The organism is Pseudomonas sp. GL_090 (genome assembly GCF_057837765.1).
Genome location: NZ_CM174452.1, coordinates 6207122 through 6320572 on the forward strand (window position 1 = coordinate 6207122; position 113451 = coordinate 6320572).

Annotated in this window: 106 protein-coding genes and 1 pseudogene (2 of these 107 only partly in view); 58 read left to right on the top strand and 49 right to left on the bottom strand. The window is 60.0% G+C overall.

Annotated elements, in window-relative coordinates:
- On the bottom strand, positions 1–339 hold the 5' portion of the coding sequence (locus tag AC3ITA_RS28165) for an aldehyde dehydrogenase (RefSeq protein ID WP_150671941.1). The gene continues 1155 nt to the left of window position 1, outside the view; the window shows 339 of its 1494 coding nt (coding positions 1–339); the start codon lies at positions 337–339; the stop codon falls past the left edge of the window.
- Between the two features lie 237 nt (positions 340–576).
- Here AC3ITA_RS28165 and AC3ITA_RS28170 point away from each other — a divergent pair, with 237 nt between their 5' ends.
- The gene (locus AC3ITA_RS28170; RefSeq protein ID WP_095943394.1) at positions 577–939 is read left to right on the top strand and encodes a cupin domain-containing protein; all 363 of its coding nucleotides are present in this window, start codon (positions 577–579) and stop codon (positions 937–939) included.
- A 111-nt stretch (positions 940–1050) separates the two neighbouring features.
- Here AC3ITA_RS28170 and rpmG read toward each other — a convergent pair whose 3' ends face one another.
- Both rpmG and rpmB read right to left on the bottom strand, forming a co-directional pair.
- The gene (gene rpmG, locus AC3ITA_RS28175; protein WP_003177274.1) at positions 1051–1206 is read right to left on the bottom strand and encodes a 50S ribosomal protein L33; all 156 of its coding nucleotides are present in this window, start codon (positions 1204–1206) and stop codon (positions 1051–1053) included.
- 11 nt (positions 1207–1217) lie between these two features.
- Positions 1218–1451 carry a 50S ribosomal protein L28 gene (rpmB, locus tag AC3ITA_RS28180; RefSeq protein WP_007975166.1) on the bottom strand — a complete coding sequence of 78 codons (234 nt, stop codon included), beginning with the start codon at positions 1449–1451 and terminating at the stop codon, positions 1218–1220.
- Positions 1452–1896: 445 nt separating this feature from the next.
- On the opposite strand from rpmB, the gene AC3ITA_RS28185 reads away from it, so the two are divergent.
- Complete coding sequence (locus tag AC3ITA_RS28185) at positions 1897–3483, top strand: ABC transporter substrate-binding protein (RefSeq protein ID WP_150671940.1); 1587 nt, start codon at positions 1897–1899, stop codon at positions 3481–3483.
- Positions 3484–3615: 132 nt separating this feature from the next.
- Here the strand turns inward: AC3ITA_RS28185 and radC are convergent, their stop codons facing one another.
- A complete protein-coding gene (radC, locus tag AC3ITA_RS28190; protein ID WP_095943396.1) occupies positions 3616–4290 on the bottom strand; it encodes a RadC family protein in 675 nt (224 codons plus the stop codon).
- 135 nt (positions 4291–4425) lie between these two features.
- Between radC and coaBC the strand changes: the two genes are divergently transcribed.
- The 4 genes and pseudogenes from coaBC (at position 4426) to argB (ending at position 8662) form a co-directional block, all read left to right on the top strand.
- Entirely contained in the window at positions 4426–5634 is a 1209-nt protein-coding gene (gene coaBC / locus AC3ITA_RS28195; RefSeq protein WP_095943397.1) for a bifunctional phosphopantothenoylcysteine decarboxylase/phosphopantothenate--cysteine ligase CoaBC, read from the top strand.
- Between the two features lie 5 nt (positions 5635–5639).
- A complete protein-coding gene (gene dut / locus AC3ITA_RS28200; protein ID WP_007975171.1) occupies positions 5640–6095 on the top strand; it encodes a dUTP diphosphatase in 456 nt (151 codons plus the stop codon).
- A 267-nt stretch (positions 6096–6362) separates the two neighbouring features.
- Positions 6363–7739: pseudogene (locus AC3ITA_RS28205) on the top strand (phosphomannomutase/phosphoglucomutase); the annotation flags it as partial.
- Between the two features lie 17 nt (positions 7740–7756).
- Positions 7757–8662 carry an acetylglutamate kinase gene (argB, locus tag AC3ITA_RS28210; RefSeq protein WP_008047078.1) on the top strand — a complete coding sequence of 302 codons (906 nt, stop codon included), beginning with the start codon at positions 7757–7759 and terminating at the stop codon, positions 8660–8662.
- Positions 8663–8833: 171 nt separating this feature from the next.
- Here the strand turns inward: argB and pyrE are convergent, their stop codons facing one another.
- A complete protein-coding gene (gene pyrE, locus AC3ITA_RS28215; RefSeq protein WP_008047079.1) occupies positions 8834–9478 on the bottom strand; it encodes an orotate phosphoribosyltransferase in 645 nt (214 codons plus the stop codon).
- A gap of 81 nt (positions 9479–9559) precedes the next feature.
- Between pyrE and crc the strand changes: the two genes are divergently transcribed.
- The gene (gene crc, locus AC3ITA_RS28220; RefSeq protein WP_003176915.1) at positions 9560–10339 is read left to right on the top strand and encodes a catabolite repression control protein Crc; all 780 of its coding nucleotides are present in this window, start codon (positions 9560–9562) and stop codon (positions 10337–10339) included.
- 176 nt (positions 10340–10515) lie between these two features.
- Here crc and AC3ITA_RS28225 read toward each other — a convergent pair whose 3' ends face one another.
- Together AC3ITA_RS28225 and rph are read right to left on the bottom strand one after the other, a co-directional pair.
- On the bottom strand, positions 10516–10884 hold the full coding sequence (locus AC3ITA_RS28225) for a DUF4870 domain-containing protein (protein ID WP_095943399.1): 369 nt from the start codon (positions 10882–10884) through the stop codon (positions 10516–10518).
- A gap of 28 nt (positions 10885–10912) precedes the next feature.
- Positions 10913–11635, bottom strand: coding sequence for a ribonuclease PH (gene rph / locus AC3ITA_RS28230; protein ID WP_095943400.1), 723 nt, complete (start codon positions 11633–11635; stop codon positions 10913–10915).
- Between the two features lie 268 nt (positions 11636–11903).
- Here rph and AC3ITA_RS28235 point away from each other — a divergent pair, with 268 nt between their 5' ends.
- From AC3ITA_RS28235 to AC3ITA_RS28260, 6 genes are all read left to right on the top strand, one after another.
- Positions 11904–12767, top strand: a complete 864-nt coding sequence (locus AC3ITA_RS28235) for a YicC/YloC family endoribonuclease (RefSeq protein ID WP_150671936.1) — start codon at positions 11904–11906, stop codon at positions 12765–12767.
- Between the two features lie 13 nt (positions 12768–12780).
- Positions 12781–13401 (top strand): guanylate kinase, encoded by a 621-nt coding sequence (gene gmk / locus AC3ITA_RS28240; RefSeq protein ID WP_095943402.1) that lies wholly within the window; start codon positions 12781–12783, stop codon positions 13399–13401.
- Between the two features lie 167 nt (positions 13402–13568).
- Entirely contained in the window at positions 13569–13832 is a 264-nt protein-coding gene (gene rpoZ, locus AC3ITA_RS28245) for a DNA-directed RNA polymerase subunit omega (RefSeq protein ID WP_007921129.1), read from the top strand.
- A gap of 57 nt (positions 13833–13889) precedes the next feature.
- Positions 13890–15995: a bifunctional GTP diphosphokinase/guanosine-3',5'-bis pyrophosphate 3'-pyrophosphohydrolase gene (spoT, locus tag AC3ITA_RS28250; protein ID WP_095943403.1), complete on the top strand. Its 2106-nt coding sequence runs from the start codon at positions 13890–13892 to the stop codon at positions 15993–15995.
- A gap of 24 nt (positions 15996–16019) precedes the next feature.
- Positions 16020–16400 carry a RidA family protein gene (locus AC3ITA_RS28255; protein WP_003229509.1) on the top strand — a complete coding sequence of 127 codons (381 nt, stop codon included), beginning with the start codon at positions 16020–16022 and terminating at the stop codon, positions 16398–16400.
- 68 nt (positions 16401–16468) lie between these two features.
- Complete coding sequence (locus AC3ITA_RS28260) at positions 16469–17209, top strand: hypothetical protein (protein WP_095943404.1); 741 nt, start codon at positions 16469–16471, stop codon at positions 17207–17209.
- Positions 17210–17336: 127 nt separating this feature from the next.
- Here AC3ITA_RS28260 and AC3ITA_RS28265 read toward each other — a convergent pair whose 3' ends face one another.
- A complete protein-coding gene (locus tag AC3ITA_RS28265; RefSeq protein ID WP_095943405.1) occupies positions 17337–18194 on the bottom strand; it encodes an SDR family oxidoreductase in 858 nt (285 codons plus the stop codon).
- Positions 18195–18382: 188 nt separating this feature from the next.
- On the opposite strand from AC3ITA_RS28265, the gene exbB reads away from it, so the two are divergent.
- The 6 genes from exbB (at position 18383) to AC3ITA_RS28295 (ending at position 25197) form a co-directional block, all read left to right on the top strand.
- Positions 18383–19339 (top strand): tonB-system energizer ExbB, encoded by a 957-nt coding sequence (gene exbB, locus AC3ITA_RS28270; protein ID WP_095943406.1) that lies wholly within the window; start codon positions 18383–18385, stop codon positions 19337–19339.
- 6 nt (positions 19340–19345) lie between these two features.
- Positions 19346–19774, top strand: coding sequence for a TonB system transport protein ExbD (gene exbD, locus AC3ITA_RS28275; RefSeq protein WP_007975187.1), 429 nt, complete (start codon positions 19346–19348; stop codon positions 19772–19774).
- Entirely contained in the window at positions 19771–20520 is a 750-nt protein-coding gene (locus tag AC3ITA_RS28280) for an energy transducer TonB family protein (RefSeq protein WP_095943407.1), read from the top strand. Before exbD ends, AC3ITA_RS28280 begins: the two co-directional genes overlap by 4 nt.
- Positions 20521–20700: 180 nt before the next feature.
- Positions 20701–21630, top strand: coding sequence for a hydrogen peroxide-inducible genes activator (locus AC3ITA_RS28285; RefSeq protein WP_008047093.1), 930 nt, complete (start codon positions 20701–20703; stop codon positions 21628–21630).
- A gap of 9 nt (positions 21631–21639) precedes the next feature.
- Positions 21640–23715, top strand: a complete 2076-nt coding sequence (gene recG, locus AC3ITA_RS28290; protein ID WP_150671932.1) for an ATP-dependent DNA helicase RecG — start codon at positions 21640–21642, stop codon at positions 23713–23715.
- 78 nt (positions 23716–23793) lie between these two features.
- Positions 23794–25197 carry an aminoacyl-tRNA deacylase and HDOD domain-containing protein gene (locus tag AC3ITA_RS28295; RefSeq protein WP_489278977.1) on the top strand — a complete coding sequence of 468 codons (1404 nt, stop codon included), beginning with the start codon at positions 23794–23796 and terminating at the stop codon, positions 25195–25197.
- Between the two features lie 75 nt (positions 25198–25272).
- Here AC3ITA_RS28295 and AC3ITA_RS28300 read toward each other — a convergent pair whose 3' ends face one another.
- The gene (locus tag AC3ITA_RS28300; protein ID WP_150671930.1) at positions 25273–26568 is read right to left on the bottom strand and encodes a hypothetical protein; all 1296 of its coding nucleotides are present in this window, start codon (positions 26566–26568) and stop codon (positions 25273–25275) included.
- 151 nt (positions 26569–26719) lie between these two features.
- Entirely contained in the window at positions 26720–27091 is a 372-nt protein-coding gene (locus AC3ITA_RS28305; RefSeq protein ID WP_095943411.1) for a helicase, read from the bottom strand.
- Between the two features lie 536 nt (positions 27092–27627).
- Here AC3ITA_RS28305 and AC3ITA_RS28310 point away from each other — a divergent pair.
- A complete protein-coding gene (locus AC3ITA_RS28310; RefSeq protein ID WP_489278979.1) occupies positions 27628–28023 on the top strand; it encodes a DUF6124 family protein in 396 nt (131 codons plus the stop codon).
- An 89-nt stretch (positions 28024–28112) separates the two neighbouring features.
- Here AC3ITA_RS28310 and AC3ITA_RS28315 read toward each other — a convergent pair whose 3' ends face one another.
- From AC3ITA_RS28315 to AC3ITA_RS28325, 3 genes are all read right to left on the bottom strand, one after another.
- Positions 28113–28388, bottom strand: coding sequence for an HU family DNA-binding protein (locus tag AC3ITA_RS28315; RefSeq protein ID WP_003195589.1), 276 nt, complete (start codon positions 28386–28388; stop codon positions 28113–28115).
- A gap of 194 nt (positions 28389–28582) precedes the next feature.
- Positions 28583–29731 (bottom strand): NAD(P)/FAD-dependent oxidoreductase, encoded by a 1149-nt coding sequence (locus tag AC3ITA_RS28320; RefSeq protein WP_489278982.1) that lies wholly within the window; start codon positions 29729–29731, stop codon positions 28583–28585.
- Between the two features lie 18 nt (positions 29732–29749).
- Complete coding sequence (locus AC3ITA_RS28325; RefSeq protein ID WP_007995385.1) at positions 29750–29920, bottom strand: rubredoxin; 171 nt, start codon at positions 29918–29920, stop codon at positions 29750–29752.
- A 199-nt stretch (positions 29921–30119) separates the two neighbouring features.
- Here AC3ITA_RS28325 and AC3ITA_RS28330 point away from each other — a divergent pair, with 199 nt between their 5' ends.
- Both AC3ITA_RS28330 and ubiA read left to right on the top strand, forming a co-directional pair.
- Positions 30120–30683, top strand: a complete 564-nt coding sequence (locus AC3ITA_RS28330) for a chorismate--pyruvate lyase family protein (RefSeq protein ID WP_095943413.1) — start codon at positions 30120–30122, stop codon at positions 30681–30683.
- On the top strand, positions 30683–31573 hold the full coding sequence (gene ubiA, locus AC3ITA_RS28335) for a 4-hydroxybenzoate octaprenyltransferase (protein WP_095943414.1): 891 nt from the start codon (positions 30683–30685) through the stop codon (positions 31571–31573). Before AC3ITA_RS28330 ends, ubiA begins: the two co-directional genes overlap by 1 nt.
- 60 nt (positions 31574–31633) lie before the next feature.
- Here the strand turns inward: ubiA and AC3ITA_RS28340 are convergent, their stop codons facing one another.
- On the bottom strand, positions 31634–32017 hold the full coding sequence (locus AC3ITA_RS28340) for a COG4315 family predicted lipoprotein (RefSeq protein WP_489278984.1): 384 nt from the start codon (positions 32015–32017) through the stop codon (positions 31634–31636).
- Between the two features lie 153 nt (positions 32018–32170).
- On the opposite strand from AC3ITA_RS28340, the gene phoB reads away from it, so the two are divergent.
- From phoB to AC3ITA_RS28355, 3 genes are all read left to right on the top strand, one after another.
- Positions 32171–32860: a phosphate regulon transcriptional regulator PhoB gene (phoB, locus tag AC3ITA_RS28345; protein ID WP_095943416.1), complete on the top strand. Its 690-nt coding sequence runs from the start codon at positions 32171–32173 to the stop codon at positions 32858–32860.
- Between the two features lie 80 nt (positions 32861–32940).
- Entirely contained in the window at positions 32941–34227 is a 1287-nt protein-coding gene (gene phoR / locus AC3ITA_RS28350; RefSeq protein WP_256589043.1) for a phosphate regulon sensor histidine kinase PhoR, read from the top strand.
- A 124-nt stretch (positions 34228–34351) separates the two neighbouring features.
- Positions 34352–35692 carry a hemolysin family protein gene (locus AC3ITA_RS28355; RefSeq protein WP_095943418.1) on the top strand — a complete coding sequence of 447 codons (1341 nt, stop codon included), beginning with the start codon at positions 34352–34354 and terminating at the stop codon, positions 35690–35692.
- A gap of 114 nt (positions 35693–35806) precedes the next feature.
- On the opposite strand, the gene AC3ITA_RS28360 is transcribed toward AC3ITA_RS28355, so the two are convergent.
- From AC3ITA_RS28360 to AC3ITA_RS28395, 8 genes are all read right to left on the bottom strand, one after another.
- A complete protein-coding gene (locus AC3ITA_RS28360; RefSeq protein WP_095943419.1) occupies positions 35807–36703 on the bottom strand; it encodes a peptidoglycan DD-metalloendopeptidase family protein in 897 nt (298 codons plus the stop codon).
- Positions 36704–36909: 206 nt separating this feature from the next.
- Positions 36910–37812: a response regulator gene (locus AC3ITA_RS28365; protein WP_150671925.1), complete on the bottom strand. Its 903-nt coding sequence runs from the start codon at positions 37810–37812 to the stop codon at positions 36910–36912.
- A 169-nt stretch (positions 37813–37981) separates the two neighbouring features.
- Positions 37982–38743: a phosphate signaling complex protein PhoU gene (phoU, locus tag AC3ITA_RS28370; protein WP_057712724.1), complete on the bottom strand. Its 762-nt coding sequence runs from the start codon at positions 38741–38743 to the stop codon at positions 37982–37984.
- A 121-nt stretch (positions 38744–38864) separates the two neighbouring features.
- Positions 38865–39698 carry a phosphate ABC transporter ATP-binding protein PstB gene (pstB, locus tag AC3ITA_RS28375; RefSeq protein WP_095943421.1) on the bottom strand — a complete coding sequence of 278 codons (834 nt, stop codon included), beginning with the start codon at positions 39696–39698 and terminating at the stop codon, positions 38865–38867.
- A 174-nt stretch (positions 39699–39872) separates the two neighbouring features.
- Complete coding sequence (gene pstA / locus AC3ITA_RS28380) at positions 39873–41543, bottom strand: phosphate ABC transporter permease PstA (protein WP_095943422.1); 1671 nt, start codon at positions 41541–41543, stop codon at positions 39873–39875.
- 16 nt (positions 41544–41559) lie between these two features.
- Positions 41560–43593, bottom strand: a complete 2034-nt coding sequence (locus AC3ITA_RS28385) for an ABC transporter permease subunit (RefSeq protein WP_191628367.1) — start codon at positions 43591–43593, stop codon at positions 41560–41562.
- Positions 43594–44004: 411 nt separating this feature from the next.
- Positions 44005–45006 carry a phosphate ABC transporter substrate-binding protein PstS gene (locus AC3ITA_RS28390; protein WP_095943424.1) on the bottom strand — a complete coding sequence of 334 codons (1002 nt, stop codon included), beginning with the start codon at positions 45004–45006 and terminating at the stop codon, positions 44005–44007.
- A 234-nt stretch (positions 45007–45240) separates the two neighbouring features.
- Complete coding sequence (locus tag AC3ITA_RS28395) at positions 45241–46539, bottom strand: MFS transporter (RefSeq protein WP_056726831.1); 1299 nt, start codon at positions 46537–46539, stop codon at positions 45241–45243.
- A 363-nt stretch (positions 46540–46902) separates the two neighbouring features.
- Here AC3ITA_RS28395 and AC3ITA_RS28400 point away from each other — a divergent pair, with 363 nt between their 5' ends.
- Positions 46903–47307, top strand: coding sequence for an acyl-CoA thioesterase (locus AC3ITA_RS28400; RefSeq protein WP_007942704.1), 405 nt, complete (start codon positions 46903–46905; stop codon positions 47305–47307).
- Between the two features lie 69 nt (positions 47308–47376).
- Positions 47377–48276, top strand: a complete 900-nt coding sequence (locus tag AC3ITA_RS28405; RefSeq protein ID WP_150671923.1) for a D-hexose-6-phosphate mutarotase — start codon at positions 47377–47379, stop codon at positions 48274–48276.
- A 119-nt stretch (positions 48277–48395) separates the two neighbouring features.
- On the opposite strand, the gene AC3ITA_RS28410 is transcribed toward AC3ITA_RS28405, so the two are convergent.
- The 4 genes from AC3ITA_RS28410 to purE all read right to left on the bottom strand — a co-directional run bounded on the left by AC3ITA_RS28410 (position 48396) and on the right by purE (position 50963).
- Positions 48396–48932: a DUF3299 domain-containing protein gene (locus AC3ITA_RS28410; protein WP_489278987.1), complete on the bottom strand. Its 537-nt coding sequence runs from the start codon at positions 48930–48932 to the stop codon at positions 48396–48398.
- An 86-nt stretch (positions 48933–49018) separates the two neighbouring features.
- Positions 49019–49264: a GlsB/YeaQ/YmgE family stress response membrane protein gene (locus AC3ITA_RS28415; protein ID WP_007928514.1), complete on the bottom strand. Its 246-nt coding sequence runs from the start codon at positions 49262–49264 to the stop codon at positions 49019–49021.
- Between the two features lie 113 nt (positions 49265–49377).
- Positions 49378–50460, bottom strand: coding sequence for a 5-(carboxyamino)imidazole ribonucleotide synthase (locus AC3ITA_RS28420; RefSeq protein ID WP_414929669.1), 1083 nt, complete (start codon positions 50458–50460; stop codon positions 49378–49380).
- An 11-nt stretch (positions 50461–50471) separates the two neighbouring features.
- Complete coding sequence (gene purE, locus AC3ITA_RS28425; RefSeq protein WP_007971731.1) at positions 50472–50963, bottom strand: 5-(carboxyamino)imidazole ribonucleotide mutase; 492 nt, start codon at positions 50961–50963, stop codon at positions 50472–50474.
- A 511-nt stretch (positions 50964–51474) separates the two neighbouring features.
- Between purE and AC3ITA_RS28430 the strand changes: the two genes are divergently transcribed.
- Both AC3ITA_RS28430 and AC3ITA_RS28435 read left to right on the top strand, forming a co-directional pair.
- On the top strand, positions 51475–52032 hold the full coding sequence (locus tag AC3ITA_RS28430; RefSeq protein ID WP_095943428.1) for a reprolysin-like metallopeptidase: 558 nt from the start codon (positions 51475–51477) through the stop codon (positions 52030–52032).
- Between the two features lie 63 nt (positions 52033–52095).
- Positions 52096–52665: a zinc metalloprotease gene (locus tag AC3ITA_RS28435; RefSeq protein ID WP_095943429.1), complete on the top strand. Its 570-nt coding sequence runs from the start codon at positions 52096–52098 to the stop codon at positions 52663–52665.
- A gap of 59 nt (positions 52666–52724) precedes the next feature.
- On the opposite strand, the gene AC3ITA_RS28440 is transcribed toward AC3ITA_RS28435, so the two are convergent.
- The gene (locus AC3ITA_RS28440; RefSeq protein ID WP_095943430.1) at positions 52725–53636 is read right to left on the bottom strand and encodes a LysR substrate-binding domain-containing protein; all 912 of its coding nucleotides are present in this window, start codon (positions 53634–53636) and stop codon (positions 52725–52727) included.
- Positions 53637–53816: 180 nt separating this feature from the next.
- Here AC3ITA_RS28440 and AC3ITA_RS28445 point away from each other — a divergent pair, with 180 nt between their 5' ends.
- The 6 genes from AC3ITA_RS28445 (at position 53817) to AC3ITA_RS28470 (ending at position 61887) form a co-directional block, all read left to right on the top strand.
- Positions 53817–55241 (top strand): aspartate ammonia-lyase, encoded by a 1425-nt coding sequence (locus tag AC3ITA_RS28445; RefSeq protein ID WP_489278989.1) that lies wholly within the window; start codon positions 53817–53819, stop codon positions 55239–55241.
- Between the two features lie 492 nt (positions 55242–55733).
- Positions 55734–57179, top strand: coding sequence for an alanine/glycine:cation symporter family protein (locus AC3ITA_RS28450; RefSeq protein ID WP_489278991.1), 1446 nt, complete (start codon positions 55734–55736; stop codon positions 57177–57179).
- 140 nt (positions 57180–57319) lie between these two features.
- On the top strand, positions 57320–58324 hold the full coding sequence (locus AC3ITA_RS28455) for an asparaginase (protein ID WP_489278993.1): 1005 nt from the start codon (positions 57320–57322) through the stop codon (positions 58322–58324).
- Positions 58325–58480: 156 nt separating this feature from the next.
- Complete coding sequence (locus tag AC3ITA_RS28460) at positions 58481–59473, top strand: AraC family transcriptional regulator (RefSeq protein ID WP_489278995.1); 993 nt, start codon at positions 58481–58483, stop codon at positions 59471–59473.
- 269 nt (positions 59474–59742) lie between these two features.
- Positions 59743–60774 carry a histone deacetylase family protein gene (locus AC3ITA_RS28465; protein WP_489278997.1) on the top strand — a complete coding sequence of 344 codons (1032 nt, stop codon included), beginning with the start codon at positions 59743–59745 and terminating at the stop codon, positions 60772–60774.
- A gap of 12 nt (positions 60775–60786) precedes the next feature.
- Positions 60787–61887: a polyamine ABC transporter substrate-binding protein gene (locus AC3ITA_RS28470; protein ID WP_414929666.1), complete on the top strand. Its 1101-nt coding sequence runs from the start codon at positions 60787–60789 to the stop codon at positions 61885–61887.
- Positions 61888–62013: 126 nt separating this feature from the next.
- On the opposite strand, the gene pdxR is transcribed toward AC3ITA_RS28470, so the two are convergent.
- Entirely contained in the window at positions 62014–63567 is a 1554-nt protein-coding gene (gene pdxR / locus AC3ITA_RS28475; RefSeq protein WP_489278999.1) for a MocR-like pyridoxine biosynthesis transcription factor PdxR, read from the bottom strand.
- Between the two features lie 92 nt (positions 63568–63659).
- On the opposite strand from pdxR, the gene AC3ITA_RS28480 reads away from it, so the two are divergent.
- From AC3ITA_RS28480 to AC3ITA_RS28490, 3 genes are read left to right on the top strand one after another with little or no spacing between them, the layout of a single operon-like run.
- Positions 63660–64283: an FMN-binding negative transcriptional regulator gene (locus AC3ITA_RS28480; protein ID WP_095943438.1), complete on the top strand. Its 624-nt coding sequence runs from the start codon at positions 63660–63662 to the stop codon at positions 64281–64283.
- Between the two features lie 10 nt (positions 64284–64293).
- Entirely contained in the window at positions 64294–64740 is a 447-nt protein-coding gene (locus tag AC3ITA_RS28485; RefSeq protein WP_095943439.1) for a GNAT family N-acetyltransferase, read from the top strand.
- A 9-nt stretch (positions 64741–64749) separates the two neighbouring features.
- Entirely contained in the window at positions 64750–65430 is a 681-nt protein-coding gene (locus AC3ITA_RS28490) for a GNAT family N-acetyltransferase (protein WP_095943440.1), read from the top strand.
- A 107-nt stretch (positions 65431–65537) separates the two neighbouring features.
- On the opposite strand, the gene oadA is transcribed toward AC3ITA_RS28490, so the two are convergent.
- The gene (gene oadA / locus AC3ITA_RS28495; RefSeq protein WP_489279001.1) at positions 65538–67346 is read right to left on the bottom strand and encodes a sodium-extruding oxaloacetate decarboxylase subunit alpha; all 1809 of its coding nucleotides are present in this window, start codon (positions 67344–67346) and stop codon (positions 65538–65540) included.
- A gap of 11 nt (positions 67347–67357) precedes the next feature.
- Positions 67358–68773 (bottom strand): acetyl-CoA carboxylase biotin carboxylase subunit, encoded by a 1416-nt coding sequence (locus AC3ITA_RS28500; protein WP_046038868.1) that lies wholly within the window; start codon positions 68771–68773, stop codon positions 67358–67360.
- Positions 68774–68964: 191 nt separating this feature from the next.
- Between AC3ITA_RS28500 and AC3ITA_RS28505 the strand changes: the two genes are divergently transcribed.
- On the top strand, positions 68965–69927 hold the full coding sequence (locus AC3ITA_RS28505; protein ID WP_095943442.1) for a LysR family transcriptional regulator: 963 nt from the start codon (positions 68965–68967) through the stop codon (positions 69925–69927).
- On the opposite strand, the gene AC3ITA_RS28510 is transcribed toward AC3ITA_RS28505, so the two are convergent.
- The 3 genes from AC3ITA_RS28510 to AC3ITA_RS28520 all read right to left on the bottom strand — a co-directional run bounded on the left by AC3ITA_RS28510 (position 69869) and on the right by AC3ITA_RS28520 (position 74217).
- The gene (locus AC3ITA_RS28510; protein ID WP_046038865.1) at positions 69869–70078 is read right to left on the bottom strand and encodes a PA3496 family putative envelope integrity protein; all 210 of its coding nucleotides are present in this window, start codon (positions 70076–70078) and stop codon (positions 69869–69871) included. The two genes, AC3ITA_RS28505 and AC3ITA_RS28510, sit on opposite strands and share 59 nt — an antisense overlap.
- Positions 70079–70279: 201 nt before the next feature.
- Complete coding sequence (gene hexR / locus AC3ITA_RS28515) at positions 70280–71146, bottom strand: transcriptional regulator HexR (protein ID WP_007954250.1); 867 nt, start codon at positions 71144–71146, stop codon at positions 70280–70282.
- Between the two features lie 200 nt (positions 71147–71346).
- On the bottom strand, positions 71347–74217 hold the full coding sequence (locus AC3ITA_RS28520; protein ID WP_489279003.1) for a putative bifunctional diguanylate cyclase/phosphodiesterase: 2871 nt from the start codon (positions 74215–74217) through the stop codon (positions 71347–71349).
- Positions 74218–74473: 256 nt separating this feature from the next.
- Here AC3ITA_RS28520 and uvrD point away from each other — a divergent pair, with 256 nt between their 5' ends.
- The 4 genes from uvrD (at position 74474) to AC3ITA_RS28540 (ending at position 78728) form a co-directional block, all read left to right on the top strand.
- The gene (gene uvrD, locus AC3ITA_RS28525; RefSeq protein ID WP_095943444.1) at positions 74474–76657 is read left to right on the top strand and encodes a DNA helicase II; all 2184 of its coding nucleotides are present in this window, start codon (positions 74474–74476) and stop codon (positions 76655–76657) included.
- Between the two features lie 26 nt (positions 76658–76683).
- Entirely contained in the window at positions 76684–77124 is a 441-nt protein-coding gene (locus tag AC3ITA_RS28530; RefSeq protein ID WP_150671915.1) for an EamA family transporter, read from the top strand.
- A gap of 179 nt (positions 77125–77303) precedes the next feature.
- The gene (locus AC3ITA_RS28535; protein ID WP_095943446.1) at positions 77304–78182 is read left to right on the top strand and encodes a Tim44 domain-containing protein; all 879 of its coding nucleotides are present in this window, start codon (positions 77304–77306) and stop codon (positions 78180–78182) included.
- A 138-nt stretch (positions 78183–78320) separates the two neighbouring features.
- The gene (locus AC3ITA_RS28540) at positions 78321–78728 is read left to right on the top strand and encodes an SMI1/KNR4 family protein (RefSeq protein WP_003187120.1); all 408 of its coding nucleotides are present in this window, start codon (positions 78321–78323) and stop codon (positions 78726–78728) included.
- A 22-nt stretch (positions 78729–78750) separates the two neighbouring features.
- On the opposite strand, the gene AC3ITA_RS28545 is transcribed toward AC3ITA_RS28540, so the two are convergent.
- Positions 78751–80514, bottom strand: coding sequence for a cation:proton antiporter (locus AC3ITA_RS28545; RefSeq protein WP_095946418.1), 1764 nt, complete (start codon positions 80512–80514; stop codon positions 78751–78753).
- A 286-nt stretch (positions 80515–80800) separates the two neighbouring features.
- On the opposite strand from AC3ITA_RS28545, the gene AC3ITA_RS28550 reads away from it, so the two are divergent.
- A complete protein-coding gene (locus AC3ITA_RS28550; protein WP_046038855.1) occupies positions 80801–81283 on the top strand; it encodes an acyl-CoA thioesterase in 483 nt (160 codons plus the stop codon).
- 128 nt (positions 81284–81411) lie between these two features.
- Here the strand turns inward: AC3ITA_RS28550 and pdxY are convergent, their stop codons facing one another.
- A complete protein-coding gene (gene pdxY, locus AC3ITA_RS28555) occupies positions 81412–82284 on the bottom strand; it encodes a pyridoxal kinase PdxY (protein WP_150671914.1) in 873 nt (290 codons plus the stop codon).
- Positions 82285–82403: 119 nt separating this feature from the next.
- Here pdxY and AC3ITA_RS28560 point away from each other — a divergent pair, with 119 nt between their 5' ends.
- A complete protein-coding gene (locus AC3ITA_RS28560) occupies positions 82404–82817 on the top strand; it encodes a DUF3301 domain-containing protein (RefSeq protein ID WP_489279006.1) in 414 nt (137 codons plus the stop codon).
- A gap of 4 nt (positions 82818–82821) precedes the next feature.
- On the opposite strand, the gene AC3ITA_RS28565 is transcribed toward AC3ITA_RS28560, so the two are convergent.
- On the bottom strand, positions 82822–83793 hold the full coding sequence (locus AC3ITA_RS28565) for a CobW family GTP-binding protein (RefSeq protein ID WP_489279008.1): 972 nt from the start codon (positions 83791–83793) through the stop codon (positions 82822–82824).
- A 27-nt stretch (positions 83794–83820) separates the two neighbouring features.
- Here AC3ITA_RS28565 and AC3ITA_RS28570 point away from each other — a divergent pair, with 27 nt between their 5' ends.
- Positions 83821–84177 carry an NADH:ubiquinone oxidoreductase gene (locus AC3ITA_RS28570; protein ID WP_489279010.1) on the top strand — a complete coding sequence of 119 codons (357 nt, stop codon included), beginning with the start codon at positions 83821–83823 and terminating at the stop codon, positions 84175–84177.
- A 15-nt stretch (positions 84178–84192) separates the two neighbouring features.
- Here the strand turns inward: AC3ITA_RS28570 and zigA are convergent, their stop codons facing one another.
- Entirely contained in the window at positions 84193–85398 is a 1206-nt protein-coding gene (zigA, locus tag AC3ITA_RS28575) for a zinc metallochaperone GTPase ZigA (protein WP_095946195.1), read from the bottom strand.
- 141 nt (positions 85399–85539) lie between these two features.
- Between zigA and AC3ITA_RS28580 the strand changes: the two genes are divergently transcribed.
- The 6 genes from AC3ITA_RS28580 (at position 85540) to AC3ITA_RS28605 (ending at position 90378) form a co-directional block, all read left to right on the top strand.
- Positions 85540–85917 carry a glutamine synthetase gene (locus AC3ITA_RS28580; RefSeq protein ID WP_414929661.1) on the top strand — a complete coding sequence of 126 codons (378 nt, stop codon included), beginning with the start codon at positions 85540–85542 and terminating at the stop codon, positions 85915–85917.
- Positions 85918–86059: 142 nt separating this feature from the next.
- Entirely contained in the window at positions 86060–86956 is an 897-nt protein-coding gene (gene folE2 / locus AC3ITA_RS28585; RefSeq protein ID WP_414929660.1) for a GTP cyclohydrolase FolE2, read from the top strand.
- A complete protein-coding gene (locus tag AC3ITA_RS28590) occupies positions 86953–87621 on the top strand; it encodes a metal ABC transporter ATP-binding protein (RefSeq protein ID WP_414929659.1) in 669 nt (222 codons plus the stop codon). Before folE2 ends, AC3ITA_RS28590 begins: the two co-directional genes overlap by 4 nt.
- Entirely contained in the window at positions 87621–88487 is an 867-nt protein-coding gene (locus AC3ITA_RS28595; RefSeq protein WP_095946192.1) for a metal ABC transporter permease, read from the top strand. Before AC3ITA_RS28590 ends, AC3ITA_RS28595 begins: the two co-directional genes overlap by 1 nt.
- 11 nt (positions 88488–88498) lie before the next feature.
- Entirely contained in the window at positions 88499–89374 is an 876-nt protein-coding gene (locus AC3ITA_RS28600) for a metal ABC transporter substrate-binding protein (RefSeq protein WP_489279013.1), read from the top strand.
- Positions 89375–89490: 116 nt separating this feature from the next.
- Positions 89491–90378 carry a His/Gly/Thr/Pro-type tRNA ligase C-terminal domain-containing protein gene (locus AC3ITA_RS28605; protein WP_150671908.1) on the top strand — a complete coding sequence of 296 codons (888 nt, stop codon included), beginning with the start codon at positions 89491–89493 and terminating at the stop codon, positions 90376–90378.
- A gap of 88 nt (positions 90379–90466) precedes the next feature.
- Here AC3ITA_RS28605 and AC3ITA_RS28610 read toward each other — a convergent pair whose 3' ends face one another.
- Positions 90467–90988: a DUF3617 domain-containing protein gene (locus AC3ITA_RS28610; RefSeq protein WP_489279016.1), complete on the bottom strand. Its 522-nt coding sequence runs from the start codon at positions 90986–90988 to the stop codon at positions 90467–90469.
- Positions 90989–91120: 132 nt separating this feature from the next.
- Between AC3ITA_RS28610 and cls the strand changes: the two genes are divergently transcribed.
- Positions 91121–92560, top strand: a complete 1440-nt coding sequence (cls, locus tag AC3ITA_RS28615) for a cardiolipin synthase (RefSeq protein ID WP_095946188.1) — start codon at positions 91121–91123, stop codon at positions 92558–92560.
- Here cls and cfaB read toward each other — a convergent pair.
- The 5 genes from cfaB to hflK (AC3ITA_RS28640) all read right to left on the bottom strand — a co-directional run bounded on the left by cfaB (position 92557) and on the right by hflK (AC3ITA_RS28640) (position 99902).
- Positions 92557–93741 carry a C17 cyclopropane fatty acid synthase CfaB gene (cfaB, locus tag AC3ITA_RS28620; protein ID WP_095946187.1) on the bottom strand — a complete coding sequence of 395 codons (1185 nt, stop codon included), beginning with the start codon at positions 93739–93741 and terminating at the stop codon, positions 92557–92559. The genes cls and cfaB overlap by 4 nt on opposite strands.
- A 218-nt stretch (positions 93742–93959) precedes the next feature.
- Positions 93960–95870 (bottom strand): heavy metal translocating P-type ATPase, encoded by a 1911-nt coding sequence (locus AC3ITA_RS28625; protein ID WP_489279018.1) that lies wholly within the window; start codon positions 95868–95870, stop codon positions 93960–93962.
- Positions 95867–96925: a protease modulator HflK gene (hflK, locus tag AC3ITA_RS28630; protein ID WP_095946185.1), complete on the bottom strand. Its 1059-nt coding sequence runs from the start codon at positions 96923–96925 to the stop codon at positions 95867–95869. The genes AC3ITA_RS28625 and hflK (AC3ITA_RS28630) overlap by 4 nt, the downstream gene beginning before the upstream one ends.
- Positions 96922–97947, bottom strand: coding sequence for a protease modulator HflC (gene hflC, locus AC3ITA_RS28635; protein WP_489279020.1), 1026 nt, complete (start codon positions 97945–97947; stop codon positions 96922–96924). Before hflC ends, hflK (AC3ITA_RS28630) begins: the two co-directional genes overlap by 4 nt.
- The gene (gene hflK, locus AC3ITA_RS28640; protein ID WP_489279022.1) at positions 97944–99902 is read right to left on the bottom strand and encodes a protease modulator HflK; all 1959 of its coding nucleotides are present in this window, start codon (positions 99900–99902) and stop codon (positions 97944–97946) included. Before hflK (AC3ITA_RS28640) ends, hflC begins: the two co-directional genes overlap by 4 nt.
- Before the next feature lie 214 nt (positions 99903–100116).
- Between hflK (AC3ITA_RS28640) and lpdA the strand changes: the two genes are divergently transcribed.
- Entirely contained in the window at positions 100117–101517 is a 1401-nt protein-coding gene (gene lpdA, locus AC3ITA_RS28645; protein ID WP_095946182.1) for a dihydrolipoyl dehydrogenase, read from the top strand.
- A 112-nt stretch (positions 101518–101629) separates the two neighbouring features.
- Here the strand turns inward: lpdA and AC3ITA_RS28650 are convergent, their stop codons facing one another.
- A complete protein-coding gene (locus tag AC3ITA_RS28650) occupies positions 101630–102103 on the bottom strand; it encodes an Lrp/AsnC family transcriptional regulator (RefSeq protein WP_489279024.1) in 474 nt (157 codons plus the stop codon).
- 145 nt (positions 102104–102248) lie between these two features.
- Between AC3ITA_RS28650 and AC3ITA_RS28655 the strand changes: the two genes are divergently transcribed.
- Positions 102249–102878 carry a LysE family translocator gene (locus AC3ITA_RS28655; RefSeq protein ID WP_414929654.1) on the top strand — a complete coding sequence of 210 codons (630 nt, stop codon included), beginning with the start codon at positions 102249–102251 and terminating at the stop codon, positions 102876–102878.
- Positions 102879–102881: 3 nt separating this feature from the next.
- Here the strand turns inward: AC3ITA_RS28655 and AC3ITA_RS28660 are convergent, their stop codons facing one another.
- The 5 genes from AC3ITA_RS28660 to AC3ITA_RS28680 all read right to left on the bottom strand — a co-directional run bounded on the left by AC3ITA_RS28660 (position 102882) and on the right by AC3ITA_RS28680 (position 110033).
- The gene (locus AC3ITA_RS28660) at positions 102882–104999 is read right to left on the bottom strand and encodes a hypothetical protein (protein WP_489279026.1); all 2118 of its coding nucleotides are present in this window, start codon (positions 104997–104999) and stop codon (positions 102882–102884) included.
- Positions 104986–106182, bottom strand: a complete 1197-nt coding sequence (locus tag AC3ITA_RS28665) for a DUF3142 domain-containing protein (protein WP_095945946.1) — start codon at positions 106180–106182, stop codon at positions 104986–104988. Before AC3ITA_RS28665 ends, AC3ITA_RS28660 begins: the two co-directional genes overlap by 14 nt.
- A gap of 109 nt (positions 106183–106291) precedes the next feature.
- Positions 106292–108322: a 2Fe-2S iron-sulfur cluster-binding protein gene (locus AC3ITA_RS28670; protein WP_489279027.1), complete on the bottom strand. Its 2031-nt coding sequence runs from the start codon at positions 108320–108322 to the stop codon at positions 106292–106294.
- Between the two features lie 63 nt (positions 108323–108385).
- Complete coding sequence (locus AC3ITA_RS28675) at positions 108386–109012, bottom strand: glutathione S-transferase family protein (RefSeq protein ID WP_414929651.1); 627 nt, start codon at positions 109010–109012, stop codon at positions 108386–108388.
- A gap of 118 nt (positions 109013–109130) precedes the next feature.
- Positions 109131–110033: a LysR family transcriptional regulator gene (locus tag AC3ITA_RS28680; protein ID WP_150671901.1), complete on the bottom strand. Its 903-nt coding sequence runs from the start codon at positions 110031–110033 to the stop codon at positions 109131–109133.
- A 567-nt stretch (positions 110034–110600) separates the two neighbouring features.
- On the opposite strand from AC3ITA_RS28680, the gene AC3ITA_RS28685 reads away from it, so the two are divergent.
- The 3 genes in view from AC3ITA_RS28685 to AC3ITA_RS28695 are tightly spaced (at most 14 nt apart) and all read left to right on the top strand, a layout consistent with a single transcriptional unit that may run on beyond the window.
- Positions 110601–111758: an AI-2E family transporter gene (locus AC3ITA_RS28685; protein WP_489279028.1), complete on the top strand. Its 1158-nt coding sequence runs from the start codon at positions 110601–110603 to the stop codon at positions 111756–111758.
- Positions 111759–111772: 14 nt separating this feature from the next.
- Positions 111773–113284, top strand: a complete 1512-nt coding sequence (locus tag AC3ITA_RS28690; protein WP_095945951.1) for an efflux transporter outer membrane subunit — start codon at positions 111773–111775, stop codon at positions 113282–113284.
- Positions 113277–113451: the start of an HlyD family secretion protein gene (locus AC3ITA_RS28695; protein WP_095945952.1), read on the top strand. 944 nt of this gene lie beyond the right edge of the window; the window shows 175 of its 1119 coding nt (coding positions 1–175); its start codon is at positions 113277–113279; the stop codon falls past the right edge of the window. The genes AC3ITA_RS28690 and AC3ITA_RS28695 overlap by 8 nt, the downstream gene beginning before the upstream one ends.

The following is a 113451-nucleotide window of genomic DNA, read 5'->3' on the forward strand; positions in this document are numbered from 1 at the left end:
GATCGGCTTGCCCATGTCCAGGGTTTCAAGCAGGGCCAGCTCTTCGGCGTGCTGTTTCAGCAGCCCGGCGAAACGGATCATGGTGGATTTGCGCTTGGCCGGCGCCAGGCGCGACCAGACACCGGAATTGAACGTGGCGCGAGCGTTTTCCACGGCCCGTTGGGCATCGGCGGCGTCACAGCTGGCAATCTTGCCCAACAGACGGCCATCGACCGGGCTGATGCACTCGAAGGTCTCGCCGGAAACGGCGTCGGTGTATTCGCCATTGATATAAGCGCGGCCTTCGATTTTCAGGTCGCGGGCACGTTGTTCCCAGTCGGCACGGGTCAGGGTGGTCATGCGAGTGTCCTCCTCTTATTGATACGACACCCGCGTTCTTCGCGGGCGCTGTCAGGAATTCTGCCCGGTCCAGCCTGCTGTTCGGCCCAAGGCATCCACCACCCTAAACCAGCCGCACATGAAGTTTCAATATATTTGACATAACGCGGGTAAACGACCTTGCGATGTTCATTTTAATAAACATAGACTTTGGGTCTGACCAACCACTCGCGCCGTAATCACGGAGGGATAACAACAATGAACATCCAGAACGTCGTCGACTTCAGCCAGGCTACCACCGCCGCAGAACGCTACCGTCCAGACCCGACCAAAGTGCTCAAGGGCGACCCGGAGCAAGCGGTTTACAACCACTACAACAGCCCTTGTGGTCAGTTGAACGCCGGGGTGTGGGAAGGCGCCATCGGCCAGTGGACGGTGAACTTCACCGAACACGAATACTGCGAAATCGTGCAGGGGGTTTCGGTGCTGCGTGACAGCGACGGCAATGCCAAGACCCTGCGCGCAGGCGACCGCTTCGTGATCCCGGCCGGGTTCAAAGGCACCTGGGAAGTGCTGGAACCGTGCCGCAAGATCTACGTGGCGTTTGAACAGAAGGCTTAGCACTAAAGTGCTGTGACTTGATCAGATTGAAGTGCTATCCGCTTTTTCAAGCACAACAAAAAAGGCCCGTATCTCGCGATACGGGCCTTTTTCGTAAGAGGGAAAAATCAATTACTTGATTTTGCCTTCTTTGTAGATCACGTGCTTGCGAACAACCGGATCATATTTCTTGATCTCGATTTTGTCCGGGGTAGTACGCTTGTTCTTGTCGGTAGTGTAGAAGTGACCAGTACCGGCGCTCGAAATCAAACGAATCAATTCACGCATGATTAGCTCCCTTAAACCTTGCCATCGCGGCGAAGTTCGGCCAGCACGACAGTGATGCCACGCTTGTCGATGATACGCATGCCTTTGGCAGATACGCGCAGACGCACAAAACGTTTCTCTTCTTCAACCCAGAAGCGGTGATGCTGCAGGTTCGGCAGGAAACGACGACGGGTTTTGTTGTTTGCGTGGGAAATGTTATTCCCAGTCACCGGACCCTTACCGGTAACTTGACATACTCTAGACATGCCTCAGCCCTCTAAAACCACATGCCCAACCCGGCATGGGTTGGCCGCTTAATCTCTCAGTCATTTGGCGCCAGGCGCCGCGTTTCTTTAGAGGTCTTACCGGCTACACCTACAGTGAAGGAACCGGGCCCCTAGAAAAGAGCGCTGCTTTATACCAGAAAGACTGGAGAGCAACAACATTCAGTGTGCGTTGAATTCACAAAAACCCCGTTTTCCGGGCTCCGAGCGCCTTGGACAAAGGCTATCGTCGATGGCGACCGCTCGTCGCAGAGAATCGGCCAACCGGCCAAATCAGGATTTTGCTCGCCCGCCTCACAGCAAATTGAGGCGCTATAGTCCCCTCAAAATGAAAAAGGGGATAGTCATTTGCAAAAGAGCCCACTAGGGTAAGACTTTTCCAGACTGCACTTGCAGATGGGCCTTCGATCTGTAAAGGAAGCCGACCATGCGCCTCGCTGCCCTACCGCTGTTGCTCGCCCCGCTTCTGCTGAGCCCCCAGACCTTTGCCGCCGCCCTGAGCGTCTGCACCGAGGCCAGCCCTGAAGGCTTCGACGTGGTGCAGTACAACTCACTGACTACCACCAACGCCTCGGCCGATGTGTTGATGAATAGCCTGGTGGACTTTGACACGGCCAGCGGCAAAGTGGTCGCCAGCCTCGCCGACAGCTGGGAAGTCAGCCCCGACGGCCTGACCTATGTCTTCAAGCTGCACCCGCAGGTGAAATTCCATCGCACCGAGTACTTCACCCCCACGCGCGACCTGAACGCCGAAGACGTGATTTTCAGCTTCGACCGCATGCTCGACCCGGCCAATGCGTGGCACAAAGTCGCCCAGAGCGGCTTTCCCCATGCGCAATCGATGCAATTGCCTGCACTAATCAAGAAGATCGACGCCCTCGATCCGCAGACCGTGCGCTTCACCCTCGACCATCCGGATTCGACCTTCCTGGCGACCCTGACCATGGGTTTCGCCTCGATCTATTCAGCCGAATACGCCGACAAACTGATGAAGGCCGGCACACCCGAGAAGCTCAACAGCCAGCCGATCGGCACAGGACCGTTCGTTTTCACCCGCTTCCAGAAGGACGCCTCGGTTCGCTATAAAGCCAACCCCGAATACTTCGGTGGCAAACCCTCTGTAGATCCGCTGATCTTCGCCATCACCCCGGACGCCAACGTGCGCCTGCAGAAATTGCGCCGCAACGAATGCCAGATCGCCCTGTCGCCCAAGCCTCTGGACGTACAGGAAGCGCTGAAAGAACCGACGCTGAAAGTCGAAAAGACTGACGCGTTCATGACCGCATTCGTCGGCATCAACAGTCAGCATCCGCCACTGGACAAGCCTGAAGTCCGCCAGGCCATCAATCTTGCCTTCGACAAGGCCAACTATGTCAAAGCCGTGTTCGAAGACACTGCCGAGGCGGCCAACGGCCCGTATCCGCCCAACACCTGGAGCTACGCGAAAGGTCTGCCGGGTTACCCTCACGACATCGCCAAGGCCAAAGCCTTGATGGCCAAGGCCGGGTTCAAGGACGGCTTCCAGACCACCATCTGGACCCGCCCTTCCGGCAGCCTGCTTAACCCCAACCCAAGTCTTGGCGCTCAACTACTGCAGTCCGACCTCGCGGAAATCGGCATTCAGGCCGAAATCCGCGTGATCGAATGGGGCGAACTGATCCGCCGAGCCAAGGCCGGTGAGCACGACTTGCTATTCATGGGCTGGGCCGGCGACAACGGTGACCCGGACAATTTTCTCACGCCGCAGTTTTCCTGCGCCGCGGTCAAGTCCGGCACCAACTTCGCCCGCTATTGCAATCAGGATCTGGACAAACTGATCAGCGCCGGCAAGACCACCGGCGAGCAAGGTGTGCGCAGCAAGCTCTACGAACAGGCCCAGGCGCAGATCCAGCAGCAGGCGCTATGGCTGCCACTGGCCCACCCGACGGCCTTCGCGCTGACACGCAAGGATGTCGAGGGGTACTCCGTCAGCCCGTTCGGCCGGCAGGATTATTCCAAGATCAGTATCAAATAACCCAACCACCACACAAAACCCTGTAGGAGCGAGCTTGCTCGCGATGGTCGTGAACGATAGCGCGGGTAGCCAGACACCCAGCAGCGTTCTCGGGTTTATCGCGAGCAAGCTCGCTCCTACAGGGGCCATGCACTACATCCACCCATACTCAGCCATCGACAACGGATCGCCGTCGCCGATGATGAAATGGTCGAGTACCCGCACATCAATCAACTCCAACGCCTTTTGCAGGCGCTTGGTCAGCACCCGGTCGGACTGACTGGGGTCGGTATTGCCCGACGGGTGGTTGTGGCAGAGGATCAATGCCGCTGCGTTGTTGGCCAAGGCGCGCTTGACCACCTCTCGCGGATGAACGCTGGTGTTGTCGATGGAGCCGCGGAACAGCGTCTCGAACGCCAGTACCTGATGCCTGGAATCGAGAAACAGACAACCAAACACCTCGTGTGGCTCGTGGCGCAGCATCGATTTCAGGTACTCGCGAACCGCGTGCGGATTCTCCAGTGCCGACTTTTGGCGCGCACGCTCGGCCAGGTGACGCCTGCTCATTTCTTGCGCAGCCTGCAACTGTGCAAATTTGGCCGGCCCAAGTCCCAGCTGCTTGCTGAATGTTTCCTGATCGGCCTCAAGCAGCAAACGCAGGCTGCCAAACTGATTCAACAGGTGTCGCGCCAGATCTACTGCACTCCTGCCCACCACGCCCGTGCGTAGAAAGATCGCCAGTAATTCGGCATCCGAAAGGCTTCCCGCGCCCTGTTCAAGCAACCTCTCCCGCGGCCGCTCCGCCGCCGGCCAATCGCGAATACTCATAACACCTCCCTGTCTGTGGGCGCCGCTGCTCCGTAGCGGTCGCTGTGATATCGTAGCCCATCTTTTTTGCGGGCGATTTCACTCCTGGGGAGGGGGTATCGCCATGCAGTCATCAACGAAATGAAAGGCAGGCCTATGCAGCGGCTGTATCGGAAACGCATTGTTCTGGGCGTCGGCGGCGGAATCGCTGCCTACAAGAGCGCCGACCTGGTTCGCCGCCTGATCGATCAGGGCGCCGAAGTGCGCGTGGTCATGACCCGTGGCGGCGCAGAGTTCATCACCCCGCTGACCATGCAGGCCCTGTCCGGGCACCCGGTCCACCTGGACCTGCTGGACCCGGCGGCCGAAGCGGCCATGGGCCACATCGAGCTGGCCAAATGGGCTGACCTGGTGCTGATCGCCCCCGCCACGGCGGACCTGATCGCCCGCCTGGCCCAAGGCATTGCCGACGACTTGCTGACCACGCTGGTATTGGCCACAGACGCCGTCGTTGCTGTTGCCCCCGCCATGAACCAGGCCATGTGGCGCGACCCGGCCACCCAAGCCAACCTGCAAACCCTCGAAAGCCGCGACATCAAGGCCTTCGGCCCGGCGTCCGGCAGTCAGGCCTGTGGTGACGTGGGCCTGGGACGCATGCTTGAAGCCACTGATCTGGCCCAGTGCGCCGCCGACTGCTTCCAGCGTCAGGCACTGACCGGTAAACATGTGCTGATCACCGCCGGTCCGACCCAGGAAAACATCGATCCGGTGCGCTACATCACCAACCACAGCTCCGGGAAAATGGGTTTTGCCCTGGCCGAAGCCGCCGTGGAAGCCGGTGCCCGCGTAACCCTGATCACCGGCCCCGTGCACCTGCAGACCCCGGATCGCGTTACCCGCATCGACGTGGTCAGCGCCCGCGACATGCTCGCTGCCTGCGAAGCGGCGATCCCTTGCGACCTGTTCATCGCCTCGGCAGCGGTTGCGGACTACCGTCCGGAAGTCGTCGCCCCGCAGAAACTCAAGAAAGATCCTACGAACGGCGACGGCTTGTTGCTACAGATGGTGCGCAACCCGGACATCCTTGCCACCATCGCCACCCGCCCTGACCGTCCGTTCAGTGTCGGTTTCGCCGCCGAGACCGAACACCTGCTCGATTACGCTGCACGCAAGTTGAAAGACAAGAACCTCGATCTGATCGTCGCCAACGACGTCGCCAACCCGAGCATTGGCTTCAACAGCGAAGAAAACGCCTGCAGCGTCATCGACCGCGAGCTTCACGCCACACTTTTCGCCCAGACCAGCAAGAGCAAGATTGCTCGTCAGCTGATCACCTTTATCGCCGAACGTCTGAACCAGGTTTAATTTACATGCACGCTTTGCAAGCCAAGATCCTCGACCCCCGCATCGGTACCGAATTCCCGCTGCCGCAATACGCCACACCGGGCTCCGCCGGCCTCGACCTGCGCGCCATGCTGGAACAGGACACCGTGATCAAGCCGGGTGAAACCGTACTGATCCCCACCGGCCTGTCGGTCTATATCGGCGACCCGAACCTGGCGGCGCTGATTCTGCCGCGCTCGGGGATGGGCCATAAGCACGGCATCGTGCTGGGCAACCTCGTGGGACTGATCGACTCCGACTACCAAGGCCCACTGATGGTTTCCTGCTGGAACCGTGGCCAGACCGAGTTCACCATGCCAGTTGGCGAGCGCCTGGCGCAACTGGTGCTGGTGCCGGTGGTGCAGGCTCACTTTGAGATGGTTGAAGAGTTTGTCGAAACCGAGCGCGGCACTGGCGGTTTTGGTCATACCGGTACCCGTTGATCCGGTCACGCTCTTCTTGTGGCGGGGGGATCTGACTCCCTCACCACAAAATTCAAATTGTCATCTGCAAGGTTTAGCTCCGAAAATCAAGGCATTGCCCGGCCAAACCCTTGCCGTCATGGGCATCATGGCCCTTTCACAGCACGAACTCTCTGCGGAAAACGCCGTCATACCCTTCAGTTTGAACCTGCTGCCGAATGAGTCGGCGGCCTGTCCAGCCACTTTCGAGATGGAGCATTTCCACAGATGAACACCCCGGCCAAAGTCGCACCCAAGTTCCCTGACAGCATCTTCCGCGCCTACGACATCCGCGGCACCGTCCCGGAATTCCTGAACGCTGAAACCGCTTACTGGATCGGCCGCGCCGTCGGCTCCCAAAGCCTGGCCCAGGGCGAGCCAAACGTTTCCGTCGGTCGCGATGGCCGTCTGTCCGGCCCGGAGCTGGTCGCGCAACTGATCAAAGGCATCGCCGACAGCGGCTGCCACGTCAGTGATGTCGGCCTGGTCCCGACTCCGGCGCTCTACTACGCCGCCAACGTACTGGCCGGAAAATCCGGCGTGATGCTCACCGGCAGCCACAACCCGTCGAACTACAACGGCTTCAAGATCGTCATTGCCGGCGACACACTGGCCAACGAACAGATCCAGGCCCTGCACGACCGCCTCAAGACCAACAACCTGAGCAGCGGCCAGGGCAGCATCACCCAGGTCGAGATCCTCGACCGCTACACCACCGAAATCGTCCAGGACATCAAGCTGGCCCGTCGCCTGAAAGTGGTCGTCGACTGCGGCAACGGTGCGGCTGGCGTGATCGCTCCGCAACTGATCGAAGCGCTGAACTGCGAAGTCATCCCGCTGTTCTGCGAGGTCGACGGCAATTTCCCGAACCACCACCCGGATCCGGGCAAGCCTGAAAACCTCGTGGACCTGATCGCCAAGGTCAAGGAAACCAACGCTGACATCGGCCTGGCCTTCGACGGCGATGGCGACCGCGTCGGCGTGGTGACCAACACCGGCAGCATCGTCTACCCGGACCGCCTGCTGATGCTGTTCGCCCGCGACGTCGTGGCACGCAACCCGGGCGCCGAAATCATCTTCGACGTCAAATGCACCCGCCGCCTGATTCCGCTGATCAAGGAATACGGTGGCCGGTCGTTAATGTGGAAGACCGGTCACTCGTTGATCAAAAAGAAAATGAAACAATCCGGCGCCCTGTTGGCTGGCGAAATGAGCGGGCACATCTTCTTCAAGGAGCGCTGGTTCGGTTTCGACGACGGCATTTACAGCGCCGCGCGGTTGCTGGAAATCCTCAGCAAGGAAAAATCCTCGGCCGAAGAGCTGTTCGCGACCTTCCCGAACGATATTTCTACGCCGGAAATCAATATCCATGTGACCGAAGAGAGCAAATTCAGCATCATTGATGCATTGCACGATGCGCAGTGGGGCGCAGGCGCCGACCTGACCACCATTGACGGCGTGCGAGTCGACTATGCCAAAGGCTGGGGCCTGGTACGCGCCTCCAACACCACACCGGTGCTGGTGCTGCGTTTCGAGGCCGATGACGAGGCTGAATTGCAGCGCATCAAGGACGTTTTCCACGCCCAGTTGAAGCGTGTTGCACCTGATCTCCAACTACCGTTCTGATTCACCCGGAGCCCTGAATGACCCTCGAACGCGAAGCCGCCGCCAACACCGCCAAGGTCCTGTCCGAAGCGCTGCCTTACATCCGCCGTTATGTCGGCAAGACACTGGTGATCAAATACGGCGGCAACGCGATGGAAAGCGAGGAGCTGAAAACCGGCTTCGCCCGCGACATCGTGCTGATGAAGGCCGTGGGCATCAACCCGGTGGTGGTTCACGGTGGCGGCCCGCAAATCGGTGACCTGCTCAAGCGCCTGTCGATCGAGAGTCATTTCGTCGACGGCATGCGCGTCACCGACGCCGCGACTATGGACGTGGTGGAAATGGTCCTCGGCGGCCAGGTCAACAAGGACATCGTCAACCTGATCAACCGTCACGGCGGCAGCGCCATCGGCCTGACCGGTAAAGACGCCGAGCTGATTCGCGCGAAGAAGCTCACCGTTACCCGTCAGACGCCGGAGATGACCACCCCGGAAATCATCGACATCGGCCACGTGGGCGAAGTGGTCGGGATCAATACCGACCTGCTGAACCTGCTGGTCAAGGGTGATTTCATCCCGGTGATCGCGCCCATCGGCGTCGGCGCCAACGGCGAGTCGTACAACATCAACGCTGACCTGGTGGCCGGTAAAGTCGCCGAAGCGTTGAAAGCCGAGAAGCTGATGCTGTTGACCAACATCGCCGGCCTGATGGACAAATCGGGCACGGTCCTGACCGGCCTGACAACCCAGCAAGTCGACGACCTGATCGCCGACGGCACCATCTACGGCGGCATGCTGCCGAAGATCCGTTGCGCACTGGAAGCGGTCCAGGGCGGCGTGGGCAGCTCGCTGATCATCGACGGTCGCGTGCCGAACGCGATCCTGCTGGAAATCTTCACGGATACCGGCGTGGGCACCCTGATCAGCAATCGCAAGCGTCCTTAATCGCTAGCGCATACAAAAAGACCCCGCTCGGCCTGGCTGAGCGGGGTCTTTTTACTTGTGTCGCTTTCCCTGTGGGAGCGAGCTTGTTCGCGATAGCTATTTATCAGCCGACATAGCCGTCGACTGACACTCCGTCATCGCGAGCAGGCTCGCTCCCACAGGGGAATGCAGTTACACGCCGAACTGGGCGCGGTACGCTTCCACGGCTGGCAGATGCTGTTTGAGCTGCGGGTCATCCGCCAGGAATTCCAGCACCTGGTTCAGCGAAACGATGCTGATGACCGGGATGCCGAAGTCACGCTCGACTTCCTGGATCGCCGACAACTCGCCATTGCCACGCTCCTGACGGTTCAGGGCGATCAGCACGCCGGCGGCCTTGGCGCCGTCCTGGGAGGCGATGATCTGCATCACCTCACGGATCGCGGTGCCAGCGGTGATCACGTCGTCGATGATCAGAACGTCGCCGGTCAGCGGTGCGCCAACCAGGCTGCCGCCTTCGCCGTGGGCCTTGGCTTCCTTGCGGTTGAAGCACCATGGCAGGTCACGGTTGTGATGCTCGGCCAGGGCCACGGCGGTGGTCGCCGCCAAAGGAATGCCCTTGTAGGCCGGGCCAAACAGCACGTCGAAGGCAATGCCGCTCTCGGCAATGGCAGCGGCGTAGAAGCGACCCAGCTGCGCCAGGGCCGAACCCGAGTTGAACAGGCCCGCGTTGAAGAAGTATGGACTGGTGCGTCCGGACTTCAGGGTGAACTCACCGAAGCGCAAAACGCCGCGATCGATGGCAAAACGGATGAAATCGCGCTGATACGCTTGCATGAAAAAACCCCAAATACCACGGATTTAGCTAATTAGCTTGACGCCGTGTATCATACACGCACGCGATTTTTGGGGCCATTTATGCGGATCATCAGTGTGAACGTCAATGGTATTCAGGCTGCAGTCGAGCGTGGTTTGCTCAGTTGGCTGCAGGCACAGAATGCCGACGTCATCTGCCTGCAGGACACCCGCGCCTCCGCCTTTGAACTGGACGATCCAGCCTTCCAACTGGATGGATACTTCCTTTATGCCTGCGATGCCGAAGTTCCCGCCCAAGGTGGCGTGGCTTTGTATTCGCGGCTGCAACCGAAGGCTGTCATCAGCGGTCTCGGTTTCGAGACGGCCGACCGCTACGGGCGCTACCTGCAAGCCGATTTCGACAAGGTCAGCATCGCGACCTTGCTGCTCCCTTCGGGGCAGAACGGCGATGAAGACTTGAACCAGAAGTTCAAGCTAATGGACGATTTCGCCCGTTATCTGGATAAACAGCGACGCAAGCGTCGCGAGTACATTTATTGTGGCTCGCTGTACGTGGCGCAACAGAAGCTGGATATCAAGAACTGGCGCGACAGCCAGCAATCTCCGGGCTTCCTGGCACCTGAGCGCGCCTGGATGGACGAGATTGTCGGCAACATGGGTTATGTCGACGCCCTGCGTGAAGTCAGCCGTGAAGGCGACCAGTACAGCTGGTGGCCGGACAACGAACAGGCGGAGATGCTCAACCTCGGTTGGCGCTTCGACTATCAGTTGCTGACCCCTGGCCTGCGCCGCTTCGTACGTAGCGCACGCCTGCCACGCCAGCCGCGGTTCTCGCAACACGCGCCGCTGATCGTGGACTACGACTGGACGCTGACCATTTAAGCGTCGTTTCGCAGACACAAAAAAGCCGACAGCAATGTCGGCTTTTTTGTGGGCGGTGATTTGCTTTTCTGTGGGAGCGAGCTTGCTCGCGATGACGATGTATCAGATACCGATGCAGTGGCTGTCAGAACGCTATCGCGAGCAGGCTCGCTCCTACAGGGGATCTTCGTTGATCGTTATTTGATCAACCGCCAGGTGAACGGGTACCGGTAAGGCTGCCCTTCATTGGCCTTCACCCCGGCGATGATCGTCAGCACCAGCGCACCGATCGCGACCAAGCCAAACAGGAAGAACCCGATTATCACCACCATCAGCAGGAAACAGATAGCCGAGGCGATCGCCACGGTTAACTGAAAGTTCAGTGCTTCCTTACCCTGAGCATCGATGAACGGGTCCATCTCGCGCTTCATCTGCCAGAGAATCAGCGGGCCGATGATCGTGCCAAACGGAATCCAGATCCCCAACAAGGCGGACAAGTGACAAAACATCGCCCACTGGCGAACCTCACGACTCGGCGCAGGCAGCGGCAATTGCTCATCACTCATAACGCCCTCCTTGTGTAGTGCAGTCCGGTCAGTCGGCCAGTGCGGCCTTTTGCAGTTCGAAGATCTCGCTCATGCCTTTCTTCGCCAGTTCCAGCATGGCGTTCAGCTCTTCTGGCTGGAACGGCGCGCCTTCGGCAGTGCCCTGGACTTCGATGAAACCGCCAGCGCTGGTCATCACCACGTTCAGGTCGGTCTCGGCGGCCGAGTCTTCCAGGTAGTCGAGGTCGAGCACAGGCTCACCCTTGTACATGCCCACGGAAACCGCAGCGATCATCTGCTTGACCGGGTCGCCGCCCTTCAGGCCGCCACGCTTCTTGATGACTTTCAAGGCGTCGATTAGCGCAACCATGGAGCCGGTGATCGAAGCCGTGCGGGTGCCACCGTCAGCCTGGATCACATCGCAGTCGACGTACAGAGTGACATCGCCCAGCTTGGACATGTCCAGCGCAGCGCGCAGGGAGCGACCGATCAGACGCTGGATTTCCAGGGTGCGACCGCCTTGCTTGCCACGGCTGGCTTCACGCTGGTTACGCTCGCCGGTAGCGCGCGGCAGCATGCCGTACTCGGCGGTCAGCCAGCCCTGGCCCTGACCTTTCAGGAAACGCGGTACGCCCGGTTCAACGCTGACGGTGCAGATGACCTTGGTATCGCCGAACTCGACCAGCACAGAACCCTCGGCGTGTTTGGTGTAGTTGCGGGTGATGCGGATCGAGCGGAGCTGATCGGCAGCGCGACCACTTGGACGTATCATAGGGAGTACCTGTACTGGGGACGGAAAACTGCGGAGCATTATAGAGCCGACGGCCGCCACTGGGCACTTCTAAAAAATTCCGCCGACGACCGAGGGCTCTGTACCGCGCGTCGATGCAGGCCTGCCGTGTTTTGTCACACCGTGTGTTTGGGCGCATCCGCGCCACTGCGCTACAATCCTGCGCCTTTGCTGCCAGTCGGCTTTAATTCATTGATATCGGATTCCCGGAACCTCGGTTCTGTGCCGATCCGCCTTGCGAGGTACCTCCATGGTGCACAGCATGACCGCCTTCGCCCGCGTCGAGAAAGCCGGCGTCCAGGGCACCCTGAGCTGGGAACTGCGGTCGGTCAACAGCCGCTACCTGGAACCGCACCTGCGTCTGCCTGAGTCCTTTCGCGACCTTGAGGGCGCCGTTCGTGAGGCCCTGCGCCAGGGCGTATCCCGGGGCAAGCTTGAATGCACCCTGCGTTTCACCGAAGAAAATACAGGCAAAGCACTGCAAATCGATCAGGAGCGCGCAGCGCAACTGGTCGCCGCCGCCGAGACCATCGCCAGCCTGATCAAGAGCCCGGCAGCGCTGAACCCGCTGGAAGTCCTGGCCTGGCCCGGCGTACTGGTAGGTGACGCCACCGATCCGCAAGCCTTGAACGCCGAGGCGCTGGCACTGTTCAACCAAGGCCTCAAGGAACTGAAAGCCGGCCGCGAGCGCGAAGGCGCCGAACTGGCGCGGCTGATCAACGAACGCCTGAGCTCCATTGAAGAAGACGTGGTGACCCTGCGCGAACTGGTCCCGCAAATGCTCGCCACCCAGCGCCAGAAAGTCCTCGACCGCTTCGCCGACATGAAGGCCGAGATGGACCCGCAGCGCCTGGAGCAGGAAATGGTCATGCTCGCGCAAAAAAGCGACGTCGCCGAAGAACTGGATCGCCTGAGCACTCACATCATCGAAGTTCGCCGGGTGCTCAAATCCGGCGGCGCCGCCGGTCGGCGCCTGGACTTCCTGATGCAGGAACTCAACCGCGAAGCCAATACACTGGGCTCCAAAGCCTTCGACCCGCGCAGTACCCAGGCGGCGGTCAACCTCAAGGTGTTGATCGAGCAGATGCGCGAACAAGTGCAGAATATTGAGTAAGGCTACCCCCGACATGACACACAGCACCGGCACCCTGTACATCATTTCCGCCCCTTCGGGCGCGGGCAAAAGCAGCCTGGTCAAGGCCCTGACCGACGCCAATCCGGAGATCCGCGTCTCGGTCTCCCATACCACCCGCGCCATGCGCCCGGGCGAAGTGGATGGCGTGAACTACAACTTCGTCGCGCGCGAACAGTTCGTGAAGATGATCGAACACGGGGATTTCCTCGAGCGCGCCGAAGTCTTCGGCAATCTCTACGGCACTTCGCAAAGCCACCTGCAGCAGACCCTGGACGAAGGCCACGACCTGATTCTGGAAATCGACTGGCAAGGTGCCGAGCAAGTGCGCAAGCTGATGCCTCAGGCCCGTTCGATCTTCATTCTGCCGCCGTCATTGCAGGCCCTGCACCAGCGCCTGACCAATCGCGGCCAGGACAGTGACGAAGTAATCGACGGCCGGATGCGCGAAGCCGTGAGCGAAATGAGCCACTATGTCGACTACGACTACCTGATCATCAACGACGATTTCGCCCACGCGCTGCACGATCTGAAGGCGATTTTCCGCGCCAATCAGCTGATTCAAAAGCGTCAGCAGCAGCGTCACGGCAAATTGCTGGCTGAATTGCTCGGTTAATCAGCTCTTCCCAAAACCGCTGCAAGGGCTTTACATTGGCACTTGTAGCGCGTTGAAGGGCTTGGTCAAAAAATCAGCGCTTCCCTAAACGCTGGTGATTTTTTAAACTGTCGAGTCCGCTCGCCCATCCGGGCAGCGCGCATATTGCATTTGCTACGAGGAAGACCATGGCCCGCGTAACCGTTGAAGACTGCCTAGAACACGTGGATAACCGCTTTGAGCTGGTCATGCTCTCTACCAAGCGTGCCCGTCAACTGGCCACCGGCGGCAAAGAGCCGAAAGTAGCATGGGAAAACGACAAGCCTACCGTCGTCGCCCTGCGCGAAATCGCTGAAGGCCTGATCGACTACGCAGCTATCGCCGAAGCCGAAATCGTTGAAGATGAACCGCTTTTTGCTGCATTCGAGGACGAGTCCAACGAGGCCGTCTAAGCCTATGCCTGGTCGACGTAGCACGGCGCGGGATAAAAGCTTACGGCAGGAGACATCATGCCGAGCATAGACGCCCTCGCCGATCGCTTATCGACCTACCTCGGCAAAGACCAGGTCAACCTGGTCCGCCGAGCGTATTTCTACGCCGAACAAGCCCACGACGGCCAACGCCGCCGTAGCGGTGAGGCGTACGTCACGCATCCTCTTGCCGTGGCCAATATTCTTGCCGACATGCACATGGACCATCAGAGCCTGATGGCCGCCATGCTGCATGACGTGATCGAAGACACCGGTATCGCCAAGGAAGCGCTGCAAGCGCAGTTCGGCGAAACCGTGGCCGAACTGGTCGATGGGGTCAGCAAACTGACCCAGATGAACTTCGAGACCAAAGCTGAAGCCCAGGCCGAAAACTTCCAGAAAATGGCCATGGCCATGGCGCGCGATATTCGCGTGATCCTGGTCAAGCTGGCCGACCGCCTGCACAACATGCGCACGCTGGAAGTGCTGTCCGGCGAAAAACGCCGGCGCATCGCCAAGGAAACCCTGGAAATCTATGCGCCCATCGCCAACCGGCTGGGCATGCACGCCATCCGCATAGAGTTCGAAGACCTCGGCTTCAAGGCCATGCACCCGATGCGTTCCGCGCGGATCTACCAGGCGGTCAAGCGCGCCCGGGGCAATCGCAAGGAAATCGTCAACAAGATCGAAGAATCCTTAAGCCACTGCCTGGCCATCGATGGCATCCAGGGCGAGGTCAGCGGCCGCCAGAAACACCTCTACGGCATCTACAAGAAAATGCGCGGCAAGCGTCGGGCCTTCAACGAGATCATGGACGTCTACGCGTTCCGGATCATCGTCGACAAGGTCGATACCTGCTACCGCGTGCTGGGTGCTGTACATAACTTGTATAAACCACTGCCGGGGCGCTTCAAGGATTACATCGCGATCCCCAAGGCCAACGGCTATCAGTCGCTGCACACCACACTGTTCGGCATGCACGGTGTTCCGATCGAGATCCAGATCCGCACCCGTGAAATGGAAGAGATGGCCAACAACGGCATCGCCGCCCATTGGCTGTACAAATCCAGCGGCGATGAGCAGCCCAAAGGCACCCATGCCCGCGCCCGCCAGTGGGTCAAGGGCGTGCTGGAAATGCAGCAACGCGCTGGCAACTCGCTGGAATTCATCGAAAGCGTGAAGATCGACCTGTTCCCGGACGAGGTCTATGTGTTCACGCCCAAAGGCCGGATCATGGAGCTGCCCAAGGGTTCCACGGCGGTCGACTTCGCTTACGCGGTACACACCGACGTGGGCAACAGCTGCATCGCCTGCCGGATCAATCGTCGTCTCGCGCCGCTGTCCGAACCGCTGCAAAGCGGCTCCACGGTCGAGATCGTCAGCGCCCCCGGCGCGCGGCCGAACCCGGCCTGGCTCAACTTCGTGGTCACCGGCAAGGCGCGCACGCACATTCGCCATGCGCTGAAACTGCAACGCCGCTCCGAATCCATCAGCCTCGGCGAGCGCTTGCTGAACAAGGTCCTCAACGGCTTTGACAGCTCGCTGGAGAAAATTCCGGCCGAACGCGTCAAGGCCATGCTCGTCGAGTACCGTCTCGAACTGATCGAGGATTTGCTCGAAGACATCGGCCTGGGCAATCGCATGGCCTATGTAGTGGCCCGTCGACTGCTGGGCGAAGGCGAACAGCTGCCAAGCGCGGAAGGCCCGCTGGCGATTCGCGGCACCGAAGGTCTGGTGCTCAGCTACGCCAAGTGTTGCACGCCGATCCCGGGCGACCCGATTGTCGGCCACCTGTCCGCCGGCAAAGGCATGGTCGTGCACCTGGACAACTGCCGCAATATCAGCGAAATCCGCCACAACCCGGAAAAATGCATCCAGCTCTCGTGGGCCAAGGATGTCACCGGCGAATTCAACGTCGAGCTGCGCGTCGAGCTGGAACACCAGCGCGGCCTGATCGCCCTGCTGGCCAGCAGCGTCAACGCCGCCGACGGCAACATCGAGAAAATCAGCATGGACGAACGCGACGGTCGCATCAGCGTGGTCCAGTTGGTGGTCAGCGTGCACGACCGCGTGCACCTGGCCCGCGTGATCAAGAAACTGCGCGCCTTGACCGGGGTGATTCGCATCACCCGCATGCGCGCCTAAGCCCCTAATTACAAGGAGTCCTACATGACCAAGACTGTTATCACCAGCGACAAGGCCCCGGCCGCCATCGGTACTTACTCCCAGGCGATCAAGGCTGGCAACACCGTTTACATGTCGGGTCAGATTCCCCTGGACCCAAAAACCATGGAACTGGTCGAAGGCTTCGAAGCCCAGACCGTCCAGGTGTTCGAGAACCTCAAGGCCGTGGCTGAAGCCGCCGGCGGTTCGTTCAAGGACATCGTCAAGCTGAACATCTTCCTCACCGACCTGAGCCACTTCGCCAAGGTCAACGAGATCATGGGCAAGTACTTCGACCAGCCTTACCCTGCCCGCGCCGCCATCGGCGTAGCAGCCCTGCCAAAGGGTTCGCAGGTTGAAATGGATGCCATCCTGGTCATCGAGTAATGCGTACGGCGCAGCCTCGAGCTGCGCCGACTGCTCTGCTGTAAAGAATGCCTGAAAGGATTCCACCCATGCGCAACGCGCTTGCTCTCTCGCTGCTCGCCCTGTTTCTGGGCGGATGTGCCAGCAACCCTGCCGACCGCGACATCAGCGGCACCTGGATCAACCAGGTAGCGATCGATGCTGCCGCCAAAGGCGTCCCCTTGCGTGAAGCGCTCCAGGCCTATGGCCCGAACCTGGAATGGGACATCAACACCAAAGCCGGTCAGGCCCGCTACACCAACGGTTTTGAAAATGTCGACGGCAAGCTGCTGGGTGAACAGTCCGGTGCCTGGAGAGTCGACTTTTATGGCAGCTCGGCCAGCGAGCTGAAGCGTGACGGCAAGCAACTGAGCCAGTCCGCCAGCGACAATGAGCCTGAGCAAGTCTTCGACCGCGTACAGATCCAGGTACCGGATGGCGCACCGATGGGCGCCAGCTTCGAACGTGCGCTGTATTCCGCCTACATGGGCGGCGGCTGGACAATCGTAAACGGCCCGGGCGAAGGCAACACAGTTCAATTCCAGCCCGACGGCCAGGTGACCGGCCTGCCAGGCAGCGATCGCTATGCGTTGTGCCTGGCCGGTGATTGCGCCTCCATGAGTGGCGGCAATGACAACATGTGGCTGCAGCTCAATGGCCAGGGCAACGCCTGGATCTTTGCGCGCAAGGGCAAGGAGCTGGAGATTTTCCAGACCGTGAACACGGCACAGGCGGACGAGATGCCCTCGTTCACCCCGGGTGAGCGCAAGTGGTTGCTCGAGAAGCAGTAAGCAACGCATTACCCCTGTAGGAGCGAGCCTGCTCGCGATGGCGCAATGACAGTCAACTATGATGTTGAATGTTACGACCTCATCGCGAGCAGGCTCGCTCCTACAGTTGCTTTTGGGTGACTGTGAGTCAGCAGCGCCCTTCAATGATCGCCGCATACCCCTCGCGAAAACTCGGGTATTTCGGCGTCCAGCCCAATGCCTTGGCCCGCGCATTACTGCACCGCTTGCTGCCAGTGCGACGCACGCTATCGTCATCGGCCCATTCAGTCACACCCAGATACTCACGCAACCAGCCCACCACATCGGCCAGCGCTGCCGGTGCGTCATCGACACCGATGTAAACATCATCCAGCGCCACGCCACGCCGATCCGCCTCAAGCAGGCACGCCATCAACCCGGCTGCGTCATCGGCATGAATCCGATTGGCATACAACGGCGGATCGGTTGCCACGCGATACCCCCGACGAACCTGAGTCAGCAACCACTCACGGCCCGGACCATAAATGCCGGTCAGACGCACGATGCTCGCCGGAATGCCGCTTTTGAGGGCGAGTTGCTCGGCTTCGAGCATCACACGTCCGGAATAGCCCGCCGCCACGGCGGGTGAAGACTCGTCGACCCATTCGCCATTCTGCTGACCGTAAACACTGCTGCTGGAAACGAACAACAGGCGATTAGGCACCTGCCCGTAGTCGTTCAGCCACTCCAGCACATGCTCCAGCCCCTGGACATACGCAGCGCGGTAACCGGCTTCGTCGTGATCGCTGGCCGCGGCGCAATACACCAGGTAGTCCACGGCGCCGATTGGCCAGGTAGCCGGGCAGTCTTTGTTGAACAGATCACCGGCTACGCCGATGACGCCCTTGGGCAGGCGTGAAACGTCGCGTCGCAGGCCATGGACTTCCCAACCCACCGCCAGCAATTGCGTCGCCAGGCGGCTGCCGACATCACCGCAGCCGGCGATCAAAACAGTAGGCGCAGACATCAGATAACTCCCATCGGAAAGCCACAGACTAGCGCCGGCAATAGACAGGCGGCTAGCAATGCAGGAAAAAAAGAGACGCTATTACTTTTGTTAACAAGAATTAATTGCAATAATACGGACCACTTTTGTTCTCGGCCTTTCGAGGCCTGGAAGAACATCACCCGTTTATTCTCTCAGGTCCGGCCAGCATGACACGCAATCAATTCTCCGCTCCGCCAACCAAACGACCTCGCGCCTGGAGCGCGGTGGCCGCCCTGTTCCTCAGCCTGATGCTCGCGCCAGTCGCCGCTTTCGCCGATGCCCAGGTGCCAGCCACACCAGCCGCCACCGCGCCGGCTCCAGCAGATCACGTCGCACCGGCCGTTACTCCGGCCCAGGCAGCACCGGTAGAAACATTGGGTGAAGACGTCCCTGAAGTCCTCGAAGCCGACAACACCCTGGGCATGGCCCACGACCTGTCGCCGTGGGGCATGTACAAGAATGCCGACATCATTGTGAAAATCGTGATGATCGGCCTGGCCATCGCCTCGATCATCACCTGGACCATCTGGATCGCCAAGGGTCTTGAGCTGATGGGCGCCAAGCGTCGTCTGCGCGGTGAAATTGCCCAGCTGAAAAAGTCCGCCTCCCTCAAGGAAGCCAGCGCCACCGCGGCAAAGGAAGGTACTCTCGCCAACCTGCTGGTGCATGATGCTCTCGAAGAGATGCGCCTGTCGGTCAACAGCCGTGAGAAAGAAGGCATCAAGGAACGCGTCAGCTTCCGTCTTGAGCGCCTGGTCGCCGCCTGCGGTCGCAACATGAGCAGCGGTACCGGCGTGCTGGCCACCATCGGCTCCACCGCGCCGTTCGTCGGCCTGTTTGGTACCGTGTGGGGCATCATGAACAGCTTCATCGGCATCGCCAAGACCCAGACCACCAACCTCGCCGTCGTCGCTCCCGGCATCGCCGAAGCCCTGCTGGCTACCGCGCTGGGCCTGGTTGCAGCGATCCCTGCAGTCGTGATCTACAACGTCTTTGCCCGCTCCATCGCCGGTTACAAGGCTCAGGTGTCCGATGCGTCGGCACAGGTCCTGCTGCTGGTCAGCCGCGACCTCGACCACCAGCCTGAGCGCAGCTCGCAACCGCACATGGTGAAAGTGGGGTAATCGGCCATGGGCCTGCATTTGAAAGAAGGGGCAGACGACGATCTGTCCGAAAACCACGAAATCAACGTTACGCCGTTCATCGACGTGATGTTGGTGCTGTTGATCATCTTCATGGTGGCAGCCCCGCTGGCCACCGTGGACATCAAGGTCGACCTTCCCGCCTCCACCGCCAAGCCGGCGCCGCGACCAGAGAAACCGGTGTTCCTCAGCGTCAAGGCTGACCAGCGCCTGTTTCTCGGTGAAGACGAGGTGAAGGCCGAAGCACTCGGCGCCACCCTCGACGCCAGGACCCAGGGCAAGAAAGACACGACAATCTTCTTCCAGGCCGACAAAGGCGTGGATTACGGCGACCTGATGAGCGTGATGGACAACCTGCGTTCTGCCGGTTACCTGAAGGTAGGTCTGGTCGGACTCGAGACGGCAGCCAAGAAATGATCACGACGCGCCATAAGCTGACGCGTTACAGCGGTAGCCTGGCCGTGGTGCTGGGCGTTCACGCGCTGGCCATCGCGCTGGCGCTGAACTGGTCCACCCGTCCGCCCATCGAATTGCCTCCCCAGGCAATGCTGGTCGAACTGGCTCCGATTCCAGCCCCGCCACCGCCTGCTCCGCCGAAGGTCGTCACTCCGCCGCAGCCACCGGCTCCGGTTGAAGAACTGCCGATACCCAAGCTCGCTGAAGCGCCGAAAGCTGAAATTGCCGTGCCCAAGCCCGTCAAGCCAAAGCCCAAGCCGCAGCCGCCCAAGCCGGTAGAGAAGAAACCCGAGCCGCCGAAGGAAAAACCGGCCGAAGAAAAGCCGGCCGAAACCCAGCAGACCCAGACACCGACGGAGAAATCCGCCCAGCCTGCGCCGGGCCCATCGCCGGCTCAAATGGCGGCCAAGGCCAGCTGGCAAGGCACGCTGTTGGCACACCTGCAGAAGTACAAGAAGTACCCCGCAAGTGCCCAGGCGCGGGGCAAGGAAGGCATGAACCGTCTGCGTTTCGTCGTGGATGCCGAAGGCAATGTGTTGTCGTTTGAGCTGGTAGGCGCCTCGGGCACTGCCGATCTGGACCGGGCCACCCTGGAAATGATCCGCCGCGCCCAACCGCTGCCCAAACCACCGGCCGATATGCTGACCAATGGCTCCATCGAAATCGTTGCACCGTTTGTGTATTCACTGGAAAAACGCCGCCGTTGAAAACCGCTGAACCACTGTAGGAGCGAGCTTGCTCGCGAATGAGGCGAACGATAACGCTTGAAGCCTGACACCCCGGGGCGATCTCAGGTTTTTCGCGAGCAAGCTCGCTCCTACGTCTGATAACGTGCGTCTATCGATTGCAGCCGGTATGCTTGGCCCGCAACTACATGGACGCTTGCTATGACCCTCACAGAATTACGCTACATCGTCACCCTCGCCCAAGAGCAGCACTTCGGCCACGCGGCCGAGCGTTGCCACGTCAGCCAGCCGACCCTGTCGGTGGGCGTGAAAAAGCTTGAAGACGAACTCGGTGTGCTGATTTTCGAGCGCAGCAAAAGCGCCGTGCGCCTGACCCCGGTCGGCGAAGGCATCGTCGCCCAGGCGCAGAAAGTGCTGGAACAAGCCCAGGGCATCCGCGAATTGGCCCAGGCTGGCAAGAACCAACTGACCGCCCCGCTGAAAGTCGGCGCGATTTACACCGTCGGCCCGTACCTGTTTCCACACCTGATTCCACAACTGCACCGGGTCGCCCCGCAGATGCCGTTGTACATCGAAGAAAACTTCACCCACGTGCTGCGCGACAAACTGCGCAACGGCGAGCTCGACGCGATCATCATCGCCCTGCCGTTCAATGAAGCCGACGTGCTGACCCTGCAACTCTACGACGAGCCGTTCTACGTATTGATGCCGGCGCAGCACCCGTGGACGCAAAAAGAATCCATCGACGCCAGCCTGCTCAACGACAAGAGCCTGCTGCTGCTCGGCGAAGGTCACTGCTTCCGCGATCAGGTACTGGAAGCCTGCCCGACCCTGACCAAAGGCAACGACGGCGCCAAGCACACCACGGTGGAATCCAGCTCCCTGGAAACCATTCGCCACATGGTCGCCTCGGGCCTCGGGATTTCGATCCTGCCGTTGTCGGCGGTCGACAGCCATCACTACGCCCCCGGCGTGATTGAAGTGCGTCCGTTGTCGGCACCCGTACCGTTCCGCACCGTGGCCATTGCCTGGCGCGCCAGCTTCCCGCGCCCGAAGGCGATTGAAATCCTCGCTGACTCCATTCGCCTGTGCTCGGTGGCCAAGCCAGCGGCGCAAGTCGCTGCGGGCTAAGTAACGGTCATGAGCGAGTTGTCGCAAGTGTCGGTGACGGCACTCAAGGGTGTCGGTGAAGCCATGGCCGAGAAGCTGGCCAAGGTCGGCCTGGAGAACCTCCAGGACGTGCTGTTTCACCTGCCCCTGCGTTATCAGGACCGCACTCGCGTGGTGCCGATCGGCGCACTGCGGCCCGGGCAAGATGCGGTCATCGAAGGCACCGTCAGCGGTGCCGATGTGGTCATGGGCCGGCGGCGCAGCCTGGTGGTGCGGTTGCAGGATGGCACCGGGGGCTTGAGTCTGCGGTTCTACCATTTCAGCAACGCGCAGAAAGAAGGCCTCAAACGCGGCACGCGGATTCGCTGCTACGGCGAGGCGCGGCCTGGTGCTTCGGGGCTGGAGATCTACCACCCGGAATACCGCGCCATCACCGGCGACGAACCGCCGCCGGTGGATGAAACCCTGACCCCGGTCTACCCGCTCACCGAAGGCCTGACCCAACAGCGCTTGCGCCAGTTGTGCATGCAGACCCTCACCCTGCTCGGCCCCAGCAGCCTGCCCGACTGGCTGCCGAACGAACTGGCCCGGGATTACCAATTGGCACCGCTGGCCGATGCGATCCGTTACCTGCACAACCCGCCTGCCGATGCCGACGTCGATGAACTGGCCCTCGGTCACCACTGGGCGCAGCACCGTCTGGCTTTCGAAGAGCTGCTGACTCATCAACTGTCGCAACAGCGCCTGCGCGAAAGCATGCGCGCCCTGCGTGCGCCCGCGATGCCCAAAGCCACCAGGCTGCCGGCCAAATACCTGGCCAACCTAGGCTTCAGCCCGACCGGTGCCCAGCAGCGGGTCGGCAATGAAATCGCCTATGACCTCAGCCAGCACGAACCGATGCTGCGGCTGATCCAGGGCGACGTCGGCGCCGGTAAAACCGTGGTCGCCGCCCTTGCCGCATTGCAAGCACTGGAGGCCGGTTATCAGGTCGCACTGATGGCGCCCACCGAGATTCTTGCCGAACAGCACTTCATCACCTTCAAGCGCTGGCTTGAACCGCTGGGCATTGAAGTCGCCTGGCTGGCCGGCAAGCTCAAGGGCAAGAACCGCGTAGCCGCACTGGAGCAAATCGCCAGCGGCACGCCGATGGTGGTCGGCACCCACGCGCTATTCCAGGACGAAGTGCAATTCAAGAACCTGGCGCTGGTGATCATCGACGAACAGCACCGTTTCGGCGTACAGCAGCGTCTGGCCTTGCGGCAGAAAGGCGTCGGCGGGCGCATGTGCCCGCACCAGTTGATCATGACCGCCACGCCGATTCCGCGCACGCTGGCCATGAGCGCCTACGCCGACCTCGACACCTCGATCCTCGACGAACTGCCCCCCGGCCGAACCCCGGTCAACACCGTGCTGATCACCGACACCCGGCGGGTCGAAGTCATCGAACGGGTGCGCAGCGCTTGCGCCGAAGGGCGCCAGGCCTATTGGGTGTGCACGCTGATCGAAGAGTCGGAAGAGCTGACCTGCCAGGCAGCGGAAACCACTTTTGAGGACCTCACTGCCGCCCTCGGCGAGTTGAAAGTCGGGTTGATCCACGGCCGCATGAAGCCTGCGGAAAAAGCTGCGGTGATGGCCGAATTCAAGGCCGGCAACCTGCAACTGCTGGTCGCGACCACGGTGATCGAAGTCGGCGTGGACGTGCCCAATGCCAGCCTGATGATCATCGAAAACCCCGAGCGCCTGGGCCTGGCGCAACTGCACCAGTTGCGCGGCCGTGTCGGCCGGGGCAGCGCCGTCAGCCATTGCGTACTGCTCTACCATCCGCCGCTGTCGCAGATCGGCCGCCAGCGCCTGGGCATCATGCGCGAAACCAACGATGGTTTCGTCATCGCCGAAAGGGATCTGGAACTGCGCGGCCCCGGCGAAATGCTCGGCACCCGGCAGACTGGCTTGCTGCAATTCAAGGTCGCCGACCTGATGCGCGATGCCGATCTGCTGCCCGCCGTGCGGGATGCCGCCCAGGCATTGCTCGAACGCTGGCCGACCCACGTCAGCCCACTGCTCGACCGATGGCTGCGTCATGGCCAACAATACGGCCAGGTGTGACAACCGTCACGGTTTCTGAGGCGTGGTCCCAAGCAAGCTGGTTATACTCCTGCAATTGTTTAAGCACGGATACAGACCATGACCGAAGTTGCCTTCGCACCCGACACCCCGCACGCTCCGTCGGTTATTCGGCTGATGCTGGGCAAGTTAGGCATTGCCTATGAAGAAGTGCTGGACCGTCACGGCCTCAATGCCGCGCGCAAAGTGCAGGCCGTTCTGCTGGATGACAGCGTTGGCGTATTGATGGTGCTCTTCCCGCAGAGCCAATTGCTGGACCTCAATCGCCTCACTGAACTCACTGGTCGCCGCCTCGCCGCCGTACCCATCGAACGCCTGAAAAAAATGCTCGGCAAGCACAACCTCAGCTTGCTGCCGGGCCTGCCGGCGCTGACCAGTTCGCCGTGCCTGTACGACGAAAGCCTGCTGCGCGAGCCGAAGTTGCTGATCAACTCCGGTGAGCCGGGCGTGCTGCTGGAAATTTCCAGCGAAGACTTCAAGGCGACCATGCTGACCAAGGCCAGCGCCGCCAACTTCGGCGAAAATCTGACCAGCATCCGTCCCAACCTCGACCGCCCCGATGACGACCGCGAGGAAATTACCCAGGCCGTCCAGGCGTTCACCGCGCGACGCATCCAGCAGCGTCTGGAAGCGACCATCGAGATTCCGCCGCTGGCCGAAACCGCGCAAAAAATCATCAAGCTGCGCGTCGACCCCAACGCCACCATCGACGACATCACCGGCGTGGTCGAAACCGACCCGGCGCTGGCCGCACAAGTCGTGAGCTGGGCGGCATCGCCCTACTACGCCTCGCCGGGCAAGATCCGCTCCGTGGAAGACGCCATCGTGCGGGTGCTGGGCTTTGACCTGGTGATCAACCTTGCGCTGGGCCTGGCCCTGGGCAAAACCCTGAGCCTGCCCAAGGACCACCCACAACACTCCACCCCGTACTGGCAGCAATCGATCTACACCGCCGCCGTCATCGAAGGCCTGACCCGCGCCATGCCACGCGCCCAGCGTCCGGAAGCCGGCCTGACCTACCTGGCCGGCCTGCTTCACAACTTCGGCTACCTGCTGCTGGCCCACGTGTTCCCGCCGCACTTCTCACTGATCTGCCGCCACCTGGAGGTCAACCCGCACCTGTGCCACAGCTTCGTGGAACAACACCTGCTGGGCATCAGCCGGGAACAGATCGGCTCGTGGCTGATGCGTTACTGGGACATGCCTGAAGAACTGGCCACCGCCCTGCGCTTCCAGCACGATCCGCACTACGACGGCGACTTCGCCGAATACCCGAACCTGGTGTGCCTGTCGGTGCGTCTGCTGCGCAGCCGAGGCATCGGCTCCGGTCCCGACGAAGACATCCCCGATGCCCTGCTCGAACGCCTTGGCCTGAGCCGCGAAAAGGCTAATGACGTGGTCAGTAAGGTACTTGAAGCGGAAGTGCTGTTGCGTGAACTGGCGTCGCAATTCACTCAGTCATAAAAAACGGCTCCCACACTCGGTCAAGTGTGGGAGCCGGTTTGCTCGCGAAGAATCCCAGTAAACTTACTGACGCATTCAAGCCAGATAACGCAGCACCCAACCACCATCAGCCTCACTAAACCCACAGACTACGACTCGACCGTCTTGCGTTATTGCCATATCAGAAAAGTGATTGTTTTCAAGGCTTCCTGGCTCATCTTTATAAAAGTTCCAACCTTTACCATTAAACATCGGGTCCAGGGTTCCATCAGGCAGGAAGCGGGCTATCGGCACCCGAAGATTTATTGCATTAAAATCTAATCCAAGCGTACCACTGACGACGATGGCTCCATCCTCTTGAATTTGGCAGCGCCGCCAACGCGTATCCTCACTATTCAGATTGGTTAACAACGGCTTCCCTTTATTGAAAATCTGATTGAAAGATCCGCTGGCATTCAGTACAAGAATCATCCCTGCATCAACACGATTTTCTCTATAAAAACCTCCAATAACAATCCTTCCATCACTGGCTCTGACGGTCATTCTGAGTCCGAAGACCCTATAAGGAAATTTCCTGAGGATCAAAGCGCGTCCTTCATTGAAATCTCTATCGACACTTCCGTCCTGGTTATAGCGCATCAGATACAGATTACTAGCTCCCGGGTCTCCTCTCTCGTCATATTCAGCAAGTACCAAAATTTTGCCGCATTCCAATTGCGTCGAGTCCTGAAGAGTATTGTGCTCATACTCAAAGCCCACAGGCTTGATGGGTACATAACCAGTACCGTTTAAAGTTTTATCCAGCGTGCCATCTGGATTCAAGCGCCAAACAGCAGGTGCGCTCGGATTGGGCCAATCGAGCCCTCTGCCGCTGAAGATAATTTTCCCCATCAACCGGTCAATCGCACAGCCCTCCTCGCTACCTGCCATATGGGTACTTTCTTCACTGTTTTGATTTCTTGTAACTTGCACAGCCGCCGGGACTGGAACTGAAAGTACCTCAGGAGATTCGTACATGACGACCCGTATGCCCCCCACTCCAAACGACTCATCCAGCGCGCCATCCGGACGCTGCCGAGAAGTGACTCTTCCCCCTTCAATCGGATAAGTTATAAACCATCCACCATCCATGGCCGGAAGGATGCGAAGAGCTAGATCGAAGTATAGCGGCAGCTCTACAACCCCCTCGTCACCAAACTTGTGATCAAGTGTTCCATCCACATTCAATCTGACGGTTTTTAATTGAAAGCTTTCCGGTTCTGATGTAACAACGATCACTTTGCCCTGAGGTAACGGCAAAACGCCTGTGGGTCTTGCTATGAATACTCTACCGTTGCTGCCAAATGATGGATCGAGTGTTCCTTCGTTTGCTATTGCATTCAAGTCATTCATGGTGGCATTACTCTGGGTGATTGAGTGTCCGCGAAGGACGCCACCTCAATGAAGCTCCGCAAAACATCAAGAATCACCTGTCAATAATGACAGTTTGACAGTCATCAGAAGCCAAAGAAGTGACCTGTTAAGCCACCCTGAGCAGGAGCAACTACTTTTTTCGAGGCTTCAAATACTTGGTCAACCCCTGGAACCAGATCACCAACGCCGGGTTGCCCTTGATCTGAATCGACTTGTCCTGAATCCCCGTCATGAACGCCAGTTGCTTGTTCTTCGCCTGCATCGTGGCAAAGCCGTACGCGGCGTCTTTAAAGGCAATCGCAAACGCAGGCTCGGCATGCACACCCGATTGGCTGGTGATGCGCTGGTCCTTCACGCGGAAATGCCGCGCCACTTTCCCGTCCAGGGTCTGCAACTGAAACACCAGGTCCTTGTCACCCAACTGCTGTTGAAACGCCGGATTGGTCCGGCTGGCCTTACCCATCAACAAACCCAGCATCCACAGCAGAAAACGAAATTTCATGCGTACAGCCTCAGAAGAAAAATGAACGGCTGGGCAGTTTAACGGCTTCAGGCAATAACACCAGTATCGGCTTGCGTTAGAAGAAGATCAGAACCATTACCCTCACGATGACCACCAAGTCACAATTATCAAAACTTCCCTCCAGACCACTCCACACGCCACTCCTACACCAAACGAAACACATTCTGTAGGAGCTGCCGGAGGCTGCGATTTTTTGATCTTCAACCCTGCAAACCTATCGGACATTTCCTTCAATACGCTGGGCTATACATGAACTAGGCGTATTTGGACGGCACCGATAACCTCTCCCAGTCACTGCAAAGTTGGTGACTCGGACGTGCAAGTCCGGACTCGTCATGCAATCGGTTATGGCTATTCACCGGGTGTTTTTTTATCCTCGCGAATCGTTATGGCGGCTGTGTGTGGGAGTCCTTCGGGTCTGCCGGCAACCGAGTCCGGTCTTGCACACCTATACACAGCTGCCACCTTTTTCGAAGCAAGCGAAACTGCGTGAGCTCCATAACTCGGTGATTCAAATGTTCAAACCAACACCTAATCCGCCAGAAGATCCGGCCACATCCCCCTACGAATCCCTCGATTCCAAAAAACTCCACGAAGCCGCCGAACGCGCCCTCGATCACTATCTCGCCCCACCAAAACAAACACCAACGAAACGCAGCGGCCAACTCTTCAGTGTCTGCCCGGACATCAATACCGAAGCACTCCTGGCCAACGCCTCGGAAGACTTGCTATCCATCAGCGCCATCGCCGCTGACCTGGCTGACGATGTAGACGGCTCGCGCCGCTCAGTAGCCCTGGCGATCAGTCGCGTGGCTGAGGGGGCGCACCTGCTGGTAGAGCGAGCACTGGATCATCTGGATGAGCCGCAAATGGCGGCGATTCTCGCCAAACAGCAAAGCGGGCTCGGCTGATTCGCCACCCACAAAAAATGGGCACCCAACCCTGGTTGGCGTGCCCATTTTTTATTCCACTCCCCCGCTACGCGGGAGGTGAAAGCGGATTACGGATTAACGCTGTCTTTCAACGATTTGCCTGGCTTGAACGCAACAGTGTTGCTGGCCTTGATTTTGACGGGCTCACCGGTTTGCGGGTTTTTGCCGGTGCGGGCACCGCGATGGCGTTGCAGGAAGGTGCCGAAGCCCACCAGCGTCACGCTGTCTTTGCGGTGCAGGGCACCGGTGATTTCTTCAAGAACGGCGTTGAGAACGCGGTTGGCTTGCTCTTTGGTGAGGTCTGCCTTTTCAGCAATGGCTGCGGCGAGGTCTGGTTTACGCATGTGAGTGAAGCCCCTTTGACGGTTTGTTGTTGTTATGTCCGTGCTGCCCTCTATGGAGCAGCGCCAAAAGCGCCGCAGATGCTCTACTCTGCGGCAGACGGGAGTGAGGATGGCACGCAGTGAGGCCCCGCGCCAGTATCGGCGCGGCCATTGTTAGGGCAAAAGGGGGGTGATTCCGACAGAACGACCGGTATTTATGCCAACAGGGCCGGAAGCTCTTTGTTCAGGGCCAGTTTTTCCATCACGGCGGCACCGGTGAGGGCGTAACCGAGCAGCTTGCCGGCGGCATCGCGACATAAAACCTTGATGTCGGCGCCCTGCCCTTCGACCGTCCAGAGGCCCTCAGCGCCCCGTGGCGGCGGGGACACCACCAGCGGGCAGACCGGGGTTTTGACGGTGATCGGCATCGGGCCATAGGTGACGGCGGTCGGGTTGCCGGCCAGGGTTTGCGCCAGCGCCCTCGCACAGCTCATCAGGGGCATCACGTACAGCAGGTTCAGCCCGTCGACCTCGGCGCAGTCGCCCAGGGCGTAGATGTTGGCGTGGGAGGTCTTCAGGTGCCGATCGACCATGATGCCGCGGCTGACCTGCAAACCGGCCGCTGCCGCCAGGTCGACGCGCGGGCGCAGGCCAATGGCTGAGACCACCACGTCGCACGGGATCACCTGGCCATCGGACAGGTGCGCTTCCAGGCCGTCAGCCACGCGTTGCAGGCGGTTGAGTACCGGGCCGAGATGGAAGCGCGCGCCGAGGCTTTCGAGGCCTGCCTGCACCGCAGCGGCGGCCGCCGGGTGCAGCAGGGTCGGCATGACTTGTTCGCACGGCGCAACCAGCTGCACTTCGTAGCCGCCCAGGGTCAGGTCGTTGGCAAACTCGCAGCCGATCAGGCCGGCGCCGAGCAGCAGCACGCGGCGCTTGCCGGTCGCCGCCGCACGGAAGCGTGCGTAGTCTTCCAGGTCGTTGATCGGGAATACGCAGTCCGCCGCATCGCCTTCAATGGGCACCCGCACGGTTTCGGCGCCCCAGGCCAGGATCAGGTCGCGGTAGATCACCGCTTCTTCACCGATCCACAGGCGCTTGTGGCCCGGGTCGATGCCGCTGATGCGCGTGTGGGTGCGTATTTCGGCCTTGAGCTGTTCGGCCATGGCGCCGGGTTCGGCCATGCTCAGGCCGTCGGCATCCTTGTTTTTGCCAAAGCCAGTGGAGAGCATCGGCTTGGAGTAGGAGCGCCCGTCATCGGCGGTAATCAACAGCAGCGGGGTTTCGCTATCGAGTTTGCGAAACTCGCGGGCCACGTTATAGCCCGCCAGGCCGGTGCCAATGATGACGACAGGTGCGTTCATTCCTTACTCCTCAACTATTCAGGCAGCGATTTCGATCATTTCAAAATCCATTTTGCCCACACCGCAGTCCGGGCACAGCCAGTCTGCCGGGACGTCTTCCCAACGGGTGCCCGGCGCAATGCCGTCATCCGGCCAACCGTCGGCTTCGTTGTAGATCAGGCCGCAGACAATACATTGCCACTTTTTCATCAGGTACTTCCTCAGGGTTCAGGCGTTTTGCCGGCCGGACGGTCGATGGTTGCAGCACTGCCGTCCAACTCAGCGCGTTTTGTACTGATCGGGGCCGTCGGATGCAAGCCTGTTCGGCGCAACGGCAGGCCATTTCAATCGATATCGGCGGCTGACATGTTAAGCTCGCCGCCTCATTTGCTGCCAATAATGACTCATTGTGCATCACACAGAATCCCCCTCTCCAGCTCCTCTCTGGCTCTCGCGCAGCGAACTGACGCCCCTCCCCGATGCCACCACCCTCGACTGGCTATTCGATGAAGGCTCGCTGACCAGACGTCTGATTCATCTGTCGAATGACGCCTTCAGCGTCTCGCCGATGTTCGAAGGCTGGCAGCCCCTGCGTGCCGACGAATGCGCCGCACTGGACCTGGCCGATGGCAGTGAGGGCTGGGTGCGCGAGGTGTATTTGCGCGGTCATGGCCAGGCGTGGGTATTTGCGCGCAGCGTGGCGTCACGCAGTGCCTTGCAAGGCGACGGCTTGCACATGGACGAACTGGGCAGCCGCTCGCTGGGCGAATTGCTGTTTTGCGATCAGGCCTTCCAGCGCCGGGCCATCGAGGTTTGCCATTATCCTCAAGCGTGGCTGCCCGCCGAAGTGCAATCGCCTGGGCTGTGGGGCCGCCGTTCGCGCTTTGATCGCGGTGCGCTGAGCGTGCTGGTGGCCGAAATTTTCCTGCCTTCCCTGTGGGACGCCGCCTGCGCCCAATCGGAGAACCGTTGATGTACCAGAGCCTGCTCAAGTCCTTGAACCGCTTGAACCCTCGGGCCTGGGATTTCATTCAGCTGACCCGCATGGACAAGCCGATCGGCATTTACCTGCTGCTCTGGCCAACGCTGTGGGCGCTGTGGATTGCCGGCAAGGGTTCGCCGTCCCTGGCCAACATTGTGATTTTCGTCCTCGGCGTGGTGCTGACCCGCGCCGGCGGCTGCGTGATCAACGACTGGGCGGACCGCAAGGTCGATGGTCATGTGAAGCGTACCGAGCAGCGACCGCTGGTGAGCGGCAAGATCAGCTCCAAAGAGGCGCTGGTGTTCTTCGCATTGCTGATGGGCGTGAGTTTCCTGCTGGTGCTGTGCACCAATGCCGCGACCATATGGCTGTCGTTTGGCGGTCTGGCGCTGGCATTCAGTTACCCGTTCATGAAGCGCTACACCTATTACCCGCAAGTGGTGCTGGGCGCCGCATTTTCGTGGGGGATGCCGATGGCGTTCACTGCGGAAACCGGTGAATTGCCGGCTGTCGCGTGGTTGCTGTGGATCGCCAACCTGATGTGGACCGTGGGTTACGACACGTATTACGCGATGACCGACCGCGATGACGACCTGAAGATCGGCGTGAAATCCACGGCAATCCTGTTCGGCGACGCAGACCGGGTGATCATCCTGACCCTGCAAGGGCTGGCACTGGGCTGCCTGCTGCTGGCGGGGTCGAAGTTCGACCTTGGTGGCTGGTTCCACCTCGGATTACTGGTGGCGGCGGGCTGCTTTGCCTGGGAATTCTGGTACACCCGCGGCAAAGACCGGATGCGTTGCTTCAAGGCGTTTTTGCACAATCACTGGGCGGGATTGGCGATTTTCATCGGGATTGTGCTGGATTACGCGTTGCGTTGACCGATAAAAAGATCGCAGCCCTGGGTAGCTGTACCCTAAGGCTGCGATCTTTTTGCGGTATTACATATGCTCGCGAACAACGTGCCAGACGTCTTTCTTCTTGTCACCCGTCATGTCTCCAGGTTTTTTGTCGTCCTCGTAGTAGTACAGCGGCTTGCCGTCATAGGCCCATTGCATCTTGCCATCGTCACGCTTGATGACTGTCCATTTACCTTCGGCCTTGGCACCCGCCGGCGCCATCATTGGCGGCCAGTATTTGGCGCAGTCGCCGTTGCACATCGACTTGCCGCCCGTGTCCTTGTCGAACGTGTACACAGTCATGCCCTTGTGATCGACCATCATGCCGTCTTTCATCATCGCCGGGTCGGCAGCAAAGGCCAGTGTCGGCAGCGTTAACGCAGCAGTGACCAGCAAAGCCTTCCAGGATTGAGCAATGTAGTTCATGGAAACCTTCCTTTTGTGGTTGTCAGGATTCGGACTTAAAGCTTAGCCCAGGATCCAGCCAATCGCCGGTCGACTAAAATACTGTCACACGACTGCAATAATTCCGTTATCTAATGCGGCGCAAGACAGTTAAATGACAAGAGGAATAACGGCATGGTTGGCAGGAGCATTCTGATCGTCGACGACGAAGCGCCTATTCGCGAAATGATCGCCGTTGCGTTGGAAATGGCCGGCTATGACTGCCTGGAGGCTGAAAACTCCCAGCAGGCCCACGCCATTATCGTCGACCGCAAACCAGACCTGATCCTGCTCGACTGGATGTTGCCCGGCACTTCCGGCATCGAGCTGGCCCGTCGCCTCAAGCGTGATGAACTGACCGGGGACATCCCGATCATCATGCTCACCGCCAAGGGTGAAGAGGACAACAAGATCCAGGGTCTGGAAGTCGGCGCCGACGACTACATCACCAAGCCGTTTTCCCCCCGCGAGCTGGTCGCACGCCTGAAGGCCGTTCTGCGCCGTGCCGGTCCGAGCGATGGCGAAGCGCCAATCGAAGTCGGCGGCCTGCTGCTGGACCCGATCAGCCACCGCGTGACCATCGACGGCCGTCCCGCCGAGATGGGCCCGACCGAATACCGCCTGCTGCAATTCTTCATGACCCACCAGGAGCGCGCCTACACGCGTGGCCAGTTGCTGGATCAGGTCTGGGGCGGCAACGTCTACGTCGAAGAGCGTACTGTTGACGTGCACATTCGGCGCCTGCGCAAAGCCCTCGGCGATGCTTACGAAAATCTGGTACAAACCGTGCGCGGCACCGGTTACCGCTTTTCTACCAAAGCCTGACCCGGACCTTCACCGCCCGACAAGCTGACAAGGACGCGCGTCAAGTGAACCAAAACTGGCATGGCACCCTGATTCGCCACATGCTGCTACTGGTCACCGCCTGCCTGGTGATCGGCCTGATCACCGGCTATTACGGCTGGAGCCTCGCCGCGGGCCTGGGTCTTTACCTGGCCTGGACCCTCAAGCAATTGCTGCGTCTGCACGAGTGGTTGCGCCTGCACAAACCCGATGAAGCACCACCCGACGGCTATGGCCTGTGGGGCGAGGTGTTCGACAGCATCTACCACTTGCAACGCCGTGACCAACGAGTACGTGGGCGCCTGCAAGCGGTGATCGACCGGGTTCAGGAATCCACCGCGGCGCTGAAAGACGCAGTGATCATGCTCGACACCGATGGCAACCTGGAATGGTGGAACCGCGCCGCCGAAACCCTGCTGGGCCTCAAGACCCCGCAGGACAGCGGTCAACCGGTGACCAACCTGGTGCGCCATCCGCGCTTCAAGGAATACTTCGAGCAGGACAGCTACGCCGAGCCGCTGGAAATTCCTTCGCCGACCAACGACCGCGTGCGCATCCAGCTATACATCACCCGTTATGGCAACAACGAACACTTGATGCTGGTGCGCGATGTGACGCGCATCCATCAGCTTGAGCAAATGCGCAAAGACTTCATCGCCAACGTTTCCCATGAACTGCGCACGCCGTTGACGGTGATCTGCGGTTACCTGGAAACCTTGCTCGACAACGTCGACGAAGTGAACCCGCGCTGGGGCCGTGCCTTGCAGCAGATGCAGCAACAAGGCGGACGCATGCAGACCCTGCTCAATGATCTGTTGTTGCTGGCCAAGCTGGAAGCCACCGATTATCCGTCGGACAACCAGCCAGTGCCGATCGACGGCTTGCTGCAATCGATCAAGAGCGACGCGCAGCAGTTGTCCGGTCAGAAAAACCAGAAAATCACCCTGGAAGCCGATCCGACGATTCTGCTCAAGGGCAGCGAAGCGGAGTTGCGCAGCGCGTTTTCCAACCTGGTGTTCAACGCGGTGAAATACACCCCGGCCGAAGGCAATATCCGCATTCGCTGGTGGAGCGATGACCAGGGGGCGCACCTGAGCGTGCAGGATTCCGGGATCGGCATCGATGCCAAACACCTGCCGCGCCTGACCGAACGTTTCTATCGCGTCGACTCCAGCCGCAACTCCAACACCGGGGGCACCGGCTTGGGGCTGGCGATCGTCAAACACGTCCTGTTACGACATCGGGCACGGATGGAAATCAGCAGCGTACCGGGCCACGGCAGCACCTTCACCTGCCACTTTGCCCCGGCCCAGGTCACCAAATCCCGGGTTATCAGCACCGCTGACTGATACCGGTCAGCACGCGCCACTAGGCAACTGGCCAGTCAGCCGCTACATTTGCTGACTTGCGCCTGCCTTTCAGGCGCGGTTTTTTACTTCCCTCTCGAATATACGGAACCCGCAAAACTCCATCATGGACCCTTCCCCTGGTTTGACCCTCGCTACCATTTTCGCCGACTTCGGCATGATTCTTTTTGCTCTGATCCTGGTTTTGCTCAACGGATTTTTCGTTGCGGCGGAATTTGCCATGGTCAAGCTGCGCTCGACCCGGGTCGAGGCCATCGCTGACAAAAACGGCTGGCGCGGGCACATCCTGCGTACCGTGCACAGTCAGCTCGATGCCTATCTCTCGGCCTGTCAGCTCGGTATCACCCTCGCCTCCCTGGGCCTGGGCTGGGTCGGTGAACCTGCGTTTGCGCACCTTCTGGCGCCTGTACTGAGTGCCGTGGGCGTAGATTCCGCTGAAGTGGTCAAGGCTGTTTCATTCTTCACCGCGTTCTTCATCATTTCCTACCTCCACATCGTGGTCGGCGAACTGGCTCCCAAATCCTGGGCGATCCGCAAACCCGAGTTGCTGTCGCTGTGGACCGCCGTGCCGCTGTACCTGTTCTACTGGGCCATGTACCCGGCCATCTACCTGCTCAACGCCAGCGCCAACCAGATCCTGCGCATCGCAGGCCAAGGTGAGCCCGGCCCGCATCACGAGCACCACTACAGCCGTGAAGAACTGAAGCTGATCCTGCACTCCAGCCGTGGCCAGGACCCGAGTGACCAAGGCATGCGCGTGCTGGCCTCGGCGGTGGAAATGGGTGAACTGGAAGTGGTCGACTGGGCCAACTCCCGCGAAGACCTGGTGACACTGGAGTTCAATGCGCCACTCAAGCAGATCCTGGCAATGTTTCGTCGCCACAAGTTCAGCCGCTACCCGGTGTACGACAGCGAACGTCAGGAGTTCGTCGGCCTGCTGCACATCAAGGATCTGCTGTTGGAACTGGCGGCGCTGGACCACATTCCCGAGTCGTTCAACCTGGCCGAACTGACTCGCCCGCTGGAGCGCGTGTCGCGGCACATGCCGCTGTCGCAGTTGCTGGAACAGTTCCGCAAGGGCGGCTCGCACTTCGCCGTGGTCGAAGAGGCCGATGGCAACATCATCGGCTACCTGACCATGGAAGACGTGCTGGAAGTGCTGGTGGGCGACATCCAGGACGAACACCGCAAGGCCGAGCGCGGGATCCTCGCGTATCAGCCGGGCAAGCTGCTGGTGCGGGGCGATACGCCGCTGTTCAAGGTTGAACGACTGCTGGGCATCGACCTCGACCACGTCGAAGCCGAAACCCTTGCCGGGCTGGTCTACGAGAGCCTCAAGCGCGTTCCCGAAGAGGAAGAAGTGCTGGAAGTCGAAGGCCTGCGGATCATCATCAAGAAGATGAAAGGGCCGAAGATCGTCCTGGCCAAGGTGTTGATGCTGGACTGATCGAGATATCCGGATTCGAGTCGATACCATCGCGAGCAAGCTCGCTCCCACACTGGAATGCATTTCAACAGTGGGAGCGGGCTTGCCCGCGATGGCGTCAGACCAGACAACGCCTCACTGCTTACCCAACGCAAAGTTGGGCAGCGCGCTGACCGGCTGGTTGAACTGGTATGGAATCGACACCAGTCCCAGCCCGGTATTGCGCTGCACCACGAAGTGCAAATGCGGCCCGGTGCTGTTGCCGGTGTTGCCGGACAACGCCAACGCACTGCCGACCGTTACCCGCTGACCTTCCCGAACGCAGACCGAGCCTTTCTTCAGGTGCAGGTAAACACTCATGGTCCCGTCATCGTGTAGCACCCGTACGAAATTACCGGATGCATCGGTGCCGCGTCCGCTCTGCCTGTTTTCGGTTTTCACCACCACCCCGCCTCGCGCGGCAATGATCGGTGTGCCCTCAGGCATCGCGATGTCTATGGCGTAACGGCTCTTGGGCCCGAAGTGGCTGTAGGGGCCATTGGCGCCCTGACTGATCCGGAACGGCCCGCCACGCCAGGGCAACGGATACCGATAGCCCACCGTGGGCCCTGAGGGGTCGCCCAGGGAGTATTTGAACTTTGGAACATACGCGAGGGGCCTTCCACCTTTAGTCGCCGTAAGCTGCGCCAGGCGAACGCTGCTGCGCAGCGGTATCACGCGCCGAATCGTCCCTCCCGGCACACCGTTGGCGTTCTTCACCCCGGCAAAACTCAATTCGACTTCTACCGGCGCATACAGGTCATTGCGTACGTACACGCTGTGCACGCCGTTCTTCTTCATGATGACGAGGCGCACCTGACGCTCAAGGTGCTCGACCATGCCATCGCGAAAAACGAACACATGGGCGCCTTTGCTGGGGCGGTCGCTGTAGGAAACCACGCCATAGGCATCTTTGGATTTGTAGATGGTCATGGCCATGGCCGAAGTGGCGACCATGAGCAGGCCACATAAAAGCATCAGGCGCGTGAACATGAGCAAGGATTCTGTCGAGTGAGATCTGGGATTGAGCCTAGCAGCTGCAATGGACCCGGGTAGTCGGCAGATGTTTCAGAAAAGGTGTTCAGCAGATGTGCGGTATCAGTGATGACCCCTTCGCGAGCAGGCTCGCTCCCACAAGGAAACGCATTCCAATGTGGGAGCGAGCCTGCTCGCGAAAGCGGACTGTCAGGCGACGCGCCTCAAGCGCCAGGAATGAAGTGCTTCTGCGCCGTACCCCGCGCAATCAGGCGCGAAATGTAATCGAGCTTCTGCGCATCCTGGTCGACAAAGCGGAAGGTCAGCTGCAGCCAGTCGCTGTCGGGCTTCGGTTCGTGGGCCACGACGGCGTGCAGGTAACCGTTGAGGCGGGCGATCTCGGCGTTATCGCCCTGCTCCAGATCCAGCACGGCGCTGTCGAGGATCTGCGGCAGGGTCTCGGTACGCTTGACCACCAACAGGGCTTCCTTGAGGCTCAAGGCCTTGATCACGCATTGTGCGATACCGTTCGGCAAACGCAGTTGACCCTGGCCACGGCCACTGGTGGGTGCCGAAGAGGCCGCAGGCGCCTTGACCGGCGGGCTGCTGAGCAAGCCTTTGGACGGTGCGGGTGCGGCCGTTGGCGTGACGACGGGCGCCTTGCCACCAGTCAGGGCGGCGAGGGAGTCGTTAGCGAATGCAGGGCTGGTCTTGGTCGCGGCCACGTTGATCAAGGCGTCGAGTTTGCCGACCTTGTGCAGCGCCTGCTTGACCTTGGTGATCAATTGTTCGTTGGTGAACGGCTTGCTGACGTAACCGGAAACACCGGCCTGGATCGCCTGGACAACGTTCTCCTTGTCACCACGGCTGGTCACCATCACGAAAGGCATGGCCTTGAGGCTGTCTTGCTCGCGGCACCAGGTCAACAGTTCCAGGCCGGACATTTCCGGCATTTCCCAGTCGCACAGGACCAGGTCGAAGGCTTCCTTGGCCAGCATGGCCTGGGCCTTTCTGCCGTTGATCGCATCTTCGATCCGCATGCCCGGGAAATAATTGCGCAGGCACTTTTTCACCAGGTCACGAATGAACGACGCGTCGTCCACGACCAACACACTGACCTTACTCATCCAAAACCCCTTTTAAAAATCCCGGCCAGCATACCGCCTTGCTGATGGCACATTGCCAAAAACCTTTCAGTCACGCCGGACTTTTCGTTCGCGGGGTGCTGCTTTTCGAATTCGTGAAGCGCAAACAAAAACGCCCGGCCAAAAGGCCGGGCGCTTTACTTGGGCAACCTTACTTATCGTCAGTTTTGCCCGGAACATTAGCGCTTTCGCCGGTTGTTCCTTCGACTTCTTCCTTCATGCGCTTAAGACCCAGGTGCCGCACGTCGGTGCCGCGTACCAGATAGATCACCAGCTCCGAGATATTGCGCGCGTGGTCGCCGATACGCTCCAGCGAACGCAGCACCCAGATAATGCTCAGAACCCGCGAAATGGAACGCGGATCTTCCATCATGTAGGTGGCCAGCTCACGCAGCGCGGTCTTGTATTCGCGGTCGATGATCTTGTCGTACTGCGCCACCGACAAGGCCAGTTCGGCGTCGAAACGGGCAAAGGCATCCAGTGCGTCGCGAACCATGTTGCGTACCTGGTCACCGATATGGCGCACTTCGACGTAACCGCGCGGCGCTTCGCCTTCTTCGCACAGCTGGATAGCGCGACGGGCGATCTTGGTCGCTTCGTCACCGATGCGCTCCAGGTCGATCACTGACTTGGAAATGCTGATGATCAGGCGCAGGTCGGACGCTGCCGGTTGACGACGGGCCAGAATGCGCAGGCATTCTTCGTCAATGTTGCGTTCCATCTGGTTGATCTGGTCGTCGATCTCGCGCACCTGCTGGGCCAGGCCGGAGTCGGCCTCGATCAGCGCGGTCACCGCGTCGTTGACCTGCTTCTCCACCAGCCCGCCCATGGCCAGGAGGTGACTGCGCACTTCCTCGAGCTCGGCGTTGAATTGCGCGGAAATGTGGTGGGTAAGGCCTTCTTTACTAATCATCTTTTTCGCTCCGCGAAAGTTGCAAGCTTCAAGCTGCAAGCTTCAAGCAGTTATGTACAAGTCCTGGAATCGCACCGGTTCTTTCTTGCCGCTTGCAGCTTGTAGCTCGCGGCGGCCTCAACTAGCCGTACCGACCCGTGATGTAGTCTTCGGTCTGCTTCTTCGCCGGATTGGTGAACAGGGTGTCGGTGTCGCCGAACTCCACCAGTTTGCCCATGTACATGAACGCCGTGTAGTCGGAAACCCGCGCGGCCTGTTGCATGTTGTGGGTCACGATGACGATGGTGAACTTGGATTTCAGTTCGTAGATCAGCTCTTCGACTTTCAGGGTGGAGATCGGGTCGAGTGCCGAGCACGGTTCGTCGAGCAGCAGTACTTCCGGCTCAACGGCGATGGTGCGGGCGATCACCAGACGCTGCTGCTGACCACCGGACAGGCCCAGTGCCGACTCGTGCAGACGGTCCTTGACCTCGTCCCACAGCGCCGCGCCTTTCAACGCCCACTCAACGGCTTCGTCGAGCACGCGCTTCTTGTTGATGCCCTGGATGCGCAGGCCGTAGACCACGTTTTCGTAGATGGTTTTCGGGAACGGGTTGGGCTTCTGGAACACCATGCCGACGCGACGACGCAGCTCGGCCACGTCTTCGCCCTTGCGGTAGATGTTGTTGCCGTACAGGTTGATCTCGCCTTCAACACGGCACCCGTCAACCAGGTCGTTCATGCGGTTGAAGGTACGCAACAGCGTCGACTTGCCACAGCCGGACGGGCCGATGAAGGCGGTCACGCGCTGTTTCGGGATGTTCATGCTGACGTCGAACAGCGCTTGTTTATCGCCGTAGAACAGGCTCAGGCCCGGCACTTCGATGGCTACGGTTTCCTGTTCGAGATTCAGGCTCTGTTTGTCGCGACCCAGGGCCGACATGTTGATGCCGTGGGTATGTGCTTCGTGCTGCATGGGAGGCTCCCTGTGCTAACAAATTCGGTTCGTTTTCCGCTGGCCTTGGCCTGCGGTTACACAATTCTTACTGTAGGAGCGAGCTTGCTCGCGATGGTCGTTCAGACACAGAAAATGTGTCGGATGTACCTTCTTCGCGAGCGGGCTCGCTCCCACAAGGTCCGCGCCGACCAATTAGCTATCCAGCGCCTTGTACTTCTCGCGCAGGTGGTTACGGATGTACACCGCCGACAGGTTCAATGTCGCGATCACCAGCACCAGCAGCAGCGCCGTGGCGTACACCAGCGGTCGTGCGGCTTCGACGTTCGGGCTCTGGAAGCCGACGTCATAGATGTGGAAGCCCAGGTGCATGATCTTCTGGTCCAGGTGCAGGTACGGGTAGTTACCGTCCACCGGCAGCGACGGCGCCAGTTTCACTACACCCACCAACATCAGCGGCGCCACTTCACCCGCGGCGCGGGCCACGGCGAGGATCATGCCGGTCATCATCGCCGGGCTGGCCATCGGCAGCACGATCTTCCACAAGGTTTCAGCCTTGGTCGCGCCGAGGGCCAACGAGCCTTCACGCACGGTGCGAGGAATCCGCGCCAGGCCTTCTTCAGTGGCCACGATCACCACCGGCACCGCCAGCAGCGCCAGGGTCAGCGAAGCCCAGAGCAGACCCGGTGTACCGAAGGTCGGTGCCGGCAGTGCTTCCGGGAAGAACAGACGGTCGAGCGAGCCACCCAGCACGTAGACGAAGAAACCCAGGCCGAACACGCCGTAAACAATGGCCGGAACGCCCGCCAGGTTGTTCACCGCGATGCGGATCACCCGGGTCAGCGCGTTCTGCTTGGCGTATTCACGCAGGTACACCGCCGCCAGCACGCCGAACGGGGTCACGATCATCGCCATGATCAGGGTCATCATCACGGTGCCGAAGATGGCCGGGAAGATCCCGCCTTCGGTGTTCGCTTCACGCGGGTCGTCGCTCAGGAACTCCCAGACCTTGCTGAAGTAGAAACCGATCTTGGTGGTCGTGCTCATGGCGTTCGGCTGATAGGCGTGAACCACTTTGCCGATGCCGATCTCAACTTCCTTACCGTTCGCATCGCGGGCGGTCAGGCTGTCGCGGTTGAACTGCGCATGAAGATCGCTCAGGCGCGCTTCAACTTCCTGATAACGAGCATTGAGTTCGGCGCGCTCCGATTCCATGTCTGCTTGTGCAGTGGCGTCGAGCTTGCCATCCAGCTCCAGTTTGCGACTGTGCAAACGGATGCGCTCGAGACCGGCATTGATCGCGCCGATGTCGGTCTTTTCCAGGTTCTTGAGCTGTGCAGCCAGCTTGTTGACACGGTCGACACGGGCCTGCAACTCAGGCCATGCGGCTTCGCCTTCAGCGACAACCTTGCCATCCTGTTTGACGTTGACCAGGTAACCGTAGAAGTTGCCCCACTCACGGCGCTCGATGGCCATCAGCTCAGGCGGCGTCGTCTGCTTGGTCAGCCACTCGCCGACGATCCAGGTGAAGTCATTGCCGTTCAGGTCACGGTTGCCGACCTTGATCAGCTCGCGGGTCATGAACTCCGGGCCTTCGTCAGGCACCGGCAGGCCGGCGCTCTTCAGACGGGCACGTGGCACTTCTTCCTTCTGTACGATTTCGCCGATCACCAGGTGATTGGCCTGGCCCGGTACGTCGTAACTGGCATGCACCAGATCCGCCGGCCAGAAGTGACCCAGGCCGCGCACGGCAATCACTGCCAGCAGGCCAATGGTCATGATGACCGCGATGGACACCGCGCCACCGCTGATCCAGACGCCGGGGGCGCCGCTCTTGAACCATCCTTTCAAGGAGTTCTGTTTCACAGACTTCTACCTTTGCTTAAAGCGACGAGTATTTCTTGCGCAGACGCTGACGAATCAGTTCTGCGAGGGTGTTCATGACGAAGGTGAACAACAGCAGTACCAACGCCGAGAGGAACAGCACGCGGTAGTGGCTGCCGCCGACTTCCGATTCGGGCATTTCCACTGCAACGTTGGCTGCCAGGGTGCGCAGGCCTTCGAACAGGTTCATTTCCATGACCGGGGTGTTACCGGTGGCCATCAACACGATCATGGTTTCACCGACCGCACGACCCATGCCGATCATCAGCGCCGAGAAGATGCCCGGGCTCGCGGTGAGGATCACCACGCGAGTCATGGTCTGCCATGGCGTGGCACCAAGGGCCAGGGAGCCCAGGGTCAGGCCGCGAGGCACACTGAACACGGCGTCTTCGGCGATGGAGTAGATGTTCGGGATGACCGCGAAGCCCATGGCCAAACCGACTACCAGGGCGTTGCGCTGGTCGTAGGTGATGCCCAGGTCGTGGGAAATCCACATGCGCATGTCGCCGCCGAAGAACCAGTTCTCCATGAACGGGCTCATGTACAGCGACAGCCAACCCACAAACAGGATCACTGGAATCAGCAGCGCACTTTCCCAGCCATCCGGGACTTTCAGGCGGATCGACTCAGGCAGGCGGCTGAAAGTGAAACCGGCGACCAGGATGCCGATCGGCAGCAACATCAGCAGGCTGAAGATGCCCGGCAAATGCCCTTCCACATACGGCGCGAGGAACAGGCCGGCGAAGAAACCGAGGATTACCGTCGGCATCGCTTCCATCAACTCGATCACCGGCTTGACCTTGCGGCGCATGCCTGGGGCCATGAAGTACGCGGTGTAGATCGCAGCGGCGACGGCCAGTGGAGCGGCTAGCAGCATGGCGTAGAACGCGGCTTTCAGGGTACCGAAGGTCAGCGGCGACAGGCTTAGCTTGGGTTCGAAGTCAGTGTTGGCGGCGGTCGATTGCCAGACGTATTTAGGCTCGTCGTAGTTCTCGTACCAGACCTTGCTCCACAGCGCGCTCCACGAGACTTCCGGGTGCGGGTTATCGAGCAGCAACGGGTGCAACTTGCCGCCGGCCTCCACGATCACGCGGTTGGCACGAGGCGACAGCCCGAAAATGCCCTGGCCTTCAGCGACCGGCTCCACCAGCAAGGTGCGGTGGGCGGTGCTGTGGAACACGCCGAGCTGGCCGGAAGCGTCGAGGGCAATGAAGCCCTTGCGGCGTTCTTCGGCAGTGATTTCAACGATAGGCGTGGTGCCCATCTGGAAGGTGCGGATCTGCTTCAGGCGTTGTTCGCCATCCGGATCGCGGGCCATGAACCACTGGGCCAGGCCACCTTTGGAGTCACCGATGATCAGCGAGATACCGCCCACAAGTTGGGTGCTGGCGGTGACTTGCGCTTCACCGTCTTCAAGCAGTTTGTAGCGACCGTTGAGGCTCTTGTCGCGCAGGCTGAATACGTCGGCCTGGGCACGCCCGTTGACCACGTAAAGCCACTGCTGACGCGGGTCGACGAAGATGTTCTTCACCGGCTCGGTCATTTGCGGCAGTTCGATGCGCTTCTGCTCGTTGGTGACTTCGCCGGTCATCATGTTCTCTTCGCTGGTCAGCGACAGGACATTGAGTTGCGAACCGGTGGAGCCGACCAGCATCAGGGTCGAATCGTTGGCGTTGAGACTGACATGCTCAAGCGCACCGCCGGCTTCGTTCAGGGCGATTGGCGCTTCGCCATACGGGTACTCGACGGCAGGGGTGATGGTTTTCTTGCCCTCCGGGTAACTGACTTTATAGGTGTGACGGAACACCAGCGCCTGGCCGTTGGACAGGCCCACCGCCACCAGCGGGTGACCTGGCTGGTCTTCTCCGATGGAGGTCACGGTGGTGCCGGCCGGGATCGACAGATCGACGCGCTTCAATTCAGCGCCACTGTCGATGTCGAAGAACAATGCCTGGCCCTTGTCGGAAACCCGCATCGCAACCTGGTTCTGCTCTTCCAGGGAGATCATCAGCGGCTTGCCGGCGTCTTGCATCCAGGCTGGCGTGATGGCGTCCCTGGACGTCAGGCTGGCACCCTGGAACAGGGGCGCGACGACGTAGGCAAGGAAGAAGAAGATCAAGGTGATCGCGCCCAGAACAGCGAGGCCGCCAACGAGGACGTACCAGCGGGTCAGGCGATCTTTGAGCGCGCGAATGCGGCGCTTGCGTTGTAGCTCAGGCGTATTGAAATCAATTCGCTTGGGGGGATTAGTAGTCATGTTGGAATTGGCCAGATCATTCATGCGCACACCCTAGCGATCCTGTATGACAGAAAGATGACAATGCAGTGACGCAACAAATCCGCCGCCTGGGGTAACCAGCAGCGGATACAGAATTAGAGGTGTATGGGGGCGGCTCCTGCCGCCCCCATGTGAGTCCAGAGGGGTCACTCTAGACTCAATTTGTTACTTTTTTGCGACTTCAGCGCCGCCTTCCGCCAGACCCAGATCAGCCAGAGCTTTGGCAGCTACTTTGGCTGGCAGTGGGATGTAACCGTCTTTCACTACGACTTCCTGACCCTGTTTCGACAGAACCAGTTTCACGAACTCGGCTTCCAGCGGGGCCAGAGGCTTGTTCGGGGCCTTGTTGACGTACACGTACAGGAAGCGGGACAGCGGGTACTTGCCGTTCAGGGCGTTTTCTTCAGTGTCTTCGACGAAGTCCTGGCTGCCTTTCTTGGCCAGGGCAACGGTTTTCACGCTAGCGGTCTTGTAACCGATGCCCGAGTAACCGATACCGTTCAGCGAGGAGCTGATCGACTGCACGACCGAAGCCGAACCTGGCTGCTCGTTCACGTTAGGCTTGTAGTCGCCTTTGCACAGGGCTTCTTCCTTGAAGTAGCCGTAGGTGCCGGATACCGAGTTACGACCGAACAGTTGAACCGGCTTGTTGGCCAGGTCGCCGGTCACGCCCAGGTCACCCCAGGTCTTGACTTCGGTTTTAGCGCCGCACAGACGAGTGGACGAGAAGATCGCGTCAACTTGCTCCATGGTCAGGTGCTGGATCGGGTTGTCCTTGTGTACGAATACCGCCAGGGCGTCCACTGCAACCGGGATAGCGGTTGGCTTGTAGCCGTACTTCTGCTCGAAGGCAGCCAGTTCGGTGTCCTTCATCTTGCGGCTCATCGGGCCCAGGTTGGAGGTGCCTTCAGTCAGCGCAGGTGGCGCAGTGGCGGAGCCAGCGGCCTGAATCTGGATGTTTACGTTCGGGTATTCTTTTTTGTAGTTCTCAGCCCAGAGGGTCATGAGGTTGGCCAGGGTATCGGAGCCGACGCTGGACAGGTTGCCCGACACACCAGTGGTCTTGGTGTAGCTCGGGATAGCAGGGTCAACAGCGGCAACCGCGTTGGCAGTCGCAACGCCAGCAGCGACAAAAGTCATTGCCGCCATCAAACGCTTCAGTTTCATGCCTTACTCCTAGCAGATAGGGTGTGTTATTCGGGGCCAAGTATCAGCAGGCCGTGTGAACACTCTATGGCTGAAATATGACAATTGGATGAAAGGCCAGTATTCGGGTTTTTACTGGATGATTCACGGCGCCCTCAGTCGCTAGCAGGCTAGCTCCCACAGTTGAAACGCATTCCAATGTGGGAGCTAGCCTGCTAGCGATGTGGCCTTTATAGACGATGTAAAAAGTCGAGATTAACGACCCTTCTTCCAGAGATATGCCCCCACCAGAATCCCGACCCCACACAGCACCGCCACATAATAAGCAGGCCCCATCGCACTCTCCTTGAGCAACAGGCTGACGATCATCGGCGTCAGGCCACCGAAAATCGCGTAGGCGACGTTGTAGGAGAACGACAGGCCGCTGAAACGCACCACCGGCGGGAAGGCCTTGACCATCACATACGGCACCGCACCGATGGTGCCGACCAGCAGACCGGTCAGGGCATACATCGGGAACAACCAGTCGGGATGATCGGCCAGGCTGTGATAGAAGGTCCAGGAGCTGGCAAGCAGCGCGGTACAGCCGATCACGAAGACTCGTCCCGCACCGAAGCGGTCGGCCAGTGCGCCGGCAATGATGCATCCAAAACTCAGGAACACGATCGCCACGCTGTTGGCCTGCAGGGACGTGGTTGGCGAGAAGTGATAGACCGTCTGCAACACTGTCGGGGTCATCAGGATCAGCACCACGATGGCGGCCGACAGCAACCAGGTCAGCAGCATCGAAATGGCAATCGCGCCACGATGGTCACGCAGCACCGCACGCAACGGCACTTCTTCGGCCAGGGCCTTGCGCTGTTGCAGTTCGGCAAACACCGGAGTTTCGTGCAGCCAGCGACGCAGGTACACCGAGAACAGACCGAACACGCCTCCGAGCAGGAACGGAATCCGCCAGGCGTAATCCGCAACTTCCACCGGGGTATAGAGGCTGTTGATCGCCGTGGCAACCAGCGAGCCGAGCAGGATGCCCGCCGTGAGGCCACTGGTCAGGGTGCCGCAGGCGTAGCCGACATGCCGCTGCGGAACGTGCTCGGAAACGAAGACCCATGCCCCCGGCACTTCACCACCAATGGCCGCGCCCTGGATCACCCGCATCAGCAACAGCAGAATCGGCGCCCACATGCCGATCTGCGCGTAAGTCGGCAGCAAACCCATGATCAAGGTCGGCACCGCCATCATGAAAATACTCAGGGTGAACATTTTCTTGCGACCCAACAGGTCGCCGAAGTGCGCCATCACGATGCCGCCCAACGGCCGCGCCAGGTAGCCGGCGGCGAAGATACCGAAGGTCTGCATCAGGCGTAGCCACTCAGGCATGTCCGCCGGGAAGAACAGCTTGCCCACCACCGTGGCGAAGAACACGAAGATGATGAAATCGTAGAACTCCAGCGCGCCGCCCAAGGCAGACAGCGATAGAGTCTTGTAGTCGTTGCGGGTCAGCGGACGTGCGGGTTGGTCTGGCTGCGCGATGCTCGAGGGCGCTGTGGTCATGGCAAGGGCTTCTCTTATAGTCGGATCTGCAACCTCAACAACGCTGGCTGAGGTTTGGGCAGGTCCGGCACGATAGCAAATTGTTCGAAAAAGCACATAGAGGTGCGTTTTTGACAGTCAAAATGAGAACCGGACGGTCGTCGCGGAGTCTACCGACCGATATACTCAAAGCCTGCTCCGGTTTTTGAGGGGTTGCTGTGCGAAAGCGCCTGTCAGGTTCATAGGCGATTTCGCAGAGTTTCCCTTTAGGCGCCTGATGGAAAACGTGACGAACGTAGTATGTTCGGTGCTGAATCGTTTTTCCCGAAGACGGCTACCACCAGCAATACCAACGAAGAGTCACGGGTCAGAGGCACCCCCGGAATGATAGAGCTCGAACAAGAAGATCCGATCCCGCAAGGCGACCTGGCCCTGCAAATCACCGCGCTTCCTCGCGAAACCAACGGCTTTGGCGATATTTTCGGCGGCTGGCTGGTGGCGCAGATGGATTTGGCGGGCACCGCGATGGCCAGCAAGGTCGCCGGAGGGCGCGTTGCCACCGTTGCAATCGACCGTATGGCGTTTCTGGTTCCGGTGGCGGTGGGCGCTCAGCTCTCCTTTTATACCCAGGCCCTGGAAATCGGCCGCAGCTCGATCAAGATGATGGTCGAGGTCTGGAGCGACGATCCACTGTCCAGCGAGTGGCGTAAAGTGACCGAAGCGGTGTTTGTGTTCGTTGCCATCGACGGCAGCGGTCGCACCCGTTCGGTTCCGCCCCGGGCTCGCTGAAAGAGCTTCTAAACCTGGTAGCCGTTTTGCGGTCGATAGTCGTCCACGTTACTGATCGAGAGCTGTCCCATGAGCATGCCCAATGTTGAAGCCGTAAAACTGGATGAACTGAACTGCTGGCGCATCCGCCACGGTCAGGCCGAATTACTGGTGGCCCAGCAAGGCGCGCACATCCTCAGCTATCAATTGGCCGGCCAGCCGCCGCTGATCTGGCTCAACGACGAGGCTGTGTTCAAGACCGGCAAGAGCATTCGCGCCGGCGTGCCGGTGTGCTGGCCATGGTTCGGCAACTTTGCGCGCAACCCGCAAAGCGTTCAGGCGATGCGCACCAGCAATGAAGCGCCGTCGGCTCACGGCTTCGTGCGAGCGATGGATTGGGAGTTGGGCGGCATCGAAGCCGAAGGCGAAAGCCTGAAGGTCGAATTCCTCCTGCCCTACCCCGAAGGCGGCTTTCCCGGCTGGCCGCACCAGGTGGATCTGACGCTGAGCATTCGCCTCGACGAGCAATTGCACATCCATCTGATCAGCCACAACCGGGGCGCTGAAACCGTCAGCATCAGCCAGGCGCTGCACAGCTATTTTGCCGTCAGCGATGTGCGTGAGGTGCATGTCGAAGGCGTGGATGGCTTGAGCTACATCGAAACCCTGGAAGACTGGAAAACCAGGCAACAACTCGGTGATCTGCGCTTTATTGGGGAGACCGATCGCATCTATCTCGATGCCCCGCCACTGTTGAGCATCGTCGACCCGACCTGGGAGCGACGCATCGAACTGACCAGCAGCGGATCACGTACGGCGGTGATCTGGAACCCGTGGATCGACCGCGCCGCCGCGTTCAGCGACATGGCCGACGATGGCTGGCAGCGCATGCTATGCATCGAGACGGCGAACGTGATGGGCGATGTGGTGAACCTGAAACCAGGTGCCAGCCATATGCTGGGCGTGAGCGTCGGTAGCAAGCCGCTCTAAGCAACACCACAAAACCAATGTGGGAGCGAGATTGCTCGCGATGAGGTCACCACATCCAACATCATCGTTGGCTGTCAGGCCGCTATCGCGAGCAGGCTCGCTCCCACATTTGGATCTCCTTACAGATCCGACTCTTCCACCACACGTACCTTCTGCGCATCCAGCGCATACGCCGCATCGGCCAGGTCATTGCTGACCTTTTCGACTTTCAGCGTGCCGGTGACCCACAGCGGCGTGTAGATATCGTTCAACTTCAGGCCCTTTGGATAGCGCACCAGCACCAACTGGTTGGGCGGCGGCGGTGGCACATGGATGCACGCGCCCGGATACGGCACCAGGAAGAACAACGTACTGCGGCCCTTGGCATCGGACTCCAGCGGCACGGGGTACCCGCCAATGCGGATGTTCTTGTCGTTCATCGACGCAACGGTCTTCGTCGAGTACATAACCGCCGGCAAGCCTTTGGCCTGCTTCATCCCACCCTTGTCGGTGAAAGTGCCGTTGGCTTCAGGGGAGTTGTGGTCGATTTCAGGCATGGCCTCGAGGGCCTTCTGGTCCGACTTGGGCATCAATTCGAGCCAATCGGTTTCCGGCAATTCGCCGGCATGGGCAAAGCCCGAACCCAGTAAAACAAGAGTCAGTAAAAGACGGCGCATGAAGGTGCTCGGTAAAGGGAAGAACAGGGAACACCGAGCATTCTAGCCCTCCCGGCCGGTTTGGCGGAGAGGGCTTGTCGCCTGGATCAGTTCTTTTTGACCAGTCCGTAGATCACCAGCAACACAACGGCGCCCACCAGCGCACCGATGAAGCCTGCGCCTTGGCCAGCCTGATAGATGCCCAGAGCTTGACCGCCGTAAGTGGCCGCCAGCGAACCGCCGATACCGAGCAGGATGGTCATGATCCAGCCCATGCTGTCATCGCCCGGTTTCAGAAACCGCGCCAGCAGGCCGACAATCAAGCCGATAAAGATGGTTCCGATGATTCCCATGGCATTTCCCTCTGATTGAATTGGCTGAGTCCTAGCCAAAGCCTAGTCAGACTTTGGCATCCTGCCATGAGAGAACGGCGGCCCCTGAATGGTTCCGCCGCAGCCACATGAAACTATTCGGCGATCAGCGCTTCGACCTTGAGGATCTGCGCGGTGAGCGTTTCGCGATCCGCGCATCGCAGGTTGGCGTGACCGACCTTGCGGCCGACCTTGAAGGCCTTGCCGTAGTGATGCAGATGGCAATCGGCGATGGCCACGACCTTCTCGGTGTCCGGCACCTTGCCGATGAAGTTGAGCATCGCGCTTTCGCCGACCTTGGCGGTCGAGCCCAACGGCAGACCGGCAACGGCTCGCAAGTGGTTTTCGAATTGGCTGCACTCGGCGCCTTCGGTAGTCCAGTGCCCTGAGTTGTGCACCCGGGGGGCAATTTCGTTGGCCTTGAGGCCACCGTCGACTTCAAAGAACTCGAACGCCATCACGCCGACGTAATCCAGCTGCTTGAGCACACGGCTGGAGTAGTCTTCGGCCAAGGCTTGCAACGGGTGATCGGTACTGGCCACGGACAGTTTGAGGATGCCGCTTTCGTGGGTGTTGTGCACCAGCGGATAGAACCGGGTCTCACCGTCGCGGGCACGCACGGCGATCAGCGAAACTTCACCGGTGAACGGCACGAAACCTTCCAGCAGGCAGGCCACGCTGCCCAGTTCGGCAAAGGTGCCAACCACATCTTCAGGGGTGCGCAGGACTTTCTGGCCCTTGCCGTCATAACCCAGGGTACGGGTCTTCAGCACCGCCGGCAGACCGATGGAAGCCACGGCGGCGTCGAGATCAGCCTGAGACTGAATGTCGGCGAACGCCGGGGTAGGAATCCCCAGGTCCTTGAACATGCTCTTCTCGAACCAGCGATCGCGGGCGATGCGCAGCGCTTCGGCACTCGGATAGACCGGGACGAATTGCGACAGGAAAGCCACGGTCTCGGCCGGCACGCTTTCGAACTCGAAGGTCACCAGATCGACTTCATCGGCCAGCTGACGCAGGTGATCCTGATCGCCGTAATCGGCCCGCAGGTGTTCGCCCAAAGCGGCTGCGCAAGCATCCGGCGCCGGGTCCAGGAAAGCGAAGTTCATGCCCAGCGGAGTGCCCGCCAGCGCCAACATGCGACCCAACTGGCCGCCACCGATTACACCGATCTTCATCGTCAACAACCTCAGGCGATGCGTGGGTCTGGATTTTCCAGGACGCTGTCTGTCTGCTCAGCACGGAAGGTTTTCAGCACCGCGTGGAACTGCGGGTGCTTGGCGCCAAGGATACTCGCTGACAGCAGCGCTGCGTTGATCGCGCCCGCCTTGCCGATGGCCAGGGTGGCGACCGGAATGCCTGCTGGCATCTGCACAATGGAAAGCAGCGAATCAACACCTGACAGCATTGCCGATTGTACGGGTACGCCCAGCACCGGCAGGTGGGTCTTGGCCGCACACATGCCAGGCAAGTGGGCCGCGCCACCGGCACCGGCGATGATCACCTCGATGCCACGCGCCTCGGCTTCTTCAGCGTACTGGAACAGCAGGTCCGGGGTGCGGTGGGCAGAAACCACTTTCACCTCGTAGGGGATGCCGAGCTTTTCCAGCATATCGGCGGTGTGGCTAAGGGTGGACCAATCGGACTTGGAGCCCATGATCACGCCAACCAGTGCACTCATCGTCGTGCCTCTTCTCTCTGGGCGCCCGCAGGCGCGTCAAAAAACAACAAGCCACGCAGGATGCGTGGCTTGATTGTACGAATTATGGCCGGTCGTAACCGGCCGAAGGCCGCGCAGTATACCTCAATGAGGCAGATAAACAGCCCCTGTTGCGACCATCTGTCATTCACCTCAAAGCGGCGTATTTATTGACTCAAAGGTCAGCCGACATACCTCCTCTGGAAGAAGACGATTCAGCCAGCCGAACGCGCAACTTTCCACATTTCTAAAAGATCTTAAACCCACGCCTTATAATAGTCAGCACTGCGCAATAGAAAGAAATAAACGTTCACTCGCAAATACATCACAGCACCGCTAATTTAATCATCGCAAGCCTATTTAAATCCAGGCATACATACCAACCAGCAAAAGCTGAATGCCTATCAATATTGAGCGCACCTTGAAAGGAGCTCAATTACCGAACAGCAAAACAAAAAAAGCCATCACCACTTAAACTTTCAAGAGAACTACCATGCCAAAACGTCAAATCATGTTGACCGTCTTCGTCCATGAAGACCTGACCGGCTACAACGAAGACAAGCTCTACCTCGATCATTTTGACTGGATAGCAGATACAATTGCACGGATTTCTGCCCGTACAATGGACGTCACATTTGTCCCCCCATCAGACGCCCCATTTATAAGCAACCTCGACTATAAAACCGAGGACCTGGCCAATCTGTTAAATACACTACAGGATAAAATCCTGGAGTACGTCGAGTCACTCCAGCCCGATGACTACCTTCACAAATTTTTGCTATTAACGCGTGACGACATCAACGATAAAACCTTGGGAGTTGCCTATGCCCCGGGTATTGCAGGAGTCGCTTCGACTACATATAAAGTCACCGCTGCTCACGAGATTGGTCATATGTTCAATGCGAACCATGAAGATGCCGAAGAAAGTGTCTCTACTTACTATGGCCCCGCTAAATCTACCATGTACGCTACTGCAGATGGACCTATTGCGTTCCGCTTCAGCAAAACAAACGAGGAGAACATCCGTCGCTACCTCAATCAAGCCGATTGATTCTGAATAACACTTCCTTCGGCATATCAACCGCTGAGGCCAAAGCCTCTTGGAGGCTCTTCAATGCCACGTCCATTGTTGCTACTTGTTTTCATCCACAAAGACCTTTCTGACTACAAGACCAATGAACTTTATGAGAACCACTTCAACTGGCTATCAGAGGAATTCGAAACACTATCCGGACGGCCATTTGCGATCATCTTCATACCTCCCTCAGATGCGCCAACGCTTAGTGACCACTCTTATAAAATTGATACGCCTGAACAAGCGCTTCATGACTGGTATCTAAAAGTCGAGGAACAAAAAATGACCTACACCTATGGCAGCTACGACGATCACACTCGAAAGTTCCTTCTGCTGACACGCGACAACCTCAACAGCTCTACTGCCGGAATTGCCAGCCCCAAGGGCTATTGTGCAATTTCATCTATTCGCGGCAACCAGACTCCCGCCCATGAAGCGGGTCACATGTTCGGTGCAACACATGAGGACTATGAGGTTTATTACAACGGCTGGTGGGACGAAACCATCATGGCGCCGGGTACAGGTTTTTCCGCGCTCAGGGGGGACGCCAAGCGCTTCAGCGACAAAAACAGGGAAAACATCCGTAATTATCTCGAAGAGTACGCTTGAGACGCTTTGAATCACGGCAAAGAGTGAAAACAGAAATGGCTTTCACTCTTTACTCTCCTTCAGCTACTTGAGCCCGCCGCCCCACCCTCCAGCTTGCGCCACAACAACCGCACGTTGGCCTTGCGCACCAGCGCACAGCGGTACAGACGAATCTCCAGCGGCACATGCCACTGCGGCCCGCCGCAGACCACCAGCTCACCTCGCGCCAGCTCGGCACGCACACTCAGTTGCGGCACCCAGGCGATGCCCAGGCCTTCCAGGGCCATGCTTTTCAGGCTGTCGGCCATGGCGGTTTCGTAGATGGTGGTGAAGCGTAGCGCCCGTTGACGAAGCAGCATGTTCACCGAACGGCCGAGAAACGCACCGGCGCTGTACGCCAGTAGCGGCACGCTGCCTTCGCCTTCCAGATCGAACAGCGGTTTGCCGTCGGCGTCGGCTGCGCAGACCGGCAGCATCTCGGTGTGGCCAAGGTGCAACGAAGGGAAGATTTCCGGGTCCATCTGCATGGCGGCGTCCGGGTCGTAGAACGCCAGCATCAGATCGCAGCCGCCTTCGCGCAACGCATGCACCGCGTCACCGACGTTGGTCGCCACCAGCCGCGTGGCGATGTTCAGGCCTTCGTTGCGTAACTGCGCGATCCAGCGCGGAAAGAAACCGAGCGCCAGGGAGTGCGCGGCAGCGACCTGCATCACTTCACCCTGCCCGCCTTCCAGGTGATGTAGATGGCGCAGCACTTCGCCCAGTTGCTCGACCACGGTGCGTGCGGTAACCAGAAACAATTGCCCTGCCGCCGTCAGCTCCACCGGCGTGCGTGAACGGTTGACCAGGGTCAGCCCCAACGCCGCCTCCAGGCTGCGGATTCGCCGGCTGAACGCGGGCTGCGTCACGAAGCGCCGCTCGGCGGCCTGGGAGAAACTGCGGGTGGCGGCCAAGGCACTGAAGTCCTCCAGCCATTTGCTTTCCAGATTCATCACGTCCTCCCGGACACGCACCAATTTAGGTCACACGTTCGCCATCAAGCCAGCGTCACACGGGCATTATGCCGAATATGCATAGCCTAGTGTTTAACAGCATTGGCCCAAAATTCTCCACAGGCCTAGCATTCGCAGCGTTCCGGCACAGACCGGGTTCATATTGAGATGATTTCTATCATGTCCTCCGCTGCATCATTCCGCACAGAAAATGACCTGCTTGGCGCCCTCGAAGTACCGGCTCAAGCGTATTACGGTATCCAGACCCTGCGAGCGGTGAATAACTTCCGCCTTTCGGGCGTTCCGATTTCGCACTACCCGAAACTGGTTGTCGGTCTGGCCATGGTTAAACAGGCCGCTGCTGACGCCAACCGTGAGCTGGGTCACCTGAGCGAAGCCAAGCACGCCGCCATCAGCGAAGCCTGTGCACGTTTGATCCGCGGCGACTTCCACGAAGAGTTCGTGGTGGACATGATTCAAGGCGGCGCTGGCACTTCGACCAACATGAATGCCAACGAAGTCATCGCCAACATCGCGCTGGAGGCCATGGGTCACCAGAAAGGCGAGTACCAGTACCTGCACCCGAACGACGACGTGAACATGGCGCAGTCGACCAACGACGCGTATCCAACGGCAATCCGTCTGGGTCTGTTGCTGGGTCACGACGCCCTGCTCGCCAGCCTCGACAGCCTGATTCAGGCGCTCGCGGCCAAGGGTGAAGAATTCAACCACGTCCTGAAGATGGGTCGTACCCAACTGCAAGACGCCGTGCCGATGACCCTGGGTCAGGAATTCCGTGCGTTCGCCACCACCATGGGCGAAGACCTGGCCCGCCTGAAGACGCTGGCCCCGGAACTGCTGACTGAAGTGAACCTGGGCGGCACCGCGATCGGTACCGGTATCAACGCCGACCCGCGTTATCAGGCTCTGGCTGTTCAGCGTCTGGCAGTGATCAGCGGCCAACCGCTGGTACCGGCCGCCGACCTGATCGAAGCCACCTCCGACATGGGCGCCTTCGTGTTGTTCTCCGGCATGCTCAAGCGTACCGCGGTCAAACTGTCGAAAATTTGTAACGATCTGCGCCTGCTGTCCAGCGGCCCGCGTACCGGCATCAACGAGATCAACCTGCCGGCACGGCAGCCAGGCAGTTCGATCATGCCAGGCAAAGTCAACCCGGTAATTCCGGAAGCGGTCAACCAGGTGGCGTTCCAGATCATCGGTAACGACCTGGCCCTGACCATCGCGGCCGAAGGCGGCCAGCTGCAACTGAACGTGATGGAGCCGCTGATCGCCTTCAAGATCTTCGACTCGATCCGCCTGCTGCAACGCGCCATGGACATGCTGCGCGAGCACTGCATCGTCGGCATCACCGCCAACGAAGCCCGCTGCCGCGAACTGGTCGAGCACTCGATCGGCCTGGTCACCGCGCTGAACCCGTACATCGGCTACAAAAATGCCACCCGCATCGCCGGCCTCGCCCTTGAAAGCGGCCGCGGCGTGCTGGAACTGGTGCGCGAAGAAGGTCTGCTCGACGAAGCCATGCTCGCCGACATCCTGCGCCCGGAAAACATGATTGCTCCGCGTCTGGTGCCCCTGAAGGCATAACCCGACGCGTTACTTGTAGCACCGCTCACCAGGTCGAGGGACTAGACACCTCTCACCTTTTGAGGGCTTGGGGATTTAGTCCCCAGGCCCTTTTTTTTAACTGTTTTGTAGGAGCGAGCTTGCTCGCGAAGATGTTTAACGATAACGCGTAAACCTGATGGCCAACGGCGCCCTTGAGTTTTTCGCGAGCGAGCTCGCTCCTACAGGAGCCCGGCGCCGGTAACGTCGGGTGTTTCAAAGGCTTCGCTTCACCGAATGGACCACAACCGTGCAGACGGACGGCACTGTCATCGGTATAGTGCCGCCCCTCTTCGTGTGAGCGGTCGTCGGTAGCGAGGCCACAACCCATGCGAAACCCGAACTAATAACAAACCCGCGATATGAAACCGGGACGAACGTCGAACCGCCCATTGTGCCGTGCGCCAAGGGGTGTAACTCGATGTGTCTATCCGGCCAGCATTTGCCTACACAAAAAACAGCGAGGAATAATCCATGCTCGAAGTCATCAACGACTTCCTCTCAGGGAAAGTACTGATCGTGCTCATTGTCGGGCTCGGTAGCTACTTCACGATCCGCTCGCGTTTCGTTCAATTGCGTCACTTCTTCCACATGTTCGCGGTGTTCCGCGACAGCCTCAAAAGCAGCGCCGGACAACTGAGTTCGTTCCAGGCCCTGATGCTCAGCCTCGCCGGCCGCGTCGGTGCGGGCAACATCGCCGGTGTCGGCATTGCCGTGACCCTCGGTGGCCCCGGCGCCGTGTTCTGGATGTGGGTGACCGCGCTGGTCGGCATGTCCAGCAGCTTCTTCGAATGCTCCCTCGGCCAGCTCTACAAGCGCTGCGACTCCGAAGGCCAGTTCCGTGGTGGCCCGTCCTATTACATCCAGCACGGCCTGCAAAAACGCTGGTTGGGCATGCTGATGGCATTCCTGCTGCTGGTGACGTTCGGCTTCGCCTTCAACGGCCTGCAAGCCCACGCCGTGACGCACTCGCTGAACAACGCGTTCGGCCTCGACACCACTTACACCGGTATCGGTCTGGCTGTGCTTTTGGGCCTGGTGTTCATCGGCGGGATCAAGCGCATCGCCAAGGTCGCCGACTTGTTGGTGCCGGTGAAAACCCTGGTGTACATCGGCGTGACCCTCTACGTGATCGTGCTGCAGTTCGACCATGTGCCGGGCATGCTGATGACTATCGTCAAGAGCGCCTTCGGTCTGGACCAGGCCTTCGGCGGCCTGATCGGCAGCGCTATCGTCATGGGCGTGAAGCGGGGCGTGTTCGCCAACGAAGCAGGCCTGGGCAGTGCGCCGAACGTGGCGGCGGTCGCGGCGGTCGAGCACCCGGTGGCACAAGGTGTGGTTCAGGCGTTCAGCGTGTTCCTCGATACCTTCGTGATCTGCACCTGCACCGCGCTGCTGATCCTGCTCTCCGGCTTCTACACCCCGGGCTTCGAAGGCGACGGCATTGCCCTGACCCAGAACTCCCTGGCCGCCGTGGTCGGTGACTGGGGCCGGATGTTCATCTCCGTGGCCCTGGCGTTGTTCGTGTTCACCTCGATCCTCTACAACTACTACTTGGGCGAGAACAACCTGCGCTTTTTGATCGGTGAAAACCGCAAGGCGCTGATGGGCTATCGGGCGCTGGTACTGGTGTTGATTTTCTGGGGCGCCATCGAAAACCTCGGCACCGTATTTGCCTTCGCCGACATCACCATGACCATGCTCGCGTTCGTCAACCTGATCGCGCTGTTCCTGCTGTTCAAGGTCGGCATGCGCATCCTGCGTGACTACGATGACCAGCGCGCCGCCGGGATCAAGACGCCGGTGTTCGACTCGGCCAAGTTCCCGGACCTGGACCTGGACCGCCAGGCATGGCCGGCCAATCCGCCAGCCGCTCAGGCTGAAGCGACGCTAAAGGCCGCGACCGCAGCGCAACACTGATCGGTTAAAGTGCGGAAATCCCATGTGGGAGCGAGCCTGCTCGCGAATGCGGACTGACATTCAATATTGATGTCGACTGACACACCGCTATCGCGAGCAGGCTCGCTCCCACAAGGAAGTCATCGATTTCGGAGATTCCCATGAATTCCTCGACCTATCCTGCCGCCCAGCACGTCATGGTGCTCTACACCGGCGGCACCATCGGCATGCAGGCCAGCGCCAACGGCCTGGCCCCGGCGTCCGGTTTCGAAGCGAGAATGCGCGACTACCTGCACAGCCAGCCCGAGCTGGTTGTGCCGCAATGGCGCTTTCGCGAGATGTCGCCGCTGATCGACAGCGCCAACATGACCCCGACGTACTGGCAGCAGTTGCGTGAAGCGGTGGTCGATGCGGTGGATGTTCAAGGCTGCGACAGCGTGCTGATCCTGCATGGTACCGACACCCTGGCCTACAGCGCGGCCGCCATGAGTTTTCAATTGTTGGGCCTGCACGCCCGCGTATGCTTCACCGGCTCGATGCTGCCGGCCGGCGTCACCGATAGCGATGCCTGGGAAAACCTCGGCGGCGCGCTGGTCGCACTGGGCCAGGGCCTGGCGCCGGGTGTGCATCTGTACTTCCATGGCGAACTGCTGGACCCGACCCGCTGCGCGAAGGTGCGCAGTTTTGGTCGGCATCCTTTCAAGCGCCTGGAGCGTCAGGGCGGTGGAGTGACAGTGCCTTCGCTGCCAACACAGTTGAATTACAACCAGCCCAAACAATTGACGAACGTCGCGGTGCTGCCGCTCTTCCCCGGCATCAGCGCCGAGGTGCTGGATGGTTTGCTCGACAGCGGCATTCAGGGCCTGGTGCTGGAGTGCTACGGCAGCGGCACCGGCCCGAGCGACAACCCCGGGTTTCTCGCCAGCCTTGGCCATGCGCGGGACAAAGGCGTGGTCGTGGTAGCGGTCACGCAATGCCACGAAGGCGGGGTTGAACTGGACGTCTATGAAGCCGGCAGTCGTTTGCGCGGTGTGGGCGTATTGTCCGGTGGCGGCATGACCCGTGAAGCAGCGTTCGGCAAGTTGCATGGGTTGTTGGGTACAGGGCTTGATACGGATGAAGTCCGTCGGCTCGTCGAACTCGACCTGTGCGGCGAGCTGAGCTGAGCCTCCCCTTGTAGGAGCGAGCCTGCTCGCGATAGCGGTCTACCATTCACATTGATGTGACTGATCCACCGTCATCGCGAGCAGGCTCGCTCCCACAGGGACATCACCCGGCATACAACTTGCTGCGCTCCAGCCATCCCCAGGCTGGAAGTCCTCATGCTCCACTCCCACCTCACCACGCTCAACGCGGTCTCCCTGGTACTCGATGCCTTCAAGGCACAAGGCTTGTCCAGCGACGCGCTGCTGGCCGGAAGCGGCATCAGTGCAGCGGATCTGAACCGTGCGGACACACGCATCACCACCAATCAGGAAATGCAGGTCTGCGCCAACGCCGTTGCTCTCAAGCGTGACATCGGCCTGGAACTGGGCCGGCGGATGCACGTTTCCTGCTACGGCATGCTCGGTTACGCCCTGCTCACCAGTGCCACCTTCGGTGACGCTTTGCGTCTGGCGATGCGCTATCCGGCGCTGCTGGGAACACTTTTCGAACTGAGTCTTGAAGACGATGGCGAGCGCATCTGGTTCGCCGCCGCCGATTACCGCGAGAGTCCGGCCATGGCGGTGTTCAACGCCGAGTTCTGCCTGGTGTCGCTGAAAGTCACCTGCGACGACCTGCTCGGCCATCCCCTGCCCTTGCTCGGCGCGCGCTTCGAACATGCCGCGCCCGACTACGAAGCGACCTACGCCGAACACTTCAACTGCCCAGTGCACTTCGGCGCGCGGAACAACGCCTTCGCCTTCGACAAACGCTGGCTCGACCAGCCGCTGCCGCTGGCCGATGTCATCACCCATCAAGCCATCGCCGAACGCTGCCGCAAACAGAACATCGAGTTCACCGGGCGCCAGGCCTGGCTGGGGCGGATCCGCCAATTGCTCAGCGCCCAACTGAATGCCGCGCCCGGGCTGGAAGGGCTGGCCGAGCAAATGAACTGTTCGGCGCGGACCTTGCGCCGCCATCTCAAGGACATGGGTTGCAGCTACCAGGAGTTGCTCGACGAGCTGCGCTTCGAGCAGGCCAAGCAAATGCTGTGCGAGGATCAATTGCCGATCTACCAGATAGCCGAAGCATTGGGCTTCAGCGAAACGGCGAGCTTTCGTCATGCGTTTGTGCGCTGGAGTGGCGTGGCGCCCAGCCAGTTTCGGCCCTGAGTGCTGTAGTGGCCGATCTGCCATCATCGCGAGCAAGCTCGCTCCCACAAGGGTTATGCGTCCTGCACAAAAATCGCGGGCACTGAGGCTCACCTGTGGGAGCGAGCTTGCTCGCGATGGCGGCCGCGAGAGCTCCGCATTATCAGGGGGCGAATTTCGGTCAAATGTTTTGGCCATATCGATCCCTTTTTGGCCTTTCCCGCCGTTCTCCGATTCGCCGTGCGCCGCAACACTGGGGGCAACCGAATCAGCCCTGCGGAGAACAAGAAATGCTGACGATCTACTCGGACGATCACCATCTGCACCATGGCCGTTGCGAATTGATAGACGGGCAACTAAAGCCCTGCTTCGAGATGCCATCGCGCGCCGATCATGTGCTGCAACGCGTGCAGAACCAAAACCTTGGCCCTGTCGAAGCACCCAAGGATTTCGGCCTGGGGCCCATCGCGCGCATCCACAGCCGCGACTACCTCGATTTCTTCAAGGGTGCCTGGGCACGCTGGACCGAATTCAACACCGACGGTGACCTGCTGCCTTACACCTGGCCTGCACGTAGCTTGCGTCCGATCAAACCGACTAGCCTGCACGGCCAACTCGGTTATTACAGCTTCGACGGCGGCGCCCCGATCACCGCCGGCACTTGGCAGGCGGCGTACAGCGCAGCGCAAGTCGCGCTCACCGCCCAAGCGGAAATCCAGCGTGGAGCCCGTTCTGCTTTCGCCCTGTGCCGTCCACCGGGACACCACGCCGCCAGCGATTTGATGGGGGGTTATTGCTACCTCAACAACGCCGCCATCGCCGCCCAGGCGTTCCTCGATCAAGGCCACAAAAAGGTCGCGATCCTCGACGTCGACTACCACCACGGCAACGGCACCCAGTCGATTTTCTATGAGCGCAGCGACGTGCTGTTCACCTCGATCCACGGTCACCCGGAAGCCGAGTTCCCGTTCTTCCTCGGCTATGAAGACGAACGCGGTGAAGGCGCTGGCGAAGGATTCAACTTCAACTATCCGCTGGCCGCCGGTTCAGGCTGGGACACCTGGTGCGCCGCACTGGAACAAGCCTGCAAAGAGATCGAAAGCTACGGCGCCGACATCATCGTCGTGTCCCTGGGCGTCGATACCTTCAAGGACGATCCGATCTCGCAATTCAAGCTCGACAGTCCGGACTACCTGGCCATGGGCAAGCGCATCGCCGGCCTCGGCGTACCGACGCTGTTCGTGATGGAAGGCGGTTATGCCGTCGAAGAAATCGGCATCAATGCCGTGAACGTTCTCGAAGGTTTTGAAAGCGCTTGTTGAGGAAGTAGAAAAATGAAAAGTCTTAAGCGTTTCATCGTGCCGACGCTGTGTGCCTCGGTGCTCAGCGTTGCCGCCCACGCCGAAGAGCGAACGTTGCGCGTCTACAACTGGTTCGACTACATCACCCCCAAGGCCCTGGAAGACTTCAAGGCCCAGAACTCCCAGACCAAACTGGTCTATGACATCTTCGACACCAACGAAGCACTGGAAGCCAAGCTGTTGACCGGCAACTCCGGCTACGACGTGGTGGTGCCATCCAACGTGTTCCTCGCCAAGCAAATCGAAGCCGGAGTATTCCAGCCTCTGGACCGCAGCAAGCTGCCGAACTGGAACCACCTCGATCCCAAGCTGATGAAATTGATCGAAGCCAACGATCCGGGCAACAAGTTCGCTGTGCCGTACATGTACGGGACCATCCTGATCGGCTTCAACCCGGACAAGGTCAAGGCCGCCCTGGGCGCCGACGCGTCGGTAGACAGCTGGGACCTGATCTTCAAGGAAGAGAACATCAGCAAGCTCAAGCAGTGCGGCGTCGCCCTGCTCGACTCACCCTCAGAGATCCTGCCACTGGCCCTGCAACACCTCGGCCTGGACCCCAACAGCAAGAAGCCTGCGGACTACGCCAAGGCTGAAGCACTGCTGATGAAGATCCGCCCGTACATCACCTACTTCCACTCGTCCAAGTACATGGCCGATATCGCCAACGGTGACATCTGCGTCGCGGTCGGTTACTCCGGCAGCTTCTCGCAAGCCGCCAACCGCGCCAAGGAAGCCAAGAACGGTGTGGTCGTCGACATGCGTTTGCCGAAGGAAGGCGCGCCGATCTGGTTCGACATGCTGGCGATTCCGAAGGGGGCGAAAAACCCCGAAGACGCCTACACCTTCATCAACTACCTGCTGCAGCCGCAAGTAATTGCACCGGTCAGCGACTTTGTCGGTTACCCGAACCCGAACAAGGACGCCACGGAACTGGTCGACCCGGCGATCCGCAACAACCCCAACCTGTATCCGACCGATGCGGCGATGGGCACGCTCTACACCCTGCAACCGCTGCCGCGTGATGCCGAACGTGCACGGACCCGGGCCTGGACCAAGATCAAGTCCGGGACCTGAAACCCACCGCTATCCAGCTGTCATCAGGACCTGCGTTCGCGCAGGTCTTTTTTTGCCCACGATATTTACTTACCGCCAACCGCACACTGATGCACCCTCGCGATTGGACTGAACAGACCGCCCGCTTCAGAGCACCTGCCACACCCTGCGCAACCGCTCCAATGCAGACTCGATCGCCTTTTCAGGTACGGCGGCAATGCCCAGTACCAGTCCCGCACGTTGATCCATCGGAGTCACGGATTCCGGCAGCCAGTAACTGCTCAAGCTGTTGACCTCGACATCGACACTGCTCGCCAATTCAATCAGCTCGCGTTCGCGGGCCACGCTGTCGACCGGTACGGTCATATGCAGTCCCGCGGCGACGGTGGGCAGTTTGCCGATGCCTGGAATATTCAGCGGCCAACCATTGAGCAAGGTATTGCGCCGACTCAGCGCCGCACGCCGCATGCGTCGTATGTGCCGCTGAAAATGCCCGGCTGCCATGAACTCGGCCATCACCGCCTGGGTGCTGACTTCAGAATGCCGCACGTCCACCGCACGTCGCTGCGCAAAGGCCTGCACCAGCCCCGGCGGCAGCACCAGATAACCGAGACGCAAAGCCGGAAACGCGACCTTGCCGAACGTGCCGACATACAACACCCGCCCGTGACGATCGAGCGCGGCCAAAGGCGCCAATGGCGCGCCGCTGTAGCGGTACTCGCCATCGTAATCATCCTCGACGATCCAGCCTTGGGTGCGCTCGGCCCAGGCCAGCAACTCCAGGCGCCGCGCCAGGCTCATGACCACGCCGGTGGGATACTGGTGGGACGGCGTGACGTAGGTCAGCCGGCAATCATCGAGCCCTGCCAGTTCGCTGCAATTGATGCCCTCGCTGTCCACTGCCACCCCGTGCAGTCGCGCCCCCGCCACGGCGAACGCATGTCCTGCCGCCCGATACCCCGGATTTTCAATCGCCACCCCGTCACCGGGCTCCACCAGCAACTGTGCACAAAGGCTTATTCCCTGCTGTGCGCCACTGGTGATCACAATTTGTTCAGCCGTGCACTGCATGCCCCGCGAGCTGCGCAAGTATGCCGCGATCATCCCGCGCAAGCGCGTATCACCTGCCGGGTCGCCGTAGCACAGTTGCTGCAAATCCGGTTTGCGCCAGAAAGCCGCATTCAGCTTGGCCCAAACCTCGAACGGAAACAGATCGAACGCCGGAACACCGACCCGAAAAGCCCTGGGCGGACCGCTGGGCGGCATGGGTAAATGGTTCTTTTCAACGCGAGTCAGTGCACCGCTGTGGATAACTTTGCTGGATAAATCAACAGGTAAATCGAGCCATTTTGTGGATAAGGTTGTGGGTAAGCCTGTTGAAAACCCTGTGGATACTTTTGTGGATAATTTTTTTGCCGGCAAGGTTGTCTGGGGCAATTTCGCGACATAAGTCCCGTCGCCCACTCGCCCTTCGATAAACCCTTCGGCGTACAGCTGATCGTAGGCGCGCACCACGCTGTTGCGGGAAATCGCCAGCGCGGCGGCCAGATCACGACTGGCAGGCAGACGCGTACCGCTGGCCAGTCGCCCGTCCAAAACACGCGTGCGCAATGCCTGGTAGAGCTGACGACTCAGCCCTTGCCGACGATCAAGTTCGATACCCGCAGGGTTGAAGGTCAGGGACAGTGGTTCGCTAGTCATCGCAATGGACCCATGAAATTGGTCATTAATGGCTCTTACAACAGACCAATAGCCTGCCTAGGATGCAGGCATTCGCCAAGGAAAATATCTCTATGTACACGCCGCGTGCTTTTGCCATCGACGAGTTGTCCCAACTGCATGAACTGATCCTCGCCACCCGCCTCGCCATATTGGTGACCCACGGTGAAAACGGCCTGCAAGCCAGCCATGTACCGGTGCTGCTGCATTGCGAACAAGGCTCGAACGGCACGTTGTACGGGCATCTGGCCAAAGCCAATCCACAGTGGAAAGACCTGCGCGACGGCGCCGAAGCCCTGCTCATTTTTGCCGGTGCCGACGCCTACGTCAGCCCCGGCTTCTACCCGAGCAAGGCCGAACACGGCAAAGTCGTGCCAACCTGGAACTACGTCGCCGTACACGCCTATGGCCGAGCCGAAACCTTTAGTGATGGCGGGCGGCTGCTCGACATCGTCAGCACCCTCACCGACCGTCATGAAGCTGGCCGCGCCAAACCGTGGTCAGTGGCCGATGCCCCCGCCGATTACATCGACGGCATGCTCAAGGCCATCGTCGGTTTCGCCATTCCCATCGACCGCCTGGAAGGCAAGCGCAAGCTCAGCCAGAACCGTAGCCCCGCCGACATCGCCGGCGTGCGCGAAGGCCTGGCAGCCAGCCCTGACGTCAACGATCAAACCCTCGCCCAATTGATGCGCTAAGGAAATCACCATGAGCCAGATCGACATTCGCCAAGTCACCGCCGGTGATCACGCGGCCTGGTTGCCACTGTGGCAAGCCTACCTGCGCTTCTACAACACCGAACTGGCGGATGCCGTCACCCAAAGCACCTGGCTGCGCATGCTCGACCCGAGCGAACCGACTCACGCCGCCCTCGCCTGGGCCGACGGCAAAGCGGTGGGCATGGTGCATTTCATCTACCATCGTTCGAACTGGGCCATCGAGAACGCCTGCTACCTGCAAGACTTGCTGGTAGTCCCGCAAACCCGAGGCACCGGTGTCGGCCGGCAACTGATCGAGTTTGTCTACACCACGGCCAAGGCCGACGGTTGCAACAAAGTCCACTGGCTGACCCACGAAACCAACGCCACCGCGATCCAGCTCTACGAGCGCATCGCCGAACGCCCCGGTTTCATCCAGTTTCGCAAAGCCATCTAGGAGAACAGCATGTCGATTTCACTCGCCGACTGGAAAGGCGTCCCGGCACCCACCGCTCAACTGATCGAAGGGCGTTACATCCGCCTGGAAAAACTCGACCCTGCACGCCACGGCGACGGCCTGTACAAAGTCCTGCAAGGCCCCGGCGCCGACCCGAAATTGTGGGACTACCTACCTTACGGCCCCTTCCCGGAGCGCAGCGTCTTCAACGACTGGCTGAACAACCACGCAGCCAACAGCGACCCGTATTTCTTCAGCGTAATCGACCGCGCCAGCGGTGAGGTGCAAGGCATCCTCAGCCTGATGTCCATCGTCCCGGCCCAAGGCCGCATCGAAATCGGCCACGTCACCTTCGGCGCCCCGATGCAGCGCTCGCCGAAAAGCACCGAGGCTGTTTACCTGCTGGCCAAGGAGTCCTTTGCCTTGGGCTACCGTCGCCTGGAATGGAAGTGCAACAACGCCAACGCCCGCTCCAAATACGCGGCCGAGCGCCTGGGCTTCAGCTTTGAGGGTGTGTTCCGCCAGCACATGGTGGTCAAGGGGCAGAACCGGGACACGGCGTGGTATTCGATTCTGGATTCGGAATGGCCGGCGATTGGTGCGGGGTTCGAGAAGTGGCTGAGCGATGAGAACCAGACCGCTTCGGGTCAGGTTAAAGGGTTGGTGGAGTGCAGAACGCAACAGTCCTGAATCCAGAAAACCGCAGCCTTCGGCGCAGACTGCGGTTTGAATTTCAGGCAAAAAAAGGGGAGCACATGCCCCCCCGAGGTTTAAAGCGTTGAATCGAGGCTGTTAAATCAGCCTTCGATCTCGATCAGGATCTCGCCCGGGTTCACCCGGTCGCCCTTGGCCACGTGAATGGCGGTGACTTTGCCGGCGATGGCAGCCTGGACTTCGGTTTCCATCTTCATCGCTTCGGTGATCAACACAGCCTGGCCGGCCTTGACGGTGTCGCCCTCCTTGACCAGCACATCGACGATGTTGCCCGGCATGGTGGTGCTGACGTGACCCGGAGCAGAGGCTTGCTTGCGCTTGCTGCTACCGCCGCCGACGAATTCGTTGAGCGGTTCGAAGACCACTTCTTCCGGCATGCCGTCGATGGACAGGTAGAAGTGACGCTTGCCTTCGGCCTTGACGCCGACGCCGGTGATGTCGACCCGGTAGGTTTCGCCGTGAACGTCGATGACGAACTCGGTTGGCACACCTTCCCCACCAACAGACGCGACGCCGCCGGCTTCAGGAATCGGCAACAGTACTTCAGGTGTCAGGGTGCCCGCAGCGCGCTCTTCGAGGAACTTGCGGCCGATGTCCGGGAACATGGCGAAGGTCAGCACGTCTTCTTCGGACTTGGCCAGTGCGCCGATGTCGGCACGCAGCTTGGCCATTTCCGGCTTGAGCAAATCGGCCGGGCGAACGTCGATCACTTCTTCGCTGCCAATGGCCTGGCGACGCAGTTGTTCGTTCACGGTACCCGGCGCCTTGCCGTAGCCGCCTTGCAGGTACAGCTTCACTTCGTTGGTGATGGTCTTGTAGCGCTCGCCGGCCAGCACGTTGAAGAACGCCTGGGTGCCGACGATCTGCGAAGTCGGGGTCACCAGCGGCGGGAAGCCGAGGTCTTCACGAACACGCGGGATTTCGGCCAGCACTTCGCTCATGCGGTTGAGAGCGCCCTGCTCTTTCAACTGGTTGGCCAGGTTGGAAATCATTCCGCCCGGTACCTGGTTGACTTGAACACGGGTGTCAACAGCGGTGAATTCGCTTTCGAACTGGTGGTACTTCTTGCGCACGGCGTAGAAGTACAGTCCGATCTCTTGCAGCAGTTCCAGGTTCAGGCCGGTGTCGAACTCGCTGCCTTTCAGGGCGGCGACCATCGACTCGGTACCCGGATGGCTGGTGCCGGAGGCGAAGCTGGAGATTGCGGTGTCGATGTGGTCGGCGCCGTTTTCGATCGCCTTGAGCTGGCACATCGCAGCCAGGCCAGCAGTGTCGTGGGAGTGGATGAACACTGGCAGCGACTGCTCGGCTTTCAATGCCCGGACCAGTTCGCCGGTGGCGTACGGGGTCAGCAGGCCGGCCATGTCCTTGATCGCCACCGAGTCGCAGCCCATGGCCTCCATTTGCTTGGCCTGGTTCACGAAGGCCTCGATGGTGTGCACCGGGCTGGTGGTGTAGGCGATGGTGCCCTGGGCGTGTTTGCCGGCGGCTTTCACCGCTTCGATGGCCACGCGCAGGTTACGCACGTCGTTCATGGCGTCGAAGATGCGGAACACGTCGATGCCGTTGACCGCGGCCTTGGCGACGAAGGCTTTGACCACGTCGTCGCTGTAGTGGCGGTAGCCCAGCAGGTTCTGGCCGCGCAGCAGCATCTGCAGGCGGGTGTTAGGCAGCGCGGCGCGCAACTGGCGCAGGCGCTCCCACGGATCTTCTTTCAGGAAACGTACGCAGGCGTCGAACGTCGCGCCGCCCCAGCACTCCAGCGACCAGTAGCCGACTTTGTCGAGCTTGTCGCAGATCGGCAGCATGTCTTCGGTGCGCATGCGGGTGGCGAGCAGCGATTGGTGGGCGTCGCGCAGGATGGTATCGGTAACGAAGATCTTCTTGCTCATTCTTATATTCCTCACAGGCCTGCGTGGGCGGCGATGGCGGCGGCGATGGCCAGGGCCAGCTCTTCGGGTTTGCGCTTGATCGAGTAGTTGGTCAGTTCAGGGTGGCTTTCAACGAAGCTGGTGTTGAACTGGCCGCTACGGAATTCCGGGTTACGCAGGATTTCCTGGTAGTACGCGGCGGTGGTCTTGACCCCTTGCAGACGCATGTCGTCCAGGGCTCGCAAACCACGGTCCATCGCCTCTTCCCAGGTCAGCGCCCACACCACCAGTTTCAGGCACATGGAGTCGTAGTACGGCGGGATGGTGTAACCGGTGTAGATCGCCGTGTCGGTACGTACGCCGGGGCCGCCGGGTGCGTAGTAACGGGTGATCTTGCCGAAGCTCGGCAGGAAGTTGTTTTTCGGGTCTTCGGCGTTGATCCGGAACTGCAACGCGAAACCGCGGTGCTGGATGTCTTCCTGTTTCACCGAAAGCGGCAGGCCGGACGCGATGCGGATCTGCTCACGCACGATGTCGATGCCGGTGATTTCTTCGGTGATGGTGTGTTCCACCTGCACCCGGGTGTTCATCTCCATGAAGTACACCTCGCCCTCGGCGAGCAGGAACTCCACGGTGCCGGCGTTCTCGTATCCCACGGCCTTGGCTGCGCGCACCGACAGGTCGCCGATGTAGGCGCGCTGTTCCGGGGTCAGTTGCGGGCTCGGGGCGATCTCGATCAGTTTCTGGTTGCGACGCTGGATCGAGCAGTCACGCTCGAACAGGTGCACCACGTTGCCGAAGCTGTCGCCAAGAATCTGTGCTTCGATATGCTTCGGGTTGACGATGCATTTTTCCAGGAACACTTCCGCCGAACCGAACGCCTTGGTGGCTTCGGAAATCACTCGCGGGAAAGCCTGTTCAAGTTCTTCACGGCTGTTGCAGCGACGAATGCCGCGGCCGCCGCCACCGGAAGTGGCCTTGAGCATCACCGGGTAACCGATGCGATCGCCTTCGGTCAGGGCTTCTTCGATGCCCGACACGTTGCCTTCGGTGCCCGGGGTCACCGGTACGCCGGCCTTGATCATGCTGCGGCGAGCTTCGGTCTTGTCGCCCATGCGGCGAATGACTTCAGCCGAAGGGCCGATGAATTTGATCCCGCGTTCGGCGCAGATCTCCGCCAGCTCGGCGTTTTCCGAAAGGAAGCCATAGCCGGGGTGCAGTGCATCGCAACCGGTTTCCACCGCCAGGTTCACCAGCTTGCGCGGGTTCAGGTAACCGGCCAGCGGTTCGGCACCAATGCTGTGGGCCTCGTCCGCACGCTTGACGTGCAAGGCATGACGGTCGGCATCGGAATAGATCGCGACCGAGCGAATGCCCATTTCGGCGCAGGCACGTACGATTCGTACGGCAATCTCACCACGGTTGGCGATCAGGATCTTTGTTATCACTTGGAGTTTCCCTTGAGCCGGTGGTACCCACGACCTGCTAGACCCAGGTCGACGCGTGACCAAATGTTTCAATTTGGTCGCAGGTCCACACTAGCGCCCACAAGGGATTAACAAAAATGAATAAAAATTGGGTCGTGCATAAGTAAAGACTTATAGTTGATTCACCAGCCAGCGACGAGAGTGACCAGATAATGCGTAAGTCATTGATGCGTATGACTTTGCGGCAATTGCAGATCTTCAACGAGGTCTGTGATTTGCGCTCCTACAGTCGCGCGGCCGAGGAAATGTCGCTCACACAACCTGCCGTCAGCCTACAGATTCGTCAACTTGAAGAGCTGATTGGCCAGCCTTTGTTCGATTACGTCGGCAAAAAACTCTACATGACCGAGGCGGCTGAAGCGTTACAGCGGGCCAGTCGGGATATTTTCGGGCGCCTGGAAAACCTCGATATGCAGCTGTCGGATATGCAGGGCTCGTTGCAGGGGCAACTGAAACTGGCGATTGAATCCAGCGCCAAATACTTCGTGCCGCATCTGTTTGCCGCGTTCAAACGCCAGCACCCGGAAGTGAACCTGCAACTGACGGTGGTCAATCGCGGTCAGGTCATTCGGCGTCTATCAGACAACCGCGACGATCTGGTGATCATGTCCATGGTGCCTCAGGACATGGGCCTGGAATTCCTGCCGTTCCTGAACAACCCGATCGTCGCCGTGGCGCCACCGGATCACCCGCTGTGTCATATGGGGCCGTTGCGCTTGCAGGATCTCGAGCCCTACACACTGCTGTTGCGTGAACCGGGCTCAGGGACGCGGCTGGCGTGCGAAGAATACTTCAAAGAGAAACGCGTGCACTTCAACCAGACCCAGGAGGTCTCGTCTGCCGAGGCTCAGCGAGAATGCGTACTGGCAGGCCTGGGCGTTGCGCTGTTGACGCGCCACGCCCTGAGCCTTGAGCTGGCAACCGGTGGGCTGATCGAGCTACCGGTCGAAGAGCTGCCACTGTTTCGCAGTTGGTGCCTGGTGCAGGCCAAGGCGAAACGCCTGTCACCGGTGGCTCACGCCTTCCTGGCGTTTATCCGTAGCGAACGGCTTCAGATCAGCGCGCTGGTTGAGCGTTTCGACGGGACGCCGAGGGAGATGCCTGCCAGAAGTTGAGTTCCAACTCCGGAAAGTCGCCAATTTCGGCCAGAAGCTGACGGCGTTCGCAGCGATCTTCGATGGCGCGGCGGAATTCCATGCGGCGCTGATCTTCTTGCTGACGACGGGTTTTGACAGCGCTGTTGCGTTCTTCGTAGGGCATGGCCATTTCGAGTCTCCCAAGGCGAGTACGGGAGTTTCAAGATAGGCGCGAGGGATGACGGTTTGGCGGCTTGGGTGTTACAGACTGATGAAAATTGCGCTGTATTCGAGACCGCCATCGCGAGCAAGCTCGCTCCCACAGGAGATTGCGGTCAAAGGTGGGAGCGAGCCTGCTCGCGATTAAGGTCGGAACGACCTTACGACGACGTCAGTCGTCCAGCGCTTTCACCGACTTGGGTGACAACCGCAAGCTGCGCAGGCTGCGCTTGACGCTCTTGAGGTGGTTGACCAGGCTCGGGCCACGGGCCATGGCCACGCCCATCGCCAGCACGTCGATCACCACCAGGTGAGCGATGCGCGAAGTCAGCGGCGTATAGATCTCAGTGTCTTCATGCACATCGATCGCCAGATTGACCGTAGACAGCTCGGCCAATGGCGTCTGGCTCGGGCACAGGGTGATCAACGAGGCGCCGCTTTCGCGCACCAGGTTGGCGGTGATCAGCAGGTCCTTGGAACGCCCGGACTGGGAAATGCAGATCGCCACGTCGGTTGGCTTGAGCGTCACGGCCGACATCGCCTGCATGTGCGGGTCGGAATACGCCGCAGCGGTGAGCAGCAAGCGGAAGAATTTGTGCTGGGCGTCCGCCGCGACCGCACCCGAGGCACCGAAACCGTAGAACTCGACGCGCTGGGCCTGGGACATCAGCGTCACCGCCCGCTGCAATTCCAGCGGATCGAGCTTCTCGCGAACCTCCATCAGCGTATGCAGGGTGGTGTCGAAGATTTTCAGGCTGTAGTCGGCGACCGAATCGTCTTCGTGAATCGCAAACTGGCCGAAACTCGCACCTGCCGCCAGGCTCTGGGCCAGCTTCAGCTTCAGGTCCTGAAAGCCGGAACAACCGATGGCACGGCAAAACCGCACGATGGTCGGTTCACTGATGCCCACGCTGTGGGCCAGGTCGGCCATGGAACTGTGCATCACGGCCGCAGGATCAAGCAGCACGTGGTCGGCGACCTTGAGCTCCGACTTGCGTAACAGGTGGCGAGACTGGGCGATGTGTTGCAGCAGATTCAAAGGGCTGGACTCTTTGTTATTGGCAGGTGCCGGGGATGTAGCACGCTTGTAGTTATACTACATGAATTGGCTTTTTGCCTGCTCAATGCGTTACCGAATCCCTCGATTTCAGGTGCCCGCGCTTCATGTAGCACCCATGGCGCCTGTCCAGGTGCGCCGAGTGCGCGTTTTAATGGACAAAAGCGCCTTGCGTATCCTTGTCAGCTTGCGGCTTGCGCGTGCAGCAAACCGGCCAACGTCTCGGCCTCGACCGGGCGGCTGATCAAATAACCCTGTACTTCATCGCAGCGTTCGGCTTTCAGGAACTCAAGCTGTTCTTCCCGCTCCACCCCTTCCGCCACGACCTTCAGCTTCAGGCCGTGAGCCATGGCAATGATGGCCCGGGTAATCGCCGCATCCTCGGTACCCTCTCCCAACCCGCGAATAAAGGCCTGATCAATCTTCACGTAATCCACCGGGATCCTTTTGAGATAGCTCAGAGATGAGTAACCGGTGCCAAAATCGTCAATGGCCAGTTTCACCCCGAGATCACGCAACTGCTGGAAGGTTGCGATGATGTGTTCGACGCTGTCCAGCAACTGGCTTTCGGTGAGTTCCAGCTCCAGCAGTTGCGGCGCCAGCCCGGTCTCTTCCAGCACCTGCCGCACCAGGCTGACCAATTTGCCCTGGCGCAATTGATGCACCGACAGGTTGACCGACACCCGAATCGCTTCCAACCCCTGCCGCTGCCACTCACAGGCTTGCCAGCAAGCCTGACGCAACACGAACTCACCGATCGGGCCGATCAATCCGGTTTCTTCAGCCAGGCCGATGAAATCCCCCGGCGGCACACGGCCCATGGTCGGATGATCCCAACGCACCAAGGCTTCGGCGGCATTCAACCGGCCAGTGGCCAGGCACAGTTTCGGTTGGTAAAACACCTTCAGTTGTTTGTCTTCGATGGCTTTGCGCAAGTGGTTTTCCAGCTGCAAACGCTCCAGCGTGCTGGCTTGCAAGCTATCGGTGTAAAACTGGAAATTATCGCCACCCAGGTGCTTGGCGTGCTGCATGGCCATGTTCGACTGACTGACCAGTGCCGATATTTCCCGAGCGCTGTCCGGCAACAGGCTGATGCCCATCGACGCGCTGACCACCAGCTCATGCCCGTCAATGGTCACCGGCAGGCGCAACTTGTTCGCCAGGCGAGTCGCCACCCGGGCCAGGCTCGACAGGTTGCCGTAGGCGTTGAACAGCACGGCAAACTCATCACCGGAAAGGCGCGCGATGGTGTCTGCTTCAGGCAACGCATTCACCAGTCGCCGGGCCATTTTCTGCAACAGTTGGTCGGCGACTTCATGTCCCAGGCTGTCGTTGAGTTGCTTGAACCGATCGAGATTGATGTGCAGCAACGCCAGGCTGCGATAACCGCCCTGTCGCACTCGTTGATGAGCCTCGTTGAGTCGTTCGCGAAACATCGCGCGGTTGGCCAGACCGGTAAGCTCGTCGTAATGGGTCAGATAGCGCATACGCTCTTCGGATTCTCGGCGGGCTGAGAGATCAGCGAAGAAGCCCACAATATGGCTTACATTTCCCCGGGTATCGCGCACGGCATTCAGTTGCAGCCATTGTGGATACATCTCGCCGTTCTTGCGGGTCTCCACCAATTCGCCCTGCCAGCTGCCTTGCTGCTCCAGCGCCTGATGTATTGCGGCGTAATGCCGACGCGCATCACGACTGCATGGCAACTCAACGACATTGCGCCCGATCATGTCGTCGATGTCATAGCCGGTCACCCGACTGAAGGCTTGATTGATCGCGATCAGGACGTAGTTCGGATCGAAAATCACGATCCCTTCGCTGGCCGCCTCGAACACGGTCGCCGCCAGTTGCCGCTGCTCTTCCAGGCCTTTGCTCGCGCTGATATCGCGGCGAGTGCCGACCATGCGAATCACCCGGCCGTTGTCGGCACGCTCGACTGCCCGCCCGCGGTCCTCGATCCAGACCCAGTGGCCGTCGCCATGCCGCACGCGATACTCGATTTGATAGTCCTCGGTGCGACCCTTCAAATGCTCGACCAGCGCCCTTTTCAGCGCAGGAAGATCCTCGGGATGAAGGCGCGGTTTGAGGTGGCGCAATAATGCCGTGACCTGCTCCGGCTCCAGGCCGAACAATTCCTGAATCTGCGTGTGATGGACTTCGTCGGTTTGCAGATTCCAGTCCCACAACCCCAACTCGCTGGCCTTCAATGCCAGCGCCAGACGCGCTTCACTCTTGCTCAGTGCCTGGTTGGCGGCATCCAGTTCCAGGCTGCGCTGAGCGACTCGGTTTTCCAGGTCGACCTGGATCTCTCGCAAATCGTCCTCGGCACGTCGGCGCTGTTCTATTTCCTTGGCCAGCTTCTGATTGAGCTGGTCACTGCAGCTTTGCGCCTGTTGCAGATGCTCGATCAGCGCCTGGTTCTGAAAGCGTCGCATCAAGCCCCGGTCGATCAATCGATTGACTTGCCAGGCAACCACGCTCAATGCACCGAGCAGGATCAGCCCGAACCAGCCCCAACCTTGCTGCTGCTCGTCAGCCACCCAAAACATATAGGCGATGGCCGGCAACAGGCAGGGCAAGGTGAATGACAGAAAGGCCGGCAAGCTGACTGCATAAGCCACACTGGCCGAGAGCGCCGCGGCACCGATGAGGCCGAAGACCCAGGCTTGCTGAATGAAATTATCGGCGGGAACCAGGGCGATGCCGGCACCCGCCAGGGTCAGACCGGTGAGGCCGGAGCCCAGCAAAAACATCCGTCGCCAAATGGGATGGGCCTGACGGTTGGGAATGGCCGAATCGAAGGCGGCGACCTGAATCACTCGCAATGCCACCAATGACAACAACCAAACCAGCCAGACACTGACCAGGAAATAGCGCTGCGGGCTCCAGAGCAAACCGGCACAGACCAGGCCATTGATCAGCATGAACAACGTGGGCAACAGCGAACCTTGATACAACAGGCGCGTGCGTTCGACCGCCATTTCCATGGCGTACTTTTTACGGATCACCCGGGGTTCCACAGTGGGGCCCGACAGGTCGAAGCTGAGGGTCATAGGCGATGTTCTTGTTCTTATAATGATGAGCATGTGCCCGAAACTGCTCGGAGCATACACAAGCAATTGCCCGGACCAAACTGCTGCTGATCAATAAATCGCCAAATTTTTCGGCTGCCGATGTCACTGAAAATGCTCAAGGCATGCCCTGCCAACGCCTGCAGCCGATGACTGACCGGTCGTCCTTCGCATAACTTTCATCGGTTAAAGCGAAGCGGGGTTTGCCCGGTGTGTCGCGGCCCCCTAGAATGCCCCGATGCGCGATGATCTCTCCCTTCTGCTGAACTCCCTCAACGATGCCCAACGCCAGGCCGTAGCAGCCCCCGTGGGTCGTCAGTTGGTCCTGGCCGGTGCTGGTTCCGGTAAAACCCGAGTGCTGGTGCACCGTATCGCCTGGTTGATCCAGGTCGAAAACGCCTCGCCCCACTCCATTCTGTCGGTGACCTTCACCAACAAGGCTGCTGCCGAGATGCGCCAGCGCATCGAGCAGTTGATGGGTATCAACCCGGCCGGCATGTGGGTCGGCACCTTCCACGGCCTGGCGCACCGCCTTCTGCGGGCGCACTGGCAGGAAGCGGGCTTGAGCCAGACCTTCCAGATTCTCGACAGCGATGACCAGCAGCGGCTGGTCAAGCGGGTGATCCGCGAACTCGGCCTGGACGAACAGCGCTGGCCGGCCCGTCAGGCCCAGTGGTTCATCAACGGGCAGAAAGACGAAGGCCTGCGCCCGCAACACATCCAGGCCAGTGGCGACCTGTTCCTGGCGACCATGCGCGGCATCTATGAAGCCTACGAGGCCGCCTGCCTGCGTGCGGGTGTCATCGACTTCTCCGAATTGCTGCTGCGCGCCCTCGATCTGTGGCGCGATCACCCAGGCCTGCTTGCTCACTATCAAAAGCGCTTCCGGCACATCCTGGTGGACGAGTTCCAGGACACCAACGCCGTGCAATATGCCTGGTTGCGCCTGCTGGCCAAGGGTGGCGACAGCCTGATGGTGGTGGGCGACGACGACCAGTCCATCTACGGCTGGCGCGGCGCGAAAATCGAGAACATTTACCAGTATTCCGAAGACTTCCCGGACGCCGTAACCATTCGCCTGGAGCAAAACTATCGCTCCACCGCCGGTATCCTGAAGGCTGCCAACGCCTTGATCGCCAATAACACCGGGCGCCTGGGCAAAGAGTTGTGGACAGACGGCGGCGAAGGCGAAGCGATCAACCTGTACGCCGCCTTCAACGAGCACGACGAAGCACGCTACGTTGTCGAAACCATCGAAAGTGCGCTGAAAACCGGCTTGTCTCGCAGCGATATCGCGATTCTGTACCGCTCCAACGCCCAATCTCGGGTTCTGGAAGAAGCCCTGCTGCGCGAGCGCATTCCCTACCGCATCTATGGCGGTCAGCGCTTCTTCGAACGCGCCGAAATCAAGAACGCCATGGCCTACCTGCGCTTGCTCGAAGGCCGTGGCAACGATGCCGCGCTGGAACGGGTCATCAACGTGCCGGCCCGTGGCATCGGCGAGAAAACCGTCGAAGCGATCCGCGACCATGCGCGCCACAGCGATGTATCGATGTGGGAAGCGATGCGCCAACTGGTGGCCAACAAAGGCCTGACCGGTCGTGCGGCCGGCGCCTTGGGCGCGTTTATCGAGCTGATCGAGAACCTCGCCGCCAAATGCATGGAAATGCCACTGCACCTGATGACCCAGACCGTCATCGAGCAGTCGGGGCTGATTGCCTATCACGAAGCGGAAAAAGGCGAGAAAGGCCAGGCACGGGTAGAAAACCTTGAGGAACTGGTCAGCGCCGCGCGCAACTTCGAAAACAGTGAAGAAGACGAAGACCTGACGCCATTGGCGGCGTTCCTCGGTCACGCGTCTTTGGAGGCTGGCGACACCCAGGCCGACGAGCACGAAGACAGCATCCAGCTGATGACCCTGCACAGCGCCAAGGGCCTGGAATTCCCTTACGTGTTCCTGGTGGGCATGGAAGAAGGTCTGTTCCCGCACAAGATGAGCCTGGAGGAGCCTGGCCGCCTTGAGGAAGAACGTCGTCTGGCCTACGTAGGCATCACCCGGGCCATGCAGAACCTGGTGATGACCTATGCTGAAACCCGACGCCTTTATGGCAGCGAGACCTACAACAAGGTGTCGCGCTTCGTACGTGAAGTTCCGAAAGGCCTGATTCAGGAGGTGCGGCTGTCCAACAGCGTCAGCCGTCCGTTCGGTGGCAACCAGTCGATGAGTGGCAGCAACCTGTTCAGCGGCAGCGAGATTCCGCAGACCGGCTTCAGCCTGGGCCAGACTGTGCGCCACTCGGTGTTTGGCGATGGCGTGATTCTGAACTTCGAAGGCGCCGGAGCTCAGGCCCGGGTGCAGGTGAACTTCAGCGAAGGCAGCAAGTGGCTGATGCTGGGTTACGCCAAGCTGGAAGCTATTTAGGTCGCACTGACTAAAGGCACTGAAAAATGGGCTCGGGCTTTTTTTCTTCCTGGACATTCTGGGCCCTGTTATCGGCGGCTTTCGCGGCAATGACCGCCATTTTCGCGAAAGTGGGCATCGAAAACGTCAACTCCGACTTCGCCACCCTGCTGCGTACGATAGTGGTATTGGTCAGCCTGGCCTTGATTTTGTACGCCACGGGCCAATATCAGTCATTGGGATCGATCTCTGCGAAGAGCTACCTGTTCCTGCTGTTGTCGGGCCTTGCCACCGGTGCATCGTGGGTCTGCTATTTCCGCGCACTTAAGGTCGGTCCGGCGTCACTGGTTGCCCCAGTGGACAAACTCAGCGTGGTGCTGGTGGCTGTTCTTGGCGTTGTCCTGCTGGGTGAAAAACTCGACCTGCGCCAATGGGGCGGAATCGGCCTGATCACGGCCGGGGTGGTCATGCTGGCTCTGCGACGCTAGGCGACCGTCCTACAAACCCTATCCACTCATCTGACAGATCAAAGTCAAAAGGCCTTCTTGCACTGACGGGAGCTGAACACGACCTGTCAGGCAAAAGCCCGAAACACTCTGCCGCTAGCCAGTAACACTTCACCTGTGCAACATGGCGCGCGTGCCTTCCACAAATGGGAATTCCCTTTATGAAACGTTTTCTTAGCATCGCCATGGCGTTGTGCATCGGCCTGACGATGAGTCTCGACGTCAATGCCGCCAAGCGCTTCGGTGGTGGCAAAAGCGCAGGCGCTGCGCCGACTCACCAGACCAGCCAGATGGCTCCTTCTTCTCCAGGCATGGGCGGCGCTGCGGCGACCGCTGGTGCTGCCGGTGCCGCTGGCGCCGCTGCCAAGGCCGGTGGCGCTTCGCGCTGGCTCGGCCCATTGGCCGGTATCGCGGCCGGTGGCCTGCTGGCCTCCATGTTCATGGGTGACGGCTTCCAGGGCATGCAGATCTTCGACATCCTGATCATGGCCGTCATTGCGTTCCTGGTCTTCCGCTTTATCGCCGCCCGTCGTCGCAAGCAGCAGGAGCAGTACGCTCCGGCCGGCCATGCGCCGATGCAACGTGAAGCGTTCGAACAAAAGCCTGCCGGCGGTTCGATCTTCGGTGGCTCGGCAGCACCTGTTGCCGCTCGCCCGGTGATCAACGCGCCAGCCTGGTTCAACGAAAGAAACTTCGTCGAAGCGGCGCGCAATCACTTCCAGTCCCTGCAACAGCACTGGGACGCCAACGAAATGGACAAGATCGCCGAGTTCGTGACTCCGCAAATGCTGGAGTTCCTCAAGCGTGAGCGTGCAGACCTGGGCGACGGTTTCCAGTCCACCTACATCGATAACCTCAATGTACAGCTGGACGGTGTGGACGATCGCGCCGACAAGACCATCGCCACCCTGACGTTCACTGGGGTGTCGAAAACCTCGCGTTTCGACCAGGGCGAAGTCTTCAGCGAAAGCTGGAACATGGAACGTGCACAGGGCGAAAACCAGCCTTGGCTGGTGGCCGGTATCCGCCAGAACGGCTGATCCCGCGTAGAACTTCATCTGCTGTAAACAAAACCCCGGCCCAGGCCGGGGTTTTCTATTTCGCGGTTGCATCTATAGCAAGCTACTGTATAAACCGCCCCATATAAACCGCGCCATACAAGCAAGAGGATCCCGGACGTGGAAGAAATCATCGAACAACTGCGTGAAGCCAACGAACCGGTACCGGTCCCCTTGGAACTGCCCGACGAAGACCTGCTGGTCGAAATCGAAGAACAACTGTTCATCGACATTCCGTTCGTCTTCAGAGAGTTTCTGCTGACCGTCAGCGACGTCGTCTACGGCAGCCTGGAACCGGTCACCGTGACCGACCCGCAATCCCACACCTACCTGCCCGACGTTGCCGCCAACGCCTGGGACGCCGGCGTCGATCGCAGCCTGATCCCGATCTGCCAGGACGGTGATGACTACTATTGCGTCGAAGAAGACGGCACCGTGGTGCTTTGGCAGGCCGAAGAAGAGCTGATCGCCGAAGAAACCTGGGAGTCGGTGTGGCACTGGGCACGGGACGTCTGGCTGGAAAGCTGACCCAGTCAACGCCGCTGGGTGGTCAGTGCCCGGACGACTCCTTGTGATTGTCGAGGGTTTCCAGCAACGCCACCTGCATCCGCGTATGCACACGAATGAACCAACGCCACAGCAGCGCCGCCACGGCGGCCGCGACCACGGCGATCAGCATCAGCAACTTGTTGGTCGGCAGAATACTGGCCGACAAGGCTGCCAACAGCAAAAAGATCACCAGCAGCGACAGGATCGGGATCACTTCGGCGATCACCCGGCGCACTCGCTGCGTGTGGCGCCCGGCCATCTCCGGCTTCACGCCCATTTCCGCCAGCAACATCGACAGTGCCTTTAGCTTTCGGTACGCCGCAATCAAAAAAGGCAGCGATAACAGCAGCGCCCCACCCCAGATCAATGCCTTTTGCCAGCTCGGGTCGCTGATCCAGGCTTGCAGGTAGGCCGACATGCGTTCGGCGAAATACGCGCCCGAGAAGAAGATTGCGATCACGAGCGCCAGATTGACTCCCACCTGCAACAAAATCCGCCGAATCATGGATGCCAGTAACGCACCCTCACCCTGAGGCTGGATGCTGCGCAGCCATTCGCCATACATCCCCAACACCCGTCCCAGACGTTCTGGCATGGCGCCGGCGAGCTTGATCGACAATGGATCAGCCGCGCGAATCAGATAGGGCGTCAGCAGGGTTGTGATCACCGAAACCGCCACAGCCACGGGGTATAAAAAGTTGCTGGTGACCTGCAACGTCATGCCCAGTGCCGCGATGATGAAAGAGAATTCGCCAATCTGTGAAAGCCCCATCCCGACCCGCAGCGAGGTACGTCCGTCATTGCCGGCGATAAATGCACCAAGGCCGCAGGACAACATCTTGCCGAGCACCACGGCTACGGTGATTACGGCGATTGGCCAGGCGTACTGAAGCAGGATCGCCGGATCGAGCATCAGCCCGATGGCCACAAAGAAAATCGCACTGAAAAGATCGCGAACCGGTTCAATCAAACGCTCGATTTTCAGCAGTTGCCGGGACTCAGCCATGATCGCGCCGATCAGGAATGCCCCGAGGACCATGCTGTATTCAAGCTTGACCACCAGCAGGCAGAAGCCAAAACACAGGCCCAGTACCGTGATCAGCAGCATTTCGTTGCTGTCGAATCTGGCGACGTAGGCCAACAGCCGCGGCACCATCAGGATGCCGATGACCAACGCGACGATCATGAACAGCGACAGTTTGCCGACCGTGGAAAACACTTCGCCGGAGCTGACCGTACCGCTGACCGCGATGCTGGACAGTAGCGCGATGATGCCGATGCCCAGAATGTCCTCGACGATCAGCACACCGAATATCAACTGGGCAAATCGCTCGTTCTTCAACTTCAGATCGTTGAGCGCCTTGACGATGATGGTGGTCGAGGAAATCGCCAGGATCGCGCCGAGGAACAGTGAGTCCATGGTGTTCCAGTCGAACCAGCGACCGATCTCGTAGCCGATCCAGATCATCAGCACGATTTCCAGGAATGCCGCGATGAACGCCGTGGCGCCGACCTTGAACAACTTGCGCAGACTGAATTCCAGACCCAGGCAGAACATCAGGAATATCACACCGAGCTCGGCCAGGGTCTTGATGGTTTCTTCATCATGGATCAGGCCGAATGGCGGGGTGTGCGGGCCGATGATGAAGCCGGCGACGATGTATCCCAGTACCACCGGTTGTTTCAGGCGATGGAAAACCACGGTGACCACACCTGCGATCAACATGATCACTGCCAGATCCTGAATGAAACTGATGGCATGCATGGCGAGCGGCTCCCTGATTGAAGTTGCCCGATTCACAGACGCAGGAATACGTCTGATCGAACCGAACAAAAGTCTGCTTTACGCGTAGGAAAAGTCCCTGCGTCCGGGCTTTTGCAGCGTAACACCGCGACTTCCGACAGAAAGGCGGTGCAATATATGGAAACAGATCGATCCGGCGTGACGGCGACCCGGCACCCGGCGTCCCGATAACTGTTGGTTTGAAAAAACCGCCGAGGCACCCGCAGAGGTGCATCCCTCAAACCTGGCCTTGACCCGTGAGAATGCTATGGAACCCGGAAACGCCCAACTGTCGATGACGGTATTGATGACCCCCGACATGGCCAACTTCTCTGGCAATGTTCACGGCGGTACCCTGCTCAAATACCTCGACGAAGTGGCCTACGCCTGCGCCAGCCGTTATGCCGGCCGCTATGTGGTGACCCTGTCGGTGGATCAGGTCATTTTCCGTGAGCCGATCCATGTCGGCGAACTGGTGACCTTTCTCGCCTCGGTCAACTACACCGGCAATACCTCCATGGAAGTAGGCATCAAAGTGGTGACCGAGAACATCCGTGAACGCTCGGTGCGCCACACCAACAGTTGCTTCTTCACCATGGTCGCGGTGGATGACCAGCGTAAACCAGCATCAGTACCACCGCTGCAACCGCAGAATAGCGAAGACAAGCGTCGTTACATGCAGGCGCAGCAGCGCCGACAGATTCGTCAGGAGTCGGAAAAGCGCTATCAGGAGATCAAGGGCGACGTCTGAATCTTGTCGCGACTCTAGCCCCCATCGCGAGCAGGCTCGCACACAGTTGATTTCAGTGGACACAGATTTTGTGTACGACAAAGATCCAATGTGGGAGCGAGCCTGCTCGCGATTGGGGCAGCGCCGAATCAGAGACTGATGGGTGTAGCCTCGAACCGTACCCGCGGATGGGCAATCCGGTCCTGAGCCCGTACCAGTTCCAACTCGTAGCTGGCACAGGCCTGGGTTTCCAGCAGCACTTCATGCACCGCCGACGCTGTGAACTCGAACGCGGCCACCAGGCTGTCGCCCAACAGCACACGCGCCAGGAACAGACCGGACGTCAGATCGCCCACGCCCACCGGCTGACGCGGGAACGCCAGTAACGGGCGCTGCAAATGCCAGCTGCCTTCAGCCGTCACCAGCAGCATCTCGAAGACCTCTGCCGATTTGCCTGGATAGTCCAGATGCTTGACCAACACCGCTTTCGGGCCGCGCACCAGCAATGCACGCGCCATGGCCAGGCAATCGAACAGCGATTGCGGCTTGCGCCCGGAGAAGCTGTCCAGCTCCAACTGGTTCGGGCACATGAAGTCCGCCACGGCGGCGGCCTCTTCCAACAGGAAATCACTGACCTCCGCCGGAACACTGCAGCCCTTCTCCGGATGTCCCATGACCGGGTCACACAGGTACAGCGCCTTGGGATTCATCGACTTGATCCGCGCCACCCCCGTCAGGATCGCCCGGCCCTGGGCCGCATTGCCGAGGTAACCGGAGAGCACCGCATCGCAGTTGCCCAGCTCGCCAATCGCCGCGATACCTTCGACCAGGTCGGGGATCTGGTGCGGCGCCAGCACTTCACCGGCCCACTGACCGTACTGGGTGTGATTGGAGAACTGCACAGTGTTGAGCGGCCAGACATTCACCCCGACCCGTTGCATCGGGAAAACCGCGGCACTGTTGCCGGCGTGACCGAATACCACGTGGGACTGGATAGCGAGCAAATGCGGAGTACGTTTCATGCGGTGGATTTCCGTAAAACGATTGAAATTCTAGCCGCGCAGTATGCGACTAAACGCAGCCTGTACGACAGACCAGCGACGCAGTTAAGCTGACACTATCTTGTTGGAGCACCCTGTTGATGCTGACCCTTGGAAATATATTCGTGCTGATGCTGTTCGCCACTGCCGGCGCATGGCTATGGCACAACCACGGCTTGCGCGAGCGCGCACTGGAGCGGGTCAAGCAGCATTGCGGCAAACTCGGGATCGAATTGCTGGACGGCAACGTGGCCTTGAAAAGAATCGCGTTCATCAAGGATGCCAGTGGTCGCCGACGCCTGGCCCGTGTGTATAACTTCGAATTCACCGTGACGGGCGAAACCCGCCACAACGGCACCATCACTCAGTTCGGCACACACAGTGCACAGATCGAGCTGGCGCCCTACCCGGTCCCCTTCGATGAAACCGAACCTGTGGTCGAAGTAGCGAAACCTCGCGCGGAAGTGATCGAGCTGAGCCAGTGGCGTCAGGACCATACCAAGTGGCGGCCGTGAGCCGTTAACCCGATCCGGATCGGCACGCTGCCAGCTCATGCTGCAGTCGTTCTGCATTCCGCGCCTCACTGAAAATCAGCTCGATACGCGAATCCTGCCGCCATTCACTGGGCTGCCAGTCCAGCACCGAGTTATCCACCGCATTCACCGAGACCCACCCGTGGGCGCTGTGGATAACCAGCTTTGCCCGCCTCCAGCCAAGGCTTTCAAGCCACCGGCCAATCAGAGCGGCATCAAACACCTGGCTTGGGTGCCAACGCCATCCGATGCTCCAGCCTTCGTCCTGTTCCTGACTCAGGCAAATGGGCAACGCGGGGTCGCTCCAGACCGCCGGCAGCTGCGCCAGGCCCTTGGGCACGACGAAGTTATCCACACCTGCCCGCGCTTTGGCATTCAGCCCCGGCAACTCGCTCAAGGGTAAAGCCGCCTGTTGTGTCCAGCACAGGGGGAGAGGCGGCAATTGCCCGGCGATTCGCTGGCGACTGTCTTCGTCGAGACCTTCAGACTTGTTCAACAGCAGCAATCCCGCATGGCCCAGCGTTTGATGTTGAACATCCGGCAGCGGTTTGCCAGCGGCGAGCGCCTGGGCATCCAACACCAGTACACAAGGCTGGACAGCCAACACGCCTTGCCACGGCGCTTCGCTCAATTGCCTGAGCAACTGCGCCGGATGCCCCAGCCCCGAGGGCTCGATGAACAGCCGATCCGGTTGCGCCTTGCGCAGCAAACGCCCAAGACCAATCTGAAACGGTGCACCGTTGACGCAACACAAGCAGCCCCCGGCCACTTCCCCCAGTGCGATACCATCGGCGTCCCGGGTCAGTAGCGCAGCGTCGAGACCGATCTGGCCAAACTCGTTGATCAACACCGCCCACCGCTCGCCAGCCGGGCGCTGGGCCAGCAGGTGCTTGATCAGGCTGGTCTTGCCGGCGCCCAACGGGCCGGCAATGACATGAGTGGGGATATTCTGCAGCATGGTCGATGATTTCTGAGGAGGTGATGGATGCGGTTGATTGGCTTGTCGTTGCTCCTGGCACTCGTTTCAGGCGAGGCGCTGGCCCAGGCTTGTGTGGTTCACAGCCAGACCGAGCGGCTTGATGTCCAGGTTTGCCAGCAGAACCGCAACATCCCGCCAAAACTCTTCGCCGATGGTTTCTGCCAGCCGAACCTGGCGGGGCAGAAAGTCGAGGTGCAGTATGTCGATCAATGCCCCGGCGGCGCATTTGGTATTTGCAGCAACGCCCAAGCCGCCAATATGCCCTACCGCCAGGATATTCACTATTACGGCGTTGCCACCGACGCGGCATATTTGCAGCCGTACTGCGAGGCCCAGAGCCAGGGCACCTGGCTCAAGCCCTGAAGCGCCAGTAGAGGATCAGGCAACCTCTTCGTTCCAAGGGCCGAATGGATCAGGCAGCAAACGCCAGCCCTCTGTGCCCAGCGCCATCTCCTCATCGGTCAGCAGGCATGCGTCCAGTTCTGCAGTGAGTTGCGTGAAGTCGATGTTCTGGCCGATGAACACCAGCTCCTGGCGACAGTCCCCGCTGTCGGCGGTCCAGTTTTTCATGATCCCGGTGGTACTTTCTTCATCTTGCGGCCACTGGTTTTTCGGTACGAAACGCCACCAGCGCCCGGCAAAGCCATAGCGCATCAAGCCACCGGCCTGAGACCAACTGCCAGCATCCATGTGCTTGCTCGCCAGCCAGAAAAAGCCCTTGGAGCGCAGCAGCTTGCCGTTGTCCCAGGGACCGTCGATGAAGTTGAAGAAACGCTGCGGATGGAACGGCCGGCGAGCCCGGTAAGCACTGGAAGCGATGCCGTATTCTTCGGTTTCCGGCACGTGTTCGCCGCGCAGTTCCTGCAACCATCCCGGTGCCTGGGCAGCCTTTTCGAAGTCAAAACGGCCGGTGTTGAGGATCTTATCCAAAGGGATTTCGCCCATCGTCATCGGGATGATTTCCGCCCGGGCGTTGAGCCGTTCAAGTATCGCGATCAGTTCTTCGCGCTGGTGGCTGCTGATCAAGTCGATCTTGCTGAGCAAAATCACATCAGCGAACTCGACCTGCTCAATCAACAGATCGGTAATCGAACGTTCGTCTTCTTCCCCTAGTGTTTCTCCTCGGGAAGCCAGGCTTTCGGCAGCCTGGTAATCGAGCAGGAAGTTCATGCCATCGACCACTGTGACCATGGTGTCCAGCCGTGCAATGTCGTTGAGGCTCTGGCCGTTTTCATCGCGAAAGGTAAAGGTTTCCGCCACTGGCAGCGGTTCGGAAATACCGGTGGACTCGATCAGCAGATAGTCGAAGCGACCTTCCCTGGCGAGTTGACTCACCTCCTCCAGCAAGTCTTCACGTAACGTACAGCAAATACACCCGTTACTCATCTCCACCAACCGTTCTTCGGCGCGATTCAGGCTGACATCGCGCTGAACTTCGGTGCCATCGACGTTGATTTCGCTCATATCGTTGACGATGACTGCAACTCGCAAACCATCGCGATTACGTAGTATGTAATTAAGAAGTGTACTTTTTCCGGCGCCAAGAAAGCCGGAGAGAACGGTCACGGGGAGTCGATTGGACATCTGCATATTCCTCACAGGGATGCCCGGTCGCTGTGTCGGGCTTACATAATGTTATACTGTAACAGTACAAATAAACCATCCCCTCTTGCCCGGCGGTGCAAAGGACAGGATGCTGAACGCGTTCCTTTCGTGAGAAGCCCCATGCGCAACGTCCTGAAACCTGCATTGATCATACTTTCCCTGCTGGTGGCTGCCGACGCGACGGCCCAGGTCCCGAGCCTGGCCAAGTGCACCCGCAGCGCCAACCTGTTGGCCTGCGTGGATGCCGATGGCAACGCCTACAGCGTCAATACCGCCGGAAACACGATCTATCTGCGGGGCTTCGAAACAGCCGGCAAACGCTATTGGGCCCAAACCAACAGCCGCTACGGCCAGCTTACGTTTTTCACTGGCATCGCTTCCGATGGCGAGGCCTGGGTTGGCTATAACCGGCGCGTCGGCTGGACCACGATCAACCGGTTTTCCAGCTCTGGCGGCAGCAGCGCCAGGTTCACCTGCAGCCGGATCGCCGGTTGTTAAACTTCTTTTTTCTGTTGATGGCGTGAAATCAGGCTGAGCATGTGGCGGTTGCGCATGATGAAAGCTTGTTCATGAAAAAGGCATCGTCGATTGCATTGTTATAATATAACATGCCAGATCAACTCCCACGATGGACCTGCTCATGAATGCGCTGACTCTGCCGGATATCGCCGCGCAGGCCTCACGCCAAGCCCTGCCACTGGAGTGGGTGGGCATGTGCGGCATTGCTCTTCCCGTTTTGTTTGATGGCCAACGACTGAATGCAAAGGCCGATGTCGGCGTAAGCCTCGACGATGGCAATGCGCGTGGCATTCACATGTCACGACTCTATCTGGCGCTTGAATTACTGGAACAGGAAAACCTTTCACCGGCTTTATTGCGGCGGGTATTGCAGCGTTTTCTTGAGAGTCATGAGGGGCTATCCAGCAGCGCTTACCTAACCATTAATGCCGATTTGTTGCTGAAAAGGCCGGCGCTGATCAGCCCACTGGATGGCTGGAAAAACTATCCGATCAGCATCGAAGCACGTTTGAAAAACGCAATGTTCCACGTGGAACTAAAAATCGACGTGCCTTATTCCTCAACTTGCCCGTGTTCCGCAGCCCTTTCTCGACAGTTGATTCAGCGGCAGTTCGTCGATGATTTCGCCAACAAGGCACTGCAACACGCCGACGTTTTAGCGTGGCTCGGCTCCACGAACGGCATCGTTGCCACACCTCACAGCCAACGCAGCAGCGCAAAGTTGCGCGTACGGCTGGCTGATTTTTTGGACGACTTGCCTCTGATCGCCGTCATCAACGACGCCGAAGCCGCACTCGGCACAGCCGTTCAAACAGCGGTAAAACGCGCCGACGAACAGGCCTTTGCTCTGGCCAATGGTCAGAACCTGATGTTCTGCGAGGACGCCGCACGCCGTTTGAATCTGGCCCTGAAACGCTCCACAGGCATCAATGCCTTCCATATTCGTGTCATCCACGCCGAAAGCCTGCACGCCCATGACGCCGTGGCCGAAAGCCGTTTCAACTGGGAGGTCGCATGATTGGCTGCCACGCCCTGTGCTGGGGCGCACCGGGGCAGCCGCTCACGCCAGCGCTGGACTTCGAACTGTCGCAGGGCAGCCTGACCGCCATCATCGGTGCGAACGGCTCCGGGAAAAGCAGCCTGCTGAAGGTCATCGCCGGTCTGCAAAAACCGTTGGCCGGAAAGGTGCAACTGAGCCTTCCACTTAAAGGCGGTGTGGCGTTCCTGCCCCAGCAACAACACTTGGACAGGCAATTTCCGATCAGCCTTCAGGCATTAGTCACCGCCGGTTTCTGGGGCAACAAACAGTCATCGGAGCTCCGTAGCCAACGACTGAAAAACGCCCTCGCGAACTGGCACCTGAACGGCCTGGAAGATCGACCGTTGATGGCTCTCTCTGGCGGCGAATTGCAACGCGCCCTGCTCGCACGGTTGAGCCTGACCGATGCACCCTTGCTGTTGCTCGATGAACCCCACGCGGCCCTCGATGAGCTCGGCCAGGCATTGCTCTGGAAGCACATACACGATTGGAACCTCGAGGGCCGGACACTGGTGATCGTATGCCATGACCTGGACGCTGTCCGCGAGCACATCCCGCACACGTTGCTGATCAAAAGCAGTGGCTGCGTATTCGGCCCGAGTACCGAACTGATCCGCCAATCATCTCAAGCGCAGGTGGCCTGATGATCGCTGCCGCGCATCTTTGGCAACCGTTCCAGGAGTTCGTCTTCATGCGTCGGGCGCTGCTCGGCGGTTTGCTCCTGGCGTGCAGCACGGCGCCCCTTGGGGTGTTTCTGATCCTCAGGCGCATGAGTTTGATCGGCGATGCCGTCGCCCACGGCATCCTTCCCGGCGCGGCTCTGGGATTCTGGTTTGCCGGTTTGAGCCTCCCGGCGTTGACCATCGGCGGCCTCGGCGCAGGCCTGAGCATGGCTGGCCTCGCGGCCTGGATTACGCGACGCACCGGCCTGCGAGAGGACGCCAGCCTCGCGGCGATCTACCCGATTTCCCTGGCCGGTGGCGTGCTGATTCTCGGCATCGCCGGCAAACGCCTGGACCTGTTGCACCTGTTGTTTGGCTCGGCGCTGGCGGTCGACGGCCCGACCTTGACCGGCATGCTTTGGGTCTCGGGACTGAGCCTGATTGCCATGGCATTGATCTACAAACCACTGCTGCTCGACACCCTGGACCCGCTTTTTCTGCAAACTGTCAGCCGACTCGGCCCACTGGCCCACGGTGTATTCCTGACGTTGGTGGTGTTGAATCTGGTCATCGGTTTCCAGGCAATCGGCGCGTTGATGGTGGTCGGGCTGATGATGTTGCCTGCCGCCGCAGCGCGATTCTGGAGTCGCCGCTTGCCGGTGCTGATCGTCGTCGCCGCCTCGCTCGGCAGCCTCTCGGTGTGGCTGGGTTTATTGATTTCGTTCTATTACTCGCTGCCCAGTGGCCCGGCAATCGTGCTGGTGGCCGGCGGAGGGTATCTGTTGTCCGTGGTGCTCGGGCCGGTGCATGGCTTGCTGCGCCGCCCGCCTTTGCTCACATCCCAATGAGGTGTTACCCGATGCGCGCTTTACTCATGCTGTTCAGCTTGATGGTGTCGATGTCGCTGTCTGCCGCCGAAAAACTCCAGGTGGTCACCAGCTTCAGCATCCTTGCCGACATGACCCGGCAGGTCGGCAAGGAGCATATCCAGATCACCAATATGGTCGGCCCGGACGCGGATGCCCATACCTACGAGCCGACACCGGACGATGCCAAGGCGCTGCTCAAAGCCAGGCTCATCATCAAGAACGGCCTGGGTTTCGAGCCCTGGCTGGATCGCCTGGTGACGAGTACCGAGACCAAGGCGCCGGTCATCAGCGCGAGCCACGGCGTCATCCCGCGCAGCCTGGATGAAGACGGCGAAACCGTTCCCGACCCGCATGCCTGGCATAACCTGGCGAACACCGAGCTGTACATCGCCAACATCACCAAGGCGCTGATCGCCGCCGACCCGACGAACACCGCCGACTATGAGCGCAACAGCCAGGCGTACCTGAAACAGGTCTACGCCCTGCTCGCCGAAGCCAAGACCAAACTCGGTTCACTGCCACCGGGCAACCGCAAGATCGTGACGTCCCATGACGCCTTCGGTTATCTCGGCCAGGCCTACGGTATCGAGTTCATGGCGCCTCAAGGCCTGTCCACCGAGCGCGAACCTTCAGCCGCGGAAGTGGCCACACTGATCACCCAGATTCGTCAGGCCAAGGTCAAAGCGGTGTTCATGGAAAACATCAAGGACGCGCGTCTGCTCAAGCAGATCGCGGATGAAAGCGGCGCGCAGATCGGCGGCACGCTGTACTCCGATGCCCTGGCGGCGAGTGGCCCGGCCAGCACCTTCACCGGGCTGTTCGAGTACAACCTCAACACCCTGTACAACGCGTTGAGCAAGCCATGATCCGCAAGAACCCTTCCGGAGATTTACCGCTGAACGCCTGCCACGACAAACGTCTTAATGTTTGCCCCTACGGTTTATGCGATAACGCTCGTTAGAAGCACCTGAGTACGCCGACCATGATCCAGATCACCCTGCCCGATGGTTCATTGCGTGAATACGACCAGCCACTGTCCGTGCATGAGGTGGCCGCCAGCATCGGCCCCGAACTGGCCAGCGCGGCCGTAGCAGGAAGGGTCAACGGGGTACTGGTGGACTGTGAATACCTGATCGAAGCGGACGCCCGGGTCAGCATTGTCACCCCCCGGGAGCCGGACGGTCTGGAGATCTTGCGCCGCTCCTGTGCCTTGATGCTGGCGATGGCGGTCAAGCAACTCCACCCTCATGCGCAAATGCGTGCGGGAAAAGAATTGGGCGACGGGTTCTTTTACGAGTTTGCCGTCGAGCCACCGCTGACCGCGGCAGACCTGCCCCTCATCGAAGCGCGTATGCAATCACTGGCAGCGACCAATCACTCGATCCGTCGTCGGCCGGTGCGCGAAGCAGTCTCGCTGTACCGGCTGGGGGACACCGAGTACCAGAGCCATGGACCGCATGTCCCCACCACCAAAGTCTTGCAGGCGTTTACCCTCGACCACATCAACGGCACGTTACAACAGCGTATCTACGGCACCTGCTGGTCCAGCCATCAGGAACTGCAACAGTGGTGTGTTCCACCCCACGTGGTCGTTGTGAGCATGGATGATCGCCAGGCGACTTATGCACAAGCGGTGACCGAATCCTTGCGCCAACGGGGCGTACGCGCCAGAGCCGACCTACGTAACGAAAAGGTTCACTACAAGATTCGCCAGCACAGCCAGAGCGTGCCGTATCTGGTGGTGGTGGGCGAAAAGGAACAGGTTGGGGGGTTCGTCAGTGTGCGCAGTCGCACGGGGGAGGATTTTGGCCGGATGGCTGTCGAGGCGGCGTGTGAGTGGTTGAGTCGGCCGGGAATTCAGGGCGACTGAATGGACGCCTTCGCGAGCAGGCTCGCTCCCACATTGGTTTTGTGAACACCACAGATCAAATGTGGGAGCGAGCCTGCTCGCGAAGCTTTTAAGCTCTTGGCTTCACAGTGCCGCAATCCTGTCCCAACCAGATGGCGCGGGATTCGAGGCTGCCCTTCTGCTGAATGCCAGTGGCGTTGAACGTCCCGTTGACCTTGGTGGTGAACTCGCGATCACTGACGAATGTCGCCACACCGGCACCCTGGGCTCTCGGGCAGCTGAAACGGAATTTCCACTGATTGCCGGAGCGGTCGGTGATTTCCTGTTTGCAGCCCGATTGCGGATCGGTCAGCGGGATGTTGTCGGTCTTGACCTGCTCAGGGGTCAGGCACGCCCGGATCCCTTTGCCGCCCATGGTGATGCCCTGTTTTTCCAGCATTGCACGCTGCTCGGGGGTCATCTGGTTCTGGAGCTGGCCGAGGATCAATTGCAGGTCCGGCATATTCTGCTCGTCGACCTTCATGTTGCTCGTGGTCAGCTCCCACAATCCTGGTTGCAGCATTTGCGCGTGAGCCGCCACAGGAAGTGCCAAACCCAGTGCCATGGCCAAACCCAGCAGACGAACGTTCATCGAGAAACTCCTGATCAGTAGTGGCCGTTAGACGTCAGCCGCGGGCTTCGGTTCATGGGCCAATTAATTAGCGACATTCTGCACGGAACATGGTCTGTTAAGCACTGAATCTTCAGGAGCAAGGCAGCCCCCATGGATTATTTCGGACCGCATATTTTCGGTTATACCATCGCCCTGTTGCACTCGCTGGGCATGATCGCGGCCATACACGCCGTGTTGACCGTCCGTACCGCCCAAGGCTCGATCGCCTGGGCCCTGTCGCTGTTTTTCATCCCTTACCTGACGTTGATCCCGTACCTGATGTTCGGCCGCAGCACCTTTGATGGCTACATCAAGGCCCGGCGGCAGGCTAACGAGGAGATGCGCAAGGCTGTTTCCGAACTCAACTGGCGACCCTGGGTAGAAGAAGCCCTGACTGCCCGCGCTTCTTCTGCCTACGCCTCACTCAGAGCGATGCCAAAGCTCGGACACATGCCCTGCCTGGCCAATAACCAGACGCGGCTGTTGATCAACGGTCAGTCGACGTTCGAGGCCATTTTCGATGCCATCAGCCAGGCAAAAGAAGCCGTGCTGATCCAGTTTTTCATCGTCCACGACGACCGCCTCGGACAACGCCTGCAGACTTTGCTGTTGAAGAAAGCCGCCGAAGGCGTGGCGATCTATCTGTTGTATGACCGAATCGGCAGCCACTCCCTGCCCCATGGCTACGTGCAGGCCTTGCGTGATGGCGGGGTCGAGGTCAAAGCCTTCGCCACCCGCAGTGGCTGGCTCAATCGCTTTCAGGTGAACTTCCGCAACCACCGTAAGATCGTGGTGGTGGACGGCATTCTCGGCTTCGTCGGCGGGCACAACGTCGGTGACGAATACATGGGCGAGAAACCACCCCTGGCCCCTTGGCGCGATACCCACGTGCAAGTGCGCGGACCGGTGGTTGCGTGCATGCAGGAGTCTTTCGCCGAAGACTGGTTCTGGGTGGCTCGTGCGCTACCGCCGCTGATCCTGCCGGAGGTCTATCCGGAAGATGGCGTGCTGTGCCAGTTGCTCGCCAGCGGGCCGGCAGACGCCTGTGAAACCTGTTCATTGTTCTTTGTCGAAGCGATCCATGCGGCGACAGAGCGGGTCTGGATTACCAGCCCGTACTTCATCCCCGATGAAGCCGTGTTCGCAGCGTTGCGCCTGGCAGTGCTGCGCGGTGTGGATGTGCGCCTGCTGTTGCCGTCCCGGCCCGACCACCGAATCGTCTACGCCGCCTCCAGCCTCTACGCTTTCGAGGCTGTGCGCGCCGGTGTGCGGGTGTTCCGTTACGAACCCGGATTCCTGCACCAGAAAGTGGTGTTGATCGACAGCGAAATCAGCGCCATCGGCAGCGCCAACCTGGACAACCGTTCGTTCCGGCTGAATTTCGAAGTGATGTTGCTGACCGTCGACCGCGCCTTTGCCGCCGAGGTGGAACAGATGCTCAACGATGACTTCGCCAACGCCCACGAAATCGCCAAGGGAGAAGGCCGGGAGACCCACCGCCTGCAGCAGGTCGGCATGCGGGTCGCCCGGCTTATTTCACCGATTCTCTAGAGGTAGATATCGTCACGGGTCCATGGCAGTTCATGACTGCCATCGGCGTGGGCCTTCACCGCGAGAATCTGGTGCAGGTTGATCCAGCCCCGGGCAAACGCGTAAGCGCAACCGGCCAGGTACAGCCGCCAGATGCGCAGGACTTGCTCCGGTACAAGTTTGGAGGCCGCTTCGAGGTTGTCTTCCAGGCGTTCGCTCCAGTGATCCAGAGTGCGCGCGTAGTGCAGGCGCAAGCTCTCGACGTCGACGATTTCCAGTCCGGCTTCACTGATCTCGGCAGAGATCATCGACAGGTGCGGTAGCTCGCCGTTGGGGAACACGTATTTCTCGATGAATTCACCGGCACCGCGTCCCACCGGACGGCCATCGGTGTACTTGGCGGTAATCCCGTGGTTCATCACCAGGCCGCCCTCTTTCACCGCACCGAACAGATTCTTGCAGTACTCCGCCAGATTGGCGTGGCCCACGTGTTCGAACATACCGACGCTGACCACTTTGTCGAAACGGCCATCCTGCGGCAGATCGCGATAGTCGAGCAGTTGCAGTTCGACCAGGTCCTCCAGGCCCTCCGCTTTTACGCGCTCCCGGGCCAGGGCCAACTGTTCCTTGCTGAGGGTGATACCGAACACTTTCGCGCCAAACTCCCGCGCCGCAAAACGCGCCAACCCACCCCACCCGCAACCCACATCCAGCAAATATTCGCCGGGCTGCAGACGCAGCTTGCGGCACAAATGACGGAACTTGGCTTGCTGGGCCTGCTCGAGGGTTTCGCTGCCGGTCTCGAAATAAGCGCAGGAATACGCCATGTCGCTGTCGAGCCACAGCTGATAAAACGCGTTGGAAAGGTCGTAGTGGTAGGAGATCGCCTTGGCGTCCATCTCTTTATCGTGGGCGCTACGAACCGGCTGATTGTCGTCGTTTTCATCCAGCAACGCCTGGCTCCATTCATCGCAGACACGGATCACATCGCTGATGGAGCCTTCGAGTTCCAGTTTGCCTTCGACATATGCAGCGCCAAGGGCGTCCAGGCTTGGATGGGTAAACTGGCTGACCATTTGTGGGTCCTTGACCACAATCGTGACACTGGGCGTCGGCCCCAGATTGAATTCATGGCCATCCCAGAGTCTCAGGCGAAGCGGTAATTGCAGATTCTGTAAGGCCGGTGGAAGATGCGCGAGCATGGAGAATCCCCCTTGTTTCAGACGTCTAAACAGAGGGTAGACCATCTTTGAAAAATAGCTGGCTATCGAATTAATAGCCCTTTTCAATGATTCGCGACGCCTACACCTGCCGCCGCGAACGCAAAAAATGATGTGCCCTCATCTTCAGTGACTACGAACCGGGCGCACAGTTCTAAAAAGTTGAAGCCCTGTGATGACCCGGTTTAGAGCATTCGCCTTCAGGCTTCATCCTTGAGCTTGAGCAACGGCTCCTGGAACCGCAGCAAACGACCGGCATTGCCCAACACCAACAGGGTGCTGAGGTTATGCAGCAACGCCGCAATCATCGCCCCGGCAGCGCCGAGCCAACCGAACGCGGCGAAGGCCACGATCGCCAGGGTCCAGCCCAACCCGATGATCACATTCACCTGTAACGTTTGGCGGCACTGACGACTCAGGCGCACGCAAGTGCCAAGGCGGCGCAGGTCACTGCCGATCAGCACGATGTCAGCCGATGCCAGGGCGATGTCCGCACCGCCCGCGCCCATGGCTACACCCACCACGCCGGCCTTGAGCGCCAGGGAGTCGTTGATCCCATCGCCGACCACCATCGGCCGGAAGCCGCTGTCGATTTCCTTGAGCACGCGGTTCAGTTTGTCTTCGGGCAGGGCTTGCGCTTCGACGTCACTGATCCCGACATCCCGAGCGAGCGTTTGCGCGACGCTATGCCGGTCACCGGTGAGCAACAACTGGCGACCCAGTCCAAGGTCGCGCAACTCACCCAGGGCAAACTGCGCCTCGGGTTTGACGCTGTCGGCCAACAACAGCCAGGCAAGGAATTCGCCGTTGAGCGCCAGCCCGGCAATCGGACCGTCATGATCGGGAGCCGCCGTTGTGCTGATGCCCAGTTGCGCAAACAACTCCGGCCGGCCGAGCGCCGCTTCGCCCTGCTCGGTCATCGCCACCACGCCCAGCCCCTGGCGCTCATGGATGTCAGAGAGCAACAGGAAATGCTCCTGGGCCACCAACCCCGCGAGCGCACGGCTGACCGGGTGACTGCTGGCCGAGCCCAGGCTGGCGGCGAGCGCCAGGACATGGCTGCGATCCTCCAACGGACTGTCAATGGATTGCAGGCGCAGGGTGCCGAAGGTCAGCGTCCCGGTCTTGTCGACCACCAGCGAAGTCAGGTCGGCCAACTCTTCGAGGAACGCAGAACTGCGGATCAGAATCCCGTGACGTGCCGCTACCGCCACCCCGGCAATCGCCGTGGCCGGCGCCGACAACACCAGCGCACAAGGACAGGCCGCCACCAACACCGCGAGCATCGCTTGAGCGTTGTTGGTGATGAACCAGGTCACCGCCGCCAGCAGCAACACCAGCACCATATAGCTGCCGGCGTAACGCTCCAGCAGACGAGTGATCGGCGGCTTCGAGCGCTCGGCGTTTTGCATCAGGGCGATGACTTTTCCCAGGGTCGATTCCTGGCCGGTGCGGGTCACTTCGATTCGCAGCAAACCGTCGAGGTTAATTGCGCCACCGAACACCGACATGCCGACGCCCGCCTCCATCGGTACCGATTCGCCGGTAATGGAGGCGGTGTCCAGGCTGGCCTGGCCGGACAACACTCGACCATCCGCCGGCACCCGGTCCCCCGCTCGCACTTCGACCAGGTCGCCCGCCTTGAGCGTACCGTTGTCGACTTCGATGATGGAGCCGTCCACCTGCACCTTGCGCGCGTGGCTGCGAGTCAGTTTGCCGAGGGCGTGAATCGCCTCCTGGGAACCGATCACGCTGCGCTCCTCCAGTACGTGACCGAAGATCATGATGATCGGCAACAGGGCCGCCGTCAGCAGATCACCGGTGGCCCAGGCACCCAGCATGGCCAGGGCAATCAATTGATCGGTGATGCCGTGCAGGCTTGGATAACGCAGGCTGTACCAGGCCGAGCGCATGACCGGTACGGCGACCAGCAACGAGGCAAAACCCAGCAGCAACTGACTGACGCCGGTTTGCTCCGGCGACAACCAGCGCCAGACCAATCCCAAGGCAAGCAAGCCCAATGCGAGCATGGCCAGGGTCAACTGGCGCGCGGCGCGGCGCTGTTCGGCCGAAGACAACAGGCTCGGTACAGCGGCGGATTGAACAGTCATTGTGCAGCTCCCTGAATGATCAGGCGGGAATCGTCTTTGGGATCGACCGTCGTGACCGAACCGGCCTGACCGAGAATCTTCGGCATACGCTCACGATAAATGCGCAGCAGCATTTGCGGCTCAATGCCCTGTTGTTGCGCTTTGGCCAGGCTCAACACCGTGGCCGTATCGGTGGATGCTTTGGCCAGTCGTTCACTGGCCTGGGCATGGGCCACTTGCAGTGTTCTGTCGGCTTGCTCGTTGGCGGTTTGCGTCAGCTTTTCGGCTTCGGTACGCGCATTGGCCACGGCTTTATCGGCCTGCTGACTGGCTGTCAGGACCGCATTGAAGGCATTGACCGCCGGGCCTGGCAGGCTCGATTGCACATCGACCCGTGCCACTTCTATCCCCAGTCCCTGCCCCGTCGCGGTGAGCTCGGCAAGGCGTTGGTTGATGCCCTGCACCAGATCGCCTCGCAAGCGCTCGCGTCGTTCCGCCGCCTGACTGTCAGCGCCGATCAATTCCGGGCGAGCGACCAGAATGGTGTCCAGATCCCGCGCCGCCGTGAGCGCTACCGCACTGCGGGTCACCAGTCGATCCAACGCCGGCAACACGTGTTCGCCCTGAAGCACGAACGCATAGGGCTCGGTGACTTTGTAGAAAACCCGCACATCCAGTTGCACCACACCGGCATCACCCGTCAACAGATAGCCGGAGCCTGCAAGGGCATCGCTGATGGGCGTGGCAAAACTGGCCACGCGATCTGCCTGCATCGCGGCACCACTGCGCAACAAACCTTCCACTCGACGCTCGATCACTCGATCCGCCGCTGGCAACAAAATCACCTGCTCGAACGGTTGCGGCCAAGCCAATAACAGCCCTGCATTCTGAATGCGATCCAGCGCTCCGAAATGCAAAACCACCGCACGATTTTGCGGATCGATCTGCCGCACATTGGAAAACGCCCACGCCAATGCCGCCAATACCGTCACTGCATACAAGGCGAGAAACGCCAACCGCCCGGCCTGAATCCAGGGGCTGTTCAACTCATTTGTTCCACGTGGAACCAAACTCATGGCTGCGATCCGGACTTGTTGTCGAGGCTCGGCGGACCGTCAACCAACACTCGGAACGGTGCGGCGTCGGTGCGCAGAATCAGCTTGGTCCCTGGCGTTACCACCGTGCCCAGGGTGTCGAGTGAGCGCAGCAAGTTGTAGAGCTGCGGCGATCCCGCGTAGGCGCGGCCGTAAATCTGCGCCGCTTCAACCCGCGATTGCGCTTCGATATTCGCTGCTTTCACTGTGGCATCGGCCTGCACAATTCGCGCATCACGCTCGGCGGCGGAACGAATTTGCGCAGCTTCACGCTTGCCGATTGCCGTGCGTTCAGTAGCGATGGTTTCACGCTCGGCGCGCATCCGGTCGACCGTCGCTGTAAGCGTCACCGAAGGCAGCGTCAATCGTTCGACGCCGACCTGCAATACACGCACACCATAAGTGGTGAGCAACTGCTGATCGATTTGCTTGCGCAGTTGTGCTTCGAAATCGGCAATACGCACCTGGCTGGCATCGGTATTGACCAGGTTCGCCAAATCAAAACTACTGGCGGTGGTTTCCAGTGCGGAGCCGACAAAGGTACGAATCTGCCGCGCGGCTTCATCGGGCTGGTTCTGCACTGCGCGCATGAAACGTTGCACATTGTCCGGATCGCCCTGCACCTGCCACGCGACATAGGCCTGAACGATGATGCGCAATCCGTCCCTTGTGCCCACATCCTGCAAACCGCTGGATGTGGTGCGCAGCCGCAGATCCACCGGGATCGCTGCTTCGAACGGTGCCGGCCAGCGCCAACCCAGTCCCGGTTCCAGCAAGACTCGCGATGGATTGCCGAAGCGCGTGATTACCGTGGCTTCACCCGAGCGTACTTGCACCAGGCTTGCGGCAGCGACCGCAAACGCTACCAGCAATGCCGCCCAACCCATCCGACGCCACGGGAATGGCCCAGCCTCCTGCGGATCGCCGTGATGATGGTGGCCGTGGTGGTGCCCGCCATGGCCGTGATCGTGGTGATCGTGATCGTGGGTATGGGACTGGCTCAATTGGCAGCTCCTGGCTGAGCGGTTTTACGCGACGGTGCAGGGTCAACAGGCAGCGTGAAAGTACGGAGGTCGATGGTCGGCGCATTGCTGCTGCCGCCCAGACGATGATCGAGCACCAGCAATCTGGCGTTGGCCAAACCCTGGGACAACTGACTGAAATACTGCTCCAGCACAAAGGCCTGGCCAGCGCTGGCATAGGCTTTCTGTTCGGCATTGAATTTCAGGTCCGCGGCCTCGGCGCCAGCATTGATTTCTCGGGCACTGGCTATCGCCTGATCGCGGGCGATGCTGGCCTGCAACTGCGCCTGATTGGTGGCCTCGGCGGCGGCGCCACGTTCACGGGCGATCAAGGCTTGCGCGCCAATCTGCGCCGCTTGCACGCCGTGATAGGCATTGGCTGCACCGGCCGGAGGATGAATCGCCTCGACCACCGTGGCGAGAATTTCCACGCCGCTGTCGAGTTTTTGCAGGTCAGCCTGAACCGCGCGGCCGATCTCTTCGGCCAGCCCTACCCTGTCCTCGCCAAGCAAACCGTCAAGGGTGCGCGAGGCGAAGTCGTGAACCAGGATTCGGCTGGCGGTGCTGCGAATCAACATCGGCACATCGGCGCTGTTATAGGTCGCGGCCAGCGCAGCCTCATCGCTCAGGCCGATGCGATAGACAAAACGCACGTCCATGTTGACGATCTGAAAGCTCTGCTTGTCGGCACGGCTGCTGGCGATCACCTGGGATTTGTCGTTCACGTGACTGGCGTCCCACAAGCGGTTGGCAATCGCCGGGGCCGGGCCTTCGGCGGGGTCTGCCTGAGTGGGGGCTGTGGTTTCTCCAACACTGGTGGCCAACTCGTGAACCACGCCATTCTCGACGCTCAACACCCGACCCAATGGCCAAGGTAAGCCCATATGCAATCCTGGGCCGAACACCTCAACCGGCTTGCCGAATCGCTCGTAGATGCCACGCCCATGCAGGGCAATTTCGTGAATGCCAGTCAGCGACCAGCCAACGAGCGAAACCACAGCCAACACCGGCAGGAACGCCCGACGCATGTAAGTGAAAGCCCAGATCTGCCGCAGATCGATACCGAAGCGGTTATGCAATTCGTGCTGCAGCGCCAGCAATGGCTGCGGTGGCCAGCGCAGCATGTCAGCGACAAAACTGCGCGCCAACAGCTCCGGCTCAAGGCGGTCGCGGCGCGGGCTGAACAATGACAACACCGCGCGCAGTAACAGTTCTGCCGCCACCAACCCCGGCAGCAGACCGATCAACACCGCCAGACGTACAGGCCATACCGAGGTTTCATCGACAAACAACAGACAAAAAGCACCGAGCATCAGGCTGATGATCGCCACACGGATCAATTGCGCCAACGTAGCGGCTTCAGGCCATTGCGCAGTGTTTTCCTGGGCCAGATGGCGCTCCATCACCAACAGGCCGAACGCCAACAGCAAAAAGCACGCAGCCCCGACAGTGGCCGACAGGCCCAGCGCTGCCGGGGGCAACGTGAGGTTCCAGGCTTGTTCGACGCCCAATACCGCCAACAATGCCCAGCCGCCAAGCCACAGCGTCGGCGCGCCGATTTGCCCGAGCAGGTTTAGCGATTGCCGACTGATCCGGTCCAGCAAGCGTTCATACCAGCCCAAAGGCTCCGCAGATTCGTCGACAACGACCTCGGGCACGACGGGATTCATGGCGCGGGCACGCCACCGGGCAATCCACAAGGCCGATTGCATACCCGCCATCAACAGCACAAACGCTGCGCTCAGATTCAGCAGTAACGCAGACCACAAAGTTTGTGCTGCAAACAGCCCGGCAAACAGCGCCAGCAGCACGCCCACCGTCGCGAGCACGCCCGCACCGATGGCGAACTGGCGCAAACGCCGCCCTTGAATGAAGGCCTGCTGAAAGCGCGGCAGCCCTGCTAACGGCGCTTCATCAACATCGAGATCGACTTGCATACCACCCCAGAGTGTCTTCGCTGACAGGACAATTCGTTACGATATAACGGAAATGGTGAAATTTCCGTATTCAAGCGCGCTATCTAAAAATGTCCAACCTGTCGCTTACCTGAAGCCTTGACCGAAATGCGGCAGAACGCACATATTACGATCGTAATTTTATCCAGGAACTACTTTTACCCATCCCGATCCCTTTCGATCCAGGAGTACATCCATGAGCACTTATGACGTCGTGATACTTGGCGGTGGCCCCGGTGGTTACAACGCGGCGATCCGCGCCGGACAACTGGGTCTGAAGGCCGCCTGCGTCGAAGGACGTGCCACACTCGGCGGCACTTGCCTGAATGTCGGCTGCATGCCCTCCAAGGCGTTGCTGCATGCCTCCGAACTGTACGATGCAGCCATGGGTGCGGAATTCGCCAACCTGGGGATCGACGTCAAACCCAGCCTCAACCTCGCCCAGATGATGAAACAAAAGAATGAAAGCGTTACCGGGCTGACCAAGGGCATCGAATTTCTTTTCCGCAAGAACAAGGTCGACTGGATCAGAGGCTGGGGCCACATCGACGGACCGGGTAAAGTCACGGTGACCGATAGCGCCGGTGGCAAGACCGAACTGAGTGCCAAGGACATCATCATCGCCACCGGTTCCGAGCCCACGCCCCTGCCCGGCGTAGACATCGATAACAAACGCATCCTCGATTCCACAGGCGCGCTGGCACTGACTGAGGTGCCCAAGCATCTGGTGGTGATCGGCGCTGGCGTGATCGGCCTGGAGCTGGGTTCGGTCTGGCGCCGCCTTGGAGCGCAGGTAACGGTGGTCGAATTCCTCGACCGGATTTGTCCCGGCGTGGACATCGAGGCAGGCAAAACCCTTCAGCGTTCCCTGAGCAAGCAAGGCTTGAGTTTCAAATTGAGTTCAAAAGTGACCAGCGCCACCAGCTCCGCCAATGGCGTTCAGCTCAGCGTCGAGCCTGCCGCAGGGGGCGCCGCCGAACTGCTGGAAGCGGATTACGTATTAGTGGCCATCGGGCGCCGGCCTTATACACAGGGCCTGGGCCTGGAGAACGTCGGCCTCGCCACGGACAAGCGCGGCATGCTCGCCAACAAGGGGCATCGCACCGAAGCCGCCGGGGTCTGGGTGATTGGTGACGTGACCTCGGGCCCCATGCTCGCCCACAAGGCCGAGGACGAAGCCATGGCCTGCGTCGAGCAGATCGTCGGCAAGGCGGGCGAGGTCAACTACGACCTGATCCCCAGTGTGGTCTACACCAAACCGGAACTGGCCAGCGTCGGCAAGACCGAAGAGCAGCTCAAGGCTGAAGGCCGGGCGTACAAGGTCGGCAAGTTTCCCTTCACCGCCAACAGCCGGGCGAAGATCAACCACGAAACCGAAGGCTTCGCCAAAGTGCTGGCCGATGAGCGTACGGACGAGGTCCTCGGCGTGCATCTGGTCGGCCCGAGCGTCAGTGAAATGATTGGCGAGTACTGCGTGGCCATGGAATTCAGCGCCTCGGCCGAAGACATCGCCCTGACCTGCCACCCGCACCCGACCCGCTCCGAGGCGTTGCGCCAAGCGGCGATGGATGTGGAGGGGATGGCGACGCAGATGTAAGACCCGGAGGTCTTGGCTGACAGATCGATCGCCATCGCGAGCAGGCTCGCTCCAACAGGTACAGCGCAAACCTTGTGGGAGCGAGCCTGCTCGCGATAGCGGTGCATGCGGTTTAAAGCGGCAAATGCTCCAAAGGCAACGCCCCCGGCGCCTTCACCGTATGGATCGCAAAGTTGCTGCGGATGTCGCTCACCCCCGGCAGCTTCAGCAAACGCCCAGTGAGAAAGCGGTCATAGCCACGCAAGTCCGGCACCACCACCTGCAACAGAAAATCCGACTCCCCCGACACCAGAAACGCCGAGATCACCTCGGGCAATGCCGTTACCGCCAGGCGAAAGGCTTCGGCTTGTTCATCGTTATGACGCTCGACCTTGACTCCGACAAACACCGTCAGCCCCAACCCCACTTCGTCGCGATCCAGACTGGCCTGGTAGCCGCGAATCACCCCCGCCTCTTCCAGCATCCGCACCCGGCGCAAGCAAGGCGATGCCGACAGGCCAATCTCGTCTGCCAGTTGCACATTGCTCAGGCGGCCATCCCGTTGCAGCGCGGCGAGAATCTTGCGGTCGTAGGCGTCGAGTTTCATGGTTTGGCAGATCCTGATGGTTCAAGCTTGATTAAGTGGCAGATTATGCCAATACACGACCCGATAGAAGCTGACAACGCAAGCACCTGCCCCGCCCTCCAGCTCTAGACTGGCACGACCGAATCGACAACGAACGGGGTGCAACATGCAAGGTCTCTGGCTGTTTTTCATGGCACTGGCAGTGGTCTACCTGTTGCCCGGGCCCGACATGATCCTGCTGTTGCAGACCGGTGCTCGCCAGGGCAAAGGCGCCGCGCTGGCCACGGCCGTGGGCCTGGGCATCGCCCGGGGTTGTCATGTGGCATTGGCGGCGCTGGGGTTGGCGGCACTGTTCAAGGCGGCGCCCTGGACCTTCGATGTGGTGCGCCTGGCTGGTGCCGCGTATCTGCTGTGGATCGGCATTCAGTGCCTGCGAACCACGATGCTGCCGAGCCTGAACAGTGCCGATACAACCGGCGAAAAACTCCGCTGGGGCGCAGCCATCCGGCGCGGACTGCTGACCAACCTGCTCAACCCCAAGGCACTGCTGTTCTGCTCGGTGCTGCTACCGCAATTCATCAACCCACAGGCCGGGCCGGTGCTCGGGCAATTTGCGACGTTGGGCGTGGTGCTCGTTGGTATTGGTTTGCTGTTCGACAGCGCTTACGCCCTGGTCGGCGCGGCACTCGGCCGTTGGCTGCAACGCAGCCCCTCAGCCCAGCGCCTGCAACAATGGTTGTTCGGCAGCCTGTTGATCGGTTTCGCCGTGCGGCTGACCTTTGTGCAACAGGCTTGAACCTTACTGCGCCTTGCGGCGGCGACGGTTGATCAGCCACAACGCGACAGCCGTTATGACAATCACTGCGCCATATTGCAGAGGTTTTTTATAGGGTCGCAGTGACGAACGCGCGGCATCGGTCACCTGCGTTACATAACGCTTGTCGGCATTCTGGAAATCCGGATACGGACATTGAGAGCCGAAGTTGAACGCCCAATCCACGTAGGGACCTTCTTTGACATAGCGTTGGTACAGCGCACTTTGTTCTTCGAGACTGCTATTCCATCCGTACGCCTGACACAGCACCGCGGCAAAAGCCTGGCTGCTGTGAGGTAAAAGGTCCGCCGCCTGGCTGGCCAGCGCCGTGGCAACATACCGGTAGTGGTAACGCTGATCTGGCTGGGCAGCGCTGACCTGCTGACGCTTCACTTCGTCTGCGGCCACCAGCGGCCCGACCTTCAGTTCCGCGCTGTCCAGCACGTAGTTGCCGTCAAACGTGGCGAAGTCCGGGGCCATTTCGTAACCAAGAATTTCCATTCCCGCCTTACGCGCGACGACAGCCGAGTTAAACAAGGCTGCCGCCCGCGTCGTCGGCCACCAAGCGGCGTCGGCCTCTTTGCGCAAAATGGCATACGACTTGGCCTTGTTCTGCAAATCGACGTTATCGAAGTACGCCGGCGCCTCTTCGTAATGCCCCTCGCGCAACAAACGCCGCCCCAGCAGATTGCGCAGGCTCGCCGCCACCGGCAAGGGCACGTAGTTGTCGCGGTCCTGCTGGCTGAGCGGCGGCGGTGCCGGCACTTGAGTGTCGACGTAGTGCTTGAGTTCTTCGAGGGTCAACACGCGCTCGGCAACGGTGGCGGCGTCGAACCAGTAAATGCTTTGGCTGCGATACAGCTGATCGAAGGCTTGCAGGTAATCCCCGCGTTGCAGGGCCAGGATCGCGCTTTCTCCCTCGACCCGGCATTTGGGCTGGAGTGTTTCGTAATCGTAATCCGGGGTTCGTCGCTCGCCCCAGGATTCATTCTGCGGGAAGGCCTGGGCCGCTTTGGCGTAGGCTGCGGCGGCCGCACTCTTATCGCCCTCACGCACCGCCAGTTTTGCCCGCAGCCACCAGGCCAACCCACCATCGCCGGCATGTTCGAGGAAAGCCTTGGCGCTGGCGTAATCGCCCTGTTGATAATTCATCGCCGCCAGGCGGTCGGCGTTTTCGAGACTGCCACGGGTGCTGTTTTGCAGCAGCTTGATCATTTTTTGTTCGTTGGGCGGTTGATCGCCGAACGACCAACCCAACCGGCTGATCAGCGATGCGGTCACCAACTGCTGCACAGGCTGGCCCTTGAGCAACTCGGCCACTTGATCCTCCGGCAGCGACATCAGGTCCGTCATCAATAGCTTCAGCGATTCGTAGCCCACCGCGGAACCGTGCAGATTTTGCGAGGCGTACAGCTCGATAGCACGGTTCCAGTCACCTTCGGTGCGCACCACCCGGGCTTCTTCGCCGAGGCTGGCGACCCCCAGTTCCAGTGGATCGCTGAAGCCGTCGATGCTCAGTTGCCGGGCTTGCTCGAAGGCCTTTGCCGATTGTTCGAGCAGATCCGGTGCCGCACCGGCTTCGGCGCTCATGGCGAACAACGCGCGCCCCAGCGAGTAAGCCGCCCAGGTGCTGCGCGAAGCCCGTTGCTCGGCGGGCAAGGCCAGCACCTTCTTGAAATACCCGGCGGCCAAGGCAGGATCACCCGCGCCAAATGCCACGGCGCCCGCCAGGTACAGCCTGTGCTCGGGCGGCAGTTGCGCCCCTTCGGTTTCAACCTGACGGGCATCGGTCAGGCTGCGCAGGTGTTTCACCAACACTTGTTGCTCAGCGGAAAGTCCCGCCTGCTCGGCCTGATCCCGCAGCGCTACCGGGTCAGTTTCATCCGCGTGGTTGGCGCCAGCGGTGATGTTCTTCAACCCGTTGATGGCATGGCCGAGGCGGCTGATCTCGAAGCTGAAGTTGCCTTCCGGCAGTTCCGCCAGAGACTGGCCACGGTTATCCAGCAGGCGCATGGGAAAGTCCGGGCCGCAGGCCAGCGCCGAACCCAGCAGCAGGCTTAGGCTCAGGCAAAGTAAATGACGCGGCCAGTTACGGGTGAACATTCGAACCTCCTTGATCAATGTGTGCGCAGCGAGCCCAACCAATGGCACGCTGCCCGCCGGCCGGTATTCGGCCATCGCGCAGGCGGGTGAAGGTAAGCAGATCCGGGCTCTGTTGCAACGCGTAACCGGCCAAGGCATCGGCCCCCTCACAACCGCTGACCGCCAGTGTCAGGCGTTCGGGCCAGGCGCGGTCGAGATTGCCCTGATTGCTGATGCCGATGTCATAGAGGCCATTGTCGGCCAAGAGTTTCAGGTTCAATTGACTGTCGAGCGCATCACCGCGCGCCACAGCGCGCAAAGTAGTCAGGCTCCAGGCCCGACGGTCGTTGGCCAATGGCAAGCGAAACCAGATCAGGCCCGCAAGATGTTTCGGTGGATCGGCCCGCAGCTCGGTACCGAGGGTGCGTAACGACTGCGGATCGGCGAGCAACTCCCGGCGCAGTCCTTCGCGCTCCACCGTGACTTCGCTTTCCACAATGGGCGCGCCACCCGCCGACGGCAGCAACGCCACGCCATAGGCCGGCAGCGCCAGATAGAAGGGTTTCGTCGTGATACGGCTCCAGGCCTTCGCCCATTGCCGGGCCTGATCGGCATCAAACAAGCCACGACGCGGATCGCTCACCGCGTGCACCTGCAACACGCTGCTGTCGACTGTGGATAACAGCGCCGGCAGTTCACGACTGTCGAGCCAGGACGGCAACGCCGTGATGCTCAGCGGCAGCGAAGTCGGCAACGCTCCGCGCAAATGAGCGAGAAACTCGCGGTACGCTGGTAGCCGGGCGTTACCGGCATCGTGGTCGATTTCCACGCCGACGAGGTTCAATCCCTGTCCCTGCCAATCACTGATCACCTGTCGGGTTTGCGCTGTGATCTCATCCTGATCAAGCGCCTTGAGCTGCCCATCCAGGCGAATCACCGCAATCACCGGCCGGCCATCACGCTTGAGCAGTGCCGGGTCAATCCGCGCCTGACGCCAGCCCGCGCTGGGGAAAGCCTGCAAGGCCAGCACCCGCAAGGTCGAAAAATCGGCGCGACTGTCCCGAAGGGCGGCGTCGTGGGCCGACGTCCACTGCCGCTGCCAGACGTAAAGCTGTTGATCCAGCGGCGGTGCATCCTGTCTTTCGCAACCGGTGGTGAGCGCCAGCGCCATCAGCAAGACCATCGAGCGAGTGAAAAAAACCATTGAAACGCCTGTTCCTGAAATGCAGAAAGGGCCTCAGCGGCCCTTTTTCGTTCTGCTCACTACCCTACCCAGCCATCGACCGGCGGGCAATGTTCGCCTGCAATGATCATCAGATATCGAGTACCAATGGCTGCGCCCCCTGCGCCGGAATCGCACAGCAAATCAGCACCTGTCCGTCATCCGGCACCTCCGCTGGCGGCAGTGGGTAATGCACCTGACCGCTGATCAGGCGCGTCTTGCAGGTGCCGCAGGAGCCGCCGCGACAACTGAACTCCGGGCGCAGGCCACGGCTTTCCGCCAACTCCAGCAGGCTGCCGCCCTCCGGCTGCCACCGCGCCTCCTTGGCCGAGCGCTGGAACACCACGGGCACAGACACGGTGGCGGCTGGCGGTTGCTCGATGACCACTGCATCGGGGTCCGGGCGTCGGCGCAAGGTGGACGGGCCGAAGGTTTCGGCGTGAATCCGCGAATCGCGAATCTCCAGTTCGCGCAAGCCGTCGTACAGCGCCTGGGTAAAACTTCCGGGGCCACAGACGACAAAATCCGGCTGATCGTAGTCCTCGACTGTCAGCAGATCCTTGAGCAGCGCGACGTCGATCCGTCCGCTGAGGTCAAAGTCCTCTCCTGGCATTGCCTCGGCTTCCGGTTGACTGAGCAAACGCACCACCCGCACCGCGTCGCCGGCTTCCTCGAGCAATCGATCCAGCTCCCGGCGAAACGGCTGGTCGGCCAGCGTGCGCGAACTCTGGATGAACCATGTCGGCCGGATACGGCGGGTGCGCAAGCCCTGGTAAACCACCTCCCGCAGCATCGACAACAGCGGCGTGATGCCGACCCCGGCCGCCAGCAACACCAGTGGCCGGCGCTCATGGGGCGCCACGGTGAAATGCCCTTGCGGCGCCCGCGCCTCCAATACATCGCCAACACGAATCTGCTCATGCAAATGCGTAGACACCCTCCCGTCGCGCTTTACGCTGATGCGGAAAAAATCATCGGACGGCGCGCTCGATAAACTGTACGTGCGAATGTGCACATCGCCATCAATGTTGAAGCGAAGAGGCAAATGCTGTCCCGCCTGAAACAGTGGCAACCCGGCTCCGTCGGCGGGCTCCAGGTAAATCGAGCGAATGTTCTGGCTTTGCGCTTCAATCCGCGTCACCCGCAACGGCCGCCATTGATCGCCCAGGGCTTTGGCCTGCAAACGCGCCGTGGCCTGCTCCCAGGTGCCGGTGAGCAAACTGGTGGGTGAAACGCCGTCAAAGCGCCAGCGCAACGACAGAGCAGCCGGGCGACGTACCACTTGCTCGACATCGATCGTCCACAAGCGCTCGGCCCCCTGGAACGCCTCGACCTGAGGACCGTCAAGGATGATGTCAGTGCGCCCACTGAGCTGCAGCAAATCACCGGTGTTGAAATCAATGAACAACAACCCGGCCCGAGGATTGAGCAGCAAGTTGCCCAAGGTGTTGAAATGCAGGTTGCCGGCGAAGTCCGGAATGGTCAGGCGATTGCCTTCCACGCGTACGAAACCGCTCTGCCCGCCACGGTGAGACACATCCACCGAGCGCTCGCCATCGACCTCCACATAACTGGCAACGAAGAACGTGTCCGCCTCGGTAATCATCGCCTTGGCCGCATCATCCAGTTCGTTGAAATGCTGGGCGACACGCGTCGAGGGATCGGCCAGCGGCACCGAGCGAAACTGGCGCAACTGAATGTACTGCGGGCAATTGCCGAAGGACTGATCCACGGTCACCGCGAAACCGTCCGTGGACATGGCGCGGACATGCCCATTGATGCGGTTGCGGCGGCGGGTGTGCAACTCGATGCCCAACAGGCCGATGGCCGAGCCGTCGTTCAACTGCGCGGGATCATCAAAGGCCGGCAGGCTGCGAAATTGCAGCAAGCCAGGTTCTGGCGAGTGGGCGAAACCGGGTAGACCTTCCAGGATGCTGGCCCAGGGATGACCGTCGGCATCCACCGCTGCGTACAGCATGAACGGCAATTGCTGATAGAAGGTGCGGTGCTGCTCCGGCATCTCGCTGCGAATTACCTTACGACCGAACGCCTCCATTCGTTCGGCAACGCCCACATGCGCCTGCAATTGTTTCTCACCGGCATGCCAGGGTGAACGGTCCATACGGCTGCTCCCTTGCGCCTCTGGCGCAGAACGGGGTGGCCCGGCAACACCGGGCCACCAGCATCAGGCGGTTTTTTGCAGGCCGGCGATGGTGCGCGGCATGCCGACAAAACCCGGCAAGGCTTCGATGCGGGCCAGCCAGGCGCGAATGTTGGCGTACTCGTCCAGCGACACATTGCCCTCAGGCGCATGGGCGATGTAGCTGTAGGCGGCGACGTCGGCAATCGTCGGTTCAGTGCCGGCCAGATATGGCGTATTGGCCAGTTCGTGATCGATCACTTTGAGCACGGTATGGGCATAGGCAATCACTTCTGCAGCGTTGTAAGGCGCGCCAAACACAGTGATCAATCTTGCCCGGGCAGGGCCGAAGGCAATCGGACCGGCAGCCACTGACAACCAGCGCTGGACCTTGGCAGCCCCAACCGGATCAACCGGCAGCCAGCGACCATTGCCGTACTTTTGCGCCAGGTAAACCAGAATCGCGTTGGAATCGGCCAACACCACGCCCTGGTCATCAATCACCGGCACCTGACCGAAAGCATTGAGCGCGAGGTACGCCGGTTGCTTGTGTTCGCCCTTGGCGAGATCAACCAAGATCAATTCGGTCGGCAGCTTCAGCAGGGACAGCATCAACTCGACACGATGAGCGTGGCCGGAACGTGGGAAGTTGTAGAGTTTGATCGCTTGCATGGTCGATACCTCGGGGTGAGTGCTGCTGTTCAGGAGAGATGGGTCGTATCTTCTACTCACATCCAAACCAACAGAATCACCAGCCAACGCAATCCATTATTTCAGTGCTTGAAATAATTCAACGCGTGAGTGCCGGATGCTCGCGCAGGGTCTTCACCGCGAAATCGACAAAACTGCGCACCCGGGCCGGCGCTTTGCGCCCGCCCTGATAGACCACATGGATGGGCAGCGGCGGCAGTTCGAAGTCGGCCAGAATGATTTCCAGCTCGCCGACAGCCACCTTGCTCGCCACTTGATAAGACAGCACCCGAGTGAATCCCAACCCCAGACTGGCTGCCGTGATGGCCGCCTGATTGGCCGTCACCACCAATCGCGGTTCAGCCCGCACACTCAAGGTTTCGCCGTCTTCAATGAATGGCCAACTCCTGAGTTGGCCGATAGCCGAGGTCGCGATAATCGGCGCCTGGGCCAGTTCCCGGGGATGCCTGGGCCGACCATGGCTGGCCAGAAACCGCGGCGAGGCGCAGATCACCCGCCGCACCTCGCCCACGCGGATCGCATGCTGGTTGCTATCAGGAAGTTCGCCGATGCGAATCGCCACATCGACGCCCTCCTCGACCACACTCACCACCCGGTCCACCAGCAGCGCGTTGATGCAGACCTCGGGGAATTGCGTCAGATAATTCACCATCAAGGGCGTGACAAACATCTCGCCAAACAAAACCGGTGCCGTGATGGTCAGTTGCCCACGGGGATGGATATGGCTGCCCGCTGCCGAGTCCTCGGCTTCCTGCACCTCGGCGAGAATTCTCCGACAGTCCTCCAGGTATCGCTGGCCGGCCTCGCTCAAATACACACTGCGCGTCGTACGTATGAGCAGTTGTGTGCCAATTCGCTTCTCCAGCGCCGCGACCGCTCGGGTGACGCTGGCCGCCGATAGACCCAAACCCCGCGCCGCCGCCGAAAAGCCCTGCTCCTTGGCGACGGCAGCGAAGACCTGCATTTCCTGGAAGCGGTCCATGGGCCCGTCCTCATTTCAAATAGATAAATCGCAAGCAAAGGCCGGAATGTTAAGCGCAAGTGTTCAGCAAAAAAGTTGGGGGGCCGACCATCAGTTAAATCAACGGGCTACTGCACTCTAGCGCCTGCACCGTAAAAACCAAGCGTGTCACAAACCTTAATTATTGAGAATTAATGAGGATTATTTGCTTGCGACGGGTGCGACTGTTGGCAATTATCCTGATCAGCCTGCTGCAACGGTTAATGCCCGGTACAGAAAAAGAGCCATTGGTTCAGCTTCAAAACCGCTTCAGGCAAGGCCTCGCAGCGGATGCCATCAACTGCAGCAGAATTCCAGCCTGTGTAAACGGGCGGAATATACGACTGCTCCTATACTACAAACCACCCCGTTACCTATTGGGTTTTTGGTAGGTACCTCGTTGAAGTTTTCTCTACTTAAAGTAAGGCGTTATGGGCTTTTAACGCTTGGATGGCTGTCCGTGGATCTTGCTTTATGGATTCACTTAGTAGGAAAGAGTTGAACTTCAACGGCCTGGCTAACCTGTGTGACACCGCAAGGAGTTTGACAATGTTGCGCACTAACATTTCCGCTAGAGCACTGTCCGGTGGTTTGCTTGACGTACTGATTCGCGCCGGGTTGATTACGGTGCTGGTACTGTTCTGCTTCCAGATCTTCCACCCTTTCCTCAACCTGATGCTCTGGGCAATGATTCTGGCCATCACCCTGTATCCACTGCATGGGCTTATCAAGCGCAAGCTGGTCAACAAGGACGGTCGTGCCGCCACACTGATCGTGGTGGTCTCCCTGGCTCTGCTGATGGTACCGATCTACCTGCTGGGCACCTCGATCAGTGAATCGGTCCAGGGCACCCTGGCGGTCCTCAAGTCCGATACGCTGCAGATTCCGCTCCCCAGCGAAAAAATCGCCGCCCTGCCACTCATTGGCGAGCCGATCTATGCCTACTGGATGCAGGCCGCCACTGACATGAGCAGCGTGGTGATGAAGGTGATGCCTTACATCAAGTCCGTCGGCCTGACCTTGTTGGGCAAAATGGCCGATGTTGGCGTAGGTTTTCTGTTGTTCATCGGCGCCCTGATCATCGCCGGCGTGTTCATGGCCTATGGCGAAAACGGCGAAAGAAGCGCCCTGGCCATCACCTCGCGTCTTTCCGGACCAGAGCGTGGCCCACGCATCACCGAGCTCTGCACCGCAACCATCCGCGCGGTCGCCCAAGGCGTGGTGGGTATTGCGTTCATTCAGATGTTGCTGGTCGGCGTGGGCTTCGTGCTCATGGGTGTGCCCGGTGCCGGCCTGCTGGCGATGGTTGCGCTGCTGATGGGAATCATGCAATTGCCAGTGCTGCTGGTGACCATCCCGGTGATCGCGTATGTCTTCGCCACCGACGGCACCACCTTGGGCACCGTCGTGTTTGGCATCTACAGCCTGATCGCCGGGATGGCCGACAACGTCCTCAAGCCGTTGATGCTGGGTCGTGGCGTCGATGTGCCCATGCCGGTCATTCTGATTGGCGCCCTGGGCGGCATGGTTAGCGGGGGCTTCATCGGTTTGTTCATCGGGCCGGTTGCGCTGGCGGTGGGCTACCAACTGTTCTGGCAATGGGTCCAGGACCAACCGACTGTCGAGGCAATGAACGAGACGCCCGAGATCGAGGCTGTGAACGAGACACCGAAGATAGAGGCAATGAACGATCAGCGTCCTGTCTGAGGAGTTTGCGCTTGATGCCACGCCCTGCTCGCATCAGCCGGCTTCTGCTCTGTGGCACCGTCGTCCTGGGGGGCTGTGTGCAACTGGGTCCGGATTTCCAGTCGCCGGCCCAACCCTGGGTCGACCACTGGAACACCCCGGCCCTGGAAATCGCCGGCCAACAACACGCGCAACCTGACAGCCGCCAATGGTGGCGCGTGTTCAACGACCCGGTGCTGGACCATTTGATGGCCGAAGCCGATGCCCACAACCCCGACCTGCATGTCGCTGGCCTGCGGGTCATGGAGTCCCGGGCACAATTGGGTATCGCCCTGAGTGGACGCTACCCGCAATTGCAGCAGGCCAGCGCCGACAGCCTGTACCTGAATCGTCGGCAGTCGGGCGGCGCCAACCCCCAGGACACGCATTTCTGGCAACACAGCGTCGGCTTCGATATTGGCTGGGAGCTGGATTTCTGGGGGCGTTTCAGCCGTGCCATCGAGTCGGCCGACGCGTCCTGGTTTGCCGCTCAGGCCAACTATGAAAACGCCTTGGTGCTGTTGCACGCGCAACTGGCGCAAAACTACTACGCCTTGCGCACTGCCGAGGCACGCCTGGCCATCGCCCGCAGTAACGCCAAATTGCAAAAACGCAGCTACGAGATCACCGAGCGCCTGTTCAACAGCGGAGCCGAAGCCGAGCTCGATCTGCAACAGGCCAAGACCCAGTACCTGGGCACCCTCAGTACCATCCCGGACTTCGAAAGCCAGGTGGCGAGCTTGCGCAACGCGCTATCCACCCTGATCGGGCAGCCACCCGGCTCGATCCCTGACCTCAATCGCAACACCGGCCTGGTGCCGCTGCTCGATACTGCGGTCTTGCAGGACGTGCCGGCCAACCTGCTGGTGCGGCGCCCCGATGTGCGCGCTGCCGAGTTGCAAGTGGCAGCGCAGTCGGCGTTGATCGGTGTGGCCGAGACCGATCTGTACCCGTCCATCAGCTTGCTGGGCAGCATCGTCTGGTCCGCCAGCTCGCTTAACGGGGCATCCAATACCCTCGACATGGTGGCCGGCCCCAGCCTGCGCTGGGACATCTTCGACCACGGCCGGATCACCAACAACGTCCGCGTGCAGGATGCGCGCTTGCAGCAATTGATCGTTATCTACCAGGACAGCGTGCGCCAGGCGGCGCGCGAGGCCGACGATGCCGCGACAGGCTTGATCAAGGCGCTGGAGCGCGACCAGATCCTCAGCGATGCATCGGTGGCCGCCGAACGATCGGTGACCCTGGCCAACGCCCAATACCGCGAAGGCTATTCGGATTTCCAGCGCGTGCTGGATGCCCAGCGTGCCCTGTTTGCCCAACAGGATATCTACCTGGTCAACCGTGGCACCGCCGTCAATAGCCTGATCGCTCTGTACAAGGCCTTGGGCGGAGGCTGGTACAGCGATCAGCCGATGGTCGACCCGGCCACCCGCAAACAAATGCAAGAACGGACCGATTGGGGCGATCTGCTCGACGAACCGAAGGAAAGTGCCCATGACTGACAGCCAACAACCGGTCGACGAGAAAGCCCCGGCACCCGCCGCCGACCCAGCGAAAAAAGCGATCAATTGGGTGGTGCTGCTGATCATCCTGAGTCTGGTCTGGTACCTGATGGCCGACCGTTACACCCCCTACACGCAACAGGCACGGGTGCAGGCCTTCATTGTGC

Bases quoted from the DNA above. Each gene is read 5' to 3' on its own strand.
- AC3ITA_RS28170 (WP_095943394.1), top strand. From the start codon at position 577: ATGAACATCCAGAACGTCGTCGACTTCAGCCAGGCTACCACCGCCGCA.
- rpmG (WP_003177274.1), bottom strand. From the start codon at position 1,206: ATGCGTGAATTGATTCGTTTGATTTCGAGCGCCGGTACTGGTCACTTC.
- rpmB (WP_007975166.1), bottom strand. From the start codon at position 1,451: ATGTCTAGAGTATGTCAAGTTACCGGTAAGGGTCCGGTGACTGGGAAT.
- AC3ITA_RS28185 (WP_150671940.1), top strand. From the start codon at position 1,897: ATGCGCCTCGCTGCCCTACCGCTGTTGCTCGCCCCGCTTCTGCTGAGC.
- radC (WP_095943396.1), bottom strand. From the start codon at position 4,290: ATGAGTATTCGCGATTGGCCGGCGGCGGAGCGGCCGCGGGAGAGGTTG.
- coaBC (WP_095943397.1), top strand. From the start codon at position 4,426: ATGCAGCGGCTGTATCGGAAACGCATTGTTCTGGGCGTCGGCGGCGGA.
- dut (WP_007975171.1), top strand. From the start codon at position 5,640: ATGCACGCTTTGCAAGCCAAGATCCTCGACCCCCGCATCGGTACCGAA.
- argB (WP_008047078.1), top strand. From the start codon at position 7,757: ATGACCCTCGAACGCGAAGCCGCCGCCAACACCGCCAAGGTCCTGTCC.
- pyrE (WP_008047079.1), bottom strand. From the start codon at position 9,478: ATGCAAGCGTATCAGCGCGATTTCATCCGTTTTGCCATCGATCGCGGC.
- crc (WP_003176915.1), top strand. From the start codon at position 9,560: ATGCGGATCATCAGTGTGAACGTCAATGGTATTCAGGCTGCAGTCGAG.
- AC3ITA_RS28225 (WP_095943399.1), bottom strand. From the start codon at position 10,884: ATGAGTGATGAGCAATTGCCGCTGCCTGCGCCGAGTCGTGAGGTTCGC.
- rph (WP_095943400.1), bottom strand. From the start codon at position 11,635: ATGATACGTCCAAGTGGTCGCGCTGCCGATCAGCTCCGCTCGATCCGC.
- AC3ITA_RS28235 (WP_150671936.1), top strand. From the start codon at position 11,904: ATGGTGCACAGCATGACCGCCTTCGCCCGCGTCGAGAAAGCCGGCGTC.
- gmk (WP_095943402.1), top strand. From the start codon at position 12,781: ATGACACACAGCACCGGCACCCTGTACATCATTTCCGCCCCTTCGGGC.
- rpoZ (WP_007921129.1), top strand. From the start codon at position 13,569: ATGGCCCGCGTAACCGTTGAAGACTGCCTAGAACACGTGGATAACCGC.
- spoT (WP_095943403.1), top strand. From the start codon at position 13,890: ATGCCGAGCATAGACGCCCTCGCCGATCGCTTATCGACCTACCTCGGC.
- AC3ITA_RS28255 (WP_003229509.1), top strand. From the start codon at position 16,020: ATGACCAAGACTGTTATCACCAGCGACAAGGCCCCGGCCGCCATCGGT.
- AC3ITA_RS28260 (WP_095943404.1), top strand. From the start codon at position 16,469: ATGCGCAACGCGCTTGCTCTCTCGCTGCTCGCCCTGTTTCTGGGCGGA.
- AC3ITA_RS28265 (WP_095943405.1), bottom strand. From the start codon at position 18,194: ATGTCTGCGCCTACTGTTTTGATCGCCGGCTGCGGTGATGTCGGCAGC.
- exbB (WP_095943406.1), top strand. From the start codon at position 18,383: ATGACACGCAATCAATTCTCCGCTCCGCCAACCAAACGACCTCGCGCC.
- exbD (WP_007975187.1), top strand. From the start codon at position 19,346: ATGGGCCTGCATTTGAAAGAAGGGGCAGACGACGATCTGTCCGAAAAC.
- AC3ITA_RS28280 (WP_095943407.1), top strand. From the start codon at position 19,771: ATGATCACGACGCGCCATAAGCTGACGCGTTACAGCGGTAGCCTGGCC.
- AC3ITA_RS28285 (WP_008047093.1), top strand. From the start codon at position 20,701: ATGACCCTCACAGAATTACGCTACATCGTCACCCTCGCCCAAGAGCAG.
- recG (WP_150671932.1), top strand. From the start codon at position 21,640: ATGAGCGAGTTGTCGCAAGTGTCGGTGACGGCACTCAAGGGTGTCGGT.
- AC3ITA_RS28295 (WP_489278977.1), top strand. From the start codon at position 23,794: ATGACCGAAGTTGCCTTCGCACCCGACACCCCGCACGCTCCGTCGGTT.
- AC3ITA_RS28300 (WP_150671930.1), bottom strand. From the start codon at position 26,568: ATGAATGACTTGAATGCAATAGCAAACGAAGGAACACTCGATCCATCA.
- AC3ITA_RS28305 (WP_095943411.1), bottom strand. From the start codon at position 27,091: ATGAAATTTCGTTTTCTGCTGTGGATGCTGGGTTTGTTGATGGGTAAG.
- AC3ITA_RS28310 (WP_489278979.1), top strand. From the start codon at position 27,628: ATGTTCAAACCAACACCTAATCCGCCAGAAGATCCGGCCACATCCCCC.
- AC3ITA_RS28315 (WP_003195589.1), bottom strand. From the start codon at position 28,388: ATGCGTAAACCAGACCTCGCCGCAGCCATTGCTGAAAAGGCAGACCTC.
- AC3ITA_RS28320 (WP_489278982.1), bottom strand. From the start codon at position 29,731: ATGAACGCACCTGTCGTCATCATTGGCACCGGCCTGGCGGGCTATAAC.
- AC3ITA_RS28325 (WP_007995385.1), bottom strand. From the start codon at position 29,920: ATGAAAAAGTGGCAATGTATTGTCTGCGGCCTGATCTACAACGAAGCC.
- ubiA (WP_095943414.1), top strand. From the start codon at position 30,683: ATGTACCAGAGCCTGCTCAAGTCCTTGAACCGCTTGAACCCTCGGGCC.
- AC3ITA_RS28340 (WP_489278984.1), bottom strand. From the start codon at position 32,017: ATGAACTACATTGCTCAATCCTGGAAGGCTTTGCTGGTCACTGCTGCG.
- phoB (WP_095943416.1), top strand. From the start codon at position 32,171: ATGGTTGGCAGGAGCATTCTGATCGTCGACGACGAAGCGCCTATTCGC.
- phoR (WP_256589043.1), top strand. From the start codon at position 32,941: ATGCTGCTACTGGTCACCGCCTGCCTGGTGATCGGCCTGATCACCGGC.
- AC3ITA_RS28355 (WP_095943418.1), top strand. From the start codon at position 34,352: ATGGACCCTTCCCCTGGTTTGACCCTCGCTACCATTTTCGCCGACTTC.
- AC3ITA_RS28360 (WP_095943419.1), bottom strand. From the start codon at position 36,703: ATGTTCACGCGCCTGATGCTTTTATGTGGCCTGCTCATGGTCGCCACT.
- AC3ITA_RS28365 (WP_150671925.1), bottom strand. From the start codon at position 37,812: ATGAGTAAGGTCAGTGTGTTGGTCGTGGACGACGCGTCGTTCATTCGT.
- phoU (WP_057712724.1), bottom strand. From the start codon at position 38,743: ATGATTAGTAAAGAAGGCCTTACCCACCACATTTCCGCGCAATTCAAC.
- pstB (WP_095943421.1), bottom strand. From the start codon at position 39,698: ATGCAGCACGAAGCACATACCCACGGCATCAACATGTCGGCCCTGGGT.
- AC3ITA_RS28385 (WP_191628367.1), bottom strand. From the start codon at position 43,593: ATGCAAGACGCCGGCAAGCCGCTGATGATCTCCCTGGAAGAGCAGAAC.
- AC3ITA_RS28390 (WP_095943424.1), bottom strand. From the start codon at position 45,006: ATGAAACTGAAGCGTTTGATGGCGGCAATGACTTTTGTCGCTGCTGGC.
- AC3ITA_RS28395 (WP_056726831.1), bottom strand. From the start codon at position 46,539: ATGACCACAGCGCCCTCGAGCATCGCGCAGCCAGACCAACCCGCACGT.
- AC3ITA_RS28400 (WP_007942704.1), top strand. From the start codon at position 46,903: ATGATAGAGCTCGAACAAGAAGATCCGATCCCGCAAGGCGACCTGGCC.
- AC3ITA_RS28405 (WP_150671923.1), top strand. From the start codon at position 47,377: ATGAGCATGCCCAATGTTGAAGCCGTAAAACTGGATGAACTGAACTGC.
- AC3ITA_RS28410 (WP_489278987.1), bottom strand. From the start codon at position 48,932: ATGCGCCGTCTTTTACTGACTCTTGTTTTACTGGGTTCGGGCTTTGCC.
- AC3ITA_RS28415 (WP_007928514.1), bottom strand. From the start codon at position 49,264: ATGGGAATCATCGGAACCATCTTTATCGGCTTGATTGTCGGCCTGCTG.
- AC3ITA_RS28420 (WP_414929669.1), bottom strand. From the start codon at position 50,460: ATGAAGATCGGTGTAATCGGTGGCGGCCAGTTGGGTCGCATGTTGGCG.
- purE (WP_007971731.1), bottom strand. From the start codon at position 50,963: ATGAGTGCACTGGTTGGCGTGATCATGGGCTCCAAGTCCGATTGGTCC.
- AC3ITA_RS28430 (WP_095943428.1), top strand. From the start codon at position 51,475: ATGCCAAAACGTCAAATCATGTTGACCGTCTTCGTCCATGAAGACCTG.
- AC3ITA_RS28435 (WP_095943429.1), top strand. From the start codon at position 52,096: ATGCCACGTCCATTGTTGCTACTTGTTTTCATCCACAAAGACCTTTCT.
- AC3ITA_RS28440 (WP_095943430.1), bottom strand. From the start codon at position 53,636: ATGAATCTGGAAAGCAAATGGCTGGAGGACTTCAGTGCCTTGGCCGCC.
- AC3ITA_RS28445 (WP_489278989.1), top strand. From the start codon at position 53,817: ATGTCCTCCGCTGCATCATTCCGCACAGAAAATGACCTGCTTGGCGCC.
- AC3ITA_RS28450 (WP_489278991.1), top strand. From the start codon at position 55,734: ATGCTCGAAGTCATCAACGACTTCCTCTCAGGGAAAGTACTGATCGTG.
- AC3ITA_RS28455 (WP_489278993.1), top strand. From the start codon at position 57,320: ATGAATTCCTCGACCTATCCTGCCGCCCAGCACGTCATGGTGCTCTAC.
- AC3ITA_RS28460 (WP_489278995.1), top strand. From the start codon at position 58,481: ATGCTCCACTCCCACCTCACCACGCTCAACGCGGTCTCCCTGGTACTC.
- AC3ITA_RS28465 (WP_489278997.1), top strand. From the start codon at position 59,743: ATGCTGACGATCTACTCGGACGATCACCATCTGCACCATGGCCGTTGC.
- AC3ITA_RS28470 (WP_414929666.1), top strand. From the start codon at position 60,787: ATGAAAAGTCTTAAGCGTTTCATCGTGCCGACGCTGTGTGCCTCGGTG.
- pdxR (WP_489278999.1), bottom strand. From the start codon at position 63,567: ATGACTAGCGAACCACTGTCCCTGACCTTCAACCCTGCGGGTATCGAA.
- AC3ITA_RS28480 (WP_095943438.1), top strand. From the start codon at position 63,660: ATGTACACGCCGCGTGCTTTTGCCATCGACGAGTTGTCCCAACTGCAT.
- AC3ITA_RS28485 (WP_095943439.1), top strand. From the start codon at position 64,294: ATGAGCCAGATCGACATTCGCCAAGTCACCGCCGGTGATCACGCGGCC.
- AC3ITA_RS28490 (WP_095943440.1), top strand. From the start codon at position 64,750: ATGTCGATTTCACTCGCCGACTGGAAAGGCGTCCCGGCACCCACCGCT.
- oadA (WP_489279001.1), bottom strand. From the start codon at position 67,346: ATGAGCAAGAAGATCTTCGTTACCGATACCATCCTGCGCGACGCCCAC.
- AC3ITA_RS28505 (WP_095943442.1), top strand. From the start codon at position 68,965: ATGCGTAAGTCATTGATGCGTATGACTTTGCGGCAATTGCAGATCTTC.
- AC3ITA_RS28510 (WP_046038865.1), bottom strand. From the start codon at position 70,078: ATGGCCATGCCCTACGAAGAACGCAACAGCGCTGTCAAAACCCGTCGT.
- AC3ITA_RS28520 (WP_489279003.1), bottom strand. From the start codon at position 74,217: ATGACCCTCAGCTTCGACCTGTCGGGCCCCACTGTGGAACCCCGGGTG.
- uvrD (WP_095943444.1), top strand. From the start codon at position 74,474: ATGCGCGATGATCTCTCCCTTCTGCTGAACTCCCTCAACGATGCCCAA.
- AC3ITA_RS28530 (WP_150671915.1), top strand. From the start codon at position 76,684: ATGGGCTCGGGCTTTTTTTCTTCCTGGACATTCTGGGCCCTGTTATCG.
- AC3ITA_RS28535 (WP_095943446.1), top strand. From the start codon at position 77,304: ATGAAACGTTTTCTTAGCATCGCCATGGCGTTGTGCATCGGCCTGACG.
- AC3ITA_RS28545 (WP_095946418.1), bottom strand. From the start codon at position 80,514: ATGCATGCCATCAGTTTCATTCAGGATCTGGCAGTGATCATGTTGATC.
- AC3ITA_RS28550 (WP_046038855.1), top strand. From the start codon at position 80,801: ATGGAACCCGGAAACGCCCAACTGTCGATGACGGTATTGATGACCCCC.
- pdxY (WP_150671914.1), bottom strand. From the start codon at position 82,284: ATGAAACGTACTCCGCATTTGCTCGCTATCCAGTCCCACGTGGTATTC.
- AC3ITA_RS28560 (WP_489279006.1), top strand. From the start codon at position 82,404: ATGCTGACCCTTGGAAATATATTCGTGCTGATGCTGTTCGCCACTGCC.
- AC3ITA_RS28565 (WP_489279008.1), bottom strand. From the start codon at position 83,793: ATGCTGCAGAATATCCCCACTCATGTCATTGCCGGCCCGTTGGGCGCC.
- AC3ITA_RS28570 (WP_489279010.1), top strand. From the start codon at position 83,821: ATGCGGTTGATTGGCTTGTCGTTGCTCCTGGCACTCGTTTCAGGCGAG.
- zigA (WP_095946195.1), bottom strand. From the start codon at position 85,398: ATGTCCAATCGACTCCCCGTGACCGTTCTCTCCGGCTTTCTTGGCGCC.
- AC3ITA_RS28580 (WP_414929661.1), top strand. From the start codon at position 85,540: ATGCGCAACGTCCTGAAACCTGCATTGATCATACTTTCCCTGCTGGTG.
- folE2 (WP_414929660.1), top strand. From the start codon at position 86,060: ATGAATGCGCTGACTCTGCCGGATATCGCCGCGCAGGCCTCACGCCAA.
- AC3ITA_RS28590 (WP_414929659.1), top strand. From the start codon at position 86,953: ATGATTGGCTGCCACGCCCTGTGCTGGGGCGCACCGGGGCAGCCGCTC.
- AC3ITA_RS28595 (WP_095946192.1), top strand. From the start codon at position 87,621: ATGATCGCTGCCGCGCATCTTTGGCAACCGTTCCAGGAGTTCGTCTTC.
- AC3ITA_RS28600 (WP_489279013.1), top strand. From the start codon at position 88,499: ATGCGCGCTTTACTCATGCTGTTCAGCTTGATGGTGTCGATGTCGCTG.
- AC3ITA_RS28605 (WP_150671908.1), top strand. From the start codon at position 89,491: ATGATCCAGATCACCCTGCCCGATGGTTCATTGCGTGAATACGACCAG.
- AC3ITA_RS28610 (WP_489279016.1), bottom strand. From the start codon at position 90,988: ATGAACGTTCGTCTGCTGGGTTTGGCCATGGCACTGGGTTTGGCACTT.
- cls (WP_095946188.1), top strand. From the start codon at position 91,121: ATGGATTATTTCGGACCGCATATTTTCGGTTATACCATCGCCCTGTTG.
- cfaB (WP_095946187.1), bottom strand. From the start codon at position 93,741: ATGCTCGCGCATCTTCCACCGGCCTTACAGAATCTGCAATTACCGCTT.
- AC3ITA_RS28625 (WP_489279018.1), bottom strand. From the start codon at position 95,870: ATGACTGTTCAATCCGCCGCTGTACCGAGCCTGTTGTCTTCGGCCGAA.
- hflK (WP_095946185.1), bottom strand. From the start codon at position 96,925: ATGAGTTTGGTTCCACGTGGAACAAATGAGTTGAACAGCCCCTGGATT.
- hflK (WP_489279022.1), bottom strand. From the start codon at position 99,902: ATGCAAGTCGATCTCGATGTTGATGAAGCGCCGTTAGCAGGGCTGCCG.
- lpdA (WP_095946182.1), top strand. From the start codon at position 100,117: ATGAGCACTTATGACGTCGTGATACTTGGCGGTGGCCCCGGTGGTTAC.
- AC3ITA_RS28650 (WP_489279024.1), bottom strand. From the start codon at position 102,103: ATGAAACTCGACGCCTACGACCGCAAGATTCTCGCCGCGCTGCAACGG.
- AC3ITA_RS28655 (WP_414929654.1), top strand. From the start codon at position 102,249: ATGCAAGGTCTCTGGCTGTTTTTCATGGCACTGGCAGTGGTCTACCTG.
- AC3ITA_RS28660 (WP_489279026.1), bottom strand. From the start codon at position 104,999: ATGTTCACCCGTAACTGGCCGCGTCATTTACTTTGCCTGAGCCTAAGC.
- AC3ITA_RS28665 (WP_095945946.1), bottom strand. From the start codon at position 106,182: ATGGTTTTTTTCACTCGCTCGATGGTCTTGCTGATGGCGCTGGCGCTC.
- AC3ITA_RS28670 (WP_489279027.1), bottom strand. From the start codon at position 108,322: ATGGACCGTTCACCCTGGCATGCCGGTGAGAAACAATTGCAGGCGCAT.
- AC3ITA_RS28675 (WP_414929651.1), bottom strand. From the start codon at position 109,012: ATGCAAGCGATCAAACTCTACAACTTCCCACGTTCCGGCCACGCTCAT.
- AC3ITA_RS28680 (WP_150671901.1), bottom strand. From the start codon at position 110,033: ATGGACCGCTTCCAGGAAATGCAGGTCTTCGCTGCCGTCGCCAAGGAG.
- AC3ITA_RS28685 (WP_489279028.1), top strand. From the start codon at position 110,601: ATGTTGCGCACTAACATTTCCGCTAGAGCACTGTCCGGTGGTTTGCTT.
- AC3ITA_RS28690 (WP_095945951.1), top strand. From the start codon at position 111,773: ATGCCACGCCCTGCTCGCATCAGCCGGCTTCTGCTCTGTGGCACCGTC.